We start from the raw sequence: 89184 nt of genomic DNA on the forward strand, positions 1-89184 counted from the left end.
GACACTATATTCCCTACATTTTCTTTTTTCACTTGCGGCGACACTATATTCCCTACATTTTCTTTCTTCACTTGCGGCGACACTATATTCCCTACATTCTCTTTCTTCACTTGCGGCGACACTATATTCCCTACATTTTCTTTTTTCACTTGCGGCGACACTATATTCCCTACATTTTCTTTCTTCACTTGCGGTGACACTATATTCCCTACATTCTCTTTCTTCACTTGCGGTGACACTATATTCCCTATATTGTCTTTTTTCACTTGCGGTGACACTATGTTTCCTATATTGTCTTTTTTCGTTTGCGGAGAAATGACATTGTTAGGTTTCATTTTATTAATTTGAGGAGCAATTAACTCGCTTCCCTTTTTTATTACGTCTGAAATTTTATATTCTTTTTTCGCTTTAATTGGTGGTTGCGGCGGCTGCGGTAATACATTGATAGAAAATTTAGTGTTTTCTTTCGTAGTAGGTTTTAGTTTTTCTATTTTCTCTACAACAGGTGGTTTTTGAATGACAGGCGGCTTTTCAACTGGCTTCTCTTTTTGAATCGGAATTTCTTTTTGCACTTCTTTTTGTGGCTTCACTTGCACTTCCTTTTGCGGCTTCACCTGTATTTCTTTTTGCGGTTTTATCTGCATTTCTTTTTGCGTTTGTTGCATAGCTGGTTGTTGTGTAATAGGTGTTGATTGATACGTGATCTCATCTTCATCTTCTATTCCAAGTGGCGTTGGTGTTGATGCAAACTCTTTTTGCTGCACCTCTTTTACATATTGTTTCGGGGGCGCTGAACCCGATCCAGTTTGTTGTTTCACATGAACGCTATGCGATGGCACTTTAATTTTCATCCCTGGCATAATTAGGTCTGGATTGCTAAGCTGTGTATTTGTTTTTTTTAGCGTTTCAAAATCCACTCCGTACTTTTTTGCAATTTTCCAAAGGGTCTCCCCTTTTTGCACGATATGAATTTTCAAATTTTCCCCCTCCTGTATAACTTATCTATAAGTAAAAACACTTTGAAGTAACACTTTCTAAACAACATTAACTTCTTTTACTTTTATCACTTCTTCTATTTTCAATATGATTCGAAGTGGAATAAGCATAGAAAAACCGCAATGATTTCCTCAACACAATGTATGCCTATTTCATCCTTGTTATGATTATATGTACGAAAAAAAGCAACGGAAATCCCGCTGCTTTAAACGCGCTCTAACATACGATTTAATGCAAGAACTGCCTCTTCTGTTACTTGTTTCTCTACACGAATAACGTTAATTTGTTCTCCTCTTTCTATGTTCTCAAGTGCCCATAACAGGTGAGGTAAGTCAATTCGGTTCATCGTTAAGCAAGGACACATAAACGGATTTAGCGAAATAATTTCTTTATCTGGATGTTGCTGAATAATTCGGTTCACTAAATTCATCTCTGTACCAATCGCCCACTTACTTCCCGCCGGAGCTGCTTCAATCATATCAATAATATATTTCGTTGATCCTGCATAATCAGAAGCAGCAACCACTTCATAACAACATTCAGGGTGAACAATAATATTCATATCCGGATGATTTTTTCGCACATTTTCAATATTTTTCACAGTGAAGTTTTGATGAACAGAACAATGGCCTTTCCATAAAATCACTTGAATTTCTTCTATATCTCCATCGTACTCTAATGAATCTGTATGCGGGTTCCACACTGCCATTTTTTCTAACGGAATACCTAAATCATACGCTGTATTTCTTCCTAAATGTTGGTCTGGTAAAAAGACGAGACGCTCTTTTTGTGTAAACGCCCAAGACACCATTTGTTTTGCATTAGAAGAGGTTACTGTTGCCCCTCCATTACGACCACAAAACGCTTTGATCGCAGCTGTTGAATTTACATACGTTAATGGAATCATCGTATCCCCAAATAATTTCGCGAGCTCTTTCCACGCTCTTTCTGTTTGTTCAATATCTGCCATATCTGCCATAGAACAGCCGGCACGCATATCCGGTAAGATGACAATTTGATCATCTGTCGTTAACATATCTGCCGTTTCTGCCATAAAGTGCACACCACAAAACACAATATATTTTGCCTCTTTATTATTCGCTGCAACTTGCGCGAGTTGCAGTGAGTCCCCTGCTGCATCTGAAAATTGCACCACTTCATCTTTTTGATAATGATGTCCTGGAATAAATAGTAATGCCCCCATTTTTTCTTTAATTTCACGGACACGCTCTTCCATCTCTAATGTAGACATCGTTTGATAATGCTCTGGTAACATTACTTCGATTGGCTGAACTTTCTCTAAAATACCCATTTATGATTCTCCCCCTCTAAACCACTCTCATTAGGCCTCAATATTAAAACTAATATCAAGTGCTTTCACTGAATGTGTTAACGCTCCAAGTGAAATATAATCTACCCCTGCTTTTCCATATTTTGATAAATCTTCAATTGTAATACCACCTGAGGCCTCCGTAACGATGGCACTTGGTACAATTTTTGAAAACTCACGAATCTCTTCTGGCGTACGATTATCGAACATAATAACATCTGCGCCGGCCTCTACTGCTTCTCTTACTTGCGCCTCTGTCTCTGTTTCGACTTCTACTTTCACCATATGTCCCAATCTTTCTTTCACCGATGTAACAGCTTTTGTAATCGAGCCAGCAAAAGCAATATGATTGTCTTTAATCATGACACCATCATATAAACCGAATCTGTGGTTAAATCCGCCCCCGCATACTACAGCATATTTATCAAACATACGTAGTCCTGGCATCGTTTTTCTCGTATCACAAATGCGTGTATGACTGCTATCTAAAGCAAAAACCGCCTTACGTGTCATCGTCGCTATCCCGCTCATACGCTGAATAACGTTTAATATAACGCGCTCTGCCGTTAATAATGATGCGATTGGGCCTTGCACGGTTGCAATTATTTCGCCTTTTTCTACAAGATCCCCATCTTTTTTATGAAGTTCAACTTCAATTCTCTGATCAATTAATTTAAATCCTTCTTCAATTACTAAGCACCCTGCAAATACCCCTGTATCCTTTACAAGAAACGTTCCTTTCGCAAGTGCATTATCGGGAAAGATAAGCTGAGATGTTACATCTCTTTCTCCTATATCTTCTAGAAAAAATCGATTTAATGCTTCCTTAACTTTTAACGTATTCATAAAACCCCTCTTCCCCTTATTAAACAAGTTGTAGTTTTCTTCTCACTCGGATAATCTCTTTTTTCACGCTATTTCTTTCTGGATAATCAATGCGATAATGACCACCAACACTGTCTTCTCTTTGCAAAGCTGATACTGTTATAAGCTCACAAACTGTTAACATATTAATAAGCGTTATCTCTTCATTTGTAAGTGCATCATATTGTAAGATCATATTTCGCACACCGTACCTACTAAACCATCTCTGAGCATATGATAAATTTTTCTCAGTTCGCACAATCCCAACATATTTCATCATGCATTCTTGTATTTCTTCTTTCAACGGTAAATCATTAAGAGCTATAAAACTTTTCCCTCTCTCTTCCGGCACATTTTTTCTTTCCTCTGCTGGCTTAGCTAAAATGTGTTTTCCTATTCGTCTTCCAAACACAAGACCTTCTAATAATGAATTACTCGCCAATCTATTCGCACCATGAACTCCATTACAAGCCACTTCACCGACCGCATATAAGTTTGAAATGGACGTCTCTCCGTCACCATTCGTCTTCACGCCGCCCATATGAAAATGAGCGCCCGGTACGACCGGAATAGAATTTTCTTTTAAATCAATACCATTCTTTTTACATAATGATGAGACGGTCGGAAAACGTTGTTCAAAGTTTTGAATGGTTTCGATGTTTAAGTACACTTTTTCACCTGCAAGAAGTTGTTCATGAATAGCCCTTGCCACTACATCACGCGGTGCGAGATCTTTCCCGGGATGTATATCCATCATAAAACGCTGTCCTTTTCCATTTATAAGGACAGCTCCTTCACCACGGACTGCTTCAGAAACGAGACCACAACATCGCCCGTCCACGTATAACATCGTCGGATGAAATTGTACAAATTCTAAATCAACAAGTTCCCCCCCAGCTCGATATATCATCGCAAGTCCGTCGCCTGTAATTGTCTCATCATTCGATGTAAAGGCGTACAAACCACCTATTCCTCCTGATGCTAACACCGTATTATCAGCATAGTAACGCTTCAGCTTCCCTTCACTATTTCGCGTTAAAGCTCCTATGCATTTATTATTTTCTATAATAAAATCGAGCACCATTTCATGCTCAACGACAGTAACGTTCGGAACTACTTCTTGTATTAAATGCTCTAATAGATTTTTACCAGTTGCATCTCCTCCGGCATGTAAAATGCGCCGTTTTCGATGCGCCCCTTCTTTACCAAGGTGGATCCCTTTTTCATCCCCATCAAATTTCATTCCATTCGTAATAAGCTTACTTATTTCTTTCGGTCCCTCTTCAACTAAATAACGAACTGCTTCTTCGTTGTTATAATGGCAACCTGCCACTAATGTATCTTCAAAATGCCCACTCGGATCGTCATATGTAGCAACAGCTGCTGCAATTCCTCCTTGAGCTAAATGTGTATTATTATTACGTCCTGTTTTTTTTGTGATAATTATCACATTCTTTTCGTGACAAAGCTCTTTCGCAACACGAAGCGCCGCAACGCCACTTCCAATAATCAAGACATCTGCACTTGGCATAATTATTGCCTCCCACTTTACACTTTCCAACTGTCTTGACACCTATATTTACATAGTTTTAAAATAATGACAAGAGTTTTTTTACAATTCTTATTTTCACTACCATTCTAAAAACGAAAACAAATGTCACTCTTACTGAAGAGAGGAAATTACATGATGATATATCTAGATTATGCAGCGACAACACCTATGAGCGAAGAAGCTTTAGAAACATATGTAGAAGCAGCAAAGAAATATTTCGGAAATGAACAAAGTTTACACGATATCGGCGGAAGCGCATCATCTTTATTGCAAGTTTGTAGAGAAACATTTGCAGAAATGATTGGGGGTAAGGAACAAGGTGTATTCTTTACAAGCGGCGGTTCAGAATCTAACTACCTTGCGATTCAATCCCTTCTAAATGCTAGAAATGGAAAGCACATTATTACGACACCTATGGAACACGTATCGATTCGAAGTTATTTTCAATCCTTACAATCGCAAGGTTATACTATTACTGAGATTCCTGTTGATAAAAGTGGGATAATTCATTTAGTAGATTTAGAAGCAGCTATTACAGAAGATACTGCTCTAGCAAGTATACAGCACGGAAACTCTGAAATCGGGACCGTTCAAAACATTGCAGAGATCGGAGCACTTTTAAAAAAATATAATGTTTTATTTCATTCGGATTGTGTTCAAACGTTTGGTAAACTTCCAATAGACGTTAAAGCGATGGAGATTGATAGCCTCTCTGTTTCAGCCCATAAAATATACGGACCGAAAGGAGTTGGAGCTTGCTATATAAATCCGCAAGTTCGCTGGGAACAAGTATTTCCGGGAACTTCTCATGAAAAAGGCTTTCGCCCTGGTACAGTGAACGTTCCTGGAATCGCTGCTTTTTTAACAGCCGCAGAGCATATATTAAAGAATCAAAAGGAAGAGAGCTTTCGTTTTAAACAATTACGATCTTATTTTTTAGAGCAATTACAAACACTTCCTCTAGAAATTGAAGTGAAAGGACATTCTACTTCTTGTTTACCACATATTATTGGGGTTACAATAAAAGGAATAGAAGGTCAGTATACAATGTTAGAATGTAACCGTCATGGTATAGCCATTTCAACTGGAAGTGCTTGCCAAGTAGGTAAACAAGACCCTTCAAAAACAATGCTTGCAATTGGAAAAACGTATGAAGAGGCAAAACAATATGTCCGCTTTTCTTTCGGACATCACACAACGAAAGAACAAATTGATACAACTATTCATGCACTACACACAATTGGAAATCAATTTTATAGAGGTGTTAAATCATAATGAAACAAAATGATCAAAAAAAGATTTTAGGCGAAGAAAGACGACAACTCATCCTTGAGTGGCTTCTTGCTGCAAATGAACCATTATCAGGGAATGAACTATCTAAAAAGACAAACGTAAGTAGGCAAGTTATCGTTCAAGACATTTCCTTACTAAAAGCACGAAATGAACCAATTATTGCGACTGCACAAGGGTATTTATATTTAAAGCCACAAACAAGACAACAAGCTTTTGAACGCGTAATCGTATGCCAACATAAACCGGCAGAAGTACGTCAAGAACTTACTATGTTAGTTGACCACGGCGTTACAATTAAAGACGTAAAAGTTGAGCATCCTGTATACGGCGACTTAACAGCATCGATTATGGTAAGTAATCGCTTCGATGTAGAGCAATATTTACAAAAAATCGAAAACACAAACGCTTCCTATCTTTCGCAACTAACAGATGGTATTCACTTACATACAATTGAAGCAGATTCTAAAGAGAAATTAGATGCCGCTTGTGAGGCACTAGACCGCGCTGGATTTCTCGTTTATTAATGTAAAGCACAGAGTTTTTTATCCCGCATTAACGGGCAGTAAGACTCCCACCTCAAAATCCGGCTGGAGCAAGGTAGTTAGATGGGAGATCAACTGCCCGTAAACGCCCGATTGGTTCAACTAATAATCAGTGGGGGATGAACAGAACCCCCACTGATTAAAGTTTCACTTTATCATTCTCTGTGCTTTTATTTTGTAAATGTTATAATATTGTAATCAATTGTAAAGGGGATCAAATATGGGGATTGAACTCGTTCACTTTAGCACTGGTAAGCCGAAACAAATGAAATATGGCGAAGATAAAGAAATGATAACAGGTATATGTAAAAATCCTACAGAAGAAGCCTTTCTCTCAAAAGACGGATTCCGTGGTGATGATGTAGCGGATTTAAAACACCACGGGGGACCTGATCGCGCAGTTTGTGTGTACCCACACGAGCATTACGCACTATGGGAAGAGGAATTTCAAACTACACTTCCAGCTTCCACATTTGGCGAAAACATTACCGTAACAAATATGTTAGAGCGTGATGTATGCATCGGAGATACATATCAACTAGGCGAAGCAATCATTCAAGTTACACAAGCGAGAGTACCTTGTAGCACAATTTCAAAACGCCTTGGTATTCCTGGCATTTTGCCACGTATTGTAGCAACTGGATATACTGGGTATTTATGTCGTGTTCTTCAAGAAGGTACTGTACGTCAAGATTCTAAAATTACATTATTAGAGCGTCCATCAAACAATGTATCTGTTTTGTTCTCTAACGAAATTTATTTTCATAATAGGAAAGATAAAGATGGCATTGCGAAGGTTCTTGCTGTACAAGAACTAGCCGAGATTTGGCGTGGTCAGTTAGAGGATCGTCTTTCGAAGTTAAAATAATAAATCCCACCTTTTATAGGTGGGACTCTATTTATCTATCATACGGTATACTAGCGACCGAAATTATATCGACTTAACTACAAAATAAGACAAACACTCCCCTTACAACCAATAAGAAGAATAACTCCCCAGCACAGTAACAGAAAACCCGAGTGCTTCAAGTTCCATTGTTACGCCTGGCAATAATACATCATCATATGCTTTGTCGACGTCGATTAAGAAAAAGTAATTTCCAAGGCCTGTTTTCATCGGGCGCGATTCAATTTTGGATAAGTTTAATTTTCTCCATGCGAAAGCTGATAACACTTGATATAGTGCCCCTGCGTAATCAGCAGGTAACGTTATCATAAGCGTCGTTTTCTCTCCTCGGTTTTCTCCGTTATTTGGGAGTACTGCTTTCTTTTTCTTATGGAGAACAAGGAAACGTGTATGATTGTTTTTATGCGTATGAATATCACGCCTTACAATTGTTAATCCGTATTTTTCTGCCGCTGCTTCATTTGCAATAGCTGCAATTTTTTCTTCAGGATGTTCTTTCACATATTGTGCAGCAGCGCTTGTTGATGTCATATCGCGAACGGTTACCCCTTTTAATTCCTCATTTAAAAATTTATGGCACTGTGCAATGGCATGTGGATGAGAATGTACAGCGTATACTTCTTTCCACACTCCTTCGTACTGCGGGTGTACGAGTAAATGTTGCTGAATTGGCACTGTAATTTCTCCTACAATGGAAAGTGGCTGCTCATGTACGAGATAATCAACCGTTATATTAACTGAACCTTCTATGGCGTTCTCTAACGGTACAACTGCGAAATCTACGTTTTCATTTGCGGCTGCATCAATACAATCTGGAATCGTTCGATACGGTACATGCTCTGCTTCCGGAAAAAAACGACTCACCGCCATATTTGTAAATGTTGCCTCTGGTCCTAAATATCCTACTCGAATCATCGTCTTTTCCCTCTCTTTTTCGTTTTCTTACTGTTATACCATACTTTTTTATATTCTTCTATGTAAATTTCGAATATTTAAAAAAGACCAGCATTCGCTAGTCTAAATGTTTCTTGTATTCTCTTTGAGCGAAGAAGAAATAAATGATACATGCAGCGATATAAAACAGAATAAACAAACCTACTTTTCTTAATGAACCGTCCATAAAGAGAGTATTATGAAACGTATATAACGCAACTGCACTATGCATACTTCCTACTATAATAGGTGCAAAAAATAGCATACATAATTGCCAACGAGAAATCTTCCACACCTCTTCCTTTGTCATCCCAAGTTTAGAGAGTGCACCATACTGTTTACGATCCGATGCAATATTATGAAACCATTTAAAATATACGATACTACATGAAGTAAGGAAGAATAATATACTAATGAATGAGCCTACAAATAGAGTAAGATTACCGAACTCTTTCATATTCACATATAACTCCATATTACTTCGAAATGCATCATTATTATCTTGTTTCATATGTTTCCGTAAATCTTCGTTTAATTCTTTCGTATTTTCGATATTTGGTAATGTGTAACCTCTATATATCATTTTTTCAGAATCCGGAATTGTATTTGCTATACTGTTAAAATCTTCATCATTCATGACAAAAAACAGACCATTAATGTATGAAGGGTGATAGTTAAATTGTACCCCTTCTTTCTGACCGTTAAATGCGAATGGATACGCTTGATTCATTACTTGCAATTGAATCTCTTTTTGATTATATGCATTTGGATAATTGCGTTTATTATAATAGACAAGTGTAACTGTTCCTTTTTTAGGATAATACATTTTCTGTTTTTGTTTTCTTGCCTCTTGATTGTATTCACTTTCCTTTATAAGCGGTGCTACCTCTGTTTCTCCCTTATTGGACTGAAAGGATGCATACACTCCAACAAAACTCATATATTGAAAATTATCATATCCATATTGATGTAATAAGTTTTCAACCTTGTCTTTCTCGAAAACTTCATGAGCAGAAGTACCTTTTTCTATGTATGAAAATGAGTGTACTCCTCCGCCACGCCACATATCTTGCATGCTAGAAAAATATAAGAACACCGTACCTGTCGCCGTAACGACAAACGTTGTTGCCATAGACAACAGAAAGAAAAAGCGACTATTTTCCTTCATTCGATGTGACAATTGATTCACTATAAATAAATACGGATATGTATACATAATCTTTTTATTTCGTTTTATCACTTCTAACAATTGGCTAACACCATGTGTAAAAGAAAAATACGTTCCAAAAAAGATAAGTATAGACACAGGGAAAAAGTATAATGCTATCGTTGGCATCGTCACTTGTAGCGCTAGCGCATATCCCGTTCCTAAACAAGCAAAGCCGAATAAACAAAGCCACTTTGATGTTTTCCTCTCTCGTTTATCTGTTCGAAATTCTTTTAATAACCGTATGATTTTTATATTCCATATACGTAAAGCACTTATAAAAGATAACAGAACAAAGACGAGCATATATATAACAAACGTTACACCAATCGCTCTCATGTCAAATATGACAGGGAGTTCTTTCGGAAGATGAAGTAACATACTAAATACCATAAAAAAGAGTTTCAAAAAAATCATGCCAAGCCCAATACCGAAAATATTGGCGAAAATTCCGATCAATATTTGCTCGGTCATAATCACTCCTATTACGTTAGACTTCGTCGCTCCCATTAACATATATAACCCTAATTCTTTCTTACGTGCTTCTATGAAAATAGAAGTAGAGTATAAAATAAATATGACGAAAAAAGAAATAATTATAACGTTACATATGATAAGTCCCCAGCGTACATTTTGATACCACATCGTCTCTTGCATATACGGATGTACAATGACAGACATGTATGCATAAGAAGCAAATATGGCAAAACAACTACTTAAGAAAAACACTTTATAATTACGCCAATTTCCCTTTATATTTTGTAGCGCCAGTTGCCGAATGTTCATCTATCGTCCTCCTGTACCTTACTACACAGGCAAAAAGCTAGAGGTTTCCCTAGCTTTTCACGTGTTTTAAATATCCTCTTTGCGCGATCATAAAGTAAATGGCAGAAGCTAAAATATAAGCCCCTATTACAATCGCACCTGATTTCCATAAATCGATATAAAGCATTTTCCCTAACGTATGAAGAGCAAACCCACTATGAATTGTACCGATTAAAATTGGGATAAAGAAGATAACACCCATCTGACGAATTGCAATTTTATGAATTTCTTTATCTGTCATACCAATTCTTTTTAATGACTTAAATTGAATACGATCTTGTTCTTTATCATTAAACCATTTAAAGTATGTCATGCTACACGCAAAGAAGAAGAACAGTACTGCTACGAAGAATCCGATGAACATTGTAATCGCTCCACCTTCTCTTATATCTTTATAAGCGAACACTGCGTTTCTCAATTCCCCTTGCTTTTCTGGTGCAATTTCCTTTTTCAAATCTAGCACAAGGTCTTCCGTACTTTTCCAGTCTTCAATATAATAACCATAATATTTCGTCTTTTCTTCATCTGGTACGAGCTTTTCGTATTTCTCAAAATCTTGATCATTCACAATGAGATATTCGCTATCATTAAAAACAGAATATGACGTTGGCTCATTTAATTGAGCAGACTGCATTTGTCCGTTGATTGTAAATTCATACGGTTTCGTACGATCTATCTTCATAAGTTCATTTGCTGCACCAACCATAACCATCGTCGCACTACCTGGTGCATTATGAACCTCTGTAATTTGCTCTTTCTTTTGTTTACGCACTTCCGCGTTATATTCTTTTTCTGAAATAATCGTCATTGGTACTTCACGTTCACTGTTAAACAACATTATTTTCTGTGTTGCAGGTAGTTTTACGTAAGTTACTTTTCGTGCATCTTCAAACCCATGTTTTTTTACAATCTCTTGTTCTTTTTCTTCATTAATCAGGCTATGCGTATTTAGTCCCTTTTCCTCATATGAAATAGCATGCGGTGTAAGCTCTATCGTTTTCGCACTCATATTTTCAAAATATACATAAAGCGTACCAACCGCTGAAGAAACAACCGCCGTAATAATAGAAATAACAAATAGAAAACGAGCATTATCTTTCATTTTATAAATAAGATTGCTAAGTACAAACATATTGGGATACGTATAAAAAGATTGTTTTCGTTTTTGCAATGCCTTTAATACGACTGTACTTCCTTGCGTAAATAGTAAATACGTTCCGCCAATCGTCAGTCCGACAATTGGTAAGAAATACATAATGAAATTCATAATTGTTACTTGGAAACAAAGTATATACGCAGCAATAATACAGCCTATACCAACTACCCCTAACCATGTAAATGCAAAAGGTTCTACTTTTTGTTTTCTTGCCTCTCTTAATAAATCAATAATTTGCAAGCGGCCTACTGTCCAAACACTAAACAATGATAGTATTAAAAAGAGGACAAAGTATATGCCAACTGTAATAAGAACTGCTTTTCCATTCCACACAAGCGGCAGTGTTTTATCAATTTTTAGTAAGACACTGAGTGCTTGGAAGAAAAGTTTTGAACAAAGCATTCCAATCCCAATACCTACTACAATGGCAATACTCCCTAACATCAGTTGCTCTAATATAATCATTCGGCCGAGCTGAGACTTCGTTCCACCTATTAACGTTAATAAGCCAAATTCTTTTTTTCTTGCTCGTAAAAACGTTGAATTCGCATATAAAATAAAGAGTGCTGAGAAGATGACTACAATATAATTCATCGATTCTAACCCTTTTGTAATCATCGTCTTCATACTAATATTACCGCTTACGACATCTGGATGATAAATGAAGGAAGCATACATGAAAAATACGACAATCGATAAACAACTACTAATAAGAAACGCTTTATAATTACGCCAATTTCCTTTTACGTTATTAAGCGCGAGCTGGCGAAAGTTCATGATATTCTCCTCCTAGCATCGCAAGTACGTCTAAAATTTCTTGGAAAAAGGCTTGCTTCGTTCTTCCTTTATGTATTTCTGAAAAAATCTCTCCATCACGTATGAAAAGGATACGTTCGCAATAACTAGCGGCTACTGGATCATGTGTTACCATTGCAATCGTTACTTTCTTTTGCTCATGCAAATCTTGAAGTGCTCCCATTAATGATTTCGCTGACTTAGAATCTAAGTTTCCTGTTGGCTCATCCGCTAAAATTAATGTTGGTTCATGAATAATCGCCCTTGCAGCTGCTGCACGTTGTTGTTGTCCACCTGATACTTCGTATACTTTTTTATTTAAAATTTCTTCGATGTTTAAAAACCTCGCAATTTCAAGTACTTTCGCATCAATTTCTTTTACAGATTTCTTCGCCATTACAAGCGGCAAAATAATATTTTCTTTAATCGATAATGTATCAAGTAAGTTGAAATCTTGGAAAATGAATCCTAGATGTGTACGGCGAAATTCCGCCAATTTTGCAGCACGCATTTGATTAATTTCTTCACCATTTACAAGCACATGACCTGAAGTTTGCTTATCAATTGTTGCTAATAAATTTAAAAGCGTTGTTTTTCCGCTTCCTGAAGGCCCCATAATCCCTACAAACTCGCCTTCTTCAATTTTAAAATTTATATCATTTAAAGCAGTCGTCGCTACTGAACCTTTTGATTGGTACACCTTTGTTAACCCTTTTACTTCAAGAACACTCATTTCTAATCCCCCTACGTGTTTTCTTCTTACATTTACTATAAGAAAAATAAGAAAAAGAAACGAGTGATTTCCCTTACAAAACGTTTTGTTATCTTACAGTTTTGTCATTTTTCTCATTAATGTATGATATTCTTCATCTTTTGCAAATTGGAACGTAACTGTTGTTCCTTCCCCTTCAGTTGATTGTACATACACTCCATGATGTAAATTACCGCAGATTTCCTTCGTAATATATAAACCCATACCTGTCGCTTCCCTTGTTTTACGGCCGTTTATTCCCGTAAAGAACGGATCAAATATACGCTTTACATCTTGCTCAGGAATACCAATTCCATTGTCCTTAATATGTAATAACACCTTTTGATCTTTCTCTTCAATTTGAAATTGAATTTCTTTTTTCTCTGCTTCTGAAATTTTTGTATACTTAATTGCATTCACAACAATTTGGCTCATCGCGATACTAAGCCACTTTCTATCAGACGCAATCATACAAGTCTCTTCTTCAAACATCATTTTCGGAAATACAGAAGATTGAATGAACGACTTCCGATTTTCATTAATAATATCTCGAATGACCTCTATAACATTTACTACTTCTACTTTATAGTCTTTCGAAAATTGATCTAACCTTGCCATATGTAACGCTAAATCTAAACCATTTAAAATACGGTTATTTTCTTCACGAATACTTTCAATCGTTCCCCTTGCTTCACGGTGCTCCTTACCATATTTCTGTAACAATAATTCAATAACGGATACTGGTGTTTTCATTTGATGGATCCACTGGTTCATAAAAATCATTTGCTGTTGCTCTTTTGCATGCTGCTTATGAACTTCATTCATATATTGCTGCCTTAATAGCGTAAACGCTTCAACAACCAGTTCTTGCTCTGACGTATAAGAAGTATCAATAAGTAAAGAGTCATGTAATGTATGTCCACCGGCAATATACTGTTCTATCCTCTTTAAAAACACACTTCGTTTTCGGTAATCGTAAATAAGGTATACACTAAATACAACTGTCCCTAATAAAAGTCCGTATAACCATGTACTCCAGTCCAGCGCACGCTTTTCTAAAAGGCTTTGCAACTGCAATACGAGTCCAAATAAACAAAGGCTTATAATGTAAGAAAGGATTAAGGAAAAACGTTCTATGAGGTAATTTTTAACCTTCATGCCCTTCGCCCCACTCAGTAAGAAGAGCATAACCGTACCCACGCTTTGTGACAATTGCATTTTTAATGCCTAACTCCTCAAGTTTCTTCCTTACACGCTTTACATTCACGGTTAATGTATTATCATCAACAAAAGCTACTTCATCCCATAAAGCCTCTAACAGCTCTTCACGTGTCACGTATTGATTTGCTTGTTTCATTAAACATTCTAATAAATAAAACTCATTTTTTGTAAGTTCCGTTTGTTGACCTTCCCACTCTACTGTGTGCTGTGATGGGAATAATAACAATCCATTAACACCTAAGCAGTCACTTTCCGCGGCCAAAGCATACTCACCATACCCGCGGCGGAGTGCACTTTTCACCTTTGCCATTACGATATCTAAATGGAATGGCTTTGTAATGTAATCATCTCCGCCATTTTCAATCGCCATTACTTGATCCATTTCCCCTGTTCTTGCAGAAACAAAAATAATCGGCGCATTCGATACAGTGCGGATTTGGCGGCACCAGTAGAAGCCATCAAAGTATGGTAAATTAATATCAAGTAACACAAGATGAGGACTTACTTTTACAAACTCATCTTTTATATGCCGTAAATCGCTCACTCTGAAAGATTGATATCCATACCTTTCTAAATGCTCCTCTAATATCTCTGCAATTTTTTCATCATCTTCTACAATTAATATTTTATACATATTCCTTTTCTCCCCATAAAATATTCTTCTAAAATCACTCCTTTTTCTATTATAAATTGAAACTTTAATCAATGGGGATTTTTTCCTATATCGACTTATGGTTCGCCTATATGAATTGGGTTTTTACTGGACTCAAATAACGAAAAAAAAAGACCGCCATATTTCGGCAGTCTTAATCGATAAATTCAAATTGATATTCAAGAATTTTCACAATATCTCCGTCTGTTGCACCACGTGCACGAAGGGCTTCATCAATACCCATTCCACGCATTTGACGAGCAAATCGGCGTACAGATTCATCACGTGAGAAGTCTGTCATCTTGAATGTTTTCTCAATGTCATAACCAGAAATAACAAATGTGCCATCACTTTCGCGTGTAATTTCAAAATTAGATTCAGATTCAAATTTGTACATTACACTTGCTTCAGATTCTTCTACATCATCGTACATTGGGAATTCTGGTGTTGTTTCTAATAAGTTCGCTACTTCAAATAGTAAGTCACGAACACCTTGTTTCGTTACAGCTGAGATTGGGAAAATTTTCACTTCGTCTCCCAATTTCTCTTTAAATGCTTGTAAGTTTTCTTCTGCATCTGGCATATCCATTTTGTTTGCAACAACAACTTGTGGACGCTCAGTTAAACGCATATTGTATTCTTTTAGTTCATTATTGATTGTGACATAATCTTCATATGGCTCACGTCCTTCTAAACCAGACATATCAATAACGTGCACAATTACACGTGTACGTTCGATATGACGTAAGAATTGGTGTCCAAGTCCAACGCCGGAGTGTGCGCCTTCAATTAGTCCAGGAAGGTCAGCCATAACGAAGCTGCGGTTATCACCAGTTTCAACAACACCAAGATTCGGAACGATTGTTGTAAAGTGATATTCTGCAATTTTCGGACGCGCTGATGATACAACAGATAATAATGTAGATTTACCTACACTTGGGAATCCAACAAGTCCAACATCTGCTAGCACTTTAAGTTCTAGCGTGACATCACGTTCTTGACCTGGTTCCCCGTTCTCAGCGATTTCTGGCGCTGGGTTCGTCGCTGTTGCGAAACGTGAATTACCACGGCCACCACGGCCACCTCTTGCGATTACAGCTGTTTGTTCATGCGTTACTAAATCGGCAAGAATTTCACCTGTTTTTTCATCTTTCACTATTGTTCCTGGTGGAACCTTTACGATTAAATCTTCAGATTTACGACCGTGCTGACCTTTACTCATTCCGTGCTGACCGCGATCAGCTTTGAAATGACGTTGGTAGCGGAAGTCCATTAATGTACGTAAGCCTTCCTCAACAACAAAAACAACATCTGCACCTTTACCACCGTCGCCACCTGCTGGGCCACCTTTAGGTACATACTTCTCACGACGATACGCAACCATTCCGTTACCACCGTCGCCGCCTTTTACATATATCTTGACCTGATCTACAAACATTATTTCACCACACTTTTTTCGATTAGTTGTAATATAACTGAGACTTCTTCGTCTCGTACTGTATAAGAAATGGAATACCATTTATTGTTTTCGTTCGCAAGCCACGTTTGTAGTTCTTCTACATTCGTTAGCTTTCCACGAAAATCAAAAAAGAAACGAGCATTCTCCGCGTCACATTCAATTGTGATACAAACATAATTTTCAACATATACGTCTAAACTATGCTGAAGCATTAAGAAAAACTGATTCGTCCATGTACATACAGTCTCATCTAGATGAGATAAGTTATGTAATTTCCCTAATACTTCGTACTCCAATAAGCACGGTTGCTGTTTCCAATTATATGTTAAAATCCACTCTGAAAATAAAGGCATTGATAGCCCCATCAGATTGGATTCTTGTCTCGCTTCTTGGACAAAACGATCGATGAGCCTATGAATCTCTTCCACTTTTCCAAGGGAAAGATTTCCTTTAACCATCTGCAAACGATTGAGCCAATCATGTCTCGAGTGGCTCAACGCATCTATAATTGTCCATTTTTCATTCATTTAGATACCCCTTAATATAGAAAAACTCTAACCTGCACTCAGGTTAGAGTTTTCCGTGAGTTCTTATGCTTCTTGAGCAACAGGATATACGCTCACTTGTTTGCGGTCACGACCAAGACGCTCAAAGCGTACTACGCCGTCAACTTTCGCGTATAAAGTGTCATCGCCACCACGACCAACGTTAACACCTGGATAAATTTTTGTACCGCGTTGACGGTAAAGAATTGAACCACCTGAAACCGTTTGACCATCTGCGCGTTTAGCACCAAGACGTTTTGACTGAGAGTCACGACCGTTCTTTGTACTACCTACACCTTTCTTAGATGCGAAAAACTGAAGATCTAATCTTAACATACGTTACACCTCCTGCACTTTTTCTATTAAACGGATATACTTTCCGTAATCAAGTTCAATCGTCTTAAGTGAAACAACCAATCCTTCTAAAAGGATTTGTGCTTTTTCTGCTGTATGAACGTCTAAATCATTAGGCAATTCATACGTCAAGAATCCGCCATCACTTCCGAGTTCAATAGTTGCCTGCACATTACAAAGTTCTTCCACTGCATTTATAGAACCAAACACAACCGCTGTAGTTCCAGCACAGACAAGATCTTGTCCATGTGGCGCATAATTGGCATGTCCAGTCATTTTAAATGATCGGATACTTCCTAGTTTCGTGCGACTTATCGTAATCTTAATCATCTTAACCAGAATTAAGCGTTGATAGCTTCAACTACTAGCTTAGTGTAAGGTTGACGATGACCTTGTTTCTTACGATTGTTCTTTTTCGCTTTGTATTTGAAAACGATGATTTTCTTAGCGCGACCTTGTTTTTCAACTTTCGCAGTAACTGTTGCACCTTCTACAACTGGGCTACCAACTTTCACGTTTTCGCCACCAACGAAAAGAACTTTGTCAAAAGTAACAGTTTCACCAGCTTCAACATCTAATTTTTCAATGTAGATTGCTTGACCAGCTTCAACTTTAATTTGTTTTCCACCTGTTTCGATAATTGCGTACATACTTGCACCTCCTCTTAATTACTAAGACTCGCCAAAAACGAGGTAGACATAAAATGTCTTTAGGGAACCTGTCTTGTGCGGTTGTAGCATATAGCAGTTTAGGTGCTATAAACTATAACATAAAAATATTACCATGACTCATTGACTATTGTCAATGAATGTTCTGCTAACTATTTTTTCCGTTCTACAATTTCTTTCTTACTTCCAAAACGGATAATAGCGTACTTTTCGATAATATCATCTTTGAAATAAATTTCAAATGGAATATTTTTTTGTAATTCTTTTTGTGAAAAATGTTTTTGTACTTTTTTTGAAGCACCAATCAATACAGCTTCATCCTCTATATTACCATAAGTAATAAGCTCTCTCTCTAGCTCATACGCAATTGTTTCATTAGATATAACGTAACCTGTCGCTTTACAAGGCGCACACTCTTCTAATAATACGTCACGTAACGAATGTTTCTTGCGCTTACGCGTCATCTCTAAAATACCTAACTCTGTAAACCCAAGCACTCTTGTATATGTGCGATCATCTTGTAAAGCTATCATTAAACGCTCTCTTACCTTCTCTTTATCTTCCCGTCTTTTCATATTAATAAAATCAATTAATATCATCCCGCCAATATCACGAAGTCTTAATTGACGAGCAATCTCTTCAGCAGCCATTTCATTTGTGCGAAATACGGTATCTTGTAAATTTTGTTTTCCAGTAAATTTACCTGTATTCACATCAATTACAGTCATCGTCTCCATTTGTTCTACAATTAGATAGGCACCATTTGGTAGCCACACAATTTTTTGAAGTGCTTTCTCGATTTCACGATCTATTCCAAAATGGTTAAACATCGAAGATTTTTCATTATAAAAGGATACTCTTTCTTTCCCTACTTTTTCTTCTAATTCTTTTACTATACTTCTCGTATCTACAACTATTTTTTCAATTGTTTCAATTGGGTTCTCCTGAAATACACGATCTAAAAACGTCGCTGGTTGATGAAGTAGTAAGGGCGCCTTCCCTTGATCTTCTTTTCTTTTTAACTCTTCATATAACTGCTGCAACCCTTGCATTTCAGCTTGTATTTCATCGATCGTTCCTTTTTCAGAAGCAGAACGGAAAATGTATCCACCTGTTCCTTCTACTTCAATTCCCAGTAACTGTTGTCTTCTTTTATTATTTTTTATTTTCCGAGAAACAGCGCGCATGTCATCATAGGGCATGTAAACGACATATTTTCCGGTAACTTCTATCTTCGCCGTTAATTTTGGCCCCTTCGTATCAATTGCCTCTTTCACAACTTGTACAAGTATCGCCTGTCCTTCATGTATGCGATATGAAGATGGTACATCATCAAATGAAAGATATGCATGTTTTTCTAATCCGATATTTACAAAGGCTGCGTTCATTCCAGCAATTGTTCTTACGATACGCCCAACATAAATATGTCCGACAATCTCCTGCTCTTCATTCCGTTTCCATAAAAGCTCGACAACTTTTTGCTTCTCTTCTATCGCAACACGCTTTTCCGAACCAGTGTAGTTAATATATAACGTCTTCAAAATTCTTTCCTCACTTTTCATTTCTTTTCCTTACAATATAAAAGGTTAGTGTCGTCGTCAACACTAACCAATTAATTCTTCAACAGATGAGGTTGTTCGTTTTTCAGCAAAATACGCATACAACAATTCATTTTCGTCCAATGTGTAATGCTCTTTATATTTTCCATGGACGATAATAGAGTGTTTATATCCTCTGCGAAATTTTGTGAAAATCGTATATAAATGATCTTCCGTTTTCACCTCAATAGGTGCTATTTTTTCAATATCTCTTTTATTCCCATAATAACGCTCTAATAAAAAACGCATAAATGCGTACCGTCTTTGTTTCCATTCTTGATATAAAGAAATCGCTAGAAAAACGAGTAATACCCACATCATAATGTTATTACTATTCCAAAGTAACTGCCATCCTAATATTACACTAAAAAAAACACATGACAATTTCATCATCTTTTCATGTGCTTGTAAATAGGGAAAACGATATGATAATACATTAAATAATACTTTTCCACCATCAAGTGGCCAAATAGGCAATAAATTAAACCCTAAAATAATGACATTATTCCATACAAAGAAATGGTACAAATCGTCAGTTACCCAGCCCGCTTTATACAAAATGTAAGCGACCGCAATCATCCATATATGCTGAATTGGCCCCGCCATAACGACAATTAATTCTTCTTTTAACGATTTGTTCCCATGTTCTTCCATCTCAACTACGCCACCAAACGGCAAAAGCTGAATTTGTTTAATACGCCAATTATAATACGCTGCGGCAAAAGCATGCCCAAGTTCATGAACTAAAACGATACAAAATAGTAATAGTAACTCTTTAAAACGTGCTGTAAAAATACCAATGACAATAATAACCCAAAACAACGGATGCACAGAAATTTTCGTGAAAACATCCCTATATTTAATCAAATGAAATCACCTGAATTGGATCAATAAATTTTTCATTCTTTTTTATTGCAAAATAAAATTTGCCATTTTTATTATTTTCATCATTACTCACTATTCCAATTTTTTGTTTCTTTGAAACGTAATCATATAATTTTACTGACATATCATTTAAATTTGCATACCATGACTCCGTGCCATCAGCGTGCTGAATTTGAACTGTATTTCCAAGTTCCTCTTTCTTGCCCGCAAAAACAACTATACCTTCATTTACTGACTCCACCGTTGCATTTGTAGCCGTTTGAACAAATACACCCTGGCCGTTTTTTTGAAATCCTTGCATCACCTTTCCAGAGGCAGGAATCGCATAATTCTTTTGCTGAATAGTCTCTTCTTTTTTCTCATTTGGAGAAAAGAACACGAGAGGTTTTCCAAACTGATTTTCATACCATTTCGATATAGTAGCAAATTGAAATTCTTCTTGCATAACTTTTTCTGTAACAGCTCTAGTACCATCAAAAGAAGAAGGTGCGTTCTTAAATAAAATAGCAACCGAAAGAACTAATATTGCTGATAGCAAAACTTTGAAGAGAAAAACTTCTTTTCGAAATAGAGGATGAATTTCCTTCTCCCCCTCTTCAATAAAGACCGTTTCGCTATCAAAATCTCCTCCCGCAAAATACCGCTCTTCTTCTAGCAATTCTTGCTCTGCTTTCCTTTTCGCAATCCGCTTTTTAATTTCTTCCACACGTCTATTCTTCATACTGTCTCCTTTCTTTCGTTAGCCTTATTCAAATAGAAACAGTTATATACAGTTTGTACATATGTATGAGTTATAGAAGGAAGATATTCATGCGAAGAAAAAAGAAAGCACTCCGCATTTATGCGAAGTGCTTTTAACGGATTCCAAAGAAATTTTTCATCTTTGTAAATACCGATACTTTTTCTTGTTCAAATGCTTGTAATGGTACATTCTCACCTAACAAGCGTCTTGCAATATTACGATAAGCTATTGCTGCTTTCCCACTAGGTTGCAGTGCTACAGGTTCACCTGTATTCGTAGCACGAATAACTTCATCATCATCCTCGACAACTCCAAGAAGCTCGATTGACAGTGTACGTACAATTTCATCAACGTCTAACATATCCTGTTCATGAAGCATATGACTACGCACACGGTTAATGACAAGTTTCGGTGGTTCAATATCCTCTTTCTCTAAAAGCCCGATAATACGATCCGCATCACGCATTGAGGATACTTCTGGTGTTGTTACAACGATTGCTTTATCCGCACCTGCTACTGCATTTTTAAACCCCTGCTCAATCCCCGCAGGACAATCAATTAATATGTAATCATAATCTTGACGTAATACTTGTATTAATTCATCCATTTGTTCAGGTGTTACCGCCGATTTATCGCTCGTTTGTGCTGCAGGTAATAAATAAAGATCATCAAAACGCTTATCTTTAATAAGAGCCTGAGGTAAACGACAACGCCCTTCAACGACATCAACAAGATCAAATACAATACGATTTTCTAGCCCCATTACTACGTCTAAATTGCGTAAACCGATATCTGTATCAATTAAACACACTTTTTTTCCAGATAACGCAAGGGCTGTACCAATGTTCGCAGACGTTGTAGTTTTACCTACTCCGCCTTTTCCAGATGTAATTACTATTGCCTCTCCCACAGCTATACAATTCCCCTTTCTAACTTTGTTAAATTAGGTCTAAGATGAGTGAGAAGTTGCAGGCGATCGACAACAATGTGATGGTTCTCATTAATGTACGCACATTCTGCCGCCTCTGCTCCGTCTTCTTTCTCTTCCGGAGCCCGCATTGTCACATCACTAATTCGGAGTTGCATAGGGTTCATAATAGATGCAGCAATAACAGCTTCTGAATCTCCATCATACCCCGCATGTGCAATTCCTCTTAATGATCCCAAGACAAAAATATTCCCCCCAGCGATAACCGTTCCGCCTGGATTAACATCTCCAATTAATAATAAATTGCCTTTTACATGTAACACTTGTCCAGAGCGAACAATTTTGGAAATAGGGACAATTTCTGTTTCTTCTTTCCAAGCTATTGCTTCTGCTTTTGTTATAACATCACTTTCGATTGATTCTACAACAAGGTTCTTCTTATTGCGAATTAACGTACGAATCTCTTCTTGTTGTACTTCTGTTAAATAGCGATTTCCTACTTTAACACGCACTTCAATTAAAGAACGTCCGTCACTCTCATAGTAATGTGTAGAAAGCTTTTCATCCAATTCTTTTAGTAGCTCAGAGAATGAACAGCAATCATCTAAATGAAGTGTTATTCCATCTTTTGTCCCTTTTATCGTTACATTTTGTTGCTTTTTTTCTTCCACTAAAGTTCACCCCACCGATTCAATTCGACATAAAATTAGAAAATCCTTTTTTCTTTTTCTTCTATCGCTTTTGAAAGACGCACTAAATATCGTCTCAGTGGGAAACAAACTATTAATAAGAAAATTCCATTTAGCAATAAAGTAGCAAGGAGACGATCTGTGAAAAAGACAGATGCTGACATGTGAGTACGTCCTAACAAAGTTAAAAACCCATACACATAATACTCTAATGCTGCAATGCCAGCCAGTACGATAGAAGCGACAATAAATAAATTCAATTGTAATACTTTCATCACACTATAAACTAAATAAGCTAAAATCGGATAAGCAAATATATATATACCGACAAGTTCCGTGTATACGGTATCAAATAAGAAACCAAATAATAGTCCGTAGTAAATCCCTTGAACCGGACTATAGTACACTGTAATAAAACATAACACAATTATAAAGAAATGCGGTGCTGCTATACTGCCTTTCCAAAAGACGTCTGTTGGAACAACAGTAGAGAACATATTTTCAAATAAAAAAACAAAAAGGAGCAAAAGAGGAAGAGCTGCTCTTTTTAAAATCGTCATCATCTCTTCTCTCCCTCCTATTCTAACGACGCTGTAGGCATATCACGTTTTGCAACTATAATATGCTCTACATCATTCAAATCAGCGGATGGTTTTACATAAGCCGTTTTTGTTAAACCGTATGGATCTGGCTGAACATCAACAATTTTCCCAATCGCAAGACCTTTAGGGAAAATATCACCAAGTCCAGATGTTACAACTAGTTGATCTTTTTTCACCTCTGCATCAGAGCTAATCTTTGTGAAAAGAAGTAGTTGTTTTTCTTTATCGTAACCTTCAATCAATCCAAAGATTTTTTCGTCCCCTTGTACAATAGCAGAAACACGGTTTGTTCGGCTCATAGAACTTAACAACTCTACTGATGATGTAAACTGAGATACACTTTTCACTCGTCCAACTAAACCTTGTGAAGTTATTACAGCCATATCTTTTTTAATTCCTTGCTGTGCCCCTTTATCAATTCCAACTAGATCGTACCATTTGTCGGGATTACGAGAAACAACAGTAGCTGGAATTTCAGTATAACCGCTATTTAACTCTTTTTTACCCGTTAACTCTTGTAGTTTCTTTTTATCATCTTCTAATTGCTTTACGTCACCTGATAACTTTGCATAGTTATCTAATTTTGCTTTTAATTCTTTATTCTCTTCATACGTGCGCTTTACATCTTCTACGTTCTCGAAGAATCCGGCAACATAATTCGCTGGCTTTTGGAATACACGTTCTACAACACCGACAGTATCTTTTATAAACTGCTCTGGCCATGATAAACTGTTCCGTTCTTTCAATGAGATTCCAATCAATGCCACGAGAAGAATAATACTAACTAACAAAACAATTAATCTTTTGTTTAAGAAAAACTGTGGCACGTTCACACCCTCTTAATTTCATTGATTTTTATTTTGCAATATTATCGAGCAGCAGTTTTGAAAAGGTCGATATTGTCTAATGCTTTACCCGTTCCAATTGCTACGCAATCTAATGGATCCTCTGCAACAAGAACTGGCATATTTGTTTCTTCACTAATAACTTTATCTAAGTTACGTAGTAATGCCCCGCCACCCGTTAATACGATACCACGGTCCATAATATCCGCTGCTAATTCAGGTGGAGTTTTTTCTAACGTATTTTTAACTGATTCTACAATTGCATCTACTGTATCTTTTAATGCATCTGCAATTTCTTCTGGTTGAATTAGTACTGTTTTTGGTAAACCACTTACTAAATCACGACCGCGAATTTCCATAGGCTCAATACCTTCTGGCTCGCCTGCAGAACCGATTTCTAATTTTAATGCTTCTGCTGTTCTTTCACCGATCATTAAGTTGTAGCTTTTCTTAATGTACTGAATGATTGAATCGTCCATATCATCACCAGCAACACGAACTGATTGACTTGTTACAATACCACCTAAAGAAATAATTGCAACTTCTGTTGTACCACCACCGATATCAACAACCATACTACCAGTCGGCTCCCAAACAGGTAAGTTTGCACCAATTGCTGCTGCAAATGGCTCTTCGATTGGATAAGCATCACGAGCGCCAGCTTGACGAGTCGCATCGATTACTGCACGTCTTTCTACAGCTGTAATACCAGATGGTACACATACCATTACATATGGTTTACGTGAGAAGAATCCATTTGATTTTTGAGCTTGTTGAATGTAGTATTTCATCATAATTGCTGTTGTTTCGTAATCAGCAATTACACCATCTTTCATAGGACGAAGTGCCACTACGTTTCCTGGTGTACGACCAATCATTTGTTTTGCATCGCTACCTACCGCAACGATTTGTTTCGTATCAGTTTGTAATGCTACTACTGAAGGTTCACGTAAAACTACACCTTTCCCTTTCACATATACAAGCGTATTCGCTGTTCCTAAGTCTATTCCAAGATCGCGAGTAAATCCACCAAATCCAAACATATCATTTATCTTCCCTTCTTATTTTCACGGACTCATTTTTCTTACTTTATATTTATAAAAACAGTACGTTTTTTTATATCTGCATCCTTTTTGTAGATAATTTTCTACAAAAAACTCATAAATCACATTATAAAACAAAATAAGTAAAAAGAATAGTCTTAAATATGACCTTTTTCCTTTAAACTCACGAATTTATGGTCACCTATTATGATATGATCAAGTACTTCAATTCCGATAATTCGACCACATTCTACTAATCGTTTTGTAACTTCAATATCTTCACGGCTCGGCGCCGGATCTCCTGAGGGATGGTTATGAAGACATATAATAGAGGCTGCTGCCCGACGACGGAATGCTTCTTTAAAAACTTCCCTTGGGTGCACAATCGACGTATTTAAACTTCCAATAAAAATAGTTTGCCTATGTATAACTTGATTTTTCGTATTCAAATATAAACAAACAAAATGCTCCTGTTGCAAAAAACGCATCTCTTCCATCATATAACTCGCACAATCTTCTGGACTTCGAATACTATATCTATTTTGATATTCTAAACGTACCATTCTTCTACCTAATTCAAAAGCAGCCATAAGCTGCGACGCCTTTGCAATCCCAACACCATGAATGCTCATCATCTCTTCTAACGTTGCATCCTTTAACATTCGTAAGCCGTCAAAATGATGTAGAATATTATCTGATAACGTTAACACCGTTTCTTCTTTAGAACCTGTTCTGAGTAAAACTGCAAGAAGTTCTCGATTCGATAAACTTCCTGCTCCTTCTAACAATAAACGCTCCCGTGGCTGCTCTTCTCTCACAACATCACGAATACCGTTCATCTCTCCACCCCTTTTTTTACGATTTCTCCTAAAGAAAACCCCATGCAATTTTACACATGGGTTACATCGCTATCAAACTGTTTTAATTCACGGACAAGACGCGCAATTGGCAAGCCAACTACACTGTAGTAGTCCCCTTGAATATGTTGAACAAAAATAGACCCTTTACCTTGAATTCCATAGCTTCCTGCCTTATCAAGTGGTTCCTTCGATGCAACGTATAGGTCTATTTCTTCTTCTGTTAATCCCCAAAATGTTACTTCTGTACGTTCATAAAAAGTTACCGTTTTTTCTTTCGATATAATTGCAACACCTGTGTATACTTCGTGTGTTTTCCCTGATAATAATTGTAGCATTTCTTTCGCCTCAGCCTCATTAGACGGCTTTCCAAGAATACGTGAATCATATGTAACAATTGTATCTGCACCTAATACAACGTGATCACTATGATTTTCTGCCACAGCAGATGCTTTTTGCAAAGCAAGCGACATAACAATATCAGAAGGTGATGAATATGCACCAATCGTCTCTTCTACTTCACTAACAACGATTTCAAATGGCACATCAGCTAATTCAAGCAGTTCCTTCCTCCTAGGTGATCCTGAAGCTAAAATAATTTTCCTCATATTTTCTCCTTCCCTTCTCGCATGAAGCAGAATAATTCAAATCAATCGTATCAAAGGAATAGTTTCCCCACAAATTCTAGAAATATCATTTTCTCTAAACAAAATAATAGTTCTTTTTAAATACGATTATATTCTGCCCATACAGAAAGCACTTTGCTCTAAATTCAAAAGAAAAGAAAGAAGTATATGTACTTCTTTCCCCTTCATCATTATCTTATTATTTTACTTTTTGTGAAACCATTTTTTCGTACGAAAGTAATCCATCAATAATAACTTGATTTAATTTAGCTATAGATTCCTTATCGCTCTTCCCTTCCTTAATCGTTTGCACCGCTATTGACGTATACGTATAAAGCTTCTTTGCATCTTCACGCTTCATACTCTTCCCTTCCTTTTCCATAGCTTTCCACTCTTTTTGAATCGCTTCTATATCTTTTGGATTACTTTTTCCACTAGTTTGTACGCTGGACATATATTTTGCTAAATGAGTATATAATGGCTGCACTTTCGCTAAAAACATTCCTACTTCTTTATCATTTTTGAGCAATGCTTTATCTGTAATATCCCAATTTTTTTTCAAAACTGAAACACCATCTTGCTTATACTGATCTATTAATTGATTAACAGCCTGTTCATCGCTCGTAATAGCAACAACTAACGCATACTTATCACCACTCGGTTTCAAAGTAGCCACGCCCCCATTACTTTTCCACTCTTCAATAGCAGCCTGTCCTTTTTCTTCAGAGGAATAAAGCCCTCCTTGAACGAAAAATAGTTTCATTGGTTCTAATGACGTTCCTACCTGTGCTTTTGGTTTTTCCTCTTTCGGTGTTGGTGTTTGCTCTGCCGTTCCACCCACCTTTTGTTCCTCATTACCTGTCTGCTTCGAAGCCGTTACCTTACCTTCTCCTGTCGTCCCTTGTCCAGTTAATAAATGAATCATACCCATCCCAAATGCAGTACCGATAATTATTGCAGTTGCAACGATTGCGATTATTGTATTGCTCCACTTCTTTCGATATTTTTCCATAGATACTGATTTCGCTTTTTGAAACGGAACGACATTTTTCGGTCTCTCACTTTCTGCTATCATCCAGTCAAACTCATCCTTCTTTTTTTCCTCATACTTCGCTTCTGTTCCATTTACTTTCACCGAGATCGTTCGTGATTGCTTGTCCATACACTCACACCTCACCTCTTGTCATTGTCCGCATCATATCATATTCATTCCACAAAAAAACGAGATATTTGTCAGAGGAATTCGTCAAATAACCCTATATTATTATCTTATATGTATGCATTTGACTTCATTTGTAGAACAAAAAACTAGATAGCAAAGACTATCTAGTTTTTCTCGCGAATATATTTTCTAACTTCGGAAATGAAATACAAAGAACCTGTTATGATAAAAACATCATGTTCTCCTATCATGTCAACCTTTGTATCAATTGCCTCTTTCCAATCTTCAAAAACTAATTTTGACTCTTGTTGCGAATACGATGCAAGCTTGTCAGCAGAAATGGCACGATCAAAGGCAAACGTCGTAAATATTATTTCATCAGCAACTTTTTCTAATTGCCCTACCATGTTATGTAACTGTTTGTCACCAAGAGCAGTAAATAAAACTATTACATTCTTCTTTTTATAATGTGCCTCTACTGTTTTTACAAGACTTTCAATACCTTCTGGATTATGAGCACCATCTATTATAATATCTGGATTACTTTGTAACTTTTCAAATCGACCAATCCAGTAGGCTTCTTGTAAGCCAGCTTTCATCTCCTCTTCATTAATTAAAAATGATAAATATGTTTTTAAATACATTACTGCCATAAGCGCTAGCGCTGCATTGCCTACTTGATGAATACCTTTCATTGAAATTCGAACATTTTCAAACGAGGCAAATGGACAATCAAAATCAAAATGTTCCCCATCTTTATTAGAATGTTTATGTAGTATTGTAAACTGTTTTCCAAGTTCATATAAGCTTGCATGGTTTTCCTTAGCAACCTTTTGAATTACTTGCAATGCTTCTTCATTTTTCACACCAGTAATAACTGGAACACCAGACTTAATAATCCCTGCCTTTTCATATGCAATTTCTCCTAGTGTATTGCCTAAAATATGCATATGATCGTGGCCGATATTCGTAATAATCGTGAGAACCGGATGAATAACATTTGTAGAATCAAATCTTCCCCCAAGCCCCGTTTCAAATAAAACAACATCACAGAAATTAACTTTACCGAAATAACAAATTGCCATTACTGTAATGATTTCAAACTCAGTCGCTTCTCCTAAGTCCGTCTCATCTAATTTTTCAACGACTGGCTTTACCATATTTACAAGTTCCGCAATCTCTTCATCTGCAATCGGTATTCCATTTACACTAATACGTTCATTGAATGTTTCTATGTAAGGCGATGTAAACGATCCTACTTTATATTTCGCGCCTTCTAACATGTAGCGCATATATGTTAAAGTTGAACCTTTTCCATTTGTGCCGGCAAGATGAACACATTTTATATGACGCTCTGGATTTCCGAGTTCTTCTAACATCCATTGCATTCTTTCTAGTCCTGGTTTTATCCCAAATTTCAATCGGCTATGAATCCAGCCTATCGCTTCTTCGTATGTATGTATCACGTTTGCTATTCCCCTTTCAAAAGACAAACTTCGTAATTCTATTATACGCAAAGAAAAGAGACTCACCAATATAGTGAGTCTCTGAAAAACATTTTTATTTCTCAAGATCAGCTAGACGTTGACGAACCGCTTCGCGTTTCTCTAGATAATCTTGTTCTTTCGCACGCTCTCCGTCAATAACTTCTGCAGGAGCTTTCGCTACGAATCCTTGGTTTGAAAGTTTCTTCTGTACACGTTCTACTTCTTTATCGAACTTCTCAAGTTCTTTTTCAAGACGCGCTTTCTCTTCATCAAGATTGATAAGATCAGCTAACGGTAAGAATAACTCTGCACCTGATACGATTGCAGTCATCGCTTTTTCTGGCGCTTGTAAATCAATCTTAATTGTTAGTTCACTTGGGTTACAGAAACGCTCAATGTAAGAACTGTTTTTCGTAAGCTGAGCTAGTACTACCTCATCTTTTGCTTTAATTTGCATTTGAACTTTTTTGCTCATTGGTGTATTTACTTCCGCACGGATGTTACGAACAGAGCGAATGATATCAACTAGAAGGTGCATTTCTGCTGCCGCTTCTTTATCTTGTAAATCTTCGCAAACTGTTGGCCATGCTGCTACTGTAATAGACTCGCCTTCATGCGGTAAATGCTGCCAAATTTTCTCTGTTACAAATGGCATGAATGGATGTAATAGACGCATCGTTTGGTCTAATACGTAAGCTAAAATAGAACGAGTTGTTTTCTTAGCTGCTTCATCTTCACCGTATAGTGGAAGTTTCGCCATCTCAATGTACCAGTCACAGAAATCATCCCAAATGAAGTTGTATAATGAACGACCAGCTTCACCAAACTCATATTTATCCATGTTACGTGTTACACTTTCGATTGTTTCGTTTAAGCGAGTTAAAATCCACTTATCTGCAACTGATTTTTCACCAGTTAAATCGATTTCTTCATACTTCATGTCATCCATGTTCATTAATACGAAACGTGATGCGTTCCAAATTTTATTAATGAAGTTCCAAGTAGATTCTACTTTTTCCATGCTGAAACGTAAATCTTGACCTGGTGCACTTCCTGTTGATAAGAAGTAACGCATCGCATCTGCACCGTACTTCTCGATAACATCCATCGGATCAATACCGTTACCAAGAGATTTACTCATTTTACGTCCTTGCTCATCACGAACTAAACCGTGAATTAATACATCTTTAAATGGACGCTCTCCTGTAAACTCTAAACCTTGGAAAATCATACGAGATACCCAGAAGAAGATGATATCATAACCAGTTACTAAAGCATCTGTTGAATAGAACTTTTTAAAGTCTGCTGCATCTTCATTCGGCCAGCCAAGTGTTGAGAATGGCCATAATGCTGAACTGAACCATGTATCAAGCACGTCATTATCTTGATTCCAGTTTTCAAGATCTGCTGGCGCTTCTGTACCTACGTATACTTCACCAGTTTCTTTATGATACCAAGCTGGAATGCGGTGTCCCCACCATAATTGACGAGAAATACACCAGTCATGAATGTTTTCCATCCAGCGTAAGTATGTGTTTTCAAAACGCTCTGGTACGAACGTTACTTTTTCTTCTTCTTTTTGTTGAAGTTCTACCGCTTTTTCTGCAAGTGGAGCCATTTTTACGAACCATTGTGTTGATAAATAAGGCTCAACAACTGCACCGCTACGCTCACTATGACCTACTGAGTGCATATGAGGCTCGATTTCTACTAATACGCCAGCTTCTTGTAAGTCTTTCACTAACTCTTTACGGCATTCGAAACGATCCATACCGTTATACTTACCAGCTTTTTCGTTCATCGTTCCATCTTCGTTCATTACTAAAATACGTGGTAAGTCATGACGGTTACCTACTTCAAAGTCATTCGGATCATGAGCTGGTGTAATTTTTACAACGCCTGTTCCGAAGTCTTTTTCTACGTATTCATCAGCAATAATCGGAATCTCTCGGCCTACGATTGGAAGTGTAACTGTTTTTCCGATTAAATGTTTGTAGCGATCATCTTCTGGATGAACTGCTACCGCTGTATCACCAAGCATTGTTTCTGGACGAGTAGTTGCAAGGCGAATGTGACCAGAACCGTCTGTTAACGGATAGTTCATATGGTAGAATGCACCTTGAACTTCTTTATGAATTACTTCAATATCAGAAAGAGCTGTGCGTGTTGCTGGATCCCAGTTGATGATATACTCACCGCGGTAAATTAAGTCTTTTTCATATAATTGAACGAATACTTTATTAACAGCGTTAGATAAACCTTCGTCTAATGTGAAGCGTTCACGAGAATAGTCTAGTCCTAAACCAACTTTCCCCCATTGTTGACGAATGTGAGAAGCGTATTCTTCTTTCCATTCCCAAGCTTTTTCAAGGAATTTCTCACGACCAAGATCGTAACGTGAAATACCTTCTTCACGAAGTTTTCCTTCTACTTTCGCTTGCGTTGCGATACCAGCATGGTCCATTCCTGGAAGCCATAATACATCGTAACCTTGCATACGCTTTGTACGAGTTAAAATATCTTGAAGCGTCGTATCCCAAGCGTGACCTAAGTGTAACTTACCAGTTACGTTCGGAGGTGGAATTACAATTGTATATGGTTGTTTCTTCTCATCTCCTGTTGCTTCGAAATATTTGCCTTCAAGCCACCACTTGTAAAGGCCTTCTTCAACGGACATATGATCATATTTAGTTGGTAAATTATTTTCCGTATTTGACATTATTTTCCCTCCTTAAAATAAAAAATGCCCCTCATCCAAAAAAGGACGAGGGACATCGCGGTACCACCTTTATTTACAAACAAATTCATGATTTGCTTATACTCTTAATTTGATAACGGACAAATCCGTCTTTTCCTAATAAGAATCATTCCGTTCAGAAAAGATGCTCCAGGGCTACCTTCTAACATAACTATCTAGAGAACCTCCCAGCCAATGGTTCCCCTCTCTGAAGACGTTTCATGTTATACTCTTCCCCTTCAATGCATTTATGTGATTGTTAATTATTATATACAATAGTGTAAAAAACGAAACCTTATTCGTCAAGATAAATTTGAAACTACGGCTTTTATCTCTTTATGAAACTAATAAAAAAAGATAAGCAGGGTTCTCCCTACTTATCTTCTTTATCCGTTCCCTTGCTGGGCAGCTTGTAATTGCGAAAGGAAATATTCTGTATTACTAATGAGCCAATGCGATTGCTGCAGAATTTTTACCCCGCGAAGCTCATTTTCTTCATTACGACTCTTTCTTCTTTTCGTATACGACTGAATTTGCCGAATAAAATGCGACGGGTACGTCATATACGCAAACATAAGAAGCTGCTCCTCTTTCGTAAATGGAAAATTTTTTTGATACATTTGATACCATTCAAAGCGGTCGCTCCGCGCAATTGGATATGTGTTCAAGGACCTTGAATAAAAGCTGACGATATCCTGTACCGGTGTAGCAAACTGAGACTTTTCTAAACTAATAAAATAACCGTTTCGTTCATAATCAAATAAAAAGTGATTAAGCGATACATTTCCATGAACGAAAGTAGTACGTGTTTTTTCCTTTTCTTTCATTGCATCATGCCATTCACTTAATTGTTTCGTTGCGAACTCACGTGCTCTCATAACGTGGTGATAATACGTACAATATTGTAATTCAAATGGAGACATATACCACTTCGCTTCTGATTCTACAAGAAACTCTTCTAATATCTCACCATCATTTTCCCAACGGCCGGATATATTTGTATAATGTTTTTCTAAATCTTCTTCTGTATAAGTCTCCTCTTTCACCGTTTTTTGATGCAACGTCCCGAGCGTTTGAAACATCTTATGGTATTGATCATTATCTTCGCCATTTCCTTCCGCACGTTCTAACCAAGGCATTAAATAATAGCTATATGCCCCATCACTTAAAACATAATTCCCGTCCGTCGTGTGATAGATAGGTACATAATTCGAAAAACCTTTCTCCTTCAAATATTGAATATGGTGTAAAAAATTATTCCGCTCTAATTTTCTATCTTGTATTTTCTTTAACGCATACGGACCTTGATTCGTATAAATTTTCATTACACTTCCGTGTTCTTCCATATGCTGAGTGTCCAATCTATATTGCCTCACAATGGGTTCATAGCGATTTCGTAATTCAATATCCATACGAATAACCCTTTCTTATTCAAAACATAGCTTCTAGGAAAAGAAAAGAGGTGAGTGAAAAAACTCACTCACTTATTTCACTGTTGCTTTTGAAACAGGAATATATATAATTTGCCCTGTAGTTAAATATATATCTTCTGATTGATTTACACGATATAAGCTTTGTATAGTCGTTTCATAACGTTCTGCAACCGATTCAATTGTATCTCCTTCTTGTACGAAGTACATTCTTAACTTCGTAAATTCTTCTTCTGGTTCTTTCGTAAATAATTTCGTTAAATAAAGTGCATTTTCATCTCGCTGTGAATATGCTTCTTCCTCTGGCTCTTCCTGCTTTTTCGCTTTTTCTTTCTTGAAATTTTTCCGCCCGAACAATTCAAATTGTGGCGTCTTTTCTTGCTCCTCTTCACGCTCCACAAGTTCATGTTCTTCTAATTCCTCTTCTTCTATTTCTTGCTCTTTTCTTTCTTCTAACTGAAACGGCTCAAATGCATAATCTTCCCATCCATCTGATTCTTTATAGGCTGGTACCTCTTCGTGCGGCGCAGGTCTACTTTCATCTTCTTCAGCTGAATCAGCTTCCAACTCGGCATACACCGTCTCTTCCTCTTCATCCTCGGTTCTTTCTTCGTCACATAAACCTGTAATAGATATATCCGCTAATAGTTGTAAGCAACCATTTTCCTTTAATTCATAATCAAATTCCTCGATTGATACATATAATTCTTCAATTACTTTCACTCGATTTCTTGGAATTGATATTTCGAGCGGAAAGGAATGGACAAGCTCATTAACCCCGTCTGCCCTTGTTTCTACATAATCAATTGCCTTTGCTGGTGATAGCTCTCTTAATGAATAAGCTGAATCATCTTGCCTTGCAACGTACTCTCCCGTTAAATCTAATTGCCCCCTCACGATAACTTCATGATCGAGCTCCTCTATCTCAACGTCTGGATCTAACGAAATTGACAAAAGTTCTTCGACTTCCTGTCCCTTCTGGAACCAAACAGATTCTTTTAATGAAAATCGTAATGAATGATCTGTTGCCACTTCTTTTCCCCCTCCCAAACTATATGTCATTACAGATTTATGTTCCCTAAGGCTACTTTATGAATAAAAAAAATCGCTCCCCTAATGGAAAGCGATTTTCTCTAAGAAATTATGCTTTTAATTTTGACATTGCAATTTCGGCCGCCGCAATTGTCGCCTCAATATCTGCATCACTATGTGCTGTCGATAAGAATAAACCTTCAAATTGAGAAGGTGGTAAAAATACACCTTGTTCTACCATTTCACGATAGTAAGCTGCAAAGAATTCTAAGTTTGAAGATTTTGCTGCATCATAATTAATAACTTGCTCATCTGTAAAGAAAATACCAATCATAGAACCTGCACGATTAATGTGATGCGGGATATTATGCTTTTCAGCTGCCTTACGTAGTCCAGCCTCTAACATTTCTGCTTTACGCTCAAATTCCACATATGATTCTGGCGTTAACTGCACTAACGTTTCATAACCTGCTGTCATTGCAAGTGGATTACCCGATAATGTTCCAGCTTGGTAAATCGGTCCGCTTGGTGCAACTTGACGCATAATCTCTGCCTTACCACCGTATGCTCCTACCGGCAAGCCACCACCGATTACTTTACCTAAACAAGTTAAGTCAGGAGTTACACCGTAGTAACCTTGTCCACAATTATAAGCAACACGGAATCCTGTCATTACTTCATCAAAAATAAGTAGTGCACCGTTTTGCTCTGTCACTTCACGAAGTCCTTCTAAAAACCCTGGTTGCGGGGGAACAACACCCATATTCCCTGCCACTGGTTCTACAATTATACAAGCGATGTCATCACCGAATTGTTCGAAAGCATATTTTACACTTTCTAAATCGTTATACGCTACGGTAATCGTATTTTTCGCTACACCTTCTGGTACACCAGGGCTATCTGGTAAACCTAGCGTTGCTACACCCGAACCTGCTTTAATCAATAAAGAATCACCATGACCGTGATAACAACCAATGAATTTCAAAATTTTGTTACGTCCAGTGTAACCACGAGCTAAACGTAGTGCACTCATTGTCGCCTCTGTTCCAGAGTTAACCATACGCACAATCTCAATTGATGGTACACGCTCGATAACAAGCTGCGCTAATTTATTTTCAATTTCTGTTGGTGCACCAAAGCTTGTTCCTTTTTCAGCAACAGCTTTTAAAGCCTCAACAACACGATCATTCGCATGACCATGAATTAAAGGTCCCCACGATAATACGTAATCGATGTATTCATTCCCATCGATATCATATACTTTAGAGCCTTTTCCGCGCTCCATAAACAGCGGATTCATACCAACAGACTTAAAAGCACGAACAGGGCTGTTTACGCCTCCAGGCATTAAATTTTGAGCCTCTTCAAACGCCGCAATCGACTTATCAAATTTTTTCATTATTTAGCGCCTCCTTCTTGTAACCATCTTGCTGCATCTTTTGCATGATACGTAATAATCAAGTCTGCTCCTGCGCGTTTCATGCTAATTAATTTCTCAAGTACAACTTCTTTCTCATTAATCCAACCATTTTGTGCTGCTGCTTTAATCATCGAATATTCACCACTTACGTTATAAGCAACGACTGGTAAGTTAAAGTTATTTTTCACATCACGAACGATATCTAGATAAGAAAGAGCTGGCTTTACAATTAAGAAGTCTGCCCCTTCCATTACATCTGATTCTGCTTCACGGAATGCTTCCATACGGTTCGCTGGGTCCATTTGATATGTTTTACGGTCACCAAACTGCGGTGCACCATGTGCTGCATCACGGAACGGTCCGTAAAATGCTGATGAATATTTCACAGCGTACGACATAACTGGTACGTGCGCGAAACCATTTTCATCTAATGCATGGCGAATTGCTGTTACGAATCCGTCCATCATGTTAGATGGTGCAATAATGTCTGCCCCTGCTTTCGCTTGACTTACAGCTGTTTTTGCAAGAGCTGCAAGAGACTCATCATTTAAAATAACGCCATCTTCAATAACACCGCAATGACCATGGCTTGTAAATTGACATAAACATGTATCTGCAACTACTACTAGCTCTGGGAACTCATCTTTAATTTGCTTAATTGCACGCTGTACAATTCCATGCTCACAATATGCCGATGATCCAACTTCGTCCTTTTCAGCAGGTAAACCAAATACAATAACAGAACGAATACCTAAATCAACGACCTCTTGCATTTCAGCTTGCAATAAATCTAAAGACATTTGATATACGCCCGGCATAGAAGGAACTTCATTACGAGTATTTTCTCCTTCTAATACAAAAATAGGGTAAATAAAATCTTCTGTATGTAAAAATGTTTCACGTACAAGCGCACGCATGCCCCCGCTTTGTCTTAAACGACGATGACGATTAAATTGTAAAGAATTCATAGATTTCTATCCCCATTCTTTTATTTTATAGATTCACAAATGCATTGCAGTAATGCTTCTACAGTGTACTCTTTTGGCACAATAACATGTGGAAAATAGAGGTTCGCCTCTTTTTCCGTAATAGGCCCTATACAAGCAATTGTACATTTTTTCGTCCATTCTCTCCAGTTTGTACCCTCAAGTAAACGAACAAAACTATCAACAGTTGAAGGGCTCGTAAATGTAATAATGTCTACTTTCCCTAATTTCAATGCTGTTATAAGTTCTTGTTTTTTCTCTACATTCACCTTCGTACCATATACAATGAACTCATCTAGAGACACACCAAACTCCCTAAGTTTAACCGGGATTACATCTCTTGCTAAATTCCCTTTCGGAAATAAAATACGCTCGTTTCCACTTAATTCTTTTAGAAACTCTTCGGCAAATGTTTCTGCAACAAATGCAGTGGGAACAAAATCTACTTGATAACCTCGCTTTTCTAACTCTAACTTTGTTTTCACGCCTACTGCAGCAATTTTAATCGGTCCGGGGAGCTTCTTTCTCAAACTATCTAGAAAAAAAGCTACACCATTTTTACTCGTGAAAATAACCCAGTCATACGAATGTAGCTGCCCTGCTATATGTTGAATTTGCCTATGAGACGTACCTTCCATACGCAAAAGCGGAATTTCCAATGGAATTCCGCTCCTTTCTTTCACTGCTACACTCATTTGTTTCGCTTGGTGCTGGGCACGTGTAATCAATACTGTTTTGCCAGCGAGAGCGTTCATATTTATTGTTGCTCCTTATTTGCAGCAAGGATGAGCTCTTTTGCTCCTTGTTTAATTAAACGGTCCGCAGCCTCTAATCCAACTTGCTTCGGATCATTACCTACTACTATCTCTTTCAATAAAACAGAACCGTCCATAGAACCGACAAGCGCTGTTAATTCGATTGCATCATTTTCTTTAAGAGTTGCATATCCAGCGATTGGAACTTGGCATCCACCTTCAAGTTTATGAAGAAATACTCGTTCAGCAGCCACTGTTCTTTCTGTTACTGCATCATTAATATGCGCTAACAACTGAAGTAAATCCGTATCATCCTCACGACATTCAATCGCTAATGCACCTTGTCCTACGGCTGGTACACATAACGTTTCATCTAAATGTTCTGTAATAACTTCTCCGTCCCAGCCCATTCTCTGTAATCCAGCTGTCGCTAAAATAATTGCATCGTAATCTTCATCTTTTAACTTACGTAAGCGTGTATCGATATTCCCGCGAATCCATTTCACTTGTAAATCTGGTCTCGCAGCTAGTAGTTGTGCACTACGTCTCAAACTACTCGTTCCTAAGATCGCGCCTTCTGCTAAGTCTTTAAACGATTCTCCGTTTTTAGAAATAAAAGCATCACGAGGGTCAACGCGCTTTGGCGTACAACCAATCGTTAATCCATCTGGAAGTACAGCTGGCATATCTTTCATACTATGTACAGCCATATCAATTTCTTTCGTAAGTAACGCATGTTCAATTTCCTTTACAAATAAACCTTTTCCGCCTACTTTTGAAAGAGTAACATCTAAAATAACATCACCTTTTGTGACGATTTCTTTCACTTCAAATTCATATGGTAAACCAAGCGCTTTTAATTGATCAATAAACCAATTAGTTTGTGTTAATGCTAGTTTACTCTTTCGTGAACCTACAATAATTTTGCGCATAATTCTCTCTCCTCATTATAAATACCAAAAGTGGAAATTAGATAAACTGCTTAATAGAAAAATGTTAACTAGCATTACGAGAAATGCCACGATATTCCACTGCACAATTTTCTTACCTTGCAACACATCTGCTGCTCGTAAATATAAGCCCACGCAATATACAAATAGAACGACAAAAGACCCAATTACTTTCGTATCATACCAATGGAAATTATCCAATTTTGTATATCCCCATATGCATCCTAATATAATTGCTAATAAGAAAAACGGAACAGAAAATAAATTTAATCCGTAAGACATAGATTCAAGCTTCGGCAAATTTCCTAATCTTCTTAATCTCGCATTCCACTTTTTCTTTTTTAATAGTCGGTATTGCAATAAATACATAATAGAAAAAATAAACGATACAGTAAACGTTGCATAAGAAATAATCGCCATACCGACATGCACGTATACAAGTTCTGAAACTAATTGCTCTGCAAGTACTGGCGACATCTTCCCGAGCGGTGTGAAAATAGAAAAAGCGCTTACGCCAAATGCTACAACATTTGTAAAAAAGACTAAAAAGTCAATACGCATAAATCGATTAATGACTAATGACATCGTAATCAATAACCAAACATAAAAATAAATCCCTGATAATAAAGTTAAAATAGGATTCGTTTCTGAATCTGTAGCCCTAAGCAACATAAAGATAGACTGCAGAACCCATACAATCGAAAGTAACCAAAAAGCAAAGCGGTTCGCCTTTCGGTTACTTTGGAAATAATCTATAAAATATAAACTAATGCTACAAGCATATAAAATAATTGCAATATGATAAATAATACTGTTATTTAAAAAACTCATCCGATCATCCTTCCAAGTTATAAAGATGGAACGGATGGTGTCCACGCTCTTTTATGTTCTACTTCTTCCGTATTTCCCGCTTCTTCCACTTCTAAATCAAAAATCTTCGCAAATAAAGCTAATTTTTCGCCAGCTCCCTCTTCAACAGCTAATTCTTTAGCTACTAAAATTGGGTCTTTTAACAATTGGTTAATAATACTTTTCGTATGTTTACTAATTACTTTTTTCTCACGATCACTAAGGTTTGGTATTTTTCGCTCAAGGCTTTCCATCGTATCACTTTGAATTGCTAGCGCTTTATCACGAAGAGCTGATATTAACGGTACAACACCTAGCGTACTTAACCACGTTTTAAATAAAACCATTTCTTCTTCAATCATAAATTGAATTTTCTCTGCTTCTTTTAAACGTTCAGCACGGTTTGCTTCAACTACACCTTGCAGATCGTCGATATCATATAAGAAAGAGCCTTCTAATTCATCAATCGCCGGATCAATATCACGTGGTACTGCAATATCAACCATAAATAACGGACGACCAGAGCGCATTCTCTCTACTTTTGTCATCATTTCTTTCGTAATGACATATTCTGATGCACCTGTTGAACTAATTAAAATATCCGCTTCTAATAATGCACATTGCAATTCACTTAAAGGCTTTGCATGTCCCATATATTTCTCAGCCATCACTTCCGCTTTCGTAAGCGTCCTATTCATAACCGTTACTTTACGAGCTCCACTTCCGTATAAGTTTTGCAGTGCAAGTTCACCCATCTTACCCGCACCAAGAATAAGTACATGACAATCTGTTAAATCGCCAAATATTTTCTTTCCGAGCTCAACAGCAGCATAACTAACAGACATCGCACTTTCACCAATCGTTGTTTCTGAGTGCGCACGTTTTGCTAACGTAACCACTTGCTTAAACAACTCATTAAAAATTGTACCTGTCGCTTTTACTTGTTGTGCTTCTAAAAAGCTATCTTTTATTTGACCTAAAATTTGCGTCTCTCCAACAACCATAGAATCCAAACCGCACGTTACGCGGAATAAATGATCTATTGCGCCATCTTGTTCAAAAATAGACAAGTATGGTGCGACTTCTTCTATTTCAAGCTGAAACCAATCAGCTAAAAACTTCTTAATGTAATACCGTCCCGTGTGTAATTGATCGACAACAGCGTAAATCTCAGTGCGATTACAAGTTGATACAATGACATTTTCTAGCACGCTCTTTTGGTTTTGTAATATAGTCATTGCTTGCTCTAGCTCTGCTGCCTGAAATGTGAGTTTCTCACGAAATTCTACAGGGGCTGTTCGATAATTTACACTAACAACAAGAATATGCACGCAGCATGTCCCCCTTCACCCGTTTTATCACTTTATCTACTATCATAATACAACTTTCCTCTTATGAATCTGACAATCGTGTGAACAACTGATTATTTTTTATTTATTCTCCATATGTAATAAAGGAGCTTCAGTAAGATTAATAAAGAACTTTCTACTTTATAATAATTATAAAATAATAACTCTATTTGTACGTTACCAAAAAAAGTCCTCATAATCAAGTGATGGAAACTATTCCATATTAATTATAACATCATCTTTTCTATCTTCTTTCATCATGAAGGAAAATATGTATGATTGTTCCAAAATATAGTACTCACTTTCTCGATGCAATGCATTTGACATTGTATTTCTTTTTCGATATATTGGTTTTACAAAATTAAATTGCGCACAATTTAAAAATACAAGGAGTTGCCTATGAAAGAAAATCCTTTGCATCTAGATAACCAACTTTGTTTTTCTATTTACGCTTGTTCTAGAGAGGTTACCCGTTTTTACCGCCCCTATTTAGAAGAAATGGGCATTACGTATCCCCAGTACATTACTTTACTTGTACTCTGGGAACAAGACGGACTAACAGTAAAAGAAATTGGAGAACGTCTATTTTTAGATTCTGGTACTTTAACACCTATGTTAAAACGTATGGAATCATTAAAACTTGTACAACGTGTTCGTTCAAAAGAAGACGAGCGAAAAGTTTGTATTGAATTAACAAAACAAGGTAAAGATTTAAAAGAAATAGCTTGTTCATTACCAACAACGATGGCTACAAATTTAGGAATTACAGAGCAAGAATATCATTCTTTATTAATCCAATTAAACACATTAATTGAAACAATGAAAAAAATTAATGACAGAAAAGGGGAATAAACATGGATAAATTATATACTGCTTCAGTAACAGCAACAGGTGGAAGAAACGGTAAGGTAGTTTCAGATGATGGCATATTAAATCTTGATGTAAAAATGCCAAAAGCACTAGGTGGCGCAGGCGGAGAAGCAACAAATCCAGAACAATTATTTGCAGCTGGTTATGCAGCTTGCTTTGATAGTGCATTACAACTTGTAATTCGTACAAAACGTATGAAGGTGGAAAGTACAGAAGTGACTGCACACGTTTCTATCGGTAAAGATACAGATGGTGGTTTCGGACTATCTGCTGTACTTGACGTACATGTTGCTGGTGTTTCTCATGCCGAAGCACAAGAACTTGTAGAAGCCGCTCACGGTGTATGTCCTTACTCTAAAGCAACAAGAGGAAATATTGAAGTTACATTAAACGTACGCTAAAAGTTTAGTAAATAAAAAAAACGCGCGACATTCGTCACGCGTTTTTTGTTTTTGTCATTTTATGAATTGCTTTCCATGCTTCTTCTTTTCCAAGTCCTGTTTCAGAAGAGAATAGAACGATTTCATCGCCAATTTCAACAGCAAGCGTTTCTTTTACAACTTTTAAATGCTTTTGCCATTTCCCTTTCGGAATTTTATCGGCTTTCGTTGCAATAATAATTGTTGGGATTTCATAATGCTTTAAGAAATCATACATCATAATGTCATCTTTTGTTGGTTGGTGACGTAAATCAACTACTAATACAGCTGCGTCTAATTGCGTACGTGTTGTAAAGTAAGTTTCAATCATTCTGCCCCATGCCGCGCGCTCTGTTTTAGATACTTTCGCATATCCATAACCTGGAACGTCAACAAAATGCATCATTTCATTGATTAAGAAAAAGTTCAGCGTTTGCGTTTTTCCTGGTTTAGAAGAAATACGTACTAACTTTTTACGATTTAAAATTTTATTAATAAAGGAAGACTTCCCGACATTAGAACGACCTGCTAAGGCAATTTCTGGTAAATCACTGTCTGGATATTGTTCCGGTTTAACGGCACTAATTACAATATCTGCTTTTGTTACTTTCATTGTTTCACTCCTACTAATGCGTGCTCCAATACTTCGTCTAAATGAGATGCAAGCACAAACGTAAGGTTTTCTTTTACGCTCTCTGGAATATCATCTAAATCTTTCTCATTTTCCGCCGGTAAAATAATTTTTGTTAATCCCGCGCGGTGAGCACTTAATGTTTTTTCTTTCAAACCACCAATCGGTAATACACGACCACGAAGTGTAATTTCACCTGTCATACCAACTTCTTTACTTACAGGAATACCCGTTAGTGCAGAAATAAGTGCCGTTGCCATCGTAATACCTGCTGATGGTCCATCTTTTGGAACTGCTCCTTCTGGAACATGAATATGAATATCGTTTTTCTCATGGAAATCCGGATCAATATGAAGTTCTTCTGCACGAGAACGAATATAGCTAAACGCGGCTTGTGCGGATTCTTTCATAACATCCCCAAGTTTCCCTGTTAAAATTAATTTCCCTTTTCCTGGCGCTACAGACACTTCAATTGCGAGTGTATCGCCGCCCGCTGCTGTGTAAGCTAAACCTGTTGCCATACCAACTTGGTCTGTTTTTTCAGCTTGACCATAACGGAATATATGCTTACCAAGTAAATCAACAATATTTTTCTCTGTTACAACAATGCGCTTGCGTTCTGCTGTAACGATAATTTTTGCTGCTTTACGGCAAACTTTTGCAATTTGACGCTCTAACGTACGAACACCAGCCTCGCGTGTATAATAACGAATAATTTCAAGAAGCGCTTCATCACGTACTTGCAAATTACCTTTTCGCAAACCGTGCTCTTTTAATTGTTTCGGCAATAAATGCTCACGAGCAATGTGCACCTTTTCAAGTTCTGTATAACCAGCAATCGAAATGATTTCCATACGGTCAAGCAATGGGCCCGGAACACTTGCAAGTGTATTAGCAGTTGCAACGAACATAACTTTCGATAAATCATATGGCTCTTCAATGTAATGATCACTGAAGTTATGGTTTTGTTCTGGATCTAACACTTCAAGTAACGCCGCTGATGGGTCTCCTCTGAAATCGTTAGACATTTTATCAATCTCATCTAATAAGAAGACTGGATTAACTGTTTTCGCCTTTTTCATACCTTGAATAATACGTCCTGGCATCGCTCCTACATATGTACGACGGTGACCACGAATTTCAGATTCATCACGCACACCACCAAGAGAAACACGTACAAAATTACGGTTTAACGATGTTGCGATAGAACGAGCTAACGAAGTTTTCCCAACCCCAGGAGGTCCTACTAGACAAAGAATTGGCCCTTTTAATGAATTCGTTAACTTCTGTACAGCTAAATATTCAAGTACTCGCTCTTTCACTTTTTCAAGACCGTAATGATCTTTATTTAAAATTTCTTCCGAATGAGTGAGGTCAATCATATCCTCTGTTGCTGTTGTCCATGGGAGAGCTAATAACCAATCAATATAATTATGAATGACACCACTCTCAGCAGAACTTACAGGTAATTTTTCATAACGATCTAATTCTTTCAGTGCAGCCTTCATTGTTTCTTCAGGCATTCCCGACTGTTCAATTTTCTCACGAAGTTCTTCAACTTCCCCGCCCTTGCCTTCTTTATCACCAAGTTCAGTTTGAATTGCCTTCATTTGCTCACGTAAGAAATATTCTTTTTGCGTGCGCTCCATTGAACGTTTCACTTTTTGTCCAATTTTCTTTTCTAGGCTAAGTAACTCTTGTTCATCTTGAATAATTGAAATAAGTGTATGTAGTCGTTCTTTCACAGATACAATCTCTAAAATCTCTTGTTTCTGCTTCGTTTTAATCGGTAAGTGAGAAGCAATTAAATCAGCTAGTCTTCCCGGTTCTTCTACATCAGCTACCGTTGCAAATGTTTCATTTGAAACTTTTTTCGAAACTTTAATATATTGTTCGAAATGCTCCAGTAACGTACGCATAAGAGCCTTCTCTTCTAAATCATCTTCTACTTCTTCCGTTACCGTTTTAATAGAAACTTGCACTATATTTTCTTCTTCGATAAACTCAACTACTTCTGCTCTATGTAAACCTTCTACAAGGACACGAAGCGTACCGTTCGGCAATTTTAACATTTGCTTCACTTTCGCCACTGTACCTACACTATATATGTCATCTTCTTTCGGATCGTCGATATTCATTTCTTTTTGCATTGCTAAAAAGATGATATTTTCATCCATTGCCGCCTGCTCTAGTGCTTGTATCGATTTATCACGTCCTACATCAAGATGCAGAACCATCGTTGGATATACGAGAATGCCTCTTAATGGTAGGAGGGGCACAATTCTTTCATTCGTATTCATACTAGACATAGCACCTCCATAATAAATTAAACTCCTGTTCAACTATTTTATATTACAATACATCTAGATGCAATTGCAGAGATTCTTCGCAATTGTTAATCCCCTGTTTTTTTGTGCCTCACGAAAAGAAAAAAGACTCCGCTTAAGCATACAAACTTAAACGAAGTCTGGCAAATTTTTATTATTGTATATTCTCACATTGATTGTGCATCTGTTTCGCCCAAATCATTATGTGCATCAAGCTCACGATGCACATTTTCCTGCATAAATGTTAATTCAAATACTTCTTTTAATTTGCGAACAGGAATGATCTCAATTCCCTTTATTGTATACAAAAATGGTTGCATGTTTTCAGCCGGAATGATGACTTTCTTAGCTCCCGCTTTTTTCGCAGCTTTTATTTTTGCGTACACACCACCAATAGGCTTCACTTCTCCGTGGATACTTATCTCACCTGTCATCGCTACTTCATTATTCACATACGTACGATGCACTGCTGAATAGACACCTGTTGCCATAGCAATACCTGCTGAAGGACCATCAATCGGGATACCACCAGGAAAATTAATATGTATATCATACCCTTCTGGCAACACATCTAGAGAACGAAGTACTGTTAACACATTATCAACAGAACCTTTCGCCATACTTTTACGGCGGATTGATTTCGTTTGATTTCCAATACTTTCCTCTTCTACAATTCCAGTGACATTTACTGATCCTTTATCTTTCGCAGGAATAGCTGTTACCTCAATTTCTAATAACGCACCTGTATTCGGCCCATATACAGCAAGCCCGTTCACAAGACCGATTCTCGGAATTGGATAAATACGTTTTTCGTACTTTGGTGTAAGCTGACTAGAATGAACAACCCACTCAATATCTTCATCTTTAATGAAAGGTCGTTCTTCATTTATAGCCATACCAGCAGAAATTTGCACGAGATTAATTGCTTCTCGCCCATTTCTTGCATACATTCCAATCATTTCGATACCGTTCTCACCTACTTGCATCTCCACTTTGTCAGCTGCATTTTTCGCTACTTTTTGAATTTCTTCTGTATCTAACTCACGGAAGAACACTTCTAAACAACGCGACCTAATTGCTGGAGGAATTTCCTCTGGTGAACGTGTTGTTGCACCAACTAAGCGGAAATCTGCAGGTAAACCTTTTTGAAAAATATCATGTATATACGTTGGAATCATCGAATTTTCTTCACTATAATACGCACTTTCCAAAAACACTTTCCGATCTTCTAACACTTTTAGCATTTTATTCATTTGAATTGGATGTAATTCACCAATCTCATCAATGAACAAAATACCACCATGCGCATCTGTTACAGCCCCTTTTTTCGGTTGCGGGATACCCGCTTGTCCCATTGCACCTGCTCCTTGATAAATAGGATCATGCACTGAACCAATTAATGGATCCGCAATACCACGCTCATCAAACCTAGCTGTCGTCGCATCAAGTTCGATAAATGTTGCATTTGTACGAAATGGAGATTTCGGATTTCGTTTCGCTTCTTCTAATACAAGGCGTGCTGCCGCTGTCTTTCCGACACCTGGCGGACCGTATATGATCACATGTTGCGGATTAGGACCACAAAGAGCCGCTTTTAACGACTTAATCCCGTCTTCTTGCCCTACAATGTCTATAAAGGATGTAGGACGTACCTTTTCCGCAAGCGGCTCTGTTAAAGAAACCTCACGCATTTTACGAAGCTGCTCTAATTCTTTTTTCGATTCTCGATCAATTGAAACTTTTTGTGTTCGCTGATTTCGAAGTAAATGCCAAAAATACAATCCGACAATTACGCCAAAAACAAGTTGAACAAGTAAAAATATATTTGTCCAGCTCATAATTCATTTCCTCCCGCTATGTTTTACCTTTTAGTATTTCCTGGGAGGAATAGTGCTAAACATAAAGAAAAACAGCAATTATAAAAATTGCTGTTTCTTCTTCGCATTATGCAGATGTTTTTGTATCAAGTACAGTACCGTCTTGTAACACCAATTTCGGCGGTTCATTATCAGCTACTGTTTCTTTCGTAAGAATACACTTCTCGATATCTTTGCGAGATGGAAGTTCGAACATTACATCAAGCATCAAGCCTTCAATAATAGAACGAAGTCCACGAGCACCTGTTTTACGTTCAATTGCTTTTTTCGCAATCTCAACTAGTGCACCTTCTTCAAACTCTAACTCAACATCGTCAAGCTCCAATAATTTTTGGAATTGCTTAACAAGTGCATTTTTCGGTTTAGTTAAAATATCTACAAGAGCATCTTCATCAAGCGGCTCTAGGTTCGCAATAACTGGAAGACGACCGATAAACTCCGGAATTAAACCGAATCTTAAAAGATCCTCTGGTAAAACGTGAGATAAAACATGCTTCTCATTTACATCAGCATTTTTCTTCTCAGCACCAAATCCAATTACTTTCTCACCAAGGCGACGTTTAATAATAGGCTCGATGCCATCAAACGCTCCACCACAAATGAATAGGATGTTCGTTGTATCAATTTGAATAAACTCTTGATGCGGGTGCTTACGACCACCTTGAGGTGGAACGCTCGCTACAGTACCTTCTAAAATTTTCAGAAGTGCCTGCTGTACACCTTCACCAGATACATCACGTGTAATTGATGGATTTTCGGACTTACGTGCCACTTTATCAATCTCATCAATATAAATAATTCCTTTTTCCGCTTTTTCTACATCGTAATCAGCCGCTTGAATTAGTTTTAGTAAGATGTTTTCTACATCTTCCCCAACGTATCCAGCTTCTGTTAAAGATGTTGCGTCCGCGATTGCAAATGGAACATTTAAAATACGCGCTAATGTTTGTGCCAATAATGTTTTACCACTACCAGTTGGCCCAATAAGTGAAATATTACTCTTCGCTAATTCTACATCATCAATTTTGCTGTTAGAATTAATGCGTTTGTAATGGTTATATACCGCTACCGCTAGTGCTTTTTTCGCGTTATCTTGTCCGATGACATACTCATCTAAGATTTCACGAATTTCTACCGGTTTCGGTACATCTTTGAATTCTACTTCTTCGTCCTTCGCAAGCTCCTCTTGTACAATTTCAGTACAAAGCTCGATACACTCGTCACAAATGTAAACACCTGGACCTGCAACTAACTTTCGAACTTGCGTTTGTGTTTTACCACAGAAAGAACATTTTAATTGACCTTTTTCATCATTAAATTTAAACATATTTTCACACCCCTTACAAAGTGCTAACCTCTTGCCTTCGTATGTACACGATAAATGTATCGTATGTAAATACATATTATGTCACTACGTAGCGAGAAATACAAATAATATGACTAGTTATGTACAAATAAAAAAATTTTAAAACTTTTGAAATATGTATATTCGACTTACAAAGGCACTTTTCCTTCTTCATCGAAAAGTTTTATAAATATATTTCTATATTTATAAAACAAGGCACGATTAAAATCGCGCCTTGTTATTTTATTATGCAGCGTTGTCTACTAAAAAGTCTACAGCTTTACGCACTTTAAGGTCTTCAGATAAAGCGTCTACGCTTCCAAGAGCTTGCTTGATAGCGTCTACTGGCATACCGTACATTTCAGCCATTTTTTCAACTTCTGCAGTTACTTCTTCTTCAGTAACTTCGATGTTTTCAGCTTCAATGATAGCTTCAAGAACAAGATTGATTCTTACACGTTTTTGTGCGTCCTCTTTCATTTGCTCTTTTAATTTGTCAGCGTCAGTACCTGTGAATTGGTAGTAAAGCTCAAGGTTCATACCTTGTTGGCTTAAACGTTGCTCGAATTCACGAACCATACGATCTAACTCAGTGTCGATCATAGCTTCTGGAATGTCGATTTCAGCGTTAGCAGCAGCTAATTCTACTACTTCGTCACGTACTTTGTGCTCAGCTTCGTGCTTTTTGCCTTCTTCTAAGTTTGTACGAAGTTTTGTTTTTAATTCATCAAGAGTTGCAACTTCTTCGTCAGCATCTTTAGCGAACTCGTCGTTTAACTCAGGAAGTTCTTTTGTTTTAATTTCGTGAATTGTTACTTTGAATGTTGCTGGTTTACCAGCTAATTCAGCAGCATGGTACTCTTCTGGGAATGATACTTCAACTTCTTTAGAATCACCAGATTTAAGACCAATTACTTGCTCTTCGAAACCTGGGATGAAAGTACCAGAACCGATTGCAAGAGAATAGTTTTCGCCTTTGCCGCCTTCAAATGCTTCGCCATCAACGAAACCTTCGAAGTCGATTACAGCTGTATCACCATCTGCAGCAGTTCCGTCTTCTTTAACAACTAGTTCAGCTTGACGCTCTTGTAAAGCTTTTACTTCGTTCTCTACATCCTCGTCAGTTACAGTTGTTTCAACTTTTTCTACTGCTAAACCTTTGTAATCACCTAATTTAACTTCAGGTTTTACAGTAACTTTTGCAGTGAAAATTAAGTTTTGGCCTTTTTCGAATTTCTCGATGTCAATCTCAGGATGAGCAACTGGGAAGATACCAGCTTCATCGATTGCTTCACCGTATGCTTTTGGTAAGATGATATCTAAAGCATCTTGGTATAAAGATTCAATACCAAAGCGTTGTTCGAATAATGGACGAGGCATTTTTCCTTTACGGAAACCTGGTACATTAATTGTTTTTACTACTTTTTTGAATGCAGCGTCGATAGAGTTATTTACTTCTTTAGCATCAACTTCGATTGTTAAAACGCCAACGTTACCTTCTAATTTTTCCCATTTTGTAGACATTTATTCTTTCCCTCCAACTATAATAATGTATGCACATACCTCTATAGATCAAAATTTTTATTATCTCTTTCTTGAAATAACAAATGTACAAATAACCCTCTAGCAAAAAGCTTTCAGATACAATGTTCCAATCTACTAATTGTCTAAAAGACAACTACGGTATATTTTGTTCGAGACTAATATGAAACATATTAAGTAAGAGAATTATACTCCTCTTCTCTTACAAACAGGCAGATTTCTGCCTTTTGCAACCCTTACATTATAACATAGAATGTGCTCGTTTCAATAACTGAACGATTCTTTTTCATAATTATACGGGCAAATACCCTTCTCTTTCAATGCGCAGTAACCATTGATAGGCAATATGAAATTCCTCAAACTCAATATTGTATGCTGTCATAAGTTCTTCTTCATCAATAGCCAATCCGAAACGCTTTCTTCCAATTCTCTCTAAGACAGCAGCCCAAATTTCTACTTTATCCATTAATAGAGGGAACGGAAAAATGCTAATTTGTAATTCTTTCCAGTATGTAACCATCGTACTAAATATATCTGGATAACTTTGCTCTAATCGGTTTGAGAATTTATGTATAATTTTATCGGATTGCTCCTCATTATGACCTGTAAATGCTGGAATCACCTTTATCGTATTTCCAAACTTCTCTACTTCTATTTCTTCTTCTATTTGATTTTCTACCATTTTATACAAAATAGAAGTTTTTAAATAAGGGTGCTGATCTTCGTCTATTAAAAATTTCTTTAAAGTAGGAAGTGCGAGATCCAGGTCTTTTAACGAAAGTTTCTGGATCACTCTTAGCTTTTGACCAAAGTTTTCTCCAAAAAGCCCATCGGTAAATTCTTCTAATTCAAAATTCGAATCCACTAGCGGTGTATCTTCTTCATTCAGCATCCCTTGCGCAAACAAAGCAAGCTGCGCCAATTTTTCCTTTTGCTCAGGAATTATATCTTTCGTTTGCAAAACTTCCTCAACAGTTTCAATGACACCTTCATAATCATTTGTTTGAACTAAAATAGTTACATACGTTTCAAGAATATCACCAAATAATACAGCTCCTGTTTCAAGCAACTGCTCACATTTTTCTTTCGCTTCTTCCATACGTTTTAATTCTAGCAAACAAATAACGGAAGCTAATTCTGTTTGTTCCGTTTCTGCATTATACTGACGTAATATTTCAAAGCAGCGCAATGCATCTTCGAATTCCCGCTCTTTCAACGCTAAAAAACCTTTATCAATATAGCGTTCTGATAGTTGCGGAAACAATACGACCGTATTTTCTTTTTTATCCATACGTCCGCCTCTTTTTCTAGATTTTAATGATCTTCAAAGTAAATATATCAAATGCGTAATAAGAACACAACATTCCAAAATTATTTATTTGAAATATAGGAATATTCTATTTTCATAACGAAAAAGCAACAAACTTCTAAATGAAATTCATTTTTCACAAACAAAAACCCTCAGCAACAGACGGCAGAGGGTTCATCATTAATGGAAAGCTTTTATAATTGTGGGGTATATAACAAGGGTAATAATTTGGAGAACAATAATTGCCATAACAATCATGCTAAAATAGAAGATTGGTTTACTTCGCTTCATTAAAAACATAATAATAAGCATCGTACAAGCAAACAAACTTAAAAAGAACAAACTCGTTGTCGAACTAAGTATACCACTCGGGACAAAGAACAATAAAACTACACTACAAGTACCTATAATTCCAAATAACCATTCCATTCATTCACTCATTCCCTTTCCCTCTCATGGCAGTTTTTTCTACGCTACTAAATGTTTTACAACATCAATTACATATGTTAACTTTTCATACGCCACAAACCCAAAAGCTACTGTTAAACCCGTTACGATTAATCCTTTCATCATCTCTTCCTCCTCATTTATCGTTGTTATCTTCATTATATAAGATTAGTAATTTGTTACCATCGAACTTCCTTACACTTACCTTACAGAATTGTAAGATTTCAAAAATAAGTTTAAAATCATGTTAATATATTTTTGTACAATTAAGAATTTAATTTACAAGGGGGATTATATATGTTCAAAAAAATGGCAGCTGACGTTTTAGGATTAAGCGATGTAGGTTCCGTTATCACACCAAAAGATTACGATAAGGTCGATGCTGATGATTACGTAATGCATGAAGATGGGGAGAAAATTTACTTTCTTATTAAATCAAAATCGGATGAATATTGCTTTACAAACAAAGGATTAATTCACCTAGATGGTACAAGTGCCACAAGCAAAAAACGTACATTACGCCGCTTTAGCTATAGTAAATATCAAATTAAAAACGTAGCACTTGAAACTGCAGGAACGATTGATTTAGATGTAGAAATTAAGTTCCAAATGGGAGATGAGCATTATTCAATTGATGTTCATAAAAAACATATTGAAGAATTAAAAGATTTATATAAGGCTTTACTTAAAATAGAAGAAATTTCATACGACAACGATATTACATTGCAGTATGCACATAAAAGTTTAGATATGGCATCTAACGCTTTCAGCCGTATTTCAAACGCACAAGTAAATTTAGCAGAACAATTTAAAGAAATGAACGAGATCGCCTTTAACTGGCTCGTTGATACGAAGAAACAATATAACGTGAAAGATTACGGTTTTGTCTTTGACAAATTTATTAATAACTAATTTAAAACAAACAAAAAACCTTGTTATCAAAAGATAACAAGGTTTTCTTAGCGTCCCAGGAGAGATTCGAACTCCCGACCCGTCTATTACCTACGATATATAAACGATTCTTTCATCGCTTGTTGAACGTTCATTTGTGCGGTCAACTGACCGTTTTTGTTAATTACTATTATACGCTATATAGTAGTTCTGTTCTACGTCAATGTTGAATGCCTTTTTGTTCTATCGATTCCCTATCGAAAATTCTGACGCATTTAGATGAATCCCCTTATCCACGGAATAAAAAATAATCGTCTTAAAATGCGAATCTCGGCGTACCTTTCCGCACTATTTTATATATTTTGATCGCAGCCTTAATACATCTTCTTCGCGAATGCCTGCCGATCCCTTCCTCACATTTTTTACGACAGTCCAATTCGAATTAGTTTCATCGCCGATATTCTGTATTGTAAAGTTGCCGTCACCATATTTTCGGTGACCTTCTGCCAATTTCTCCGTTAAATCATTCTCGTTTGCTCTCGCCATCTTTGCGCCATCTCCCTTTTTATACAACCTTCTTAAACTGTCCAACTAATCACACGTCCAGTCAATTGGAGATCCTCGCTTTCCGCTTCGTTTAATTGTAACACACTGTCGGGGATAAGTTCCGATAACGGCTGCCCAATCGCACTAGAAACGTTATTTTCTTTGAATGTGAATGAGCCGACGCCAGTTACGCTAAACGATGCGATCCCTTGCTGCTGCATTTTGTTTGTATCGTTATAAACGATTGCTAAGTATGCGCTGCATTCGTAGATAGCATTATAGGGGATATCATATCCTTAGAGAAAATTACTAGAGACCTAGCGGGCGAGCTATCGGGTGAATATGATGTACGACGCGTTATAGAAGGTGTTGACCCCGACACTGGCGAAAAACTTTCGTGGTGGGAACGCACTGGTGCTGGTGTCATGGTTTTTGCGGGTCTTACTCCTGTTGGTAAGGGAATAAAAGTAGTCAAAGGTGCCAAAAAAGTTTCCAATGCAATAGATGCAGCAGCCACACTAGAAAAACAACGGAAAACTTTAAAAGCTAATAGCTTAGCAGGTAAAGAATACGAAACAAAAATGTTCGAGGTTATAAAACAACAAAAACCTAAATCTGAATTGAATGAACAAATAACCGTACAAACAAAATCGGGCGTACGCACTCGTATAGATATAGGAGGCAAGGACGCAAATGGTAAGATTGACTTAGTGGAGTTAAAATCGTCACCTACTGCACCCTTTACTAAAAATCAGAAAAAAGCCTTCCCCGAAATTGCGGAATCAGGTGCAATTGTTAAAAGTAGGAACAAACCACCATTTGAACATTTAGAAGAGATTCCACCAACGAAAATAAATGTAATAAGAAAAGAAGAATAAGGAGGCTTTTATATGGCATTACATGATACGGATCAAGTCGATTTAGTTTTAATAGACGAGGATAATAAAGATAATGTGTACTTAACAATCTTTGATGCTTTAGAGTGGAATAAAAGCGAAGAACTTGACGATGAGCACATTTTACTTCTACAAGACAAAATCAATACATATTTAGGATTCATTGAAAGTGATGAAATCCATGAAAAAGTTCCAAGTACAATAGGAAGAACACAATTCATTATACAAGTGTATTCGCAGAATGAACCTAGTTTTTATGGGAAAAAGTTTTATAACATTGTAAGTGAACAATTAGGAGAATCTGGATATGGATTTGAGTTTCACCATAAACCTATTGATTCTTTAAGTTAAATAAGAGGAACAGGGCGCATAAACGGTGCTCTGTTTTTGATGTACTTTAATCTACTTTATATACTCATTATCATATATTCCATTGTAGTATTTTCACACCTCTTGCACATACATCAATTTTTAGACAAACAAAAAACCTTGTTATCAAAAGATAACAAGGTTTTTTTAGCGTCCCAGGAGAGATTCGAACTCCCGACCGTACGCTTAGAAGGCGTATGCTCTATCCGGCTGAGCTACTGGGACATGGAGCGGGTGAAGAGAATCGAACTCTCGACCAGAGCTTGGAAGGCTCTTGTTTTACCACTAAACTACACCCGCATATGTTATTTTATTTTTCTTCGTTAGCGCCGTTGCCCTATCGACAATATTTATTATATTCATAACTACTTATAAAGTCAACACTTTTTTAAAAGAGGATAATTTTTCTTATCCTCTTTTAAAAATTGCTTGTTCCACCAGTTGTCCATCTAATGTTTCAAAACGAACCTCTATATGATTTTCATCCATTTCTAATAAAGCGAATGTTTTTTCCACACGAGAGCGCGGGAGCAAAATACTTCCTGGATTAATAAATAAAATCCCATCAATTAATTCTGCCCCTAATACATGAGAATGTCCAAAGCATGCTACTTGCACTCCTACTTCTTCTGCATGATACGCTAACGTTTGTAACGTCATTTTCACATTATGACGATGACCGTGTACAACTAAGAAACGAATTCCATCTACATCAGTTACAATTTCATCTTGAAAGTTAGCATAATCACAATTCCCTTTTACAACATGGAAACCTTGCAGCTCTTCGTGAGCAGGCGTTAGCTCTGAATCACCACAATGAATCATGACATCTACTTTCCCTTCGTAATTCTCTTTTAACTGCTGTAATTCCTTCACAGAGCTATGACTATCGCTTACGATTAAAGCTTTCATCAATCTCTCTCCCTTATTCTTCTAAAAACCATTCTGGGATTTTTTCTTCTAATTTACGAAGAGCACGCCCGCGGTGACTAATTGCATTTTTCTCATCTGAGCTTAGCTCCGCCATCGCTTTTTTATATTCTTCTACATAAAAAATCGGATCGTATCCGAAACCATTTTCCCCGCGGCGCTGTTCTAAGATTTTTCCTTCGCACGTTCCGTTTACAATAACCGGCTCTTTATCCACTTCAGGGAAAGCAACTGCTAGCGCACAGTAAAAACGAGCTGTACGTTTTTCTAAATCGACGTCGGTTAACCCTTGTAACACCTTATCTATATTCGCCTGATCATCTTTCGGCTCTCCAGCAAAACGAGCTGAATATACACCTGGTTTCCCGTTTAAGGCATCTACAATAAGACCAGAGTCATCCGCAATTACGATGGAATTCAACTGTCTACTAAGACTGTCCGCTTTTAAAATTGCGTTTTCTTCAAATGTTTCACCAGTTTCTTCGACTTCTTCAATATGAGGAAAATCGTGTAAAGATTTCACTTCTAAGTCAAATCTCTCAAATAACTCAGCAAACTCACGTACTTTCCCAAGATTTTTCGTCGCTACAACAACTTGCTTCATATTTTCCACCTCTACTCTATATGAGATACGATGTCACCTAACGCTTCTTTTTGCTTTTCAACAAGTTGGAAAATCCCTTGTTCAGCAGCATCAAGTAATTCATTTAATTCAGCTCTGCTAAACGTCGCTTCTTCCCCAGTTCCTTGCACTTCAACAAACTGACCTTTTCCAGTCATAATAACGTTCATATCAACGTCTGCTTTAGAATCTTCAGCATAATTTAAATCTAAAACAACACCTTGTTCTTCAACAACACCTACTGACGTTGCCGCTAAATAATCTTTCACCGGAATTTTAGATACTTTTTCTGCTTGCAATAATTTTTCAAAAGCTAATACCATCGCTACATAAGCACCTGTAATAGAAGCTGTTCTCGTTCCGCCATCCGCTTGAATTACATCACAGTCAATCCAAACCGTTCTTTCGCCAAGCGCTTCTAAATCAACAACCGCACGTAATGCTCGTCCAATTAAACGCTGGATTTCCATTGTGCGCCCTGTTACTTTCCCTTTACTTGACTCTCTGATTGTACGTTGCTCTGTCGCACGTGGAATCATTGAGTATTCTGCTGTTACCCAGCCTTTTCCTTCTCCGCGCATAAACGGCGGTACACGCTCTTCAATTGTCGCTGAACAAATTACCTTTGTATCCCCAACTTCAATTAGTACTGATCCCTCTGGATGTTTTAAATAATTTGTATGAATATGTATATGGCGTAGCTCTGCTTTTCCTCTACCATCTACTCGCATAAAAATAACCCCCTCATAAATACTCTCATTAGTATAGCCAAATTTAAATGTACGATATGTATAACAATAAAAGAAGGGGAACTCAAAAAGCAATTCCCCTTTCTTACATAAGTATATCAAATTATTCGCAATTAAAAACTACCTGTATTCACGTTTTGTGGACGATCAACAGGTTTTATTAACTTTTCACCTTTCTCATCCATAAGATTTGCTTTCCCATTCACTTCAATAGAAACATTTTTCACACCTTGTTTTTCCGTTAAAGATAAGACTAACGATTTCAACACATAATTTGAAATCATGTTTTTGTCTGGGTTCACAAATATATTTTCATTAAAGTTTAATGTAATATTTCCGTTCTCCACTTTTGGATTCGTAATAAGCTTAGCTCCTGGATTAAAATCATTTAGTAGCGATCCTTGAATCGGACCTTTTACAAGCTCATCCACAATTGCCGAGTAATCATTTTCTTTTCCTTCTGCAACGCGCCTTGTTACCGGTACGTAATATTGCTGCTTATTATTATTTTGCGCCATAAAGTAAAGTGTAACCGGTTTTGTATGTGTCACATCTGCTACTTGTTCATCATCAAAGTTAATTCCATTCGCACGACTTACACCTTCACCAAGCGGTGTACCCGCAACAGGCATCTTCGCTAACTTTTCACCATTTATTTGGAACTGCACTTGTTTTATTTCTGTAAATTGAGTCAAAGTCCACGCTACTGATTCAACAATTTGACGTTCTTCTTCTTTTGAATAATTTTTCATTTCTTTAGAGAAATCAATTACTGCTGTCCCGCCTTTTTTCAAATTCAAGGTCATCGTCGTATTCGCTGGAAGGACTGCTCGAAATCCATTTGGCAATAAATTTGTAACTGGTCCATCTTTCACAAGATACTCTAACGTTTGCTGGACAACTTCATTCGCTTTCGGAGTAGGCATTGCAATAGTTTGCGGTACGACATATCCATTTTTATCAACGAGGTATAACTCTCTATTTACTGTTTGCCCTTGTTTATCTTTTTTAGCAGTTTCTTTCTTTTCACCTTCTGTATACGTAACTTTTTTTGGCGGATCAATTTGTTCTGTCGCTTTCTCTTGATTTAACAAGCCACACCCTGATAATAAAATCGCACTCACAGTAGCACCAACAACCCATTTAAAAGTGGATTTAGGCATGCCATTCCCCCCTAAAATCTAAGTTTGTACTATTATGTATACGAGCTGTTTCATGTTTTAGAACAAGCTATGGCTACTTATACAGAAAAAACCCCTGATTTCTCAGGAGTTCTCTTATATGAATCTACTATTATTCTATTTCTAAATTGATATGCTTCACATTTTCAATCGGCTGACCGAACCACTTTGATGCAATTTCTTTAAACAGGCCTATTTTACCAGTCGTTAAGAAGAGATGATCACTTTGTTCTTCTCCCTCATTTAACATCTTACTATGGTATAAAATCGTGCTTACCTCACGCGCTGTTTCATCACCCGAACTAATTAATTGTACTTGATCCCCCATTACCTTTTTAATAACAGGACCTAAAATCGGATAATGTGTACATCCTAGAATAAGCGTATCAATGTCAGTACTTTTCAACGGTTGCAATGTTTCTCTTACAACTTCATACGCCATTTCACTTTCGAAATTCCCACTCTCTACAAGCTCAACGAAAGGTGGGCAAGCTAAACTTTCTACCATAACACGGTTATTAATAGACTTTAGCGCCTCTTCATAGGCGCCACTTTTTACTGTTCCAATCGTTCCAATAATCCCAACATGATACGTATTTGTCACTTTTAAAGCTGTACGTGATCCTGGATGAATAACTCCAACTACTGGAATTGGTAATTGTTTCTGCATTTCTTCTAATACAACCGCAGTTGCTGTATTACACGCAATAACTAACATTTTGATATTTAAATCTAATAAATGCTCCGTCATTTCCCACGTAAATTGACGCACTTCTTCACGAGAACGCGGACCATAAGGGCAACGTGCTGTATCCCCTAAATATATAATACGCTCTTTCGGCAACTGACGAATTAATTCCTTCGCTACTGTTAAACCGCCCACTCCTGAATCAATAACACCGATCGCTCTATTCAACTTAATCACCCGTTTTCTCATTCATCATCTTTTATGTTTATCAGTATATTTTACACACTTTAAGTTCGCTAACTTAAAGTGCCCCTGTATAAAAATTTTCATTTGTACCTATATAGATCAGGACCTTTTTTATTTTGCTCCTTTTTTTCATAATTTGCAAGACAGAAAAATAACCGATCTTCTATATGAAAGTCGGTTTCTTCTATATAAAATACGCATTTACCCCGCTCTTTGCCGGACAGTAAGACCCCCACCTCAAAATTCAGCGAAAGCAAAGAAGTTATATGGGGGCTAATAATTAGTGGGGGATGCCCCCCACTAATTAAAGTTTCACTTTATTGCTCCATCTTTTTTTGGAAAGAAGACATTCCTATTAATAAGAAGAAATGAGCAGAAATTAAAATGATGATTAAAATAAAATTCAAACGATAACTATTTGTAGATTCCATAACCTTGCTCGCTACAGCTGGCCCAAATGCCATACCGAAAAAGTTAATTAAATTATATAAACCAAGACCGACTCCAACTTTAGCTGGATGTAATGTTTTCGGTATAAATGTGTTTAATGATACTTGAATAGCTGAATAACTCATAAATGTTAAAATAACCGCCACTAAAATAATGATTAAGTTCCTGTTCGGAATAAGCCCTAAAATTAAAAAGCCAACGATCATAATGACAGACGCTACATAAATCATATTCACATTTCCAAACGAAGGGACAATCTTTCCCGTAATAAAACTAGATACAATACCAAAGAGTGATGCAACAAACAATGCAATTCCGATAACGAATGGCGACAATCCGTGTACTCTTCCTAACAGTGATGGCAATAATAATAGACTAGCACATAACGCCACATTAATTATAAACCCGACCGCTATTAAACGAAGAAATGGTTTGTTCGAAAATAACTCAATATCAATAAATGGATGCTCCGCGTTCTTCATACGAACCGTGAATAAAAATAAGAAAGCTACCGATAACACAAATAGCCAACTATTAATATTGACACCTAATAAAACCGTCGTAATGAATGCAAATAATAACGCCGCTCCAATGTAATCAAAATGAAACGCTTCATCCGTATGCTGCGCTTCTTCTGGCATAAATTTTATAAGCAAGAAAATCCCAACTACTGAAATAACCATAAATAAAAATAAATATGGCCACCCTAATGTATTTGTAATAGCCCCGCCAACTAAAGGACCAATGCCTATTGCTAATGCAATAGAAGAACTAATCATCGCTAATGCACCAGGCTTCTTAGCAGGAGCAACTAATTTTGCCACTGCAATCATACTAAGCGCAATAAACGCCGCGCCCCCACTCGCCTGCACTAATCTTGCAAGAATGGTAATCGTATAAGATTGATTCATAAATCCAATAATAGAACCCGCTACAAATATGATAATTGAAATAATCAATAGTTTTTTTACGCTATAACGATCAGCCAACTTCCCATATATCATCGAACCAATACCGACAACTAAGGAATAACCTACTACAACCCAACTTACTTTCGATTGACTAATAGATAAATCATTAGCAATATCCTCTAACGCTACATTAAATAAAACCGCATTCATCGGTCCTAATAAAACGATAAAACATAATGTGAAAACAAACCATTTTGAATGGTTACTTATATCTTTCCCCATGCGTAGCACCTCTTCTGATTGTAGTAACTGTAAATGAAAAATAAAGTTATTTAGCTCCTCTATCACTACTAAACAACTTCATCAAATGTATAAATTTATCGCGCGACAAATTGAATTCGAAACGTAACATTATGTTGTTCGATATTGATGGAACTATCATAGTTTCAGCATTACAGTTTGTCAACGAAAAATATACAAAGTAAACTAATTTAGTGTTTTTAGTTTACTTTGTCCAAAAATTGTTATACACTAATTTCGAATCCGGTATAAGGGGGACTGACATGGTTATTCAAATTTGCAATTTCTAACTTAATATAATTAAGTAAATAAAATTAAGTAAATAAAGAACTTTTATATAGAAGAAACATTACAGGAGGATTATGATGAAGAAAAAAATGTTAGTTGTATTAACGAGCGTAGAAAAATACCCAAATTTAAATAGAGCTACCGGGCTTTGGCTTGGTGAAGCTGTCCATTTCGTTAAAAAAGTAGAAGAAGCTGGTTACGAAGTAGATTATGTCAGTCCACAAGGCGGCTATACACCGATTGATCCGCATAGTTTAGCGATGGCGGAGAGCATTGATTGGGAATGGTATCAAAAGAAAGAATTTATGAATCGTCTCGGTTCTACAATGAAACCGAGTGAAGTGAATCAAGAAGACTACGCTGTTATTTATTACGCGGGTGGTCACGGAGTTATTTGGGACTTCCCAGAAAACAAAGAACTTCAAACTATTAGCCGCAACATTTATGAAAATGGCGGAATTGTTTCCTCTGTTTGTCACGGAGCTGCTGGTTTATTCCATATCACATTAAGTAACGGGGATCGTTTAATTAACGATAAAAAAGTAACAGGATTCTCAAATGAAGAAGAGAAACTAGCTGAATTAGATCAATTCGTTCCATTTTTAACAGAAGATGAACTCGTTAAATATGGGGGACTTTACGAAAAAGCTGCGCAACCTTGGGAAGCTTACGCTGTAGAAGATAATCGTGTAATTACTGGTCAAAACCCTGCTTCAGGTGGTTCAGTAGCTGAATTAGTATTAAAACAGTTGCAAAAATAATATGTACTAAAAAAGCAGATTTCCCTCTAGTAAGGGAAATCTGCTTTTTTTACGAAATCATTTGTAGATTAGCTATAATTTCTTTTTCAATTTCAGAATCATCAACTACATCTAAAAATTCCGGTTTAAACAGTTGGTATTTCTTCAAATTGTAGAAATCAAGTATCGCTTGCTTTAACGTAATATCGTACTGAATGCAAAAAGTATGATCTATAATGCGTCTTAACATCACATCATCTTGCACCATAAATAGTTGCGCATTCATTTTATTAAAGTAACCTTGTTCCATACCCGACTCAAAAAACATTTGCAAATTACGATTGCGATTTTGTTGTGCAGCGACTAATTGATCCGACAAATGCGGATACGCTTCTTTCAAATCTTGTAAAAAGACATCCGAAATATACGTCACACATTTTAAAGAATGGATAAACGTCTTTTGGAAACGTTCTGTAAACGACATACTTTCATCTTGATTATCCGCATCTCCTTCAAGAAGATAGTTTATAAAATCCTCTACTACTGCCTCAATAATCTCATCTTTCGAAGAAAAACGTTTATATAAAGTAGCTTTACTAATATCCATATATTTCGCAATTTCATCTATTTTTAATTGGCTAAAACTCGTCTTTCGAATAACGGGCTTTATTTTATTAATATAAGTATTTGCACACGCTACTTTTCTCATTTAAAAGAGCCTCCCCTTTTGTTCATACAAAATAGTATAGCAAATTCATGAATGTTTATAAATGAAGTTATTATACTCATTACGTCTTTTTAGTTTATTACAATTTCAATCTACGCTATACATAAAAAGTACCCGCTACCTTTGTTAGTAGCGGGCACCTTTTCTATAATTTATTTACAGCTCTTTTTATAGCCTTACCTATTCCCACACTAGACTGCGGATTCTGCCCTGTAATCAAACCCCCATCTACTACAACATGCGGCGTGAAATTAGGTGCTACATAAAATAAAGCCCCTTCTTCTTTCAACTTACTTTCTAGCAAAAACGGAACTCGATTTTCTAAATGTACAGCTTTTTCTTCATCGTTTGTATAACCTGTTATACGCTTACGGGCAACAAAAAACGAGCCATCTTTATTTTTCACACCAACTAAAGAACTTACCCCGTGACAAACAGCCGCTACGATCCGGTTATTATTGTACATATTCTCAATTAAATTTGCTACATATGGATTACCTGGAAAATCTACAATCGCCCCGTGCCCACCACCAAATAATACCGCATCATACTCTGAAGAATGAACAGTTGAAATCGCCCTCGTATTTTGCAATAAAGAAGCGACATGCTTAAATTCACGAGGTATGCCATTCGGAATAGACACTCTATCAATTGGTACTCTCCCGCCTTTTATCGACACAATATCAACATCGAACTTAGCTTTTTTAAATAAATTATACGGAGCTGCGAGCTCTTCAAGCCATAAACCAGTCGGGTGTCCATTCATATCATGAGCGCTTGTTGAAACTAATAATACTCTTTTCAACATATCCCCTCCCTTACTACCTATTTATGTATGAAGCATCCTTATCATTCATATGGAGCATGAAACAAACAAAAAAATAGCCGACCTTTTGTATAAAAGTCGGCTTCTTTCTTATAGTTCGAGCTCTCCCATGCGAAGAAGCTCAACAACTGCTTGTGAACGTCCTTTAACCCCTAGCTTTTGCATTGCGTTAGAGATGTGGTTGCGAACTGTCTTTTCACTGATAAAAAGTTCACCTGCAATTTCCTTCGTCGTTTTATCTTGAACGAGTAATTCAAACACTTCTCTTTCTCTCTTTGTGAGTAAAGGTTTAGATTGATACGCTTTTTCCTTCAACTGGTATAACCCTCCTTGCTTAAGCCAGAGCTGTATATGTGTAAGTTGGGTGTTTATTTAGTCAAGATATTGTATGAACGAAATGTGCAGGTGGTGAATGAAAATGGGCTTTATTTCTTATGTTATTTTAGACTTTTATACAGTGCGCACACTCGTTTTATCCACTTATTTACCAGTACGCCATATTTGTTCTAGCAATATACTTACAACAGTACCTACAAACAAGCCATTACCAAATATATATTGCATAACAGAAGGCAATGATTGGAGTGCTACAGACGGTAAAAACATAACGCCGCAGCCAAATAATACCGCAACCCCTAAAATCGTTACATTTCGTTCGCTAAGTGGCACTTGTTTTATATTATGAAATCCAATCCCAATAAGTTGCACGAACGAAGCCATTAAAACCGCAGATGCGACCGCGGATGGCAGAGAGGCTAAGTAGCGGATAATACTTGGAAACAGCGACATACCGACTAATAGTACACATGCAAATAAGAATGAACGCATGTACTTTTGATTTGTTAAACGTATGAAACCTGCCGTTGCTGGTAGCGGAACGACACCTACAGTTGAAAATAAGGAGGAAATGATATGTGAAATCCCTCCAACCCACGTACCATCCTTCAACTGTTTTTGTTCAATTGTTGCTTTTTGAATGGTAGCTTGATTAATTGCTATAATAGCAGCTACTGTATTTGAAACTAAAATACATACCATAACGAAACTTGATACAGCCATACCTGTATTCCATTTTGGAAGTCCCCAAGCAAATATATGTGGAAGTTGTACAAAATGAGTTACTTGAGATGGAATCGTCACTTTTCCTACAATCAGAAAAATAATCCAACCGCTAATCAATCCTATTAAAACCGCATAACTTTTAACAAAACCTTTTCCAAGATTGGAGAGTATAACCACGAACAAAAATATGCCAAAAGCGATCAACGCTGTAAATCCATCAATTTGAGAAATAGTAGCCGTAATTCCTAACATCCCTTTTAAAAACACACCGCTTAATTGCAAGCATAATAGAAGCAAGAAAGTCCCTGTCACGAGCGGCGTAAATAAAAATAAAATACGCCCGATAAACCCCGTGACTCCTAGCCCTATTAAAGCAACTCCCGCAACCATCATTCCTAATTCTAAAATTTGCAATGTACTATGTAATTGATCCTGCCCTACAGTTGCATAAGCAAGCACGGTAAATACACCAACCCAAGATCCAGCTGGTCCATCCGCAATCGGAAGCTTATGTCCAAGCCATCCTTGTAAAAAAGAAGATATACCAACTACGAAAAACGTACGCTGCATTAAATAAAATACTTCTTCCGTCGTAAGATGAAATAATCCGCCAACGACAATTGGTAGCGCGATTGAGTTTGCTAATAAAAAAATAAACCATTGCAAAGTTCCCATAATATGATTTTGATTATGTTGATTGTCCAAACTTTTCATCCCTTCTTGCTTCCTTATAAGGAAGTATAGTACTTCCCTGTTTCTACTAAATAAAAAAGAAGGGTTCTATTTTCACAATTAGAACCCTTCTCAAAACATCTAAACGATTCCTCTATACAAGATTATCAGATTTCACTTGATTTAAATCCCCTATAACAACATTCCCTTTATACATAACTACACGCTTCTCTGTTTGACGAGCCACTGCTTCCGCGGCGCATGTTGCATTCGTTAAAACAAAACTTGCCTCATCCCCTACATTCGGCCACACTCGTTTCCCTTCATTATTTAACGTTTCTTTCCCTCCAGTAATAAAACGAAGAGCTTTCCCTAAAGACCTTTCATCACTCCAACCAAATCGTTCTGCCAATCGATTTGCCTTTTGAAGCATATCACCTGTGCCAAACGGAGACCAATGATCTGTAATACTATCATTTCCTAATGAAACTTTAACTCCTTTTCGATCTAGTAACGGAATTGGGATTACTTGTTTACCGATTGGAACGGTTGAAGTGATATCAATCTTTAATGCTGCTAGTCTTTCTGCCACTTCTTCAGCTTCTTTATCAGTAACACCACCAAGTCCAAGCGCATGACTAATTGTTACACGACCTTGCCATCCTGCTTCTTCCGTTAGACTTGCCAATCTCTTCATTGTAAACGTTCCAAGGTTATTTGCATCATGCAAATGAATATCAACATCCGCGTTAAATTCTACCGCAATGTCCATAATCGTATGTAATGATTTTTCAATATCATTATCTACTGTAGCTGGGTCCACTCCGCCAACTAATTGTGCGCCCATACGCATCGCATCTTTCACAAGTTGCATAGAATTACTTCGCAATAATCCATGTTGCGGAAATGCAACTATTCTACCAGACAACCGATCTTTATATGTTCCTAAAGCCGCTAACGTTGCCTCTAAATTACGAAGTCCAATAACCGGATCCACATTACAATGCGTTCTAATATTTGTTGCACCATTTCGAAGCAATAACTCTAGCATATTTTCCGCCCTGTCTTGAGCAGTTGCTAATTGCTTTGGTAAAATCGTTTTTTCTTCATTAAAACGTGTAAAAATATTTTCTGCTGGCATACAAGCTTTCCAAGGCCCACTATAATATGTTTTATCAATATGAATATGCATCTCTTCAAAAGCTGGTAAAACTAATAAACGATTAGCATCAAAAGTTAACGTTCCTTCCTCTTGGGCGATTCCCGATATAATTCTTTTAATTCGCCCATCTTCAATAAGAAGACTGCATATCTCAGTTTCCGTTTGTGAAATTTTCGCTTCTTCATATGTATAACCTGTTTCAAGCTTTACATTAGTCAACCAATATAATGTCATTACCATTTCCCCACCTTATATTAGAAAATACGTCACACCCTCATTTTCATTTTAATACCAACTGAAAATTAAGACAATTAATCCACTGTATTGTCCTTTCACAAAAAAATGTAATATAACCTAATGGTCTTCTCATAAAGTGAAACTATAATCAGTGGGGGGATTCATCCCCCACTGATTATTAGTTGAACCAATCGGGCGTTTACGGGCAGTTGATCTCCCACCTAACTTCTTTGCTTCAGCCGAATTTTGAGGTGGGAGTTTTACTGCCCGTTAATGCGGGATAAATTTCCATATAGAATAAAAGTACACTGTATCACTCATACATAACAGCGGTGATATAAAAAGGAGAGGATCATAATATGTCGAAGAGGTTATATAAATCCGAAACTGATAAAATGTTATTTGGTATATGCGGTGGTTTAGGAGAATATTTTGATATTAGCTCTACTCTCATTCGCATACTTTGGGTCATTGCTATTTTATGTTTTGGGACGGGGTTTTTAGTTTATTTTATTTGTTTATTACTTATGCCACGCTCTTACTAATAACATTCTTTCATATATTTGAGCATAGCGTATAAAAAATCCCCTATAGATTTTTCTATAGGGGATTTTTTCATGAAGAATATTTCATCGTTAAATGTAATACCGCCACTTCATCCTCTTCATTTTTATAACTATGTTTCTTATTAGCTTCAAACTGAATGGAGTCAAACTCATTTAGCACATATACGTCGTTCTCAACTTGAATAGAAACTTTCCCTTTCATTACTGTTACAAGCTCAATTGCTCCTTCATGATGAGCTTCCGGTTCATATATACTATTCGCTCTTAAACAAGCACGGTGCATTTCCATCCCTGTTTCTTTCGTGTAACGGAACATCGTTTCTAAATGCCATGCTTGTCCTACATCTACTGCAAATCCTTCTCCGCAGCGCGCAACAGCTACAGGTTCTCCAACAACCATTAATCTCGATAAAGGAATCGATAACCCTTTCGTTATTTTCCAAATGACAGCTAACGTTGGATTCGTTTCGCCTCTCTCAATTTTCCCTAATGTTAATTTACTAACCCCTGTTTTTTGGGCTAATTCTTCTAAACTTAATTTTTGTTCATTTCGAATTTGTCTTAATAGCTGACCTACTTGCTGAATTACTTCTTTCGTTTGCATATCTTCATTTTCTTTCATATATAAAAACCACCTTGAAATATAAAATAGTTTACTTTTATTATATTTAAGTATATTATACTATACATAAATACTCAATTCTGAAAGGAGTGCCATACTTCATGCGCGCAATATTACTAGGTCTTTTATCATCGGCCTTTTTTTCTGCAACCTTTATTATTAACAGAGCAATGAATGTATCTGGAACAAGCTGGGCTTGGACTGCTTCCTTCCGTTTTCTATTTGCTCTCCCTATTTTATTCCTTATCGTTTTATTTCGCAAAAACTTAGGAGCTTTATGGGCAGAATTAAAAAAACATCCATTTGTATGGATCGGGTGGGGCTCGGTCGCTGGCATCGGCTTCTATTCTTTATTAAGTTTCGCAGCTGTTTTTTCTCCAGCTTGGCTCGTTGCTGGAACTTGGCAAGTTACGATATTAGCAGGTTTACTTTTATCGCCATTATTCTTCATTAAAATAGAAACAAAATCAGGTACAAAACTTGTGCGTGGAAAAATTCCACTACGCAGTTTATACGTCGCTTTATTTATTTTACTTGGTGTACTTTGTATGCAAGCTACTGAAGCGGGTCATATTACAATGACTCAATTCATTTCTGGTTTTTTACCTGTCGTTTTAGCAGCTTTCTTATATCCCTTCGGTAACCGAAAAATGATGGAACTTGTTGGCGGGCGTCTTGATACATTCCAACGTGTATTAGGAATGGCAATCGGAAGTCTCCCTATTACAATCCTACTTGGTATATACGGATTTTCCACTACCGGTATTCCATCATCAAGTCAAATGATGCAAGGATTTTTGTTAGCATTATGTTCCGGAGTTATTGCGACGATGACATTTTTCTTTGCTACTGACTTAGCAAAAGACAATCTTGCTTTACTTGGAGCTGTTGAAGCAACACAAGCTGGAACGATGGTCTTCACTGTGCTTGGTGAGATTATTTTCTTAAATGGTTCATTCCCTAGCGGGCTGTCACTGATTGGGATGATTATTATCATGCTAGGAATGATCGTAAATAGTGTTTTAAACCGTTCTGTTCCAGTCATTAAACAAAAAAAATCAGCATAAAAATAGATATGGTTCTTCTTCATAGAACCATATCTATTTTTATTATCTCCATATTTCGCCTTATCAGAATAGTATTTTATTAGCTGTTTATACTAAAACTTATGTTATAATACGTTTCATGTGCATTAATAGGAGGTAAATTATGTTAAAAAAAGCAATTGCTGAATTTATTGGTACATTTGTACTTGTATTATTCGGAACTGGAGTAGCTGTCATTGGTGGCGGAATTGAAGGAATTGGAACATTAGGTATCGCTATGGCTTTCGGATTATCTATCGTGGCTATGGCATATAGCATTGGAACAATTTCTGGATGTCATATTAACCCAGCAGTATCAATCGCTATGTTCATCAACAAAAGAATGAACGCTATGGAACTTAGCTATTATTTATTAGCTCAAATTTTAGGTGGTTTATTAGGAACTGCAACGTTAGTAACAATTTTACGATCTGCTAAATTACCTTTAGATAATTTAGGACAAAATAGTTTTGGAACTCTTGGTTTATCTGGAGCATTTTTAGTTGAATTCATTTTAACTTTCGTATTTGTTTTAGTTATCGTTGCTGTAACAGGTAAAAAGGGAAGTTCTTCTTTAGCTGGACTAGTAATTGGTTTCACATTAGTATTAATTCACTTATTAGGTATTCCGTTAACTGGAACATCTGTTAACCCAGCTCGTAGTATCGCACCAGCTCTATTCGCTGGCGGAGAAGCAATTTCTCAACTATGGGTGTTCATCGTTGCCCCAATTTTTGGTGGTATCGTAGCAGCTGTTGTAGGAAAGTTTATTTTAAATACGGAAAAATAGAACTTTCAATATTTCCGAATAAAAAAAAGCGAGCCCTCATCATGAGGAAGCTCGCTTTTTTTATTCTTTAATTTTCGACTTTAAATTTGTAACTAATTGCTGCACCGTTACATTTGCAAGCACGTTTTCCATCGCTTCTTGCGATTGTATTAAAATAATCTCTAATACCGATTGAATATTAGCTCCTACTGGACATTCAATGTTGGGATTTTCATGGAAAGAAAATAGATGTCCTTCTTCTACAACTTCCACAGCTTTATATACATCAAGTAATGTAATTTCATCTAAATCACGAGCAAGTGTCGTACCACCTTTACCAGCTTGTACATCAACAAGTCCTGCTCTCTTCAACATTCCTGTAATGCGACGAATCACAACCGGATTTGTATTCACACTACCAGCAATCCATTCAGAGGTACAGCGAGAGTTTCGATCTATTGCAAGTAACGTTAACATATGAACACCTACTGTAAAACGACTACTAATTCCCATCTGCACACCCTCCTTTTTATTCATTCTATTAAAAGACGACTCTTATCATTATATACTATTTTCAATTTATACATAAAGAAAAAGCATGATTCCATTAGAAAACCATGCTTTCCTCTCCTTATTGACGCTTTATAAATTTCGCTAAATCTTTAAATTTCACTTTTTCTGAGTAATTCATTACACCATTTACGTAAATGCGGCTTGTAACAGCACTTAATATACCGATTGTTGTTAAAAGAACCGCCATTGTTATCGTAATTTCTAACATACCAGCTTCACCAGCTACAAAGCGTGAGAATGTGATCATCGGGCTGAAGAATGGAACGTAAGAACTTACAACAACAACAGTACTATTTGGATCACCTAGCGATTTAATACTTATAAAGAACGCGGCCATTATTAAAATCGATACTGGCAATATAACACCTTGTAAATCCTCAGTCCTAGAGACAACCGCTCCAGCAGCCGCATACATCATCGCATAAAGGAAATATCCTGTAACAAAATAAATAAGGAACATACCGATAACTTGTGCATCTATCTTTGTAAAATCAATTGGCGCTCCAAATAATGAACCATTTTCTAAATCTACCCATCCTAGTAACCAAGGAACCAAGTAACCACATGCCAATATGGCAAGTTGTAATAACGCCGTTGAAACAACCGCTAAAATTTTCGCATACATCATCGTAAGTGGTTTTACTTTCGGAATCATAACTTCCATAACGCGAGAAGCTTTTTCAGAAGCAATATTCATCGCAATTGTACTTCCGAACATGATAATAAACATATACAAAGCAAATGTAAAGAAATATGCGATTCCTGCGGAAGCAGAACGATCTTTTATCGCTTCTTGTTTCACAGAAATTTCGGTTTGCAATTGCTGTGCGATTTCCGGTGAAACATTATGTTTAGCAATTGTTACCGCCGTATATTGCGCTTTTAAATAACTAGCTATAATTGTAGAAGTTGTTTCACTAGGTAACTTATTAAACATATATGTAACTGCTGGAGTCCCATCCTTTTCCGTCACATGGAATAGACCATCTAAATCGCCTTCTTCTACTTGCTTATGCAGTTTATCAAAATCATCCTTTGAACCGACCGTTATTTTTGCTGATGGCAATAGCTTATTTAGCTCTTCTTTTTGTACTTTGTATGTGGAGCTCTCTACTACAACTGCAATTTTATCTTTATCCTTATTTTTATCATCGCCTGAAGTAAAATGATTAAATGCAAAAATACCAAACACAACTAAAAATAAAATCGCACTCGTAATTAATGATTTTTTAGATAAAAACGCTTCCTTAAAATAAAATGAAAATACATGAGAAAATTTACGCATCTTTATTTCGCCCTCTCTACAAAGATTTCGTTTAACGTCGGCTCTAACATTTTAAATTGTCGTAAACCAACACCTTGTTCTTGCAATTGTTGCAAAATCTTTAGAGCTTCTGCATCATCTTGTACTTTCACATAAAGAAGGCCTTGTTGTTTTTCATACGGGACATGTATAGCTTCTAATCCCTTTTCATTCTCTGCTATATCTTCGATTGTTAAATTACGAAAACCGTATTCTTTCTTAATATCACTTAATTGTCCTTCTACGGCTGCTTCACCTTTTTTCAAAATACATACATGTTGGCAAAAAGCCTCTACTTGCTCCATACGGTGACTAGATAAAATAATTGTCTTTCCGCTCTGTACTTGTTCTCCAATAATACTAGCCAACATTCCAGCATTAACTGGATCAAGTCCGCTAAATGGTTCATCCAAAATAAGAAGTTCTGGATCATGAAGAAGAGCAGCAATCAATTGAATTTTTTGCTGATTCCCTTTTGAAAGTTCTCCTGCTGTTTTGAATTTATATTCTGGGATTGCTAAGCGCTCTAACCAGTAATCAATTGCAAGATCTACTTCTTTTTTCGTCATTCCTTCTAATCTACCAAAATATCGCAACTGGTCTATTACTCTACTTTTTGTATATAAGCCTCTTTCTTCTGGTAAATATCCAATTGTTACCCCGCTATCACCAAATGATTTTCCATCCCACGTAATAGAACCTTCATTTGGCGTTAATAAACCTAGTAACATTTTAATTGTCGTTGTTTTCCCTGCACCATTTCGGCCAAGTAACCCTAACACTTCACCTTTCGGTAACGAGATTTGCAAACCATTAACCGCTTTAGATTCTCCGAATATTTTTGTTAAGTTTTGAATTTGTAAACTCAATGTATAAAGCCTCCCCTTTAGTATCATTCGTACTCTCTATTAAAGACTATGATTGTTCGAAATAAAATATAGTACTATATTTCAATCTTTTATACGTATCATGATCCTCCATCCACCATTTGTTTTATTTAGTTAAAATTGTAAATAACAAAGATATATTTGTCAATTATAATTGTCATTTCGACAATAAAACACGTCAAATCACTTTTTGTTATTTTTCCCATCTTTCTAATATAGGACATACTACTATATATACAAAAGACAATATGCAAATGTTCATAAAAAAATTTTTATATTTTAATATATAATATAAGATGATTTTCTAACATCGAGGAGGATACATATGAAGATGAAGAGGGGTATTACCAGTTTATTATCTATAGCCGTTCTTTCCACATCGCTTGTAGCATGTTCAGGAACAGCTGAGAAAACAGTGGCAAAAGAAGAGAAAGTACAATTAACAGACCAGCAATTGATGGCCGATTTATGGTATCAAACAGCTGGCGAAACGAAAGCACTTTACTACCAAGGCTACAATATTGGTCAATTAAAGCTTGATGCAGCTCTTGCAAAAGGGACAGAAAAAAAACCTGCTATCGTACTTGATCTAGATGAAACTGTTTTAGATAACAGTCCTCATCAAGCAATGAGCGTAAAAACAGGAAAAGGCTATCCTTATAAATGGGACGATTGGATTAATAAGGCTGAAGCTGACGCTCTTCCAGGCGCTATTGATTTCTTAAAATATACAGAGTCTAAAGGTGTAGATATTTACTACATCTCAAATCGTAAAACAAATCAACTAGATGCAACAATTAAAAACCTTGAGCGCGTAGGTGCTCCTCAAGCGACGAAAGAACATATATTACTACAGGACCCGAAAGAAAAAGGGAAAGAAAAGCGTCGTGAACTTGTTTCTCAGACACATGACATCGTCCTATTCTTCGGTGACAACTTATCTGATTTCACTGGTTTTGATGGAAAATCTGTGAAAGATCGCAATGAAACAGTAGCAGAATCAAAAGCACAATTTGGTGAGAAATTCATCATTTTCCCTAATCCAATGTACGGTGATTGGGAAGGTGCTCTATATGACTATAATTTCAAAAAATCAGATGCAGAAAAAGACAAAATCCGTCGTGACAATTTAAAATCATTTGATGCAAAATAACAAAGAGGATGGCCTTCGCCATCCTCTTTTATTGCATATTTCTTGTTAAAGGTAAAATAAATACTTCTACACGTCTATTTTTCGCTTTTCCTTCTGGCGTATCATTTGGTGCAATTGAACGGTATTCTCCATAACCAACTGCACTAAATTTTTCTGGTTGCAATTCTTTATTTTGGAGTAACACCTGCATAAAATTAACTGCACGCTGTGTACTTAACTCCCAGTTTGATGCAAACTGAGCATTTGCGATAGGAACCGTATCTGTATGACCCGACACTGTAATTTCACGAGGTGATGCTGAAACAAGTAGGTTAGACATCTCTTTTGCAATCCCTAACGATTCCAACTTCACATCTGCTTTCCCTGAATCAAATAGTACATTTTCTAATATCGTTAACATTAATCCTTTTTCAGTTAACTTAGTTTGAAAAGAAGAGGATAGTTGTTTCTCATTAATATATTGATCAATCTTTTTTTGTAATGCTTTCAACTCATCCATTTCTTTTTTTTCTTTAGCTCTATCTTCCGCTTGTTTTTTTGCTTGTTCTGCCTCAAGGCTATTTGCTGATAATTCTTTTTCCTCATTTGGTTTTTGATCGCTTAAAAATTCTTTATTTCCTGTTCCACCGGCTAACTCACTTCGAAAAGCAACTGCCATCTGTTTAAACTTCGCAGCATCTATACTACTCATTGCGAATAATACGATGAACAATGCAAATAACAACGTTAACATATCAGAATATGGAATTAACCAAGTTTCATCGATATGCTCATCATGTTTTTTCTTTTTACCTCTTCTATTTTTCTTACTCCGCATTTTTTTCTGCTCCTTTTTCTAGCTTTTTACGCTCAGTTGCAGAAAGTGCACCTAAAATGCGGTTCTTCATAATAAACGGATATGTACCTTCTTGTAACATTAATAAACAATCAATAATTAAACGTTTCTTCTCTAATTCAGCAGCAGACTTTTGCTTTAATTTATTTGCAAATGGATGCCATAATACGTAACCTGAAAAAATACCGAAAATCGTTGCAATAAACGCACCTGAAATAGCATGCCCTAGCTTTTCAATATCAGTTAAATTTCCAAGTGCAGCTACAAGACCAATAACAGCACCTAAAACCCCTAGTGTAGGTGCATATGTACCAGCTTGCGAAAAAATAGCAGCCCCTTTTGCATGTCTCTCTTCAATCGCTTCTAATTCGGCTTCTAAAATTTGTTCTAAATCCTCTGCAGATACACCATCAATAACAAATTTCATCCCACGCAAAAGAAATTCATCTTTAATTTCATCTAATTGTTGCTCTAAAGACAAAATACCGTATTTTCTACTCTCAGATGTCCAATGAACAAATAATTCTAGCAATTGTTCATAACTTAAATCTTTTTTATTTGAACCAAAAAGAACTTTAAATAATTTTGGAACTCTTTTTAGTTGATTCATCGGAAAGGCAATACACACTGCAGCAAATGTACCGACGAAAATAATTAGTGCTGCGGCAGGATTTAGTAAGGCTGTTATGTCAGCGCCCTTGACGACCATCCCTACGACTACCGCTAATACTCCTAAAATGATTCCAATAATTGTTGCAAAATCCATTCCCATTCACTCCTAGTCTATACCAGAGGTCTTTTATTCTCGATAATCGCTACATCTTCTTATATACATATATTACATAAAAAATGAACTTCATGAAAGATAAGAAATGAATTATATGAAAAAATACTACAATTTCACACATTTTCTGACATTTTCTTTGCATTTTTATTACGTTATGACTCTTATATTTCTTTTTCAATAAACTAGACTTATAATAAAAGCGATACATATTTTATTAAGAAAGGACAGTGATTACAAGGTATCATGAAAAAGATAATAATTATTTCTGCCATTACTATTGTAATCGGTATCACATCTTTCGCTTACTTTGCTTCTAAATCACCACTGCAAAATGAGGCGAAAGCTGTCGAAAGTCAAAAACATAGTAACCATCCAAAAGAAGAGATTCCTGCTTTTCCAAAAGCTAATCATAACGCAAAGAAACTAGATAATAATTTTTCCGTTGTAACAAATCCAGATTCTGCTCTTGTATTAGTCAATAAACATCGTAAATTACCAGATGGGTACATTCCAGAAGATTTGACGAAACCGAACGTACCATTTACTAGTCCAAAAGATAAAGAGAAAACATTACTTCGTAAAGATGCTGCAGACGCTCTTGAGCAGATGTTCCAAGCAGCAAAAGAAGAAGGTTTAGAACTTACAGCAGTTTCAGGTTACCGTTCTTACAAACGCCAACAGTCATTACATAACACATATATTAAACGCCAAGGAAAAGCTGAAGCTGATTCGGTAAGTGCAATTCCTGGAACAAGTGAGCATCAAACTGGTCTAGCAATGGATATTAGCTCAAAATCTGCTAAATTCCAATTAGAACCAATCTTCGGAGAGACAGCAGAAGGAAAATGGGTTGCAGAACATGCCCATGAGTTCGGATTTGTCATTCGTTATTTAGAGGATAAAACAAAGACAACAGAATATTCATACGAACCGTGGCACTTACGCTACGTCGGCAATCCATATGCCGCATACATATATAAACACCATCTAACATTAGAAGAGGCGATGGAGGACAAAAAATAAGAGAGCGAATCGCTCTCTTATTTTTCTTTTATTCTATTATATCAGCAATTTTTTCCATTCCTCCGGCCACGGTTCGCCTCTTCCAGTTTTTTTCGATGCTTGGACCATCATACCGCGTCCAACTAAACAAACTTCTCCTTCTGCATTTTTGACCATATAGTGTAAATCTAAAGAGGAATTCCCAACCGCTCCCGCCTTTACATATACTTTCAACTGCTCATCAAAATAAATTTGTTTAATAAAATTGCACTGTAGATCTGCGACGACTATCATCGTTTCTGATGATTCATGTGTCCATTCTTGCATAAATCCGAGTTCTTTAAACAATGCGATACGCGCTTCTTCAAAATATGTAAAAGCAACGACATTATTTACATGTCCAAACATATCTACTTCACCAAAACGAACTTTGACAGAATTATAAAATGAAAAACCACTTTCCCATTGCTCAAAGTCTTCAATATAAGAAATTCTCTTCATCGTTCCCTCTCCTTTTCGCCCTTAAAATAAAGTGAAACTTTAATCAGTGGGGGTTTTGTTCATCCCCCACTGATTATTAGTTGAACCAATCGGGCGTTTACGGGCAGTTGATCTCCCACCTAGCTTCTTTGCTCCACCTGAATTTTGAGGTGGGAGTTTTACTGCCCGTTAATGCGGGATAAACAGAATAAACAGAAATATAAAGTTATAAATATTGCCTCTTCAACATGAAGAGGCAATATTTATTAATAGTTATTGTCGCTACCAAAGAAATCTTTGAACGATTGAATTGTTGTATCACGGTTTAATGCTGCAATTGAAGTTGTTAATGGAATACCTTTCGGACATGATTGCACACAGTTTTGAGAGTTACCACAGTTTGCAAGTCCTCCATCACCCATAATTGCACGTAAGCGATCTGCTTTATGCATTTCACCAGTTGGATGCGAGTTAAATAAACGCGCTTGTGAAAGCGGTGCTGGTCCAATAAAGTCAGACTTACTGTTTACGTTCGGACATGACTCTAAGCAAACACCACATGTCATACATTTCGAAAGTTCATATGCCCATTGACGCTTTTTCTCTGGCATTCTTGGACCTGGTCCTAGGTCATACGTACCGTCGATTGGAATCCAAGCCTTAACACGTTTTAACGCGTTAAACATACGGCTACGGTCAACTTGTAAATCACGTACAATCGGGAATGTCTTCATCGGCTTTAAGCGAATTGGTTGCTCTAACTGGTCAATAAGGGCTGTACATGATTGACGTGGTTTTCCGTTAATCACCATCGAACATGCTCCACATACTTCCTCTAAGCAGTTCATATCCCATGCAATCGGAGTTGTTTGGTTCCCTTTTGAGTCGACAGGATTACGGCGAATTTCCATAAGCGCCGAAATAATATTCATATTAGGACGATATGGAATTTCAAACTCTTGGTCAAACTCTTGTGCATCTGGGCCATCTTGTCTCGTAATGATGAGGCGGATTGTTTTCTCAGACATGTTGTTTATCCCCCTTCTCTTCACCCTTAGCAGCTACATCATGTTTTGAGGAATAGTCACGTTTACGTGGTTTAATTAATGAAACATCCACTTCTTCGTAATGGAATGCTGGTGCCTTTCCTTCTCCCTCAAATTTCGCCATCGTAGTTTTTAAGAAGTTTGCATCATCACGATTTGGGAATTCTGGTTTGTAATGCGCTCCGCGGCTTTCATTACGGTTATATGCGCCAATTGTAATAACACGTGCTAACTCGAACATATTTGCAAGTTGGCGTGTAAATGAAGCACCCTGGTTACTCCATCTTGCTGTATCGTTAATGTTAATGCGTTTGTAACGCGTCATTAACTCTTCAATTTTCGCATCAGTTTCTAGTAACTTTTTATTTTCACGAACTACTGTAACGTTATCTGTCATCCATTCTCCAAGCTCTTTATGAAGAACATATGCATTTTCGTTACCATCAAGCATTAAAATATTGTTAAATTTCTCTGTTTCAATTAATTCATTTTGCTCATATACAGTAGATGAAACAGCATCAGATGATTTAGAAAGACCTTTCATATACTCAATTGCGTTCGGTCCTGCTACCATACCACCGTAAATTGCTGATAATAATGAGTTCGCACCAAGGCGGTTACCACCGTGCATAGAATAATCACACTCACCTGCTGCAAATAAACCTGGAATACTTGTCATTTGCTTATAATCAACCCATAATCCGCCCATTGAATAGTGAACTGCTGGGAAGATTTTCATTGGTAGTTTACGAGGATCATCACCTGTAAATTTCTCATAGATTTCAATAATTCCACCAAGTTTAATATCTAGTTCTTTCGGATCTTTATGAGAAAGATCTAAGTACACCATGTTTTCACCGTTAATACCTAGTTTTTGCTCTACGCAAACATCAAAGATTTCACGCGTTGCAATATCACGAGGTACAAGGTTTCCGTAAGCTGGATATTTTTCTTCTAAGAAGTACCATGGCTTACCATCTTTATACGTCCAAACACGTCCACCTTCACCACGTGCAGATTCACTCATAAGACGTAACTTATCGTCTCCAGGAATTGCCGTTGGATGAATTTGAATGAACTCACCGTTCGCATAATATGCACCTTGTTGATATACAGCAGACGCTGCTGTACCTGTATTAATAATAGAGTTTGTTGATTTTCCAAAGATGATACCAGGGCCCCCTGTTGCCATAATCACGGCATCAGCTTGGAAACTTTTTATCTCCATAGTTTGTAAGTCTTGCGCGACGATTCCTCGGCACACACCTTCACCATCTACAACAGCTCGTAAGAAATCCCAACCTTCATATTTCGTTACAAGTCCTGCTACTTCATGACGACGTACTTGCTCATCTAATGCATATAGTAATTGTTGACCAGTTGTTGCGCCAGCAAATGCTGTACGGTGATGTTGTGTTCCACCGAAACGACGGAAATCCAGAAGTCCTTCTTCCGTACGGTTGAACATAACACCCATGCGATCCATTAAATGAATAATACCAGGTGCTGCATCACACATCGCTTTAACTGGTGGTTGGTTCGCTAAGAAGTCCCCACCATAAATTGTATCGTCAAAGTGGATCCATGGAGAATCCCCTTCACCTTTTGTATTTACGGCACCGTTAATTCCACCTTGGGCACATACAGAATGTGAACGTTTTACTGGTACTAAAGAAAATAGTTCAACATTTACTCCTGCTTCTGCCGCTTTAATCGTTGCCATTAAGCCGGCCAAGCCACCGCCGACTACTATAAGTTTCCCTTTCATGCTCTCCCACTCCTTACTGGTTTGCTAGCTGTGGATCGATGAACGCTAATAATGCACTCACACCTACATAAGATAGACCTAAGAAAATAGCTAATGTTACATAAGTAGAGATTCTTTGTGAACGTGGAGATACTGTAATTCCCCAGCTTATACAGAATGTCCATAGTCCATTTGCAAAGTGGAAAATTGTTGAAACAACACCAACTAAATAGAAACCAAACATAAATGGGTTGTTTAAAATATCTGCCATCATATCATAGTTTACCTCTTTACCTAACAATGCTTGAATACGAGTTTCCCAGACGTGCCAAGAAATGAAAATCAGCGTAACGATACCTGAAATTCGTTGGAAGACGAACATCCAGTTACGGAAATAGCCGTAAGATACCGCATTGTTCTTAGCTGTAAATGCAATATATAAGCCATATATAGCATGGTACAGTATAGGTAAAAAGATGATGAAAATTTCTAGCGCATACCGGAATGGAAGGAGCTCCATAAAGCCTGCAGCTTTGTTAAAAGCCTCTGCTCCTCTTGTTGCAAAGTTGTTTACAATTAAATGTTGCGTCAAAAAGACACCAACCGGAATGACCCCCATTAATGAGTGCCACTTACGAAACGTATACTCGCGGCCTTTCATGTCCCCATTACCCCCTTGAATGTTTGACTGCTGTTTTCAGATTAATTTACAACAATAATGTTTTTTCACTATTGGCATAAGAAAAACTGAAAAAATTATTCAAAATATTTCAGCATAATTTGATAACAAGTTCATTTTACCCCTATTTTTGTCGAAGCGTCAAGAAAACGTATACATAATTTGCATATAATTTGCCAATTCTTTTTTTTTCTTATATATTCAGATTTCCCCAAAGAAAAATCTATTTTTATAAATGAAAAATGTTATATAATAATCCCTATAGAAAGAGGGGAATATTGTGAGCAAAAATACAATCGATATAACATCTTTAGAAGATGTTTCATTGAACGCCTTCGCTTATGAATTGCTACGTGAAGAATTACTACCTGATTTAATTGGTAACGATTTAGATGGTATTTTATACTGGGCCGGTAGAAACCTTGCGAGAAAATATCCGCTAGAAACAATTGAAGAAGTCATTCAGTTTTTTGAAAAAGCTGGTTGGGGCACTTTAAGTATCATTGAACATAAACGTCGTGAAATGCAGTTTCAACTTAAAGGTACACTTATTACTGAGCGTCAAAAACAAAAAAGACATTCATCTTATCAATTAGAAGCTGGATTTATCGCCGAGCAAATTCAAAGACAAAGAAACGTCGTTGCAGAGTCCTATGAGGAACAGAAAAAGCGTTCAGACTCTATTACATTTCTTGTTAAATGGGATATAAAAGATCTCATTGAAGTGTAGCATCTACTTACAGTCAACTAGACATATAAGTTTAGTTGACTTTTTTGTATATTCATTTAGGTGCGTTTATTTTAAATCTTCAGAAATTATACCAAAAAACAGAAGACGTTGTAAACTACAACGTCTTCTTATCTGTTAAATAAGTATAAATTGTCTCCGCTACATTTTTCGGCATACCTGCTTCGACAAATTCCGATATGGAAGCTTCTTTCATCTTTTTTAATGAACCAAAATGTTTTAGCAATACCTTTTTTCGTTTATCGCCGATTCCTGGAATATCATCCAATGCTGATTGAATGACCGATTTCCCGTGCAACTGGCGATGGAATGTAATTGCAAATCTATGCACTTCATCTTGAATGCGTTGCAATAAATAAAATTCTTGGCTATTCCTCTCAAGCATCACAGGTTCAGGTGGATCTCCAATAATTAAATGGGAGGTTTTATGTTTGTCATCTTTTACAAGCCCTGCCATCGGAATATATAAACCGAGTTCGTTCTCCAAAACATCACTTGTAGCGGCCAGATGGCCTTTTCCACCATCAATAATGATTAAATCTGGTAAAGGTAAATTCTCTTTAAGCGCCCTCGTATAACGGCGTCTTACAACTTCCCTCATAGATTCGTAATCATCAGGACCTTGAACCGTTTTAATTTTATATTTCCGATATTCTTTCTTTGCTGGTTTCCCATCGATAAAAGCAATCATTGCGGAAACGGGATTTGTCCCTTGAATATTCGAGTTATCAAACGCTTCAATACGATATGGGGTTTCAATGCCCAGCTGCTTCCCTAAATTATCAATGGCTTTAACCGTCCGCTCTTCATCACGTTCAATTAAGTGAAATTTCTCTTCTAGTGCAATTTTTGCGTTTTTATTTGCTAATTCTACAAGGTCTTTTTTCTTCCCACGCTTCGGCTGTGTCGCTTCAACTTCTAAAAAACGCTCTACTAATTCTGAATCTATACTTCCTGGAACAACAATTTCCTTCGGCTTGAAATGACTACTGTTTTCATAAAATTGACCGATAAAAGTTAAAAATCCCTCTTCTGGTTCATCATAAATCGGGAACATAGAAACATCACGTTCAATTAGCTTTCCTTTTCGAACGAAGAAAACTTGAACACACATCCACCCTTTATCAACTGCATATCCAAACACATCACGATCCACTAAATCACTCATAATCATCTTTTGCTTTTCCATAATTGCATCAATATGAGCAATTTGATCTCGCAACTCTTTCGCCCGTTCAAATTCTAGCTTTTCTGAAGCCTCATACATCTTCGTTTCTAATTCTGAACGAATTTCTTTATGCCCACCGTTTAAGAATTTAATAATTTCATCAACAATTTCTTTGTTTTGCTCATCCGTTACTTCTTTCACACAAGGTGCTAAACATTGACCCATATGATAATACAAGCAAACTTTATCTGGCATATTTGAACATTTACGAAGTGGATACATACGATCTAATAATTTCTTTGTTTCATGTGCCGATTGCGCATTTGGATAAGGCCCAAAGTACTTTCCTTTATCCTTTTTTACATTTCGCGTAATGAGTAAGCGCGGCTGTTTTTCAGCTGTAATTTTAATGAAAGGGTATGTTTTATCATCTTTTAATTGAATATTATATTTTGGATCATATTTTTTTATTAAATTTAACTCTAAAATAAGAGCCTCCAAATTTGAGGAAGTCACAATATATTCAAAATCAACAATTTCTCCAACAAGCCGAAGTGTTTTCCCATCATGCGAACCAGTAAAGTACGAGCGCACACGATTTTTGAGTACCTTTGCTTTTCCGACATATATAACCGTTCCCTGCTTATCCTTCATTAAATAACAACCAGGTTGATCGGGCAAAATTGCTAACTTCTCTTTTAAATGCTCGTGCACTCGTCTCCCTCCATTTCTACATGCTTATGCTTATCATTTTTATTTTCACATAAAAACATACTATGCCAAAACACCCAACATACGTTCTTTTATTGTAACGGAAAGGTTGTAAAAAAGAAAATAAAAAAAGCTACCAAATGGTAGCTTCTTTTATTTTAGAAGTGTTTAGAAACTAATTCTACTAACGCTTCTTTCGGTTTATATCCTAACGCTTGATCAACCACTTTACCGTCTTTTAATACGAAAAGAGCTGGAATGCTCATTACTTCGAATTGACGAGCAGTTTCTTGATTTTCATCAACGTCCACTTTTACTACTTTTACTTTCTCACCTAACTCTGAATCGATTTCCTCTAATACAGGAGCGATCATTTTACAAGGTCCGCACCAAGGCGCCCAGAAATCTAATAGTACAACACCTTCGCTAGTTTCAGCTGCGAAGCTTTGGTCATTTGCATTTATAATTGCCATTTTATTTCCTCCTTCAAGTATATTCTACCAAGAGTATATCATTAACTTTTATACGTGGCGAATATTATGTATCGTTATGTATTGTAACAAAAAAATGTTCCTTTATACTATATAAAAATATGGATGAAATACTAAAAAGATGAGAGACAGGGGATCTCTCACCTTTTTCTATATATAGGGGTACTTCACTTGGAACTCAAGGGTACTCAAATCATGAATGTACTTTTAACTTTTTAAACTCTTCTGTTAAAAGAGGTAATACTTCAAACAGATCACCGACAATACCATAGTCAGCTACTTTGAAGATACTAGCTTCTGGATCTTTATTAATCGCAACAATTATTTTTGAATTAGACATACCAGCTAAATGCTGAATCGCACCAGAAATCCCGCATGCAATGTATAGGTCTGGTGTAACAACTTTACCTGTTTGACCAATTTGTAATGAATAATCACAGTACTCTGCATCACAAGCACCACGTGATGCTCCAACTGCGCCGCCGAGTACGTCAGCTAATTCTTTTAACGGTTTAAATCCTTCTTCACTCTTCACACCGCGTCCACCAGCGATAATAACTTTCGCTTCAGAAAGATCAACACCTTCTGCAGTTTTACGGACAACATCTTGAATGATTGTACGTAAATCTTTCACATCTACTGTAATAGAAGACACGTCAGCTGTGCGAGACTCGTCTTTTTCAAGAGTTGCAATATTATTTGGACGCACTGTCGCAAATAATATACCATCTGTTACAATCTTCTTCTCAAATGCTTTGCCAGAGTAAATCGGGCGAGTGAAGATAACATTTCCACCTTCAACTTCTAAAGCCGTTACGTCAGAAATTAAACCAGCTTCTAATTTCGCTGCTAATTTTGGTGATAAATCTTTACCAAGTGCCGTATGTCCAAATACAATGCCTTCTGGCTTTTCTTCAGCATATACAGCTAAAAACGCTTGTGCATATCCATCAGATGTATATGATTTTAATTTATCATTTTCAACTGTCACAACGCGATCTGCACCGTAATGAATCAATTCATTTGCAAAAGAGGCAACGCTGTCTCCAACTAGAAGACCTACCACTTCACCGCCTTCTGCAATTGTTTTTGCTGCTGCTACCGCTTCAAACGAAACGTTACGTAGCGATCCATCACGAACTTCACCCATTACTAATACTTTACGAGCCATAGATTTTCCCTCCTGCATATATAATTTCGTATTTTATTAGATTACTTTCGCTTCTGTATGGAGCAACGATACAAGTTCTTTTACTTGATCTTGCAGCTCGCCTTGTAACACTTTTCCTGCATCTTTCTTAGGAGGCAAATAGATTTCAATTGTTTTTGTTTTTGCTTCCACATCATCTTCTTCTAAATCTAAATCATCTAATTCTACTTCTTCTAGTGGCTTCTTCTTCGCTTTCATAATACCTGGAAGTGATGGATAACGCGGTTCATTTAAACCTTGTTGCGCTGTTACTAGAAGAGGTAATGATGATTCAATTACTTCTGTATCCCCTTCAACATCACGCTCAATCTTCACATTTGTACCATCAATTTCAAGCTTCGTAATCGTCGTTACGTATGGGATATTTAACGCTTCAGCTACTCGTGGACCAACTTGTCCAGATGCACCGTCAATCGCAACGTTCCCGCCTAAAATTAAATCGATTTCTTTATCTTTTAAATATTCAGCGAGCACTTTTGCTGTTGTAAATTGGTCACCATTCTCAACATCATCTTCAATGTTAATTAGTACCGCTTTATCGCAGCCCATCGCTAATGCTGTGCGAAGTTCTTTTTCACTATCCTCGCCACCAACTGTTATAACAGTAACTTCTCCACCTTGTGCATCTCTTACTTGAATCGCTTCTTCAATCGCATATTCATCGTAAGGGTTGATGATGAATTCCGCTTCGCCATCGTAAATTGCACCGTTTTTAATTACGATTTTTTCTTCTGTATCAAATGTTCGTTTCATGAGTACGTAGATGTTCATTCCATTTACCCCCTTATTTTTCAGAAAGATTCTATCAATTTTAAAATTCTGTTAATTTTTATTAAAAAAATAATTAGACTACCTACCACTAAATGAAGGCTTACGTTTTTCTAAAAACGCTGCTACGCCTTCTCTTCCATCTTCACTCGTAAATACTTCACCAAAAATCTGTGATTCACGCTGTACACCTTCATAATAATGAGACGACTTTGTCGTTTGTAATAACTCTAGCACAGCACGAGTTGTTGCTGGGCTTTTTCCAGCAATCTGTTTTGCAATTTTAAGCGTATCTTCTAAAATGGATTCTTCAGAAAACACTCCGTTAACAAGTCCCCATTGTAATGCTTCTGTACCAGTAATTGGTGTACTTGTTAACATCATTTCACAAGCTTTCGCTTTACCAACATAACGTGGTAAGCGCTGTGTACCTGCAAAACCAGGAATTAATCCAAGTGTTAATTCAGGTAAACCAAGCTTTGTACTTTCAGTTACAAAGCGCATGTGGCAAGACATAGCAAACTCAAGGCCGCCGCCAAGTGCCGCTCCATGAATTGCCGCAATAACTGGTTTTGAGCATTTTTCAACACGCTCAAACGTAACTTGTCCAAGCTGTGCTAACTCTGTTGCTTGCTTCGCTTCAGTAACAGATGTAAATTCTTTAATATCTGCCCCTGCTGAGAAGAAGCGTCCTTCACCATGTAAAACAACAACACGAATGTTATCATCCTTTTCCACTTGATCGATTAATTCAGTAACGTCATGCATAACTTGTGAAGACATCGCATTAGCTGGCGCATGATTTAACGTCGCCACCGCGATATGATCTTCAACTTTTACAGATAGGAATTTCAACATGATCCCTCCCATTATTGACGATAACCACAAGCTGCAATAAGTAGCCCATGTACCGTTTTTGAAAGTGCGACCAGATCATACTTATGATCGCTCATTACCCAATTGGTCACAACTTCATCTACTGTTCCAAAGATCATTTGTCTTGCCACGCGAACGTTTAAATCCGCCTGAAATTCACCTTGCTTTATACCTGTCTCTAAAATCTCATCCATAACTTGTAAGTAGCCTTTTAATACTTCATTTATTTTAAGGCGCAAGTCTTGATTGGACTGCCTTAGCTCTAATTGCGTAACGATAGCAAGAGGATCATTTTGTGACAACAGCAAGAAGTGCGTTTCTACCAACATGAATAACTTCGCTACAGCGCTTTCAATTCCTGCTATTTTTTGACGAATTGTTTCAACAAATTCTCCCATCTTCTCTTGGAATAAGGATATTAATATATCTTCTTTATTTTTAAAATATAAATAAATCGTGCCATCAGCTACCCCAGCTTGCTTTGCAATTTTAGAAACTTGCGCTTGATGGTATCCATTCTCCGCAATCACAATGACTGCAGCATCAATAATCTGATTGTATTTCGGTCTATTTTTCTTCACTTTACTGTCCCCTTCAAGAAGATGACTGAATGAATAGTCATTCATATTCTTATAATACTGACTATTTAGAAAAGTGTCAATCCTATTTTTTCAAAAAGAAAGGGCCTTAGCCCGTTTGCTCATCCTCATTCTTTCTCTTCTCTTCATCTATTAGGACACGACGTAAAATTTTTCCGACTGTCGTCTTCGGCAACTCACTTCTAAACTCATATACCTTCGGAACTTTGTAAGCTGCTAAATATTTACGTGCAAACTGATCTAATTCTTCTTCAGAACACTCAGCGCCTTCTTTCAAAACAACAAACGCTTTTACAGTTTCCCCTCGGTAAGGATCAGGAACACCGATTGTTACCACTTCTTGCACCTTTTCGTGTTCATATAACACTTCTTCTACTTCACGAGGATATACGTTAAAGCCACTAGCAACGATCATATCTTTCTTACGATCTTTCACATAGAAAAAGCCATCCTCATCCATGTATCCTACATCACCTGTATGGAGCCAGCCATCTTGCAGTACAGCTGCCGTTTCTTCTGGCTTATTCCAATACCCTTTCATAATTTGTGGGCCCTTTACAACAATTTCACCAATTTCACCTGGAGGTAATGACTCTCCTGTTTCAAGTGACATGATGATTGCCTCTGTATCCGGCCACGGTACCCCAATACTTCCCGGCACACGCTTTTCCCACAAAAAATTCCCATGTGTAACTGGTGATGACTCCGTTAATCCATAACCTTCTACTAATTTACCACCTGTAACTCTCTCAAACTCCTCCTGCACTTCTACAGGAAGCGGTGCAGAACCACTAATACAAGCCTGAATTGAAGAAATATCATATTCTTTTAAAAGAGGACTATTTAATAGAGCAATATAAATGGTTGGTGCTCCTGGAAATAGTGTAACTTTATGTTTCTTAATTGCTTCAAAAACCATTTTCATATCAAACTTCGGAATAAGCACCATTTTATATCCTTGCATAATACTTAAATTCATTACAGCTGTCATCCCGTACACATGAAAAAACGGAAGAACACCAAGAATTACCTCTTCTCCTTCTTTACAATTATATAACCAATGCGCTCCCATTAAAGTGTTCGAAACGAGGTTTTTATGCGTTAACATAACCCCTTTTGGAAACCCTGTCGTTCCCCCTGTATACTGCAAAAGGGCTAGATCATTTTCAGGATCACATGGAACTTCAACATCAGCATTGCTTTCTCTTTCTACCGATTTCCAAAGATGAATCGTTTCGCTTTCCGACACATTCACAACAAGATTTGCCTGCTTTTTTTGTACAAATGGATAAAGTAAATTTTTAGGGAATGGTAAAAAATCTGCAATACGGGTTACGATAATATGCTCAAGCTTTGTTGCAGTTTGAACATTAGTAACTCTCGGAAACACTAAATCCAGGCAAAGAATAGCTTTTGCCCCTGAGTCATGAAGTTGGTACTCAAGCTCTCTTTCTGTATAAAGAGGATTCGTTTGTACAACAATCCCCCCCGCAAGCAAAGTACCATAATAACCAATTACAGATTGCGGACAATTCGGTAACATAATCGCAACCCTATCGCCTTTTTCAATACCAAGCCTTTGAAGGTAATTCGCAAATTTCTTTACCTTGTCATGGAAATCTGAAAATGTAACATCTTTACCTAAAAAGTGAAGCGCTTTCTTTTCTGGATAACGAGCAGCCATTTTCTCTAAATATCCATGAAGTGGCTGAATATCATATGAAATCGTACCTGGGATTTCCTCTGGATAACTCTGCAACCAAGGTTTTTCCACTCTCATTCCCCCTTCCAATACTTGTGAAAATAAATGAATGTTCATTCATGATGGTTGTTTTCATTATATTATAGTCGTAACATCGTTACAATCATAATATTCTGACTTTTTATAACTATGCTTTACTTCCTTAACTTCTTATTATATGTAGAAACTCTCCTAATTTTAAAAGAATAAGAGAGTTCACGTTACTTAGCTTAATCTTATAATCGTTAAAACTGCACCAGGTGTAGTCGTTGATAACGTGGCAACAGCTAACAATCCAAACAACTGCAAACTAATTGCACTCCCCGCTGCAAGAGTCGTAATAATTGTCGCACTAAATGAAGTCGTTGCTAATGCAGGGGAATTGATAGTTCCAGCAAGCGGTGCACCATTAATTGTAATTCGCGAACTAACTAATAATGAAGCCGTTATATTAATTGTATATGAAATATAATAATTCCCCGCATTTGCGGCCGTAAATACAGTGTTCCCCCCCGACACTGTAATTCCGGGACCGATATTTTGATTATTCGGAAGTGGGACATTTGTTCCACCAAGCAGTACCGATATCGCTGTACCCGAAGTATTATTTGCAAATGCATATGTTGCCGTGATACTTGTACCTGTTACTCCCGTCGCTCCTGTTTCACCTGTTGCTCCTGTCGCTCCTGTTGGACCTGTTGCTCCCGTTACTCCTGTTGCTCCTGTTGCTCCTGTTGCTCCTGTTGCTCCTGTTGCTCCTGTTGCTCCTGTTGCTCCTGTTGCTCCTGTTTCTCCCGTTGCTCCCGTTACTCCCGTTGCTCCTGTTGCTCCTGTTGCTCCTGTTGGGCCTGTTGGGCCTGTTGGACCTGTTGCTCCTGTTGCTCCCGTTGCTCCCGTTTCACCTGTTTCACCTGTTGCCCCCGTTGCTCCTGTTGGACCTGTTACTCCTGTTGCTCCCGTTACTCCCGTTGAACCTGTCGCTCCCGTTACTCCCGTTGAACCTGTCGCTCCCGTTACTCCCGTTGAACCTGTCGCTCCCGTTACTCCCGTTGAACC

General features: G+C 37.0%; 87 protein-coding genes, 2 tRNA genes, 2 pseudogenes and 2 other annotated features. Of the genes and pseudogenes, 15 read left to right on the forward strand and 76 right to left on the reverse strand.

Annotation, left to right across the window (positions count from 1 at the left end; all coding sequences use genetic code 11):
• The 4 genes and pseudogenes from exsA to nadB form a co-directional block, all read right to left on the reverse strand.
• A pseudogene (gene exsA / locus SB773_RS20130) lies at positions 1-977 on the reverse strand (spore coat assembly protein ExsA); the annotation flags it as partial.
• A gap of 224 nt (positions 978-1201) precedes the next feature.
• Positions 1202-2308 (reverse strand): quinolinate synthase NadA, encoded by a 1107-nt coding sequence (gene nadA / locus SB773_RS20135; RefSeq protein WP_410591701.1) that lies wholly within the window; start codon positions 2306-2308, stop codon positions 1202-1204.
• Positions 2309-2338: 30 nt separating this feature from the next.
• Positions 2339-3172: a carboxylating nicotinate-nucleotide diphosphorylase gene (gene nadC, locus SB773_RS20140; protein WP_410591703.1), complete on the reverse strand. Its 834-nt coding sequence runs from the start codon at positions 3170-3172 to the stop codon at positions 2339-2341.
• A gap of 19 nt (positions 3173-3191) precedes the next feature.
• Positions 3192-4721, reverse strand: coding sequence for an L-aspartate oxidase (gene nadB / locus SB773_RS20145; RefSeq protein WP_410591705.1), 1530 nt, complete (start codon positions 4719-4721; stop codon positions 3192-3194).
• Between the two features lie 153 nt (positions 4722-4874).
• Here nadB and SB773_RS20150 point away from each other — a divergent pair, with 153 nt between their 5' ends.
• From SB773_RS20150 to SB773_RS20160, 3 genes are all read left to right on the forward strand, one after another.
• Positions 4875-6017, forward strand: coding sequence for an IscS subfamily cysteine desulfurase (locus SB773_RS20150; protein WP_410591707.1), 1143 nt, complete (start codon positions 4875-4877; stop codon positions 6015-6017).
• Complete coding sequence (locus tag SB773_RS20155) at positions 6017-6559, forward strand: transcription repressor NadR (protein WP_002034157.1); 543 nt, start codon at positions 6017-6019, stop codon at positions 6557-6559. Before SB773_RS20150 ends, SB773_RS20155 begins: the two co-directional genes overlap by 1 nt.
• Before the next feature lie 238 nt (positions 6560-6797).
• Positions 6798-7445, forward strand: a complete 648-nt coding sequence (locus tag SB773_RS20160) for an MOSC domain-containing protein (RefSeq protein ID WP_410591709.1) — start codon at positions 6798-6800, stop codon at positions 7443-7445.
• A gap of 102 nt (positions 7446-7547) precedes the next feature.
• On the opposite strand, the gene pheA is transcribed toward SB773_RS20160, so the two are convergent.
• From pheA to hemA, 32 genes are all read right to left on the reverse strand, one after another.
• Entirely contained in the window at positions 7548-8399 is an 852-nt protein-coding gene (gene pheA / locus SB773_RS20165) for a prephenate dehydratase (RefSeq protein ID WP_002034155.1), read from the reverse strand.
• 97 nt (positions 8400-8496) lie between these two features.
• Entirely contained in the window at positions 8497-10410 is a 1914-nt protein-coding gene (locus SB773_RS20170; protein ID WP_410591712.1) for an FtsX-like permease family protein, read from the reverse strand.
• Between the two features lie 49 nt (positions 10411-10459).
• Positions 10460-12382, reverse strand: coding sequence for an ABC transporter permease (locus tag SB773_RS20175; RefSeq protein ID WP_410591714.1), 1923 nt, complete (start codon positions 12380-12382; stop codon positions 10460-10462).
• Positions 12357-13133: an ABC transporter ATP-binding protein gene (locus SB773_RS20180; protein WP_002015381.1), complete on the reverse strand. Its 777-nt coding sequence runs from the start codon at positions 13131-13133 to the stop codon at positions 12357-12359. The genes SB773_RS20175 and SB773_RS20180 overlap by 26 nt, the downstream gene beginning before the upstream one ends.
• Positions 13134-13226: 93 nt before the next feature.
• Positions 13227-14309: a HAMP domain-containing histidine kinase gene (locus SB773_RS20185; RefSeq protein WP_410591716.1), complete on the reverse strand. Its 1083-nt coding sequence runs from the start codon at positions 14307-14309 to the stop codon at positions 13227-13229.
• Entirely contained in the window at positions 14299-15006 is a 708-nt protein-coding gene (locus tag SB773_RS20190) for a response regulator transcription factor (RefSeq protein ID WP_410591718.1), read from the reverse strand. Before SB773_RS20190 ends, SB773_RS20185 begins: the two co-directional genes overlap by 11 nt.
• A gap of 172 nt (positions 15007-15178) precedes the next feature.
• Positions 15179-16462 (reverse strand): GTPase ObgE, encoded by a 1284-nt coding sequence (obgE, locus tag SB773_RS20195; RefSeq protein WP_002015378.1) that lies wholly within the window; start codon positions 16460-16462, stop codon positions 15179-15181.
• Positions 16462-17010: a sporulation initiation phosphotransferase B gene (locus SB773_RS20200; RefSeq protein WP_044442397.1), complete on the reverse strand. Its 549-nt coding sequence runs from the start codon at positions 17008-17010 to the stop codon at positions 16462-16464. Before SB773_RS20200 ends, obgE begins: the two co-directional genes overlap by 1 nt.
• Before the next feature lie 63 nt (positions 17011-17073).
• Positions 17074-17364, reverse strand: coding sequence for a 50S ribosomal protein L27 (gene rpmA, locus SB773_RS20205; protein WP_000944957.1), 291 nt, complete (start codon positions 17362-17364; stop codon positions 17074-17076).
• Positions 17365-17367: 3 nt separating this feature from the next.
• Positions 17368-17712 carry a ribosomal-processing cysteine protease Prp gene (locus tag SB773_RS20210; protein WP_002138477.1) on the reverse strand — a complete coding sequence of 115 codons (345 nt, stop codon included), beginning with the start codon at positions 17710-17712 and terminating at the stop codon, positions 17368-17370.
• Positions 17713-17723: 11 nt separating this feature from the next.
• A complete protein-coding gene (gene rplU, locus SB773_RS20215; RefSeq protein WP_000270907.1) occupies positions 17724-18032 on the reverse strand; it encodes a 50S ribosomal protein L21 in 309 nt (102 codons plus the stop codon).
• A gap of 14 nt (positions 18033-18046) precedes the next feature.
• Positions 18047-18125 (reverse strand) — a sequence feature (ribosomal protein L21 leader region).
• Positions 18126-18202: 77 nt separating this feature from the next.
• Positions 18203-19612, reverse strand: a complete 1410-nt coding sequence (locus SB773_RS20220) for an Rne/Rng family ribonuclease (RefSeq protein WP_410591723.1) — start codon at positions 19610-19612, stop codon at positions 18203-18205.
• A 42-nt stretch (positions 19613-19654) separates the two neighbouring features.
• Positions 19655-20515 carry a M50 family metallopeptidase gene (locus SB773_RS20225; RefSeq protein ID WP_002088816.1) on the reverse strand — a complete coding sequence of 287 codons (861 nt, stop codon included), beginning with the start codon at positions 20513-20515 and terminating at the stop codon, positions 19655-19657.
• Positions 20508-21254: a M23 family metallopeptidase gene (locus SB773_RS20230; RefSeq protein WP_113734162.1), complete on the reverse strand. Its 747-nt coding sequence runs from the start codon at positions 21252-21254 to the stop codon at positions 20508-20510. The genes SB773_RS20225 and SB773_RS20230 overlap by 8 nt, the downstream gene beginning before the upstream one ends.
• A gap of 133 nt (positions 21255-21387) precedes the next feature.
• A complete protein-coding gene (gene minD, locus SB773_RS20235) occupies positions 21388-22185 on the reverse strand; it encodes a septum site-determining protein MinD (RefSeq protein WP_000503308.1) in 798 nt (265 codons plus the stop codon).
• Between the two features lie 2 nt (positions 22186-22187).
• Positions 22188-22874: a septum site-determining protein MinC gene (gene minC / locus SB773_RS20240; protein WP_410591726.1), complete on the reverse strand. Its 687-nt coding sequence runs from the start codon at positions 22872-22874 to the stop codon at positions 22188-22190.
• Positions 22875-22909: 35 nt separating this feature from the next.
• Positions 22910-23455 carry a rod shape-determining protein MreD gene (gene mreD / locus SB773_RS20245; RefSeq protein ID WP_002015371.1) on the reverse strand — a complete coding sequence of 182 codons (546 nt, stop codon included), beginning with the start codon at positions 23453-23455 and terminating at the stop codon, positions 22910-22912.
• A 14-nt stretch (positions 23456-23469) separates the two neighbouring features.
• The gene (gene mreC, locus SB773_RS20250; protein ID WP_060751108.1) at positions 23470-24321 is read right to left on the reverse strand and encodes a rod shape-determining protein MreC; all 852 of its coding nucleotides are present in this window, start codon (positions 24319-24321) and stop codon (positions 23470-23472) included.
• A gap of 41 nt (positions 24322-24362) precedes the next feature.
• The gene (mreB, locus tag SB773_RS20255) at positions 24363-25382 is read right to left on the reverse strand and encodes a cell shape-determining protein MreB (RefSeq protein ID WP_002015369.1); all 1020 of its coding nucleotides are present in this window, start codon (positions 25380-25382) and stop codon (positions 24363-24365) included.
• A gap of 158 nt (positions 25383-25540) precedes the next feature.
• The gene (radC, locus tag SB773_RS20260) at positions 25541-26221 is read right to left on the reverse strand and encodes a DNA repair protein RadC (RefSeq protein ID WP_410591729.1); all 681 of its coding nucleotides are present in this window, start codon (positions 26219-26221) and stop codon (positions 25541-25543) included.
• Positions 26222-26271: 50 nt separating this feature from the next.
• Positions 26272-26847, reverse strand: coding sequence for a Maf family protein (locus tag SB773_RS20265; protein WP_410591731.1), 576 nt, complete (start codon positions 26845-26847; stop codon positions 26272-26274).
• Between the two features lie 217 nt (positions 26848-27064).
• On the reverse strand, positions 27065-28027 hold the full coding sequence (locus tag SB773_RS20270) for a stage II sporulation protein B (protein ID WP_410591733.1): 963 nt from the start codon (positions 28025-28027) through the stop codon (positions 27065-27067).
• A 164-nt stretch (positions 28028-28191) separates the two neighbouring features.
• Entirely contained in the window at positions 28192-29493 is a 1302-nt protein-coding gene (locus SB773_RS20275) for a bifunctional folylpolyglutamate synthase/dihydrofolate synthase (protein WP_044442392.1), read from the reverse strand.
• A 94-nt stretch (positions 29494-29587) separates the two neighbouring features.
• Positions 29588-32233: a valine--tRNA ligase gene (locus SB773_RS20280; protein ID WP_410591736.1), complete on the reverse strand. Its 2646-nt coding sequence runs from the start codon at positions 32231-32233 to the stop codon at positions 29588-29590.
• Between the two features lie 38 nt (positions 32234-32271).
• Positions 32272-32503, reverse strand: a binding site (T-box leader).
• A gap of 134 nt (positions 32504-32637) precedes the next feature.
• Positions 32638-33663 (reverse strand): spore coat protein YsxE, encoded by a 1026-nt coding sequence (ysxE, locus tag SB773_RS20285; RefSeq protein WP_012261764.1) that lies wholly within the window; start codon positions 33661-33663, stop codon positions 32638-32640.
• Positions 33664-33735: 72 nt separating this feature from the next.
• Entirely contained in the window at positions 33736-34743 is a 1008-nt protein-coding gene (gene spoVID / locus SB773_RS20290) for a stage VI sporulation protein D (protein ID WP_181458789.1), read from the reverse strand.
• Positions 34744-34822: 79 nt separating this feature from the next.
• Positions 34823-36112: a glutamate-1-semialdehyde 2,1-aminomutase gene (gene hemL, locus SB773_RS20295; RefSeq protein WP_002034163.1), complete on the reverse strand. Its 1290-nt coding sequence runs from the start codon at positions 36110-36112 to the stop codon at positions 34823-34825.
• Complete coding sequence (hemB, locus tag SB773_RS20300; RefSeq protein ID WP_002015358.1) at positions 36112-37101, reverse strand: porphobilinogen synthase; 990 nt, start codon at positions 37099-37101, stop codon at positions 36112-36114. Before hemB ends, hemL begins: the two co-directional genes overlap by 1 nt.
• 20 nt (positions 37102-37121) lie before the next feature.
• Positions 37122-37874, reverse strand: coding sequence for a uroporphyrinogen-III synthase (gene hemD / locus SB773_RS20305; protein ID WP_113734160.1), 753 nt, complete (start codon positions 37872-37874; stop codon positions 37122-37124).
• A 2-nt stretch (positions 37875-37876) separates the two neighbouring features.
• The gene (gene hemC / locus SB773_RS20310) at positions 37877-38806 is read right to left on the reverse strand and encodes a hydroxymethylbilane synthase (RefSeq protein WP_002034194.1); all 930 of its coding nucleotides are present in this window, start codon (positions 38804-38806) and stop codon (positions 37877-37879) included.
• Positions 38807-38821: 15 nt separating this feature from the next.
• Complete coding sequence (locus SB773_RS20315) at positions 38822-39655, reverse strand: cytochrome c biogenesis protein (RefSeq protein WP_410591741.1); 834 nt, start codon at positions 39653-39655, stop codon at positions 38822-38824.
• Between the two features lie 17 nt (positions 39656-39672).
• Positions 39673-41004, reverse strand: a complete 1332-nt coding sequence (hemA, locus tag SB773_RS20320) for a glutamyl-tRNA reductase (protein WP_002015353.1) — start codon at positions 41002-41004, stop codon at positions 39673-39675.
• A 417-nt stretch (positions 41005-41421) separates the two neighbouring features.
• On the opposite strand from hemA, the gene SB773_RS20325 reads away from it, so the two are divergent.
• On the forward strand, positions 41422-41874 hold the full coding sequence (locus SB773_RS20325; protein WP_002034199.1) for a MarR family winged helix-turn-helix transcriptional regulator: 453 nt from the start codon (positions 41422-41424) through the stop codon (positions 41872-41874).
• Positions 41875-41876: 2 nt separating this feature from the next.
• Complete coding sequence (locus tag SB773_RS20330) at positions 41877-42293, forward strand: organic hydroperoxide resistance protein (RefSeq protein WP_002015349.1); 417 nt, start codon at positions 41877-41879, stop codon at positions 42291-42293.
• A 34-nt stretch (positions 42294-42327) separates the two neighbouring features.
• Here the strand turns inward: SB773_RS20330 and yihA are convergent, their stop codons facing one another.
• The 7 genes from yihA to SB773_RS20365 form a co-directional block, all read right to left on the reverse strand.
• Positions 42328-42924 (reverse strand): ribosome biogenesis GTP-binding protein YihA/YsxC, encoded by a 597-nt coding sequence (gene yihA, locus SB773_RS20335; RefSeq protein ID WP_002088829.1) that lies wholly within the window; start codon positions 42922-42924, stop codon positions 42328-42330.
• Positions 42921-45251 carry an endopeptidase La gene (gene lon / locus SB773_RS20340; protein WP_002034201.1) on the reverse strand — a complete coding sequence of 777 codons (2331 nt, stop codon included), beginning with the start codon at positions 45249-45251 and terminating at the stop codon, positions 42921-42923. The genes yihA and lon overlap by 4 nt, the downstream gene beginning before the upstream one ends.
• A gap of 185 nt (positions 45252-45436) precedes the next feature.
• Positions 45437-47107 (reverse strand): ATP-dependent protease LonB, encoded by a 1671-nt coding sequence (gene lonB, locus SB773_RS20345; protein ID WP_002015346.1) that lies wholly within the window; start codon positions 47105-47107, stop codon positions 45437-45439.
• Between the two features lie 106 nt (positions 47108-47213).
• Positions 47214-48473, reverse strand: coding sequence for an ATP-dependent protease ATP-binding subunit ClpX (gene clpX / locus SB773_RS20350; RefSeq protein WP_000472285.1), 1260 nt, complete (start codon positions 48471-48473; stop codon positions 47214-47216).
• A gap of 264 nt (positions 48474-48737) precedes the next feature.
• Positions 48738-50015 (reverse strand): trigger factor, encoded by a 1278-nt coding sequence (gene tig / locus SB773_RS20355; protein WP_002015345.1) that lies wholly within the window; start codon positions 50013-50015, stop codon positions 48738-48740.
• 310 nt (positions 50016-50325) lie between these two features.
• On the reverse strand, positions 50326-51324 hold the full coding sequence (locus tag SB773_RS20360; protein ID WP_044442379.1) for a hypothetical protein: 999 nt from the start codon (positions 51322-51324) through the stop codon (positions 50326-50328).
• A gap of 198 nt (positions 51325-51522) precedes the next feature.
• Positions 51523-51771 carry a hypothetical protein gene (locus SB773_RS20365; RefSeq protein ID WP_001983650.1) on the reverse strand — a complete coding sequence of 83 codons (249 nt, stop codon included), beginning with the start codon at positions 51769-51771 and terminating at the stop codon, positions 51523-51525.
• 315 nt (positions 51772-52086) lie between these two features.
• Between SB773_RS20365 and SB773_RS20370 the strand changes: the two genes are divergently transcribed.
• Positions 52087-52701, forward strand: a complete 615-nt coding sequence (locus tag SB773_RS20370) for a PH domain-containing protein (protein WP_000473868.1) — start codon at positions 52087-52089, stop codon at positions 52699-52701.
• A 327-nt stretch (positions 52702-53028) separates the two neighbouring features.
• Here the strand turns inward: SB773_RS20370 and SB773_RS20375 are convergent, their stop codons facing one another.
• Positions 53029-53226 carry a cytoplasmic protein gene (locus SB773_RS20375; RefSeq protein ID WP_410591749.1) on the reverse strand — a complete coding sequence of 66 codons (198 nt, stop codon included), beginning with the start codon at positions 53224-53226 and terminating at the stop codon, positions 53029-53031.
• Between the two features lie 32 nt (positions 53227-53258).
• Positions 53259-53447, reverse strand: coding sequence for a hypothetical protein (locus SB773_RS20380; protein ID WP_131246670.1), 189 nt, complete (start codon positions 53445-53447; stop codon positions 53259-53261).
• 72 nt (positions 53448-53519) lie between these two features.
• Between SB773_RS20380 and SB773_RS20385 the strand changes: the two are divergent.
• Positions 53520-54104, forward strand: a pseudogene (locus SB773_RS20385) (pre-toxin TG domain-containing protein); the annotation flags it as partial.
• Between the two features lie 12 nt (positions 54105-54116).
• The gene (locus SB773_RS20390; RefSeq protein ID WP_002142229.1) at positions 54117-54473 is read left to right on the forward strand and encodes a DUF6572 domain-containing protein; all 357 of its coding nucleotides are present in this window, start codon (positions 54117-54119) and stop codon (positions 54471-54473) included.
• Positions 54474-54642: 169 nt separating this feature from the next.
• Here SB773_RS20390 and SB773_RS20395 read toward each other — a convergent pair.
• The 8 genes from SB773_RS20395 to SB773_RS20430 form a co-directional block, all read right to left on the reverse strand.
• A tRNA-Arg gene (locus tag SB773_RS20395) sits at positions 54643-54716 on the reverse strand.
• Position 54717: 1 nt separating this feature from the next.
• Positions 54718-54791 (reverse strand) — tRNA-Gly (locus SB773_RS20400).
• A 108-nt stretch (positions 54792-54899) separates the two neighbouring features.
• Complete coding sequence (locus SB773_RS20405) at positions 54900-55403, reverse strand: metallophosphoesterase (RefSeq protein WP_088034135.1); 504 nt, start codon at positions 55401-55403, stop codon at positions 54900-54902.
• A gap of 13 nt (positions 55404-55416) precedes the next feature.
• Positions 55417-56025, reverse strand: a complete 609-nt coding sequence (locus SB773_RS20410; protein WP_002122823.1) for an XTP/dITP diphosphatase — start codon at positions 56023-56025, stop codon at positions 55417-55419.
• Between the two features lie 11 nt (positions 56026-56036).
• Positions 56037-56774, reverse strand: a complete 738-nt coding sequence (gene rph, locus SB773_RS20415; RefSeq protein ID WP_002015340.1) for a ribonuclease PH — start codon at positions 56772-56774, stop codon at positions 56037-56039.
• 131 nt (positions 56775-56905) lie between these two features.
• On the reverse strand, positions 56906-57955 hold the full coding sequence (locus tag SB773_RS20420; protein ID WP_002015339.1) for a GerMN domain-containing protein: 1050 nt from the start codon (positions 57953-57955) through the stop codon (positions 56906-56908).
• A gap of 130 nt (positions 57956-58085) precedes the next feature.
• Positions 58086-58910 carry a glutamate racemase gene (racE, locus tag SB773_RS20425; protein ID WP_048517140.1) on the reverse strand — a complete coding sequence of 275 codons (825 nt, stop codon included), beginning with the start codon at positions 58908-58910 and terminating at the stop codon, positions 58086-58088.
• A 314-nt stretch (positions 58911-59224) separates the two neighbouring features.
• Positions 59225-60550 (reverse strand): MFS transporter, encoded by a 1326-nt coding sequence (locus SB773_RS20430; RefSeq protein WP_410591754.1) that lies wholly within the window; start codon positions 60548-60550, stop codon positions 59225-59227.
• Positions 60551-60933: 383 nt separating this feature from the next.
• Here SB773_RS20430 and SB773_RS20435 point away from each other — a divergent pair, with 383 nt between their 5' ends.
• On the forward strand, positions 60934-61617 hold the full coding sequence (locus SB773_RS20435; RefSeq protein ID WP_113734155.1) for a type 1 glutamine amidotransferase domain-containing protein: 684 nt from the start codon (positions 60934-60936) through the stop codon (positions 61615-61617).
• A 49-nt stretch (positions 61618-61666) separates the two neighbouring features.
• On the opposite strand, the gene SB773_RS20440 is transcribed toward SB773_RS20435, so the two are convergent.
• The 5 genes from SB773_RS20440 to SB773_RS20460 form a co-directional block, all read right to left on the reverse strand.
• Complete coding sequence (locus tag SB773_RS20440) at positions 61667-62305, reverse strand: TetR/AcrR family transcriptional regulator (protein ID WP_001233017.1); 639 nt, start codon at positions 62303-62305, stop codon at positions 61667-61669.
• A gap of 163 nt (positions 62306-62468) precedes the next feature.
• A complete protein-coding gene (locus SB773_RS20445; RefSeq protein ID WP_410591757.1) occupies positions 62469-63131 on the reverse strand; it encodes a type 1 glutamine amidotransferase domain-containing protein in 663 nt (220 codons plus the stop codon).
• A gap of 108 nt (positions 63132-63239) precedes the next feature.
• Complete coding sequence (gene gerE / locus SB773_RS20450; protein ID WP_000659484.1) at positions 63240-63464, reverse strand: spore germination transcription factor GerE; 225 nt, start codon at positions 63462-63464, stop codon at positions 63240-63242.
• Positions 63465-63629: 165 nt separating this feature from the next.
• Positions 63630-64925, reverse strand: coding sequence for a purine/pyrimidine permease (locus SB773_RS20455; RefSeq protein WP_410591759.1), 1296 nt, complete (start codon positions 64923-64925; stop codon positions 63630-63632).
• A 112-nt stretch (positions 64926-65037) separates the two neighbouring features.
• Positions 65038-66279, reverse strand: a complete 1242-nt coding sequence (locus SB773_RS20460) for an amidohydrolase family protein (protein ID WP_002165026.1) — start codon at positions 66277-66279, stop codon at positions 65038-65040.
• 362 nt (positions 66280-66641) lie between these two features.
• On the opposite strand from SB773_RS20460, the gene SB773_RS20465 reads away from it, so the two are divergent.
• Entirely contained in the window at positions 66642-66827 is a 186-nt protein-coding gene (locus SB773_RS20465) for a PspC domain-containing protein (RefSeq protein WP_002129290.1), read from the forward strand.
• A gap of 70 nt (positions 66828-66897) precedes the next feature.
• Here the strand turns inward: SB773_RS20465 and SB773_RS20470 are convergent, their stop codons facing one another.
• Entirely contained in the window at positions 66898-67470 is a 573-nt protein-coding gene (locus SB773_RS20470) for a helix-turn-helix domain-containing protein (RefSeq protein WP_002034214.1), read from the reverse strand.
• A 101-nt stretch (positions 67471-67571) separates the two neighbouring features.
• Here SB773_RS20470 and SB773_RS20475 point away from each other — a divergent pair, with 101 nt between their 5' ends.
• On the forward strand, positions 67572-68537 hold the full coding sequence (locus SB773_RS20475) for a DMT family transporter (protein ID WP_002190799.1): 966 nt from the start codon (positions 67572-67574) through the stop codon (positions 68535-68537).
• Positions 68538-68679: 142 nt separating this feature from the next.
• A complete protein-coding gene (locus SB773_RS20480) occupies positions 68680-69345 on the forward strand; it encodes an aquaporin (RefSeq protein ID WP_002067333.1) in 666 nt (221 codons plus the stop codon).
• Positions 69346-69405: 60 nt separating this feature from the next.
• Here SB773_RS20480 and SB773_RS20485 read toward each other — a convergent pair whose 3' ends face one another.
• The 3 genes from SB773_RS20485 to SB773_RS20495 all read right to left on the reverse strand — a co-directional run bounded on the left by SB773_RS20485 (position 69406) and on the right by SB773_RS20495 (position 72069).
• Positions 69406-69837 carry an Rrf2 family transcriptional regulator gene (locus SB773_RS20485; protein ID WP_002088848.1) on the reverse strand — a complete coding sequence of 144 codons (432 nt, stop codon included), beginning with the start codon at positions 69835-69837 and terminating at the stop codon, positions 69406-69408.
• Between the two features lie 118 nt (positions 69838-69955).
• On the reverse strand, positions 69956-71182 hold the full coding sequence (locus SB773_RS20490; protein ID WP_410591765.1) for an ABC transporter permease: 1227 nt from the start codon (positions 71180-71182) through the stop codon (positions 69956-69958).
• 2 nt (positions 71183-71184) lie between these two features.
• Positions 71185-72069, reverse strand: a complete 885-nt coding sequence (locus tag SB773_RS20495; protein ID WP_410591767.1) for an ABC transporter ATP-binding protein — start codon at positions 72067-72069, stop codon at positions 71185-71187.
• A gap of 343 nt (positions 72070-72412) precedes the next feature.
• Between SB773_RS20495 and SB773_RS20500 the strand changes: the two genes are divergently transcribed.
• A complete protein-coding gene (locus SB773_RS20500) occupies positions 72413-73240 on the forward strand; it encodes a 5'-nucleotidase, lipoprotein e(P4) family (protein ID WP_088034118.1) in 828 nt (275 codons plus the stop codon).
• Positions 73241-73268: 28 nt separating this feature from the next.
• Here SB773_RS20500 and motB read toward each other — a convergent pair whose 3' ends face one another.
• Both motB and motA read right to left on the reverse strand, forming a co-directional pair.
• The gene (gene motB / locus SB773_RS20505; RefSeq protein ID WP_002184884.1) at positions 73269-74057 is read right to left on the reverse strand and encodes a flagellar motor protein MotB; all 789 of its coding nucleotides are present in this window, start codon (positions 74055-74057) and stop codon (positions 73269-73271) included.
• Positions 74047-74841 carry a flagellar motor stator protein MotA gene (motA, locus tag SB773_RS20510; protein ID WP_131246693.1) on the reverse strand — a complete coding sequence of 265 codons (795 nt, stop codon included), beginning with the start codon at positions 74839-74841 and terminating at the stop codon, positions 74047-74049. Before motA ends, motB begins: the two co-directional genes overlap by 11 nt.
• 264 nt (positions 74842-75105) lie before the next feature.
• Here motA and SB773_RS20515 point away from each other — a divergent pair, with 264 nt between their 5' ends.
• Positions 75106-75885 carry a M15 family metallopeptidase gene (locus SB773_RS20515; protein WP_410591771.1) on the forward strand — a complete coding sequence of 260 codons (780 nt, stop codon included), beginning with the start codon at positions 75106-75108 and terminating at the stop codon, positions 75883-75885.
• A 36-nt stretch (positions 75886-75921) separates the two neighbouring features.
• Here SB773_RS20515 and SB773_RS20520 read toward each other — a convergent pair whose 3' ends face one another.
• From SB773_RS20520 to sdhC, 4 genes are all read right to left on the reverse strand, one after another.
• Positions 75922-76365 (reverse strand): acyl-CoA thioesterase, encoded by a 444-nt coding sequence (locus tag SB773_RS20520; protein WP_131246695.1) that lies wholly within the window; start codon positions 76363-76365, stop codon positions 75922-75924.
• A 245-nt stretch (positions 76366-76610) separates the two neighbouring features.
• Complete coding sequence (gene sdhB, locus SB773_RS20525) at positions 76611-77372, reverse strand: succinate dehydrogenase iron-sulfur subunit (protein ID WP_002088861.1); 762 nt, start codon at positions 77370-77372, stop codon at positions 76611-76613.
• Complete coding sequence (gene sdhA / locus SB773_RS20530; RefSeq protein ID WP_410591774.1) at positions 77365-79158, reverse strand: succinate dehydrogenase flavoprotein subunit; 1794 nt, start codon at positions 79156-79158, stop codon at positions 77365-77367. Before sdhA ends, sdhB begins: the two co-directional genes overlap by 8 nt.
• Positions 79159-79171: 13 nt before the next feature.
• A complete protein-coding gene (gene sdhC / locus SB773_RS20535) occupies positions 79172-79798 on the reverse strand; it encodes a succinate dehydrogenase cytochrome B558 (RefSeq protein ID WP_002015407.1) in 627 nt (208 codons plus the stop codon).
• A gap of 298 nt (positions 79799-80096) precedes the next feature.
• Here sdhC and SB773_RS20540 point away from each other — a divergent pair, with 298 nt between their 5' ends.
• Complete coding sequence (locus tag SB773_RS20540; RefSeq protein ID WP_002015405.1) at positions 80097-80546, forward strand: YslB family protein; 450 nt, start codon at positions 80097-80099, stop codon at positions 80544-80546.
• Between the two features lie 115 nt (positions 80547-80661).
• Here SB773_RS20540 and uvrC read toward each other — a convergent pair whose 3' ends face one another.
• The 8 genes from uvrC to SB773_RS35375 form a co-directional block, all read right to left on the reverse strand.
• Positions 80662-82446 (reverse strand): excinuclease ABC subunit C, encoded by a 1785-nt coding sequence (uvrC, locus tag SB773_RS20545; protein ID WP_060751130.1) that lies wholly within the window; start codon positions 82444-82446, stop codon positions 80662-80664.
• A gap of 155 nt (positions 82447-82601) precedes the next feature.
• Positions 82602-82916, reverse strand: coding sequence for a thioredoxin (trxA, locus tag SB773_RS20550; RefSeq protein ID WP_000974757.1), 315 nt, complete (start codon positions 82914-82916; stop codon positions 82602-82604).
• Positions 82917-83127: 211 nt separating this feature from the next.
• A complete protein-coding gene (gene etfA, locus SB773_RS20555; protein WP_002015402.1) occupies positions 83128-84105 on the reverse strand; it encodes an electron transfer flavoprotein subunit alpha in 978 nt (325 codons plus the stop codon).
• 36 nt (positions 84106-84141) lie between these two features.
• Entirely contained in the window at positions 84142-84915 is a 774-nt protein-coding gene (gene etfB / locus SB773_RS20560; protein WP_002088867.1) for an electron transfer flavoprotein subunit beta, read from the reverse strand.
• Between the two features lie 78 nt (positions 84916-84993).
• On the reverse strand, positions 84994-85770 hold the full coding sequence (locus SB773_RS20565; protein ID WP_131246698.1) for an enoyl-CoA hydratase: 777 nt from the start codon (positions 85768-85770) through the stop codon (positions 84994-84996).
• An 11-nt stretch (positions 85771-85781) separates the two neighbouring features.
• Entirely contained in the window at positions 85782-86369 is a 588-nt protein-coding gene (gene fadR / locus SB773_RS20570) for a fatty acid metabolism transcriptional regulator FadR (RefSeq protein WP_012261773.1), read from the reverse strand.
• 106 nt (positions 86370-86475) lie between these two features.
• Entirely contained in the window at positions 86476-88161 is a 1686-nt protein-coding gene (locus SB773_RS20575) for a long-chain-fatty-acid--CoA ligase (protein WP_113734146.1), read from the reverse strand.
• A 192-nt stretch (positions 88162-88353) separates the two neighbouring features.
• Positions 88354-89184: BclA C-terminal domain-containing protein (locus SB773_RS35375; RefSeq protein ID WP_486304294.1), on the reverse strand; the 831-nt coding region annotated here is incomplete at its 5' end.

This window comes from Bacillus sp. SIMBA_074, from assembly GCF_046534555.1.
GTDB lineage: Bacteria > Bacillota > Bacilli > Bacillales > Bacillaceae_G > Bacillus_A > Bacillus_A mycoides.

Bases quoted from the DNA above. Each gene is read 5' to 3' on its own strand.
- nadA (WP_410591701.1), bottom strand. From the start codon at position 2,308: ATGGGTATTTTAGAGAAAGTTCAGCCAATCGAAGTAATGTTACCAGAG.
- nadC (WP_410591703.1), bottom strand. From the start codon at position 3,172: ATGAATACGTTAAAAGTTAAGGAAGCATTAAATCGATTTTTTCTAGAA.
- nadB (WP_410591705.1), bottom strand. From the start codon at position 4,721: ATGCCAAGTGCAGATGTCTTGATTATTGGAAGTGGCGTTGCGGCGCTT.
- SB773_RS20150 (WP_410591707.1), top strand. From the start codon at position 4,875: ATGATGATATATCTAGATTATGCAGCGACAACACCTATGAGCGAAGAA.
- SB773_RS20155 (WP_002034157.1), top strand. From the start codon at position 6,017: ATGAAACAAAATGATCAAAAAAAGATTTTAGGCGAAGAAAGACGACAA.
- SB773_RS20160 (WP_410591709.1), top strand. From the start codon at position 6,798: ATGGGGATTGAACTCGTTCACTTTAGCACTGGTAAGCCGAAACAAATG.
- pheA (WP_002034155.1), bottom strand. From the start codon at position 8,399: ATGATTCGAGTAGGATATTTAGGACCAGAGGCAACATTTACAAATATG.
- SB773_RS20170 (WP_410591712.1), bottom strand. From the start codon at position 10,410: ATGAACATTCGGCAACTGGCGCTACAAAATATAAAGGGAAATTGGCGT.
- SB773_RS20175 (WP_410591714.1), bottom strand. From the start codon at position 12,382: ATGAACTTTCGCCAGCTCGCGCTTAATAACGTAAAAGGAAATTGGCGT.
- SB773_RS20180 (WP_002015381.1), bottom strand. From the start codon at position 13,133: ATGAGTGTTCTTGAAGTAAAAGGGTTAACAAAGGTGTACCAATCAAAA.
- SB773_RS20185 (WP_410591716.1), bottom strand. From the start codon at position 14,309: ATGAAGGTTAAAAATTACCTCATAGAACGTTTTTCCTTAATCCTTTCT.
- SB773_RS20190 (WP_410591718.1), bottom strand. From the start codon at position 15,006: ATGTATAAAATATTAATTGTAGAAGATGATGAAAAAATTGCAGAGATA.
- obgE (WP_002015378.1), bottom strand. From the start codon at position 16,462: ATGTTTGTAGATCAGGTCAAGATATATGTAAAAGGCGGCGACGGTGGT.
- SB773_RS20200 (WP_044442397.1), bottom strand. From the start codon at position 17,010: ATGAATGAAAAATGGACAATTATAGATGCGTTGAGCCACTCGAGACAT.
- rpmA (WP_000944957.1), bottom strand. From the start codon at position 17,364: ATGTTAAGATTAGATCTTCAGTTTTTCGCATCTAAGAAAGGTGTAGGT.
- SB773_RS20210 (WP_002138477.1), bottom strand. From the start codon at position 17,712: ATGATTAAGATTACGATAAGTCGCACGAAACTAGGAAGTATCCGATCA.
- rplU (WP_000270907.1), bottom strand. From the start codon at position 18,032: ATGTACGCAATTATCGAAACAGGTGGAAAACAAATTAAAGTTGAAGCT.
- SB773_RS20220 (WP_410591723.1), bottom strand. From the start codon at position 19,612: ATGAAAAGTGAGGAAAGAATTTTGAAGACGTTATATATTAACTACACT.
- SB773_RS20230 (WP_113734162.1), bottom strand. From the start codon at position 21,254: ATGAAGAATAGACGTGTGGAAGAAATTAAAAAGCGGATTGCGAAAAGG.
- mreD (WP_002015371.1), bottom strand. From the start codon at position 23,455: ATGATGACGATTTTAAAAAGAGCAGCTCTTCCTCTTTTGCTCCTTTTT.
- mreB (WP_002015369.1), bottom strand. From the start codon at position 25,382: ATGTTTGGATTTGGTGGATTTACTCGCGATCTTGGAATAGACTTAGGA.
- radC (WP_410591729.1), bottom strand. From the start codon at position 26,221: ATGAACGGTATTCGTGATGTTGTGAGAGAAGAGCAGCCACGGGAGCGT.
- SB773_RS20265 (WP_410591731.1), bottom strand. From the start codon at position 26,847: ATGAGGAAAATTATTTTAGCTTCAGGATCACCTAGGAGGAAGGAACTG.
- SB773_RS20270 (WP_410591733.1), bottom strand. From the start codon at position 28,027: ATGGACAAGCAATCACGAACGATCTCGGTGAAAGTAAATGGAACAGAA.
- SB773_RS20280 (WP_410591736.1), bottom strand. From the start codon at position 32,233: ATGTCAAATACGGAAAATAATTTACCAACTAAATATGATCATATGTCC.
- ysxE (WP_012261764.1), bottom strand. From the start codon at position 33,663: ATGGATATTGAATTACGAAATCGCTATGAACCCATTGTGAGGCAATAT.
- spoVID (WP_181458789.1), bottom strand. From the start codon at position 34,743: ATGACATATAGTTTGGGAGGGGGAAAAGAAGTGGCAACAGATCATTCA.
- hemL (WP_002034163.1), bottom strand. From the start codon at position 36,112: ATGAAAAAATTTGATAAGTCGATTGCGGCGTTTGAAGAGGCTCAAAAT.
- hemB (WP_002015358.1), bottom strand. From the start codon at position 37,101: ATGAATTCTTTACAATTTAATCGTCATCGTCGTTTAAGACAAAGCGGG.
- hemD (WP_113734160.1), bottom strand. From the start codon at position 37,874: ATGAACGCTCTCGCTGGCAAAACAGTATTGATTACACGTGCCCAGCAC.
- hemC (WP_002034194.1), bottom strand. From the start codon at position 38,806: ATGCGCAAAATTATTGTAGGTTCACGAAAGAGTAAACTAGCATTAACA.
- SB773_RS20315 (WP_410591741.1), bottom strand. From the start codon at position 39,655: ATGAGTTTTTTAAATAACAGTATTATTTATCATATTGCAATTATTTTA.
- SB773_RS20325 (WP_002034199.1), top strand. From the start codon at position 41,422: ATGAAAGAAAATCCTTTGCATCTAGATAACCAACTTTGTTTTTCTATT.
- SB773_RS20330 (WP_002015349.1), top strand. From the start codon at position 41,877: ATGGATAAATTATATACTGCTTCAGTAACAGCAACAGGTGGAAGAAAC.
- yihA (WP_002088829.1), bottom strand. From the start codon at position 42,924: ATGAAAGTAACAAAAGCAGATATTGTAATTAGTGCCGTTAAACCGGAA.
- lon (WP_002034201.1), bottom strand. From the start codon at position 45,251: ATGTCTAGTATGAATACGAATGAAAGAATTGTGCCCCTCCTACCATTA.
- lonB (WP_002015346.1), bottom strand. From the start codon at position 47,107: ATGAGCTGGACAAATATATTTTTACTTGTTCAACTTGTTTTTGGCGTA.
- clpX (WP_000472285.1), bottom strand. From the start codon at position 48,473: ATGTTTAAATTTAATGATGAAAAAGGTCAATTAAAATGTTCTTTCTGT.
- tig (WP_002015345.1), bottom strand. From the start codon at position 50,015: ATGTCTACAAAATGGGAAAAATTAGAAGGTAACGTTGGCGTTTTAACA.
- SB773_RS20360 (WP_044442379.1), bottom strand. From the start codon at position 51,324: ATGGATAAAAAAGAAAATACGGTCGTATTGTTTCCGCAACTATCAGAA.
- SB773_RS20365 (WP_001983650.1), bottom strand. From the start codon at position 51,771: ATGGAATGGTTATTTGGAATTATAGGTACTTGTAGTGTAGTTTTATTG.
- SB773_RS20370 (WP_000473868.1), top strand. From the start codon at position 52,087: ATGTTCAAAAAAATGGCAGCTGACGTTTTAGGATTAAGCGATGTAGGT.
- SB773_RS20375 (WP_410591749.1), bottom strand. From the start codon at position 53,226: ATGGCGAGAGCAAACGAGAATGATTTAACGGAGAAATTGGCAGAAGGT.
- SB773_RS20380 (WP_131246670.1), bottom strand. From the start codon at position 53,447: ATGCAGCAGCAAGGGATCGCATCGTTTAGCGTAACTGGCGTCGGCTCA.
- SB773_RS20390 (WP_002142229.1), top strand. From the start codon at position 54,117: ATGGCATTACATGATACGGATCAAGTCGATTTAGTTTTAATAGACGAG.
- SB773_RS20405 (WP_088034135.1), bottom strand. From the start codon at position 55,403: ATGAAAGCTTTAATCGTAAGCGATAGTCATAGCTCTGTGAAGGAATTA.
- SB773_RS20410 (WP_002122823.1), bottom strand. From the start codon at position 56,025: ATGAAGCAAGTTGTTGTAGCGACGAAAAATCTTGGGAAAGTACGTGAG.
- rph (WP_002015340.1), bottom strand. From the start codon at position 56,774: ATGCGAGTAGATGGTAGAGGAAAAGCAGAGCTACGCCATATACATATT.
- SB773_RS20420 (WP_002015339.1), bottom strand. From the start codon at position 57,955: ATGCCTAAATCCACTTTTAAATGGGTTGTTGGTGCTACTGTGAGTGCG.
- racE (WP_048517140.1), bottom strand. From the start codon at position 58,910: ATGAGAAAACGGGTGATTAAGTTGAATAGAGCGATCGGTGTTATTGAT.
- SB773_RS20430 (WP_410591754.1), bottom strand. From the start codon at position 60,550: ATGGGGAAAGATATAAGTAACCATTCAAAATGGTTTGTTTTCACATTA.
- SB773_RS20435 (WP_113734155.1), top strand. From the start codon at position 60,934: ATGAAGAAAAAAATGTTAGTTGTATTAACGAGCGTAGAAAAATACCCA.
- SB773_RS20440 (WP_001233017.1), bottom strand. From the start codon at position 62,305: ATGAGAAAAGTAGCGTGTGCAAATACTTATATTAATAAAATAAAGCCC.
- SB773_RS20445 (WP_410591757.1), bottom strand. From the start codon at position 63,131: ATGTTGAAAAGAGTATTATTAGTTTCAACAAGCGCTCATGATATGAAT.
- SB773_RS20455 (WP_410591759.1), bottom strand. From the start codon at position 64,925: ATGAAAAGTTTGGACAATCAACATAATCAAAATCATATTATGGGAACT.
- SB773_RS20460 (WP_002165026.1), bottom strand. From the start codon at position 66,279: ATGACATTATATTGGTTGACTAATGTAAAGCTTGAAACAGGTTATACA.
- SB773_RS20465 (WP_002129290.1), top strand. From the start codon at position 66,642: ATGTCGAAGAGGTTATATAAATCCGAAACTGATAAAATGTTATTTGGT.
- SB773_RS20470 (WP_002034214.1), bottom strand. From the start codon at position 67,470: ATGAAAGAAAATGAAGATATGCAAACGAAAGAAGTAATTCAGCAAGTA.
- SB773_RS20475 (WP_002190799.1), top strand. From the start codon at position 67,572: ATGCGCGCAATATTACTAGGTCTTTTATCATCGGCCTTTTTTTCTGCA.
- SB773_RS20480 (WP_002067333.1), top strand. From the start codon at position 68,680: ATGTTAAAAAAAGCAATTGCTGAATTTATTGGTACATTTGTACTTGTA.
- SB773_RS20485 (WP_002088848.1), bottom strand. From the start codon at position 69,837: ATGGGAATTAGTAGTCGTTTTACAGTAGGTGTTCATATGTTAACGTTA.
- SB773_RS20490 (WP_410591765.1), bottom strand. From the start codon at position 71,182: ATGCGTAAATTTTCTCATGTATTTTCATTTTATTTTAAGGAAGCGTTT.
- SB773_RS20500 (WP_088034118.1), top strand. From the start codon at position 72,413: ATGAAGATGAAGAGGGGTATTACCAGTTTATTATCTATAGCCGTTCTT.
- motB (WP_002184884.1), bottom strand. From the start codon at position 74,057: ATGCGGAGTAAGAAAAATAGAAGAGGTAAAAAGAAAAAACATGATGAG.
- motA (WP_131246693.1), bottom strand. From the start codon at position 74,841: ATGGATTTTGCAACAATTATTGGAATCATTTTAGGAGTATTAGCGGTA.
- SB773_RS20515 (WP_410591771.1), top strand. From the start codon at position 75,106: ATGAAAAAGATAATAATTATTTCTGCCATTACTATTGTAATCGGTATC.
- SB773_RS20520 (WP_131246695.1), bottom strand. From the start codon at position 76,365: ATGAAGAGAATTTCTTATATTGAAGACTTTGAGCAATGGGAAAGTGGT.
- sdhB (WP_002088861.1), bottom strand. From the start codon at position 77,372: ATGTCTGAGAAAACAATCCGCCTCATCATTACGAGACAAGATGGCCCA.
- sdhA (WP_410591774.1), bottom strand. From the start codon at position 79,158: ATGAAAGGGAAACTTATAGTAGTCGGCGGTGGCTTGGCCGGCTTAATG.
- sdhC (WP_002015407.1), bottom strand. From the start codon at position 79,798: ATGAAAGGCCGCGAGTATACGTTTCGTAAGTGGCACTCATTAATGGGG.
- trxA (WP_000974757.1), bottom strand. From the start codon at position 82,916: ATGGCAATTATAAATGCAAATGACCAAAGCTTCGCAGCTGAAACTAGC.
- etfA (WP_002015402.1), bottom strand. From the start codon at position 84,105: ATGGCTCGTAAAGTATTAGTAATGGGTGAAGTTCGTGATGGATCGCTA.
- etfB (WP_002088867.1), bottom strand. From the start codon at position 84,915: ATGAACATCTACGTACTCATGAAACGAACATTTGATACAGAAGAAAAA.
- SB773_RS20565 (WP_131246698.1), bottom strand. From the start codon at position 85,770: ATGTTGAAATTCCTATCTGTAAAAGTTGAAGATCATATCGCGGTGGCG.